The following is an 83,647-nucleotide window of genomic DNA, read 5'->3' as shown; positions in this document are numbered from 1 at the left end:
GGTCTTGATGAAGTTGCCTTCATAAAGCACTCATTGAGGGCTCACGGCGGGGCCGAAGACTCAGTCGTATGACATTGAGTCTTCGGCAGGCCATCCCCCTCTGTCTCGCGTTGAGCGTGTGCGCGCTCCTCGCGGTGCCCAGCAACTTCGCCGGGCTGAGCGGGGACGCGCGGCTCACGTTCGCGGTGTTCGCGCTGGCGACCTGCGCGTGGATCGGCACACCGATCGACGACACATATATCGCGCTCGGAGCGGGGCTCGCGCTCGCCGCCACCGGTGTCATCAGCTCCGACACCCTCTTCGGCACCCTCGGCGACGAGACGGTCTGGCTGCTGATCTGCGCCTTCGTCCTGGCCGCCGCCGTCTCCAGAACCGGGCTGGCGGCGCGGGCCGCGGCCTTCCTGGTGAGCGGGGCCCGTTCGGTGCGGCAGCTCGTGCACCTCACCACGGCCGCACTGGTGGTCAGCGCGTTCGCCATACCGGCCACCTCCGGCCGCGCGGCCCTGGCGCTCCCCGTCTTCCTCGCGCTCGCCGCCGTATTGCGCGAGCGCAAGCGGCTCGTGGTGATGCTCGCGCTGCTGTTCCCCACCGTCATCCTGCTGTCCGCGGTCGCCACCCTGATCGGCGCCGGCGCCCACCTGATCACGGTGAGCGTGCTGTGGGAGTCGGCTGGCGAGCACGTCGGCTTCACCCAGTGGCTGCTGCTCGGGCTGCCGCTGGCCATAGTGACCTCTCATCTGGCCGCCGAGGCCGTGCTGTTGACGACGACACGGCGCGAGGACCGGCACGGACCCGTGCGGATCACCGTCGAGGACATCCAGCGGCACTCCCCGGGCACCGTGACAGGACCGCTGTCGCAGCCCGAAGCGCGGGCGGCGCTGCTGCTGTTCACCGTGGTCGGGCTCTGGTGCAGCGAGCCGCTGCACGGAGTGTCCCCCGCGCTTGTCGCGCTGATCGGCGCCGTGGTCGCCGCCTCGCCGGCGCTGGGCACGGTCGGGCTGAAGGACGCGCTGAAGACGGTGCCCTGGTCGTTGCTGCTGTTCATGGCGGCGACGATGGCGATGGGGGTCGCGCTCTCCGCGTCCGGCGCCGCGAAATGGCTGGTCAGTGGGGTGCCCGGCGGTGCGGCCCTCCCGCCGTGGGCGTTCCTCGGCGCCGTCGTCCTTGTGAGTACGGGCGCGCACCTGCTGCTGCAGTCGCGTTCGGCCCGCTCCAGCGTGCTGGTACCGCTGGTCGTCGCGGCGGCTGCCGGCGCCGGGGTCAACCCGGTGTCAGCGGCGCTCGCCTCCACGGCAGCCGCGGGCTTCTGCCACACGCTGCCCGCCTCGGCCAAACCCGTCGCCCTCTTCGCCGACATACCCGACACCCCCACCTACACCCCCGGCGACCTCCTGCGCCTCTCCGCCGTGCTGGCCCCGCTGACAGCGGTCCTGGTGCTGGTGTTCGCGCTGCTCGTGTGGCCGCTGCTGGGCGTGCCGGTGCGCTGAGCGGCACTCCGCGCCGGCCCCACGCCTCCGCTCAGCTCGTCCTTCTCCGCTCACTCCTCGTACATTGCAAGGAGCCCGTCATGCCCGACAAGCCCGCTTCCTCCTACCACATCACGGTCGCGCCCAGCGGCTTCAAGGAGTCCCTCTCCGCGCACCAGGCCGCCGAGGCCATGGCCAAGGGCATTCGCCGCGTCGCTCCCGGGGCCACGCTCGACCTCATCCCCCTCGTGGACGGTGGCGAGGGCACAGCCGAAGCCCTCGCCACCGCGACGGGGGGCCACCTCGTCCCGCTCCACGCGACGGGCCCGATCGGCGCCCCCGTCCGCACGCATTTCGCCCTGCTCGGGAACGGAGCGGTCGGGGCCGGGCAAGCCGGCTGGGCGGCCGGAGCGGCTCACGTGCCCACAGCGGTGGTGGAGATGGCGGCGGTGGCCGGGCTCTCGCTCGTGCCGCGCGAGTGCCGCGATCCGGGCATGACGACGACATACGGCGTCGGCCAGCTGATCCGCGCCGCGCTCGACGCCGGGGCCCGGCGCGTGCTGGTGGGCTGCGGGGACTCGGGCACCTCCGACGGCGGGGCGGGCGCGCTCCAGGCACTCGGGGCGCGGCTCCTCGACGGGGACGGCGCCGAGCTGGCGCGCGGTGGCCATGTCCTGCCGGCTCTGGACCGTATCGACGCGTCCGGCCTCGACCCGCGCTTGAAGGACACCGAACTCCTCGTCGCCTGCAATCCGTTCAATGTGCTGTGCGGCCCGACCGGCGTGGCGCGCGTGTTCGGTCCGCAGAAGGGGGCGACGCCTGAACAGGTCGAGCTGCTCTCGCACGGGCTGGACCGCTGGGCGGCCGTCCTGGAACGGGACGTGGTGAGCGACCCGTTCGGCGCGGACCTGCGCAGCGCCCCCGGCACGGGTGCCTCCGGTGGCCTCGGCTCGGGCCTCGCCGCTGTGGGCGCCAGGTTGCTCCCCCGCTTCGAGGTCCTTCTCGACCACCTCGACCTCGACGCACGCCTCGCCCGTGCCGACCTCGTTCTCACCGCCGAGGGTTCCCTCGACCACCAGACCGCACGCGGCAAGATCCCGGCCGAGGTCGCCCGCCGCGCCAAGCTGTACGGCAAGCCGGTTCTCGCCCTTGCCGGCACCCTCGGCGAGGGCGCGGGCAACACCCCCGGCATCGACGCCTACGGTTCGATACTCCCCGCTCCCCTCCCCCTCGCCGAAGCGCTCACCCACGCACCCACCTATCTCGCGGACGCCACCGAACACGCCTTCCGCATGGTCCTTCTCGGCACCCGCCTCCCTCTGCACCCAACCAGTCCTGTGCTCGGCGCGGGACCGACCAGTCCCGTGCTGGGCGCGGGGCGGGCGGAATCCGTGGGTGCGCCTCGTGCAGACGTCGGTGGCGTGCGGGGGTGACGGGCGGCCGGTTGGGGCTCAGTGGCCGCTCGTGTCGATGACGCAGAACGCGTTGCCGTCCGGGTCGGTGAGGACGATGAAGTCGGCGTCGGGCGGGTACAGGTCCCAGTCGGTGCGGTGGGCGCCGAGGGAGACGAGGCGTTCGGTCTCGGCGGCCTGGTCGGCGGCGTCTCCGGCGTAGAGATCCAGGTGAATGCGGGGGTACTTCTGGACGGGGGTCTCGCTCTCGGCCAGGGAGAGTTGGGGCCCGGCGCGGCCGTCGGCGGGGATCAGGATCGCCCAGTCCTCCTCGGGTTCCTCGCGCGGGACGTAGTCAAGGGCGCGGGTCCAGAAGGCGACCGCACGGGGTACGTCGGCCACTCCCAGCACCACGGATCCGATCCTCAGCATGCGTTCGATTGTGGCAGCCGGGACCGACAACGCGGGTCACGCGGCCGGCGTCGACCCGGCCTCGCCGAGGCCGAGTTGGCGCGGGGAGACCGCGCCTGCCGGGGTGAGGCGGGTCGCGTCCATACGAGGCGTTCCTCCCGGCGGGGGCCGTCGCACCCCTCCGGCCCCCGCGCTGCGTCGCGCCCCCGGGGCCCACGCTGCTGGCCCGCACGGTGCTGATGGCACTGACGGCGGTCGACGTGCAGGTCGTCGTCGGTTACGCGTCCGCGCTCGCCCCGTACAGCGTGCAGTTGACCGCGCTCGCCTTCCTCCTCACGGGCCCGCTTCGGCTGGTCCGAGGCGGCGATGCCGGGCTGTTCGGGCTGTTCGGGCTGGTCGGCGCCGTGGGTGTGGTGGGTGTGGTGGCCATGACGTTCGCGGGCCGGCTGGGCGACCGGGCATGTGGTGGCCGCCCGCGCATGAGGCCGGGCGGCCACCACGTGCGCCGGACACGGCCGACCCACCTCGTTCAGCGCGCCTCACTCAGCCCGCCCCGTTCAGCCAACTCGCTGAGCGCGCCCCGCTCAGCGCTTCAGCCCGCCTCGCGGTCCGGGACGCAGCGGCCTTCCTCGGTGCGGTAGCCCCAGCGGGCGCCGTCGCGTACGAGTTCGGTGACGGCGGCGACGAACCGTTCCACGTGCTCGTCGGGGGTTCCGGCGCCGAAGCTGACCCGTACGGCGTTCAGCGACCGCTCACCCGGCTCGGCGTCCGGTGCGCCGCACTCGCCGGGTGCGTCGTCCTCCTGGCCGAGGAGGGTACGCAGCAGCGGGTGGGCGCAGAAGAGGCCGTCGCGTACGCCGATGCCGTACTCGGCGGAGAGCGCGGCGGCGAAGTGGGAGCTGTTCCAGCCGTCGACGACGAACGAGAGCACGCCGACCCGGTCCGCTTCGTCGCCGAACAGTGCGAGGACCGACACCTCGGGCACCGCGGCGAGCCCGGCACGCAGCTTCTCCAGCAGCTCCTCCTCGCGTGCGACGAGGCGTGCGAAGCCCGCCTCGGTCAGGGCGCGGCAGGCGGAGGCGAGGGCGTAGGCGCCGATGACGTTGGGCGAACCGGCCTCGTGGCGTGCCGCGTTGGTGTGCCACTCGACGTCCACACCGCCGTCGTCGCGCCGTGCGACCTTACGGCTGGCGCCGCCGCCCGCGAGGTACGGCTCGGCCTCGCGCAGCCAGTCGGCGCGGCCCGCGAGCACGCCGGCGCCGAAGGGCGCGTACAGCTTGTGCCCGGAGAAGGCGACCCAGTCGACCTCCAGTTCCCCGATCCGCACCGGCCTGTGCGGCGCGAGCTGGGCCGCGTCAAGGACGATGCGGGCGCCGTGCCGGTGGGCGGCGCGCGCGAGTTCGCGTACGGGCCACACCTCACCGGTCACGTTCGAGGCGCCGGTCACGCACACCAGCTTGGGGCCGCGCGGGGCGCCGTGCAGCGCCGACTCCAGTGTGGCGACGGCCTGTTCGGGCGAGCGGGGCGCGTCCAGGTACGTCACGTCGTGGCCGCGCCACGGCAGCAGCGAGGCGTGGTGCTCGGACTCGAACACGTACACCCGGGTCCCGGTGGGGAGCGCCGCGGACAGGAGGTTGAGCGAGTCGGTCGTCGCCCGCGTGAACACCACCTGGTCGCCCTCGCCGCATCCCACGAACTCAGCGACGGCGGCCCTGCTCTGCTCGAACAGTTCCGTCGAGAGCTGCGAGAGGTACCCGGCACCCCGGTGCACGCTGCCGTAGTACGGCGCGTACGCGGCGACGTCGTCCCACACCCGCTGGAGCGCGGGCGCGCTGGCCGCGTAGTCCAGTGCGGCGTATGTCACCTCGCCGCCGGTCACCAGCGGAACGCTCACGTCACGGCCGAGAACCGGGAGGGGAAGCGGAAGGGCCTGGTCGGAACAGGAGGGGTCCGGGGAGGTGCCCGGGGTGCCCGAGGTGGTGGAGGTGCCCGATGAGCTGGGCGCGGCGGACGCCCCGGAGATCGCAGAGGCCCCGGAGATCGCAGAGGCAGCGGAGGCGGCAGAGGCTGCGGGGGTGGAGGGGCCGACAGTGTCGGTGGGGGTGGCAGCCGTGGAGGCGGCGGCGGAAAACGGCATGGCGAAGCTCCCGTAGGCAGGATCGAGTCGATGACGCGCGCACACGTCCAACGCGGAAGCGGCGCGCGGAAAGGAACCGGAAACCGGTGAACGGAAAGGGGCCTGCGGCCCTAGCGCATTCGCTGACTCACTGGGGAACTCCCTCGTAGACCAGGACCCCTGGCATGAGGGATCCGCGCTTGCCGCGGACCTTGCTGTCCCACGGCCTGGTCATCACCCGGGGCACCCCGCCACGGACGGAGGGTTGCCGGACAGCGGGCCGGGGCCTTGATCGCTGTCGCTCGTGACCTGGCCAGGAGTATGCCATAGCCCTCTCACGCCGCACACGAGTGCGTCCGCATCGCGGACAGCACCCCGGAAGGGGCGAAGAGCCCAGGAGAGCCCGGAGCGCACTGTCCTGGGAGCCGGCCCGGCCCACATCACGGTGTTCGGGGAGCGAGCCCCGGAAGGCAGCTCGGAGAACCTCGGAGAACACGGCCCGAGGGAGCCGACGCCCCGGGAACGCGGCCCGGGAGGCGCGGCCCGGAGAGCGCCGTGCCGAGGGACACGGGCAAGGCACGCGGTCGTCAGGCTCGCGCCGTGCGGCGCTCCCCCACTGCCGTGGGCATCGGCATCGGCATCGGTGCTGGCACCGGCACTGACGCTGGTTCCCGCACCGGTGCCGGAGACACCGCCGCCGCCGACACAGGTGCTGGCACCGCCCCCCGCTTCGGCGCCGGCGCCGAACCGGACGCGGGCGGCCCGTCGGTGGCCCGTTCCGCGAGGAGTGCGACCACGGCGGGGTGCGCGGCGAGCGGTGCTGCCACAGTGTCGGCACCGGCCGTGTGGAGTCGGTCGGCGAAGAGGCCGGGGGCCAGGAGCCAGGTGGCGACGGCGATGTGGCGGGCACCCTCGGCGCGGAGGCGGGCGACCGTATCGGCGACGGAGGGTGCGGAGGTCGCGGCCCAGCCGACGGATACGGGACAGCTCAGCAGCCGCCCCAACCGGCCTGCCATGCCCTCGACTTCGGCGCGGGCGCCCGGATCGGAGGAACCGGCGCCCGCGAGCACGAGTGCGTCCCCGTATCCGAAGGTCCGCGCGCCGCTCTCCGCCAGGCGGTCGACCAGCGCGGGCAGCAGCGCGGGGGCTGGGCCGAGGGGCGGCGTCACGTGGACATCGGTGCGACCTGCCCGTTCGATCTGCGCGGGGATGTCGGTGCGTACGTGGTAGCCGGAGGCGAGGAACGCGGGAACGAGCGTGACGGGGCCGGGGAGCCGGGCGAGCGCCCCGGCGACATCGGGAGCGCGTACGTCGGCATGGGCGAGGTGGACGGCGCGGCCGGTCCGCCGGGTGAGGGCACACCGCAGCGTCTCGGCGACCCGCGCCCCCGCTTCGCGCCGGGTGCCGTGCACGACGAGCAGCACGGACGGCCCCGGTGCCGACCTCTCACCCACGTATGTTTCCGCGTCCGCTCGGTGTGCGGCCACCGCGGTCTCGGCAGTCATCGAGATCTCGACAGTCATCGCGGTCATCGCGGTCGCCACGGGCAGCGCCGTCGCCACGGGCATCGCGATCGCCACGATCGCTGCGGTCACCGCCATCACCGCCGTCGCCGCGGTCACCGCCGTCGCCACGGTCACCGCGGGCGTCACCGTCGGCACGGCCACTCCGGTCATCACCGTCGCCACGGCCACCGCGGGCATCACCGTCACCGCCGTCGCCACGGCCACTCCGGCCATCACCGTCGCCACGGTCACCGCAGTCGCCCGCGTCCCAGGCGATCCGGTAGCCCCGTTTGACCACGGTCTGTACCACGCCCGGGACGCCCAGCGCCGTACGCAGCCGGCCCACGGCCGCTTCCACCGCGTGTTCGTCGGCGCCGCCTCCGGGGAGGGCGGGGAGCAGTTCGGCGCAGGAGAGCACCTGGCCGGGGCGGCGGGCCAGGGCGCGGAGCACGGCCAGGGGGCCCGGGTGCACAGGCCGGGGTTCGCCGTCCACGAGGACGGCTGTGCCGCGCAGTTCGAGGGTGTGCCCCGCGACGGGCAGCCGGGGGGCCGCTGCGGGCAGGCGCTCGCCGAGCAGGCGGACGAGTGCGCCGACGCGGAAGCGGTCGGGCCAGTAGGCGGGGAGGTCACGGGCGAGGAGCGGCGCCGCGGTGACGGGGCCCACGCAGGCCGACTGGGTACGGTCCCGCAGTGCGCGGGTCAGCTCCTCGGTCACGCCCCGTTCCTCCGCGCGGGCGAAGAGCCCGGCGGCGGCGAGGGCGCTGGTGAAGGTGACGGCGTCCACACCGCCGTTCACCAGCGTCTCCAGCAAGCGGTCGAGCGGCGCCAGGTCGAGGGGCGCCGTCCACCTGTACACGGCGACCGGTACCACCTCGGCGCCGGCGCACCGCAGGGCGTCGATGAAGTCCCGCAGGGGTTCCCCGTGCAGTTGTACGGCGATGCGGCGCCCGGCCAGATCGTCCCGCGCGAGCAGCCGTTCGAGCACCTCGGTCGAGGACTCGGAACCCGGCGACCACGCCTCACGCAGCCCGGCCGCACGGATGGCGCCGCATGTTTTGGGCCCCCGCGCCAGCAGTTCGGCACGCGCCAGCGTGCCCCGTAGTGCCTCGCCCTCGCCCCAGCCGTCCGCCGCCTCGACCCAGCCGCGGAACCCGATCCCCGTCGTGGCGACCACCACGTCCGGTGGCCGGTCGGTCAACTGCCTTGTGGTTTCCCGCAGTTGTGCGTCGTCGGCCAGGGGGGCGATACGCAGTGCGGGCGCGTACAGCACGGCCGCGCCCCGCCGCTCCAGCAGCGCTCCCAGTTCCTCCGCACGGCGCGCGGCCGTGACCGCGACCGTGAACCCGGCCAGTGGTGGCGCCGGGCCCGTACCCGTACGGTTCCGCGACAGGCGTGCCGTCACTCCGTCTCCCTCCGGTGGTAAAGGGACATCGTCACCCGAGCCCCGTTTCCCCTGCGTTTCCGCCAGGCGTCACCTCAGTCACACCTACCGGCTCAGTCACACCTGCCGGCTCAGTCACACCTGCGGGCCGTCACTCAGGGGCACGCCTCCGGGCGACTGCCCGGTCATGCCGGCGGGCGACACCTCGACCACGCCGTCCACCGCCCGGACTCCGTACACCGGCAGGGACACCTCGGTACCGTCCCCGGCGTCGTCGTTCAGGCGGCGCCCGGTGCTCAGTTCGAACGTTTCCTTGCCGAGCGGCCCGGTCACCACCGGCGTGCCGCCGCTGTCGCCGACGATGCCGTGGCAGATGACGGGTGCCCCGCTGAAGGGGTCCACGTTGCCGACCGCGTGCAGCGCTCCCGTGTGCAGGCGGAAGAGCGCGACGGTGGCGCCGCAGGGGAGGAGCGCGGCGCGGCCCTGTTCGGGCGGGAGGTCGTCCACGGGGCAGACGGGGGTCCATCGGGAAGCGGGGCCCTTGTCGCTCGCCGCCAGGGATCGGGAGCCGGGGCCGGGCGCGAATGCCGGTACGGGCCCAAGTACGGACGCGGACGCGGGCACGGACCCGGACGCAGGCACCGACGCGGACGCAGGCGGAGGTAGCGCGGGTTGCGGGGGTTGCGGGGAGTACGGGCTTTGCGGGGAGTACGGGCTCTGCGAGGAGTACGGGTTTTGCGGGGAGTCCACAGGGTGGAGGGTCATGCGACGGTCACCTTCTCTCGCGGTACGGCGGGGAATCCGAGCGGCACCGGCTGGTCGCGCTCGACGGCGAAGGAGATCGCGGGGTCAGGGGTGTCGGGGGCGTTGACGAAGGAGTGGAAGCGGGCCAGTTTCGCGGGGTCTTCGAGCACGCCGCGCCATTCGTCGCGGTAGGCGCCCACATGGCGCTCCATCGCCGCGTCCAGTTCGCCGCAAATGCCCAGCGAGTCGTCCATGATCACGGCGCGCAGGTGGTCGAGCCCGCCGTCCATGGCCTCGATCCAGGCGGCGGTGCGCTGGAGGCGGTCGGCGGTACGCACGTAGAACATCAGGAAGCGGTCGATCGCGCGCACGAGCGCGTCCCGGTCCAGGTCGGCCACCAGCAGTTCGGCGTGGCGGGGTGTGAATCCGCCGTTCCCGCCCACGTACAGGTTCCAGCCGTTCTCCGTGGCGATGATGCCGAAGTCCTTGCTCCGCGCCTCGGCGCACTCGCGCGCACACCCCGAGACCCCCGCCTTGATCTTGTGTGGGCTCCGCAGCCCTCGGTAGCGCAGCTCCAGTTCGATCGCGAGGCCCACCGCGTCCCCGACCCCGTACCGGCACCAGGCGGAACCCACACACGACTTCACGGTGCGCAGGGCCTTCCCGTACGCGTGTCCCGATTCGAAACCGGCGTCGGTCAGGCGCCGCCAGATGGCCGGGAGCTGTTCGAGCCGGGCACCCAGCAGGTCGATCCGCTGCCCGCCCGTGATCTTCGTATACAGCCCGAAGTCCCTGGCCACCTCGCCGAGCACAATGAGCCGGGCCGGAGTGATCTCCCCTCCGGGGATGCGGGGTACGACGGAGTACGTGCCGTTGCGCTGCATGTTGGCGAGGTGGCGGTCGTTGGTGTCCTGGAGCGCGCCGTGTTCGCCGTCGAGGATGTGGGTGGCGCTGTCGCGGGAGGCGAGGATGGAGGCGACGGCGGGCTTGCACACGTCACAGCCCCGGCCGCGCCCGTGCTGTGCCACCAGTTCGGAGAACGTGGTGATGCCGGTGGCCGCGACGATCTCGTACAGGTCGGCGCGCGAGTGCGCGAAGTGCTCGCACAGCGCGCGCGACTGTGCGACCCCGGCCGCCTCCAGCAGTCGCTTCAGCGCGGGTACGCACGAGCCGCAGCCGGTACCGGCCCGCGTACAGGACTTGAGCGAGGCCACATCGGTGCAGCCCTGCGCGGTGACGGCCTCGGTCAGCGCGCCCTTCGTCACGGCGTGACAGCTGCACACCTGTGCGCCGTCGGGCAACGCCGCCACGCCACCGCCCACGCCACCCTCCGCGCTGCCCGGCGCCAGCAGCGCGCCGGGGTCGCCCGGCAGCGCACTTCCGACCAGCGGCCTCAGCAGCGGGTAGGCCGACGCGTCGCCGACCAGAATGCCGCCCAGCAGCGTCCTGGCGTCGTCCGAGACGACGAGCTTGCCGTAGGTCGCGGCGACGGGATCGTTGAGTACGACCTCCAACGCACCCGGCGTGACCCCGAGCGCGTCCCCGAACGAGGCCACGTCCACACCGAGGAGCTTGAGCTGTGTGGAGGTGTCGGCGCCGACGGGGAGCGATGGCTTGTCAGTTGCGGAGGTCCTGGTGGTCGTGCCAGTCGTGGTCTTTGCGGTGTTCGCGGAGCCGACGGGGCCGGCGGCACCCTCGGAGGCCGTGACGCTCACACCGTCCCTGGCGCCCGTGCTGCTCGCGGCGCCCCCGGAGCCCGCGCCGTCCTCGGAGCCCGCGCCGTCCTCGGAGCCCGCGGCGCTCGCGGCACCCGTGGCGCTCGCGTCGTCCCCGTCGTCCCCGGCGTCCCCGTCATGCGCGCCAGTCGCGCCAGTCGCGCCAGTCGCGCCAGTCGCACCGTACGCAGCGCGCTCGCCGTACTCGCCGTACTCGCCGCCCCCGGTGAGGAGTTGGCCCACAACGGTCTCGGCCATGGCGTAGCCCGGGGCGACCAGTCCGAGCGTTCTGCCGTTCACGCAGGCGACCTCGCCGACGGCCCACACGTGTGGGTCCGTCACCGACCGGCAGGTCGCGTCCACGACCACTCCGCCCCGCTCGCCCACACGCAGTCCGGCCTCGCGGGCGAGTTCGTCGCGTGGCCGCACGCCTGCGGCGAAGAGGACAAGGCCCGTGTCCAGGTGGGTGCCGTCGGTGAGTTCGACTGCGGTGACCCGCCCTGTCGCCGGGTCGGTGACCACGCGCTCGGTACCGGTACCCGTGTGGACGGTCACGCCCAACTCCCCCACCATGCGGCCGAGCAACGCGCCGCCGCCCGCGTCCAGTTGGGTCGCCATCAGGTGCGGTGCCAGCTCGACCACGTGCGGGGCCAGCCCGAGAAGGCGCAGCGCGTTCGCCGCCTCCAGCCCGAGGAGCCCGCCCCCGACGACTACGCCGACCCCGCCACCCGTACTCCCCCCGCGTCCGGCCCCGGTCCTGCCTTCGCCTCCGACACGGGCGGCTGCTGCCCGGATCGCGTCGATGTCGTCCAGCGTCCGGTAGACAAGGCAGCCAGGCGCCCCGCTCCCCGGCACGGGTGGCACGAACGGCCGCGACCCGGTGGCGAGTACGAGCGCGTCGTACGGCATCCGCGCTCCCGAGGCGGTGGTCACGGTGCGGGCCGTGCGGTCGACGCCCGTCGCCGGGTCGCCCGGCCGCACGTCGACACGTGCGGCGTCGTGCGGTGGCAGGCGCAGCGCCGCCTCGTCGGCGCCGTCGAAACAGGTGGAGAGCGCCACCCTGTCGTACGCGGGCCTGCCCTCCTCCCCGAGCACGGTGACCCGCCAACTCCCCTCCATGTCCCGGGAGATGAGGGACTCCACCAGGCGGTGCCCGACCATCCCATGCCCGACGACGACGAGCCGGCGGGACGCGGAACGTACGGGCGGTACGGGCCGAACGGGCGGTACAGACGGTACGGGTGGTGGGGAAGGGTTCAGCACTGCGCTCACCTCGTGGCGGTCGAAGTCGAAGTCGGGCTCGGGTCCTGGCTCGGGTCCGGGTTCAAGTCCGGGCTCACGTCCGGGCCCAGGCCCCGGCTCGGGTCCCGGCTCGGGTCCCGGCTCAGGCCCCGGCTCAGGCCCCGGCTCGGGTCCCGGCTCAGGCCCCGGTTCACATCCGGACTCGGGCCCCGGCTCACGTCCGGGGCCTGAGCGCCCCGGGTCGTCGGCGGTACGGGATCGGTCTCGGCCAGCCAGGCCGCAAGCTTCTCGACGGCGGGCGCGCAGCCACCGCATCCGGTGGTGGCGCGGGTGGCGGAGGCCAGTTCGGGCGCTGAGCGCGCACCCTCGTACCAGGCGGTGCGCAGCGCGCCCTTGGTCACGCTGTTGCACCGGCACACCAGCGCGTGGTCCGGGAGTGCTTCCGGGCCCGTCGGGCTCTCCGGCGGCAGGGCCCGGCCCAGCATCAGGGCGAGGCGGTCGGAAGGTGCCGGGGCTCCTCTGTCGTGGAGCTGGATGAGTCCGGCCGCCGCATCGGGCAGGCCCAGCAGAATGGCGCCGGTGACGCGGTCGCCCCGCAGCACCAGCTTCGCGTAACGCTCCCGTGCGGGGTCCTCGAACCGCAGCACCTCGGCGCCCGTGCCACCGGCGCCGTACCCCTCGTCACCGGCCCCAGCGCGACCAGCGCCCTCCCCCACCCCACCGGCACGGTCCTCCACCCCACCGGCACCGCCCCCCGTCCCACCAGGTCCGTCCCCCACCCCACCAGGGCCGTCCGCCACCACATCCGCACCGGCGCCGCTCTCGTCCTCCGTGAACGGGTCGCCCAGGCACGCGAGTTCGATACCGGCCGCCTTCAGCCGGGTCACGCGGGGTGTGCCCGTATAGCGGGCGTACGGGTCGTCGCCGGTCAGCCGGGCGGCGAGCACGGCGGCCTGTTCCCAGCCTGGCTGTACCAGTCCGGGGTCAGCGTCGGCGCAGTCACCCAGGGCGTGCACGGCCGGGTCGGAGGTGGTGAGCGCGTCGTCCACGGCGATCCCTTCCGCCGCGACCGCCAGGCCGCACGCCTCCGCGAGTGCGGTGTCGGGCCGCGCGCCCGTGCACAGCAGCAGCCCCGCGGCGCGCAGCACCTCGCCGCCCTCCAGGTGCAGGCCCTCGCCCGGCACCCACCGTGCGGCCGTTGCCCCGGCCCTCGGCTCAACTCCCGTACGGCGCAGCGAACGCGCCAGCACCCGGCCCGCACCCGCGTCCAGCTGACGGTCCATGACATGCGCTGCCGGGTGGACGACGGTGACGCGCACCCCGCGTGCTGCCAGGGCCCGCGCGGCCTCAAGCCCGAGCACGCCGCCGCCCAGCACCACCATCCGTTCGCCCCGAGCGCGGGCACGGTCGGCGAGGCGCCGCACCCTGCGCGCGTCCACGACCGTACGCAGCACCCCGACGCCCCGCGCGAGGGCGCCGTCGGCATCCCGCACCCCGGGCACGGGCGGTACGACAGCGGTGGCCCCTGTCGCCAACACCAGCCTGTCGTAGGGGAGTTGGGCCCCGTCGTCGGCGGTGACGAAGCGCGCGGCCCGGTCGATGCGCACGGCACGTGCTCCCGTACGGGCCGTAAGCGCACGAGTACCGGCCCCATGCCCGTGCCCAGCCCCGTGCCCGCCCCCGGCGGGCCCGCCGAGCGCGAGGTCGTCCTCCGTGAGGGACCCGGCGAGCAGGCCGGGGAGCAGCACCCGGTTGTACGCGCCCGAGGGTTCGGCTCCCAGGACGGTCAGCCGTACGCGCTCACCGTGCGGGTCACGGCGCCCGACCTCCTCGATGAGCCGGTTACCGACCATGCCGTACCCGACGACCACGACGTCCAGCGCGCGACTCATGCGGCTGCCCCACTCCCCGGGAGGCCCCGATCGAGGCCCCGATCGGGGTGAACGCCCGCTGAGCGACCGTCTCCCAGGCGCCCGCCCCCGGCACTTCCGCCCCCCGTACTGCCATCCCCAGCACCCCCGGCACGGCCGCCCTCGGCACGTCCGTCCCCAACCCATCCGTCCCCACGAAGGTCCTCGTCCGCACGAAGGTCCCCGTCCGCGCGCTCCAGCCGTACGGCGCACAGCTTGAACTCCGGCATGCCGCTCACGGGGTCCAGCGCGGGGTTGGTGAGCGCGTTGGCCGCGCCCTCGCCCGGGAAGTGGAACGGGAGGAAGAGCGTGTCCGCACGCATCGTCGCGTCGTAACGCGTACGCGCGAGCACGCTGCCCCGCCGCGAGACGATCCGCGCGGGGTCACCGTCGGCCAGCCCGGCCCCGCGCGCGGTATCCGGGTGCACCTCGACGTAGGCGGCGGGAGCCGCGGCGGCCAGTTCGGGCACACGGCGGGTCTGCGCACCCGACTGGTAGTGCTGGAGCTGGCGTCCGGTCGTCGCGTACAACGGGTACTCCGCGTCCGGCACTTCGGCCGCCTCGCGGTGCTCGACGGGCATGAAACGGGCCCGCCCGTCGGGGTGTGCGAAGCGGTCGAGGAAGAGCCGCGGCGTCCCCGCACCCGGCTCCCCGCCGGTGGCGCCGGTGGCCGCACTGCCGGTGTCCGCATCTTCGATGGTCACATCGCCGGTGAGCGCACCACCGGTGGCCACACCACCAGTGACCGCACCACCCGTTACCGCATCGCCACGGACCGGCCAGTACAGGGCATGCCCCGCGTCCAGCCGTGCCGTATCGGCGCCCGAGTAGTCGGCCGGTCCCCCGCGCGAGGCCCTGCGCAGCTCGTCGAGCACGGCGTCGGGGTCGTCGGGGAACTCGGCCTCCGTACGCCCCAGCCGCACCGCGAGTCCCCGTAGTACCTCCAGGTCTGTACGGACGCCGGGCGGGGGCGGCTGGGCGCGGCGCCTGCGCAGGATGCGGCCCTCCAGGTTGGTCATGGTCCCTGACTCCTCGGCCCACTGCGCCACCGGGAGGACGACATCGGCCAGTTCGGCGGTCTCGGAACGTACGAAGTCGGCGACCACCAAGAGGTCGAGTGCGCGCAACCGGTCGAGGACACGGCGCGAACGGGGCGCCGAGACGGCCGGGTTGGAGCCCATCACCAGGAGCGCCGAGGGCCCGTGCGCGGTGCCGAGCGCGTCCAGCAGTTCCCACGCGCCGCGCCCGGGGCCCGGCAGCGTCTCGGGCGCCACGCCCCAGACCTCCGCGACATGGGCGCGGGCCGCGCGGTCGTCGATACGGCGGTAGCCCGGAAGCTGGTCGGCCTTCTGCCCGTGCTCGCGCCCGCCCTGCCCGTTGCCCTGCCCGGTGAGGCAGCCGTATCCGGAGCCCGGTGTGCCAGGCAGCCCTAGTGCGAGCGCGAGGTCGATCCAGGCGGCGACCGTGTCCACGCCCTTGCTGTGCTGCTCGGCGCCCCGCCCCGTGAGGATGTGGGCGCGTGACGCGCGCGCCAGCGTGCCGGCCGCGCGCCGCAGATCGGCTACGGCGACACCGGTGAGCCGCTCGGTGCGCTCGGGCCACCAGCGCGCTGCGCACCGCCGTACGTCGTCCCAGCCCCGGGTACGCGTGTTCCGGTACGCGACCCGTTCGGTGGTGCCCAAATGCCCGTCCACGAGGGCGACATGGAGCAGCCCGAGCGCGAGCGCGAGGTCGGTGCCCGGCGCGTTGCGCAGATGCTGGCCGCCTCCTTCGAGGGCGGCCTGGGCCGTCGCCGTACGGCGCGGGTCGACCACGATCAGCCGCGCGGGGTCCAGGTGCCCCATCAGCGGCGGCATGGTCTCGGCCGGGTTCGCTCCTACGAGCACCACGGCGTGCGAGGCGTCGAGGTCGGTCACGGGGAACGGCAGCCCCCTGTCGAGCCCGAACGCCCTGTTGCCCGCCGCGGCGGCCGAGGACATGCAGAACCTGCCGTTGTAGTCGATCTGCGAGGTGCCCAGCGCCACCCGCGCGAACTTCCCCAGCAGGTACGCCTTCTCGTTCGTCAGGCCGCCGCTCCCGAACACCGCGACGGCGTCGGCACCCCGCGCCGCGCGTACGGCCGCGAACCTGTCCGCGACCAGCCCCAGCGCCTCGTCCCACCCGGCCTCCCGCAGCGGCCCGCCCTTCGTGTCCCGTACGAGGGGCGCTGTGAGCCGCTCGGGCGAGGTCAGCAGCGAGGCGGAGGTCCAGCCCTTCTGGCAGAGACCGCCCCTGTTGGTGGGGAAGTCGCGCGGGGTCACCTCCAGCACACCGGGCCGCGCACCCGGCGTGAGGGTCATGGCGCACTGGAGCGCGCAGTACGGACAGTGCGTCGCCGTACCGGCAGCGTCCGTACCGCCCGCCGACGTACGGGCCGTCACCATGCCGCCCGCCGCCGTACCGGCAGTCACCGTGCCGTCGGCAGCCGTACCGGCCACCCCCATCACACCCGCCGCCGTGCCGCCCCCGGCGCGTCCGTCCGCCGCCGTGCCGTCCACCGCGTGCCCGCTCAAGAGGCCGCGCTCCCCACGCCATCGGCCCGGCCGGCCCCGGCACGCGTCCCCGAACCACCGACTCCGGGAGCCCCGACTCCGGTAACCCCGCCGGACTCCGGCATCCCACCCGGCTGAACCCGGTCAGGTTCCGGCGCCCCGCCGGGTGCGAGCGCCTCACCAGGTGCGAGCGCCTCACCAGGTGCGAGCGCCCCGCCGGGCTCCCGCACCCCGGACCCGGCCCACCCCGACCCTCCGGGGCGCCGCAGGTACACGGCCCATGTCACGACCAGGCACAGCCCGTAGAAGGCCAGGAACGCGGCGATCGCCGGGAGTGCGTCCCCGGCCATCCGGTAGGACTGGCGGAACGCCAGGGTGATGCCCACACCGCCCAGCGCCCCGACGGCTCCGGACACGGCGATGACGGCCCCGGCCCGGCGGCGCCCCTCGGCGCGCGCGGCGTGCGGCGTGCGGCGGCCCGCCTCGGCAGCGCTCTCGGCGCGTGCCGCGTAGACGACGGGGATCATCTTGTACGTGGACCCGTTGCCGAGCCCCGTGAGGACGAACAGCACGGCGAAGGCTGCCACGAAGGCGCCGGGCGAGCCCCCCGCCGAGCCCTCGGAGCCCCCCGCTGAGGCGGCCAGCGCGCCCCCGGCGCCGAGCGCCATGAACAGGAACGTCCACGCCGTCACACGTGCCCCGCCCCACATGTCGGCCAGCCGGCCGCCCAACGGGCGTGCCAGCGAGCCGAGGAGCGGGCCGAGGAAGGTGAGGGCAGCGGCCTCGGCCGGGGTGCGGCCGAAGTCGTTCTGGAGGACGAGCCCGAACGCGAAGCTGAAGCCGATGAACGACCCGAACGTGCCGACGTACAGCAGCGACATGGTCCAGCAGTGCGGGTCTCGCAGGACGGCGCGGTAGGAGGAGTGGTCGGTTCGCGCGGTCGCCAGGTTGTCCATCCTGCGGTGCGCCAGCAGCGCCGAGAGCAGCAGCGCGGGCACGAACAGCAGCGGCAGGGTCTCCGGGTGTGCGATCCCCGCCGTGGCCAGCACCAGCAGGCCGAGCAACTGCGCGGTGGCGACGCCCAGGTTGCCCCCTCCCGCGTTGAGGCCGAGGGCCCAGCCCTTCTCGCGCTCGGGGAAGAAGTGGTTGATGTTGACCATGGACGAGGCGAAGTTGCCGCCACCCAGCCCCGCGAGCGCGGCGCACAGCAGCAGCGCCCACAGCGGGGTCTCGGGCCGCCGTACCAGTACGGCGGCCAGCAGCGTCGGCGCCAGCAGCGCCAGCGCGCAGCACACCGTCCAGGTACGCCCGCCGAACCGCGTGACCGCGAACCCGTACGGCAGCCGCAGCACGGCCCCGACCAGGGAGACGACGGACACCAGCAGGAACTTGTCGTCGGCGCTCAGTTCGAACCCGTTCTCCGGCGTCATGAAGAGCACCAGTACCGACCACATGCTCCATACGGCGAACCCGATGTGCTCGGCGAACACGGAGAGGTACAGATTGCGCCGCGCGGTCCGCCGGCCCTCCCGCAGCCAGAAGCCCTCGTCCTCGGGCTCCCACTGCGTGATCCACCGTTCTCTCACGTCGGCCTCCTCGTGCACTGGGCAGGAGTCACGACGTTAGGAACCGGCGGTTTCCGCACCGTGTCAGCACGTAACGCGGGCGAAAGCTCTTCCTCACACGGCCTGCGCTCCCCGTGTGAGCACGGCGCCGGGCATGAGTTCGGCCGCGCGTTCCCGGAGCGGCGTCGGCCCGGCGGCGGTGGTCGACGGGGACCGCGAGGCCCAGGGAGCCGTCCAGGAGCGGCCGTTGGCCGAAGCGGGAGGCCACAGGTCAATCACGAGCCCATGGTGCGGCCTTCCATACGGCCTTCCATGTGGCCTCTCATACGGCCTTGCATACGGCCTTGCAGACGGCCCTGCAGACGGCCTTCCATGTGGCCTCACCGCACGGTTCCATGCGGAAAGATGCGATGGACGCGCACACCCGGCGGGCGTGAGGCTGGGCACATGGACATGGTTCACTCCCAGGACGAAGATCGCTGCGCCGACTGCGGCTGGCCGCTGCGCGACCCGTACGAGACCGTCTCCCGGCACCCGGTCACGGAGGGAGTCGTCGTCTACTCACGGTGCGCCTGCGGTGTCCTCCGCGTCTGGCTGCACCGCGGCGTCCGGACGCCGCCCCGCCTCATCGTCGGCGGGCACAGCACGGTCACCGGCAGGCACCCGTGAACCCAGCAGCGCCACGGGGCCGCGCGCCTCGCCGGGCCGCACGAGCGTCCAGACGACCAGTACGGCCGCGTTGAGCGCCATGGACACCAGCCCGGGGTTCACACCGCCGAACTCGGTCTCGCGTACGTACAGCACGATCGCCGTCACCACACCGACCGCCATCCCGCACGCGGCGCCCGCAGCTGAGGTACGGCGGAACCAGAGCACGGAGATCCATGCGGGCACCAGCTGCGCGAGCAGCATGTAGGTCAGGTTGAGCACGGTGAGCATCAGCGCGGCTGCGTACAGCGTGAGCAGCGCGGCGACGACGACGAAGCCCGCGACGACCAGCGTGGAGGTGCGCCGCTGGACGTCGGTACGGGCACCGCGCATCAACGTGCGGGTCACCACGCCGCTCACATTGAGCGCCGTCACCGCCAGTACGAGGACGCCACTGAGCGCGGCTCCAGCGGCGACGAACCCGACCAGCCATTCCGGCAGCAGCGCGCGTGCGGCGGCGATGAAGGCGGTGTTGGGGTCCTTCAGGTGCGGCTTCTCCGCGAGCGCCCAGTAGGAGGCGAGCACGAGGAAGGGGAACATCAGCATGTAGAGCGGCATCCACACCGTCGAACTCTTCACTGCCGCCTCGGACTTGGCGGGGAAGATGTAGGCGGCGCCGAACGCGAGGTAGAAGACGACGGCCTGGAAGACGATGGTGGTGAGCGTATAGGTGAGCTGACCGCCCTGGAGCGTGACGCTGGGCAGCGGCACCGCGTGCGCGCCCGTGACCTCCTCGACGCCGCCCGCCTTCATCACCGCGGCGATGCCGACGGCCGCGACGCCGAGCACCATGAGCGCGTCCTTGAGCACGGAGACGAAGGCAGGGGAGCGCACACCCGAGACGGCGACGTACAGGAAGCCGAGCACACCCGCCGTGACCACGCACTGGAGCGGGGTGAGCCGCAGATCCATGGCGCCGAGCACCGTGCGCAGCCCGATGAACTGGTACTGCCCCCATGGGATCAGCGCCACCACCATGGTGAGCGCGGCGACGACCTCGATCCCCCTGCTGCGGAAGTGCCGCCCGAAGACCTCCGGAATGGTCATCGCGTCGTAGTGGTGCCCCGCGCGCCACACCAGTGGTGCGATGAAGTAGCCGAGCACGTAGGCGAGAAGGATGTAGCCCATGAACCAGACGGCCGACGAGGCCCCCTCGGCGTAGACGCCACTGGGGAAGCCGATCATGGCGCCGATGCTGTAGACCTCGCCGACGGCGAGGAAGTAGATCAGCCACGCGGGGAACGAGCGCCCGCCGACGAGGAACTCGGAGATCCCCCCGCCCCTGCTGATCCGCCCGGCCAGCAGTGCGAGCAGCATCGCGGCTGCCAGTACGAGCGCGACGACGGCGGCGATCACGAGGCGCCCCCCGGCTTCCGCCGGGGCTCCGGAACCTGCCCGTACCCCAGCCCTCCCCCGGACCCCGGCTCCGGCCCCGGTTCCGGCCCCGGTTCCAACTCCGGCCCCGGTCCCGACTCCAACTCCGGTCCCGACCCCGACTCCGACTCCGGCTCCCTGTAGTGCCGCCGGTCGAAGACCCGCCAGCTCACCGCGAGGCACACCGTAGTGAGCGGAAAACAGAGGAAGACCCACAGGTAGAGCGCGGGCCAGCCGAGCACGCGCGCACCGGAACCCGACAGGAGCGTCACACCGCCCAGCAGCGCGAACGCCGGGACACCCAGCCCGACCAGCACGCTGGGCCAGCTCCGTACAGCACGTACAGCACGTACGGCACCGGTCACAGCGCGGGGCTCAGCTCACCTGTGGCGCTCCAGGCGACCTCGCCGCCCACGACCGTGGCCTCGACGCGCAGCGTGCGCAGCGCCTCCGTGGTGACGGCCGTCGGGTCGTCGGACAGCACCGCCAGGTCGGCCAGCTTGCCGGCCTCCAGCGTGCCCGTCTCGCCCTCCTCGCCCGTCAGATGCGCGGCGTCGACCGTGTAGGCGCGCAGCGCCCGTTCGACGTCGACGGCCTGCTCGGGCCCGAGCTCGTGACCGTCGCGCGTCCTGCGCGCCACGGCGCACCACACGCCCTCCAGCGGCGGTACGGGTGTGACGGGCGTGTCCGAGTGCAGCCCGTAGATGATGCCTCTGCGGTGCGCCGAGACCAACGGGCTGATACGGCGCGCCCGTTCGGGCCCCAGCCACAGGTCGCGGTGGCCGTCGCCCCAGTAGTAGACGTGCTTGACGAAGAACGAGGCGAGCACGCCCTGTTCGGCCATCCTGTCGAGCTGGTCCTCGCGCACGGTCTGGCAGTGCTCGATACGGTGCCGCCGCGCCGCGCTGTCCACATGCCGGTAGGCGCCCACGATGGCCTCGATGGCCGCGTCACCGTTCCCGTGCACGGCCGCCTGCCAGCCGGCGGCGTCCACGTCGGCGACCATCTCGGCGAGCCGCTCGGGCGACTGGAGCATCATGCCGTGCTCGTCGGGGTGCTGGTGATAGCCCTCGGCGAGGCAGCCGGTACGGCCCTGGATCGAACCGTCAGCGATGATCTTCACCCCGGCGAGCCTGAAGCGCTCCCCGTCCGAGGCGGCGCCCAGCTCGCCCGGCGTCGGCATGCGCCCGTCCGCACCGGCGAACGCCTGGTGCGCCAGGTAGCTGCGCACCCGGGTGCGCAGCTCGCCCGAAGCGGACAGCCGCCTGTAGAGGGCGAGTTCGCCGGTGCCGCCGAAGAGCCCCGTACCGGTGTCGTGCACGGTGGTGATGCCGTTGGCCAGGAACTCCCTGTCGGCCAGCCGCAGCGCGTGCGCCAGGGTCTCCTCGTCGGGCCGGGGCAGCTGGGAGTTGACCAGGAAGGCCGCGGTCTCCACGAGCACCCCCGTGGCCTCGCCCGAGGCGTCCCGTTCGATACGGCCGCCCGGCGGGTCGGGGGTGGCGGCCGTGATCCCGAGCAGCGCGAGCGCCGCCGAGTTGACGGTGCAGAAGTGCCCCGTGACATGGGTGAGCACCACAGGGTGGCGGGGCGATACGGGGTCCAGGTCGTGCCGCGTGGGATGGCGCCGGTCGGCCAGCAGCGTGTGGTCGTAGCGGAACCCCCGCACCCACTCCCCCGCCGGCGCCTCCCGCACGGCGACCGCGAGCCGCTCGGCGATGTCGGCGATCCGGTCGTTGGGCGGCGACCCGGCGTCCACGGGCGCCGCGAGCGCGAAGCCGAAGAAGACGGGGTGGTTGTGGGACTCGATGAAGCCGGGGATGGCCGTGCGGCCTTCCAGTTCCAGTACCCGGGTGTGCGGGCCCGCGAGCGCGGAGATCTCCCGGTCGTCACCGAGCGCGGTGATCCGCCCCCCGCGCGCCGCCAGCGCGCTCACCCGGCGCCCCGCGCCGTCGAGGGTGAGCACGACACCGCCGCGCACGATGAGGTCGGGTTCGGTGGGTACTGCCATACGGGGCTTCCCTCCAGGAGTGCGGAGAACCGCCGCTGAGCCGGTCGGCGCAGACCATGCTCATCAGGCGGCACGCGTACAGGAAGATCCAGAAGAGGCGGCTCTCGTGGGACCAGCCGCACCGGTAGCGCACATGCCGATGACTTCCTGCGGCAGCACCGGTCTCTCTTCTGGAAGCCCACACAGGGATTCGACAGACTTCGGCACACATGTCCGCACAGGGGTCCCGAAAAGGAGTGAACCACCATGCAGAAGCCGCAGAAGATCACCAATTGTCTCTGGTTCGACAACCAGGCGGAGGAGGCGGCGAACTTCTACATCACGCTCTTCGACGACTCCCGCATCACCGATATCACCCGCTACGGCGCGGACGGCCCTGGCGAGCCCGGCTCCGTGCTGACCGTCGCCTTCGAACTGGCGGGCCAGGGCTATGTCGCCCTGAACGGCGGCCCGCAGTTCCACTTCACCGAGGCCATCTCGCTGCAGGTCGACTGCGAGACGCAGGCCGAGGTCGACCGGCTGTGGGACCGGCTCACCGCCGACGGAGGCGAGGAGAGCCAGTGCGGCTGGCTCAAGGACAAGTACGGCCTGTCCTGGCAGATCGTCCCGCGCCGCCTGATCGAACTGCTCAAGGACCCCGACCCGGCCAAGGCCGGCGCCGTCACCCGCGCCATGCTCGGCATGCGCAAGATCGACGTACCGACCCTGGAGGCCGCGTACAAGCAGTGAACAGGCACCGGGCGCACCACCGCCCGGCCGGCGCACGCGGCCCCGGCCGGGCGGAACGTCGGCTCAGCCCTTGGCGCTCGCGGCCACCCAGCGCTCCAGCGTGGCGCGCGCCGCACCCGAGTCGACGGAGTGCGCCGCGCGCTCCATACCGGCGGCGAGCTGCTCGGCCAGCGGCGCCTCCGTGGGCGTGAGCGCCACGAGCGCGGCGGCCGAGTTCAGCAGCACAGCGTCCCGTACGGGCCCGCGCTCGCCCTCCAGCAGCCTGCGTGCCACATCGGCGTTGTACGCGGCGTCGGCGCCGCGCAGCGCCTCGACCGGCACCAGTTCGAGCCCCACGTCACGCGGATCGAAGCTCTCCTCGCGTACGAGCCCGTCCCGTACGACCCAGACGGTCGACGTGGCCGTCGTCGTCAGCTCGTCCAGTCCGTCGTCACCCCGGAAGACCAGTGCGGACGAACCGCGTGCCGCCAGCACCCCGGCGATGATCGGCGCCATCCGCGCGTCCGCGACCCCGGTCGCCTGCGCGCGCACGCGGGCCGGATTGGTCAGCGGGCCGAGGAAGTTGAACGGGGTCGGGATCCCCAGGTCCTTGCGTGCCACCGCCACATGCCGCAGCGAGGGGTGGAACCTGATCGCGAAACAGAACGTGATCCCGGCCTCGGCCGCCACCTCGGCCACCCGGCGCGGCGACAGCTCCAGGTTGACCCCGAGCTTCTCCAGCACGTCGGAGGCCCCGCTGGCGCTGGAGGCCGCGCGGTTGCCGTGCTTGACGACCTTCACCCCGGAACCCGCGACGACGATCGCCGACATGGTGGAGATGTTCACGGTCCTCGCCCGGTCGCCGCCGGTCCCGACGATGTCCACGGAGGGCCCCGGCACCTCGATCACGTTCGCGTGCTCGTACATCGCGCTGACGAGCCCCGAGATCTCCTCGACCGTCTCGCCCTTGGCCCGCAGCGCCACCGCGAACCCGGCGATCTGCGCGTCGCTGGCCTCGCCGCTCATGATGCGGTCCATGGCCCACTCGGTCGCGCCGGCCGACAGGTCCTCGCCGGCCAGCAGGGCCCCCAGTACGTCCGGCCAGGTACGCGCCGCCACGGTGTCGCCTCCGGCGGGTGCAGCAGCGCTCATGGGAACCACTTCCTGGCAGTCGTTGGGGACACCTCCCGGCCGCAGACCGGGGGAGGGTGTGCCCACCATATCGAGCACGGGCACCGCCGCGCCCCGCCCCTTCGCGAAGCCCGACCCCCTGGCACGCCAAAGGGGGCCCGCGGGGAAAACCCCGCGAACCCCCTCCGTGTGTGGCGATTCAGCCGTGCGCCGGGCTAGTGGTGCCCGTGTCCGCTTTCGATCTCGCGGTACTCCTCGCTGGTCGGCTTGGGGATCTGACCCGACTCCCCGAAGTAACCCTTCGACAGCTTCGCGCGCATCTTCTGCCCGCGCGAGACCTTCCGCTCGACGCCGTTCTCGTCCGTCCCGGGACCGATCTCGGCCGGCTGGTACTGCTCGTGCGCCGTGAGCGTGTGCAGCTGTTCCTGGTTGAGCGGCTCGTGGACCTCCACGAACTCGCCGTGCGGCAGCCGCTTGATGGTGCCGGACTCCCGCCCGTGCAGCACCTTGTCGCGGTCGCGGCGCTGCAATCCGAGACAGATTCTCCGCGTGATGACGAAGACGATGACGGGTACGACGAAGAATCCGATGCGCACGAACCACGTGATCGCGTTGATCGACAAGTGGAAGTGCGTCGCCCAGAGGTCGTTACCACCGCCCACGAGCAGCACGAAGTACCAGGCGATCCAGGCGGCACCGAAGCCAGTACGCGTCGGCGCGTTCCGTGGCCTGTCCGCGATGTGGTGCTCGCGCTTGTCTCCCGTGACCCACGACTCGATGAACGGATAGACCGCGATCGCACCGAGCACCACGGGCAGGATCATCAGCGGGATGAACACGCCCAGCACGAGCGAGTGGCCCGCGACGTTGATCTCCCAGCCAGGCATCACACGGACGAGCCCCTCGGGGAAGCCCATGTACCAGTCGGGCTGCGCGTTCGTCGACACCTGATCGGGCCGGTACGGGCCCAGCACCCAGATCGGGTTGATCGTGAAGAGCGCGGCGACCGCCGAGATCACACCGAAGACCAGGAAGAAGAAGCCTCCGGCCTTGGCCATGTAGACCGGCAGCAGCGGCATGCCGACGACGTTCTTGTTCGTACGTCCAGGGCCCGCGAACTGGGTGTGCTTGTGGTAGAAGACCAGGATCAGGTGCGCCACCAGCAGGCCCAGCATGATGCCTGGCAACAGCAGCACGTGCGCCGAGTAGAACCGGGCGATGAAGTCGTGCCCGGGGAACTCCCCGCCGAAGAGGAACATCGAGAGGTACGTGCCGACGATCGGCACGGACAGGATCGCGCCCTCCATGAAGCGGACACCGGTGCCGGACAGCAGGTCGTCGGGGAGCGAGTAACCGGTGAAGCCGGTGAACATGCCCAGGACGAACAGCAGGAAGCCGAACAGCCAGTTGACCTCGCGCGGCTTGCGGAAGGCCCCCGTGAAGAAGACGCGCATCATGTGCACGAACATCGCCGCGAGGAAGATCAGCGCCGCCCAGTGGTGGATCTGCCGCATGAGCAGACCACCGCGTACGTCGAAGCTGATGTCCAGCGTCGAGGCGAACGCCTCGGACATCTGCACACCCTGCATCGGCACGTACGGGCCGTGGTACTCCACCTCGTTCATCGACGGGTGGAAGAACAGCGTCAGATAGACACCGGTCAGGATGATGATGATGAAGCTGTAGAGCGCGACCTCACCCAGCATGAAGGACCAGTGGTCCGGGAAGATCTTGCGCATGTTGGCCTTGGCGAGGCTGAAGATGCCCAGCCGTCCGTCGGCCCAGTCAGCGACCCGCTCACCCGCGGGTGCTTTCTTCTTCTCCCCGGCAGCCGCGCTGCCCGGAGTGTCGGTTGCAGTACTCATCCGCGCTCCCAGAAGGCCGGACCGACGGGCTCCGCGAAGTCGCCCTGCGCTTCGAGGTAGCCGTCCTTGTTGACGCTGATGTTGAGCTGCGGCAGCGGGTGACCTGCGGGCCCGAAGAGCACGCGGGCACCGTCCGAGAGGTCGAACGTCGACTGGTGACACGGACACAGCACGTGGTGCGTCTGCTGCTCGTACAGGCTGACGGGGCAGCCGACGTGCGTGCAGACCTTCGAGTACGCGACGATCCCGTCGTGCGACCAGTCCAGCTCGCGCTTGTCCTTGATGTCCTTCGGCTCGATCCGGACCAGCATCAGGGCCGCCTTGGCGATCTCCTGCTGGAAGTCCTCGTCGTGGTGCTCCAGGCCCTCGGGCCGGGCGAAGGTCAGCGAGCCGACGGCGATGTCCTCGGGCCGCAGCGGCTCGTTCGTGTTCTCGTTGACGAGCAGCTTGCCCTTGGCCCACGCGGTGTGCCGCAGCTTGTCCTCGGGCAGCGGGCCCATGTCACGCAGCAGGACGACGCCGGAGAGCGGCACGAGCGCCACCGCACCGAACATCGTGTTGCGGATGAGCTTCCTGCGGCCCATGGCCGACTCTTTGGCACCCTGCTTGAAGTCGGCGAGAACCTGCTCGCGGACCGCGGGCTCGGCGGCGACGGTGTGCCGCTCGTCGATCATTTCCTCGTCCGACATCAGCGTGCGGGCCCAGTGGACCGCGCCGGCGCCGATGCAGAACAGGGCGATACCGAGGGTGAGCCCCAGGGCCAGGTTCAGCGCGCTGACATGCCCGAGCGGCCAGACAAAGATGATCTTGTCGATCGGGAAGGCCACGTAGGAGGCGATGAACGCCACCGTGGCCAGCATGGACAGCGTGAACATGAAGGCGACGGCACGCTCGGAGCGCCTCGCTGCCTTCTCGTCGATGTCCTGGATACGGGGCTCATGGGGCGGCAGCCCGGGGTCCGCGAACGGATCGTCCTTGCGCGCCACCGCGCCATGGCCTGGTTCCTGCGCACTGGGCAGGTTTTCGTCTGACACGTTCTCGTGTGGTCCAGTCTCGCTACTCATGACTTCCTGGCCTTTGCGGTCCGAGCGGCGACCCAGACGGCGACGGCGACCATCGAACCGAGGCCGAAGATCCAGGCGAACATGCCTTCGCTGACGGGCCCGAACCCACCGAGCTTGAAGCCGCCCGGGCTCTCGGACTTGTCACTGTTGACCGTCTTCACGTACGCGACGATGTCGCGCTTGTCCTTCTCCGGCATCACCGTGTCGGGGAAGGAGGGCATGTTCTGCGGACCGGTCTGCATGGCCTCGTAGATGTGCTTCTCGCTCACGTCACCGAGGTCAGGAGCGAACTTCCCATGAGTGAGGGCGCCGCCCTCACCGGTGAAGTTGTGGCACTGGGCGCAGTTCGTCCGGAACAGCTCGCCGCCCTTGGCGACGTCCGATCCGTTCGGGTCGTACTGCTTCTTCGTGGGCTGGGAGGGGCCGGAGCCAAGAGAAGCGACGTAGGCAGCGAGCTGGTTGATCTCGTCCTGGTCGTAGACCTGCTTCTTCTTCGGCGCCTGTGCACCCTGCTGCTGGAGCGGCATGCGCCCGGTGCCGACCTGGAAGTCCACCGAGGCGGCGCCGACGCCGACCAGGCTCGGACCGTCGCTGGTCCCCTGGCCGCCGGTTCCGTGGCAGCTTGAGCAGCCGACGTCGTAGAGCTTCTTGCCCTCCTCGATGGCGAGGGACTGACTCGACCCCTTGTCGGCCTTGGCCTCACCCGCAGGGGCGAACGCGGTGTACAGCCCCCCGGTGGCCGCCAGCGCGAAGAGTAGAACGACGAGCGCCGCCAGCGGATGGCGCCGTCGTGCGGAGAGCTTTTTCACGGATTACCCCGGTGTCAGGATCTTCTGCGTCGATGCTTTACGTGTCCGTCTGTCTCGCGGTCCGGCAACCGGCAGGACCGCGCCGCGATCTCTTACTTGATCAGGTAGATCGTGGCGAAGAGGCCGATCCAGACGACATCGACGAAGTGCCAGTAGTAGGACACGACGATGGCAGCGGTGGCCTGGTGGTGAGTGAACCGCCTGGCCGCGTATGTCCGCCCCAGGACGAACAGGAATGCGATCAGGCCGCCCGTCACGTGAAGCCCGTGGAAGCCGGTGGTCAGGTAGAAGACCGAGCCGTAGGGGCTGGACGAGAGGGACGTGCCCTCCTTGACCAGCTCCGTGTACTCGAAGACCTGTCCACCGATAAAGATCGCACCCATGATGAAGGTGACGATGAACCACGCCCGGAGCTTCTTCACATCCCCGCGCTCGGCGGCGAAAACGCCGAGCTGACAGGTAAGGGAGGAGAGCACCAGGATCGTGGTGTTCGTCGCCGAGAAGGGGAGATTCAGCGCACTCGCGTGCTCCTTCCAGTACTCGGCTCCTGTCACCGATCGCAGGGTGAAGTACATCGCGAAGAGGGCCGCGAAGAACATCAGCTCGGAACTCAGCCAAATGATGGTTCCGACGCTGGTGAGGTTCGGCCGGTTGACCGATGGGTGCGCGTGCCCGGTTTCTACTGCTGTTGCTGTCGCCACGACCGACATTATGTCGGTCGCTTATCCCGGCCTCACTTCGGGGGGTCCCGTTCGGTGTGTCAGGGCCTCCAGTGACCGCCGTGCCCTGCTCATACGGCCCAGCATCGGCCCGTACGAACCGCTGTTGACGGTGCGTCGGAAGGAGTAGCATCCGACGCGAGCCGCCCATGGAGACACCCGGTACGCCTGTGCTCCGGTGCTCCACGCGACCCGAACCCGACCCGAACGCGGAGGAACGATGCAGCCGACCGCCACGGTGCTGGTCTACAGCGACAACGCCACCACCCGCGAGCAGGTCAGGCTCGCCGCAGGCCGCAGGCCCGCCACCGACGTGCCCCCCGTCGAATACCTGGAGTGCGCGACGCTTCCCGCCGTACTGACGGCCCTTGAGGAGCGGAAGATCGACGTGTGCGTCCTGGACGGCGAGACCGCTCCGGCCGGCGGCATGGGCGTGTGCAGGCAGATCAAGGACGAGGTCTTCGAGTGCCCGCCCGTGCTGCTGCTGATCGGGCGCCCGCAGGACGCCTGGCTGGCGACCTGGAGCAGGGCCGAGGCCACCGTCTCGCACCCCGTGGACCCCGTCGCGCTCGCCGAGGCCCTGGCTGGCCTGCTGCGCGAGGGTAACGGCGCCCCGCTCGCCCACACCTGACGGAGTCCGGGACGCCCCCGGCGTCCCGGACTCGTGCCGCTTCGCGCGGCTCACACGCGGGGGCGCAGCCTCGCCGTGTCGGCGGGGGTCGCGCCCTCCCGCTTGTCGCCCTCGACGGCACTGCCCTTGCGCCACTTCTTCCAGGACAGGTTCCAGTCCCCGAAGCCGTTGCCGAAGGGCGCCATGCTCTCGCCCGACGTGTTGACGTGCTGGACGATGTCGCCCTGCCGGACGCTGTCGAAGAACCAGCGCGCGTTCCCGCTGCTCAGGCCCGTACAGCCGTGGCTCACGTTGGAGACGCCCTGGGAGCCGACCGACCAGGGGGCACCGTGCACGTACTCCCCGCTGTTGGTCAGGCGGGTCGCCCAGTACACCGGCAGGTCGTAGAAGTCGGAGGCGCCGATGCTGGCGCTCGTCATCCGTACGAAGGATTCCTTGGCCAGGATCACCTTGATCCCGTTGCGCGTCCTGTAGCCCGCCTTGCCCGTGGTGATGGGCATGCTCTGGACGGTCTTCCCGTTGCGTTTGACCTTCATCACCAGCGACGAGGCGTCGGCGATGGCCTCGACCCTGTCGCCGGTCTTCATCCGTACGGGTCTGGCCGCACCGCCGTACAGCCCGTCGCGGATCTTCAGGCCCTTGAGGTTGGAGCGCAGGGTGACGGTGGCGTGCGCCGGCCAGTAGGAACGCGGGCGGAAGTGCAGCTCCTTGCTGTCCACCCAGTGCCAGGCGCCCTCCACACGCGGGTTGGAGTTCACCTTGAGCGCGCGCTCGATCATCTCGCGCTGCCCGGGGTTCTTGACCCGGTGGCTCAGCTCCGCCGTCAGAGGCATTCCGACGCCGTATGTGCCGCTGTCAGGGCCCAGCTTGACCTTGAGGCGCTTGCCCTCGGGCTTGGTCTCGAAACGCGTTGTGCGCCGCCCTGGGGCGCCCTCGTCGTTCTCCGTGCTGATCTGGACGTTGTAGCGGACCCCTGCGGCCAGGGGGCCTGTGCTGCGCCAGCGCTTGCTGTCCGCCGACAGCTCGCCGGGCAGCACCCGGCCGGCGGCGTCGGTCGCGAAGACGTCGGTGAGGGTGTCCTCGCCGTTCTCCGCTGTCACTTCGAGAGGCTGATCGGGGTTCACGGTGCGGTCGTCGTCTCCGGCACTGACGGTGACGGCGTCCGAGGCGTCGTACGGGGTGGAGGCGAGCGGGTCCGAGCTGCCGCCGCCGCAGGCAGTGAGCCCCACGGTCAGGGGCGCCAGCAGCGTGGCGCAGCTCATCACCGCCCGTCGCTTGGTTCTGTCCGGCCTGTGACTCATGGGCCCAAAATATGAATAATCGTCAATTCGGGCCTGCTGGGCGCATACAAATGGGTCGGCCCCCGGAGTGTCCGGGGGCCGACCCTTGCTTTTTCGCTGATCTGCTGCTTACTGCGTGCGGTCCTCGCCGTGGTAGTACTCGAAGACCCAGCCGAAGAGGCCGATCAGGAGCAGCGGCGCCGAGACGTACACGAGCCACCAGCCGAGTGCGACGCCCAGGAAGGCGAAGGCTCCGCCGAGACCGAGCGCCAGCGGCTGCCAGCTGTGCGGGCTGAAGAAGCCCACCTCACCGGCATCGTCCGCGACATCGGCGTCCTTGTTGTCCTGCGCTCCCGCGTCCACCCGGCGCGCGGTGAACGCCAGGTAGTAGCCGATCATGATCGACAGGCCGAAGGCGAGGAAGAGCCCCGTGGTGCCCACGGGCTCCTTGGACCACAGTCCGTAGACGACCGCCACCGCCAGGAGGAACAGCGACAGCCACAGGAACATCTTGCCCTGGATCTTCACTTCCCGGCCTCCTTGCTGCCGGCGAGCGCCTTGTCGTCCGAGCCGTGCTCAAGCTGGTCGAGCGTGGCGATCTCGGGGTGGTGCAGGTCGAACGCGGGCGATTCGGAGCGGATGCGCGGCAGCGTGAGGAAGTTGTGCCGCGGGGGCGGGCAGCTCGTCGCCCATTCGAGCGAACGGCCGTAGCCCCACGGGTCGTCCACCTCGACCTTCTTGCCGTACTTGTGCGTCTTCCACACGTTGTAGAAGAACGGCAGCATCGACAGGCCCAGCAGGAACGAGCTGATCGTCGAGATGGTGTTCAGCGCCGTGAAGCCGTCGGCGGCCAGGTAGTCCGCGTACCGGCGCGGCATGCCCTCGGCGCCCAGCCAGTGCTGGACCAGGAAGGTGCCGTGGAAGCCGACGAAGAGGGTCCAGAAGGTGATCTTCCCGAGCCGTTCGTCGAGCATCTTGCCGGTGAACTTGGGCCACCAGAAGTGGAATCCGGCGAACATCGCGAAGACCACGGTGCCGAAGACGACGTAGTGGAAGTGCGCCACGACGAAGTACGAGTCGGAGACGTGGAAGTCCATCGGTGGCGAGGCCAGGATGACGCCGGTCAGACCACCGAAGAGGAAGGTGATCAGGAATCCGACGGTCCATAGCATCGGCGTTTCGAAGGACAAGGAGCCCTTCCACATCGTGCCGATCCAGTTGAAGAACTTCACTCCCGTTGGAACCGCGATCAGGAATGTCATGAAGGAGAAGAAGGGCAATAGCACGCCACCTGTGACGTACATGTGGTGCGCCCAGACCGTCACCGACAGACCGGCGATCGCGATGGTCGCGCTGACCAGACCGATGTAACCGAAGATCGGCTTACGGCTGAAGACGGGGATGATCTCCGAGACGATTCCGAAGAACGGCAACGCGATGATGTACACCTCTGGATGGCCGAAGAACCAGAAGAGGTGCTGCCACAGCAACGCTCCTCCGTTTCCGGCATCGAAGACGTGTGCCCCGAATTTTCGATCCGCCTCCAGCGCGAAGAGCGCGGCGGCGAGCACCGGGAAGGCCAGCAGCACCAGGACACCGGTGAGCAGCACGTTCCAGGTGAAGATCGGCATGCGGAACATCGTCATGCCTGGAGCGCGCATGCAGATGATCGTCGTGATGAAGTTGACCGAGCCGAGAATCGTGCCGAAGCCGGAGAGGGCCAGGCCCATGATCCACAGGTCGGCGCCGACGCCCGGCGAGCGGATCGCGTCCGAGAGCGGCGAGTAGGCGAACCACCCGAAGTCGGCCGCGCCCTGCGGGGTGAGGAAGCCACCGACCGCGATGAGGGAGCCGAAGAGGTAGAGCCAGTACGCGAACATGTTCAGCCGCGGGAAGGCCACATCGGGGGACCCGATCTGGAGCGGCATGATCCAGTTCGCGAAGCCGTTGAACAGCGGAGTGGCGAACATCAGCAGCATGATCGTGCCATGCATGGTGAACGCCTGGTTGAACTGCTCGTTCGACATGATCTGCATGCCCGGGCGGGCCAGCTCGGCGCGCATGAAGAGCGCCATGATGCCGCCGAGGCAGAAGAACAGGAACGACGTGACCAGATAGAGGGTGCCGATGACCTTGTGGTCCGTGGTCGTCAGCCACGAGACCACGATGTTGCCGGGCCGCTTGGGGCGCGGGGGTGGTGCTGCCTCGGCCGTCGCGGCGGCGGCACCCTGGGGTTCGTTGAGGATGCTCACGGGTTATTCGTCTCCGCATTCTTGGCGCCGCCCGTGCTGGCGGTACCCGCCGGGATGTATCCGGTCTGGCCCTTCTTTGCCAGATCCTCCAGGTGCTTCTGGTAACGCTCCGGGGAGACGACCTTCACGTTGAAGAGCATCCGGGAGTGGTCGGCGCCGCAGAGTTCGGCGCACTTGCCCTTGAAGGTGCCCTCCTTGTTGGGGGTCACCTCGAAGCGGTTGACGTGGCCCGGGATGACGTCCTGCTTCATCAGGAACGGGACGACCCAGAAGGAGTGGATGACGTCACGAGAGGTCAGGATGAACTGGACCTTCTCGCCCTTGGGCAACCACAGTGTCGGGCCCGGGTTGTTGTTCTGCGGGTTCCGCTCTCCAGGAGTACCGACCTCGTGGACGCCCTCGGCGCCCTTGGGGAAGCCCTTGGCCATCCGGTCCGGAATGGCCTGGAGATCCTTGCTGCCCGTCCTGTCGGTGGAGGTGTCCCCATCGACGTTCTCGACGTAGTTGAAGCCCCAGCTCCACTGGTAGCCAACGACGTTGACCACGTGGTCAGGCTTCTTGGAAGTCTCCAGAAGCTTGGTCTCGTCCCGTGCGGTGAAGTAGAAGAGCACCGCGATGATGATGATGGGGACAACCGTGTACAGCGCCTCGATGGGCATGTTGTACCGCGTCTGCGGAGGTACCTCGACCTTGGTCCTCGCCCGCCGATGGAAGAACACGCTCCACAGGATCAGGCCCCAGACCAGCACGCCCACGGCGAGCGCAGCCGCCCACGAGCCCTGCCACAGGGAGAGGATCCGCGGCGCCTCGTCCGTTACCGGGGTGGGCATTCCGAGGCGGGGGAAGTCCTTTGAAGTGCAACCGGTCGCGGTCGCCAGGACCAGGCCCGCGGCCAGCGCCTGTTGCAGCTTCCGCCGCATCGGGCGCCGCGACGTGGGGGTGCCGCCCTCGGCCGCCCTGCGGCTGAGGGGGAGGTCGGAGCCGTTGGGACTCACGTAGCGCCTTCCCGAGAGTCTCGCCCGCGTTGGTCGGGCGCGGCCCTCTTACGTGGTCGGGCGCCGGCCCAGGCGCGGGCAGGGGTTTGGATGTTTATGCGGACCAAACCCTAGCCGACGCCATTTGGGGTCGCGCGGGGAGGGGGCGTAACGCGCCGCGTCCCACCCCAATGGGGTGGAATACCTCCCGGGGGCTGGGGTTCTGACGATCCGGATGATGCCCCTCCGCTCTGGTTCCCGTACGCGCGACGGCCTGCGCCGGCGGGGGGATAGCGTGCTGGGGTGTCCTATTTCGATGCCGCTTCGTCGCTGCCGCTCCATCCCGTCGCCCAGCAGGCGCTGCTCGCCGCGCTCGACGAGGGGTGGGCCGACCCTGCCAGGCCGCACCGGGAGGGGCGGCGGGCGCGGATGCTGCTGGACGCCGCGCGTGAGACGGCAGCCGAGGCCGTGGGGTGCCGGCCGGACGAGTTGTGGTTCACCTCGTCCGGCACCCGTGCGCTGCACACCGGGATCGCGGGCGCGCTCGCGGGCCGGCGCAGGGTCGGACGGCAGCTCGTGCTCTCCGCCGTCGAACACTCGGCCGTCCTGCACGCGGCTGCCGCCCATGAGCGGGCCGGGGGCTCGGTGTGTGAGGTGGGCGTCGACCGCACGGGGCGGGTGAACGCGCGGGAGTACGGCGAGGCGCTGGACCCCGGCAGCGCCCTGGCCTGCCTCCAGTCGGCGAACCACGAGGTCGGGACCGTGCAGCCCGTCACGGAGACGGCTGCGGTCTGCGCGGAGGCCGGTGTCCCGCTGTTGGTCGACGCGGCTCAGAGCCTGCCGTGGGAGGCGCCGCCCGAGGGCTGGTCGCTGCTGACGGCGAGCGCGCACAAGTGGGGCGGGCCCAGCGGGGTGGGGCTGCTGGCCGTGCGCAAGGGCGTGCGCTTCGCCGCACCCGAACCCGCTGACGAACGGGAGTCGGGACGGGCTCCCGGCTTCGAGAACGTCCCCGCGATCGTCGCGGCAGCCGCCTCGCTGCGGGCCGTACGCGCCGAGGCCGGCGCCGAGGCGGCACGGCTGCGTGCGCTGGTGGACCGGATCAGGGAACGGGTGCCCGAACTGGTGCCCGATACGGAGGTCGTGGGCGACCCTGTACGGCGGCTGCCGCACCTCGTCACGTTCTCCTGCCTCTACGTCGACGGTGAGGCCGTGCTCCAGGCGCTGGACGCCGCGGGCTTCTCGGTCTCGTCCGGGTCCTCGTGCACGTCGAGCACGCTGACGCCCAGCCATGTGCTGCGGGCGATGGGGGTGCTGTCGGAGGGCAACGTGCGGGTGTCGTTGCCTCCCGGGGTGGACGAGGCCGAAGTGAACCGGTTTCTTTCGGCCCTGCCCGGAGTCGTGGACGGCGTAAGGGCGCATGTGGGCGCGGCTTCCCTGGGCTCCTCCGCCCCGGCCGCGGGGGCTTCTTCGGCCCCCGCTGAGCCAACGGGGTCCCCCGCCGCCCCGGAGCCCGCGGAGCCCGCCGCCTCCGCGCTCACGGTCGACGCGCTCGGGAAGAAGTGCCCCGTTCCGGTGATCGAGTTGGCGAAGGTCATCGAGCGGGTGCCTGTCGGGGGCGTCGTCACCGTTCTGGCCGACGACGTGGCCGCCCGGCTCGACATTCCCGCGTGGTGCGAGATGACGGGGCACGCGTTCGTGGACGCCTCCGGTGATGCCTTCCGGGTGCGGCGCGTGGCCGCCTCCGGCTGAGGCGCCCGGGGACTGCCGGGATTCCGGAATCCCTGGGTCAGGAGGGCAGGTGTGCCTGGACCTCGGTCGCGGCGTCGTGGCCGTACGCCTTGGTGAAGCGCTCCATGAAGTGGACGCGCTGCAGTTCGTACTCCTGGGTGCCGACCGTCTCGATGACGAGGGTCGCCAGCATGCAGCCGACCTGCGCGGCACGTTCGAGGCTGACGCCCCAGGTGAGGCCGGAGAGGAAGCCGGCGCGGAACGCGTCGCCGACACCGGTCGGGTCGGCCTTCGTGCGCTCCTCGGCGCACGCCACGTGGATGGACTCCTGGCCCGCGCGGTCGATGCGCGCACCCCTCTTGCCGAGCGTGGTGACGCGGGTGCCGACCTTCTGCAGCACCTCTTCGTCGCTCCAGCCTGTCTTGCTCTCGATCAGCTCCTTCTCGTACTCGTTCGAGAAGAGGTACGTCGCACCCTCGGTCAGCACACGGATGCTCTCGCCGTCCATGCGCGCGATCTGCTGGGAGTAGTCGGCGGCGAACGGGATGCCGCGGGTCCTGCACTCCTCGGTGTGGCGCAGCATGCCCTCGGGGTCGTCCGCGCTGATGCACAGCAGGTCGAGCGGGCCGACCCGGTCGACGACGTGCTGGATCTCGATCTGCCGGGCCTCGCTCATCGCGCCGGTGTAGAAGGACCCGATCTGGTTGTGGTCCGCGTCGGTCGTACAGACGAACCGCGCGGTGTGCAGGACGTCGGAGATACGGACCGACGTGGTGTCCACGCCATGGCGTTCGAGCCAGACGCGGTACTCCTCGAAGTCCTCTCCCGCCGCGCCGACGAGGACCGGGCCGGCGCCGAGCTGGCCCATACCGAACGCGATGTTCGCACCGACGCCGCCGCGTCGGATGTCGAGCTTGTCGACGAGAAAGGAGAGCGAGACCGTGTGCAACTGGTCGGCGACCAGTTGGTCGGAGAAACGCCCCGGAAAGGTCATCAGGTGGTCGTTTGCGATGGAACCGCTGACTGCGATACGCACGACGAAATCTGCTCCTGAGAGACGGTGGGCATACCACCCCCGCGCAAGCACGGAAGTGGAGAGTGCAAACAACGCTACCCGCTAGCCCTCCGGACCCGAACAGGACACAACTACCAAATAGTAGGGTCTTCCGGGCACGTCAACGGATGCGTAGCGTCGATTCCATGAGGAAGACCGTGCAGCAACCGACCGAGCATGAATCACTGGAGCAACTTCTCGGTGACTGTGCGCAAATGACCCCGCACTGGGTGCCACATCGGCCGCCCCTGCAGGCCCAGGCGCCCATCGCGGCCCAGGCGTTGCACGGTGTACGTGTGCCGTCACGCTCCGCGCGACTCCTGGATGGTATGTCCGAGTACGGCGACTGAGGCAGCCTCCGCTGGACGCGGAGGGGAACCGGCCGCTCTCCGGCTCCGTCCAACTTCCGTCCCGGCATGAGGGATGCGACCTCATGGACGCGCGGAGCCAAAGGAGTTTTCGGTGAGTACAGACCAGTCCCCCGATACCGAGGACCGGCCCGGACGCGAGCCCCGGCGGCGGCAGTTGACGGTCGTCGGCGTGGCGGCGGCGGTGCTGCTGGCCGGTGGCGGCGGTGCGTACTGGGCCTCGTCCGCCTCCTCCGGCGGCACGGACGAGGCGGGTCAGCGGGCCGGGGGCAAGAAGCCGCCCCAACTGGCCCTGGACCAGGCGGCCATGTCCGTGGGCGGGCGTATGGACATCGCACCCGGTGAGCCGATGGGCCCCAGGTCCTACCGCGCCACGGGTGAGCTGCCCTCGGGCCCCGACCATGCCGCCGTGCACAAGGCCGACCGCCCGGTGCACAAGGGCGACTTGACGGAGCTGGCCAAGTCCCTCGGTCTCAAGGGCAGTCCGCAGAAGAAGCCGGGCCGCTGGGAGATCACCCCAGCGGACGCCGGAGGTTCGGTGCTGACCGCCGAGACGGGCGACGGCAGCGGTACGTGGATGTACATGGACCGCGGCGCGCTGACCGGCGAGTGCGACAAGACCCACCCGCAGAAGCCGGAGGCGCGGCACAAGGACCTGCCCGGCACCCCGGCCCACGGCGCGTGCGCCAAGGACGCCTCGGCCGAAGCGACCAAGGGCGAGCCCGTGTCCAAGGACAGGGCGAGGGACGCCGTACGCCCCGCACTGAAGGCGCTCGGCCTGGAGGAAGCACGGCTCAAGGCCGGCTCGACGATGGGGGGAGCCCGCATGGTGACCGTCACGCCCAAGGTGGACGGGCTGCCCACGTACGGCTGGGACAGCACGTTCATGGTGGGCTCCGACGGCAAGGTCGCGCGGGGCGCGGGCAATTGGGGCAAGGCGGTCAAGGGTGCCGCGTATCCCGTCCAGAGCGCCGACGCGACGCTCGACGCGCTGAACAAGGAGAGCCAGAAGCACGGCGGCCACGTGGCCGTTGAGCCCTGCGTTCCCCCCTCAGGCGCCGGCGAGAGGCCGCAGACAGGCAAGGGCCAGGACGGCCCCGACGTCCGGCCGGGCTGCGCGAAGGAGGGCGGCAAGGCATCCGGTGGCAAGGCGAACAAGGCGGAGCCCACGAAGGTGAGCGGCGCCGAGTTCGGGCTGTCCCTGGAGCAGTCGCACGGCAAGCGGATACTCGTTCCCGCGTGGATCTACGACGTCGAGCAGCCGTCCGGCGCCGGAGGGACGAAGGTGGCGCACCCCGCCGTCGAACCGGAGTTCCTGAAGTCCTCGGGCACATCGAGCGGCGAGGGCACGCCCGGCACCGGTGTCCCCGAGCCCGCTCAGCCGCCGCAGTCGGCGCCCGCCGAGCAGCCCGGCAGCGGCTCGGCGGCGCCCGGGCCCCCGAAGGACGGCAAGGACAGCGATGCGGGCGGTGGCGGTATCGGCGCAGGTAGCGGCGGTGACGCGCCCTCGCAGGCGATCGAGTCGTACAAGAACAAGGGCCGCACGCTCACCATCAGCTTCTGGGGCGGCGTGTGCGACAAGTACAGGGCCACGGCCGAGGAGTCGGGCCAGGCCGTGAAGGTACGGGTCAAGGCCAAGGACTCGGACAGCAAGAAGGTCTGCGTGAAGATCGCCAAGCGGCAGACCGTCGAGGTGAAGCTCGACAAGGCGCTCGGTGACCGCAAGGTCCTGGACGCACGCGACGGCGACAAGCTGCCGCGCACCTGACGGTCCGGGGAGCGAGGACCTGAAGGCGAGGGTCCGAGGAGCGAGGGGAGACAGACGGTCCCCCGGCCCCGGTGGGGCGGGGGGACAGCCGACAAGGGCGGCGGGCCCCTGGTGGGGGGAGTCCGCCGCCCTTGTCACACGCCTTGGTGCCGTACACGCTCACATGGGCGCACGGCACCTGCGCTGTCGATCAGTTGAAGGAGTCGCCACAGGCGCAGGACCCGGTGGCGTTCGGGTTGTCGATCGTGAAGCCCTGCTTCTCGATGGTGTCGACGAAGTCGATGGAGGCGCCGCCAAGGTACGGGGCGCTCATCCGGTCGGTGACGACCTTCACACCCTCGAAGTCCTTCACGACGTCGCCGTCGAGCGAGCGCTCGTCGAAGAAGAGCTGATAACGAAGGCCCGAGCAGCCACCCGGCTGGACGGCGACGCGCAACGCCAGATCGTCACGGCCCTCCTGCTCAAGCAGGCTTTTGACCTTCGAGGCGGCGGCGTCGGACAGGATGATGCCCTCGCTTACAGCGGTCTCGTCCGAAACGGACATCTGCTTCTCTCCCGGGTTGTACGGACTGCTCTTTGCCGTCAGTGCCAACCAACGGCTTCCCGGATTCATTCCAGGAGTAGCACGGCCATTTTCGCTTTCTCCTGCATGCTCGCACACCGCATGAGCGGCTGGGAATGCGTCACATCGACATGAGCCCCATCGTCAAAGTGACGTGAAGCCGCTATGATAGATAACGTCAGTTAGACGAGAAGTGCCTCCTGCGGCCTTACAGAAAGGGTGGGTCCCTTGCTCGACGTACAGCCGACCCCACTCGCGCTCCTCCTCCTCGGCCGGGAGGCGGACCCGAAGAGCGAACGGGGCGTCGAGTGCCCCGGCGACCTCCCCTCCCCCTCCGACCCCGACCTCGTGGCACGCGCACGCGCCGCCAAGGAGAAGCTGGGCGACCGCGTCTTCATCCTCGGGCACCACTACCAGCGCGACGAGGTCATCGAGTTCGCCGATGTGACGGGTGACTCCTTCAAGCTGGCCAGGGAGGCCGCCGCCCGCCCCGAGGCGGAGTACATCGTCTTCTGCGGTGTGCACTTCATGGCCGAGTCGGCCGACATCCTCACGGGCCCCGCCCAGCAGGTCGTCCTCCCCGACCTGGCGGCAGGCTGCTCCATGGCGGACATGGCCACCGCCGAACAGGTCGCCGAGTGCTGGGACGTACTCACCGAGGCGGGCGTCGCGGGCACGACCGTCCCCGTCTCGTACATGAACTCCTCCGCCGACATCAAGGCGTTCACCGGCAGGCACGGCGGCACGATCTGCACCTCTTCCAACGCCAAGCGCGCGCTGGACTGGGCTTTCGCACAGGGAGAGAAGGTCCTCTTCCTGCCCGACCAGCACCTCGGCCGCAACACCGCCGTGCGCGACATGGGCCTGAGCCTGGAGGACTGCGTCCTCTACAACCCGCACAAGCCGAACGGCGGCCTCACGCCGCGGCAGCTCCGTGACGCCAAGGTGATCCTGTGGCGCGGCCACTGCTCCGTGCACGGACGCTTCTCGCTCGACTCCGTCCGCGAGGTCCGCGAGCGGATACCCGGCGTCCGCGTCCTCGTGCATCCCGAGTGCAAGAACGAGGTCGTCGCCGCCGCCGACGAGGTGGGCTCCACGGAGTACATCATCAAGGCCCTCGACGCGGCGCCGCCCGGCTCCAAGTGGGCCATCGGCACCGAGCTGAACCTCGTACGGCGCCTCGCCAAGCGCTATGCGACGGAGGGCGCGGGAAACAAGGAGATCGCCTTCCTCGACAAGACGGTCTGCTTCTGCTCCACCATGAACCGGATCGACCTGCCCCACCTCGTCTGGGCCCTCGAATCCCTCGTCGACGGCACGGTCGTCAACCGGATCGAGGTCGACCCGGAAACCGAGAAGTACGCCAAGCTCGCGCTGGAACGCATGCTGGCGCTCCCGTAATCTGCGGCAAATGCTGTTGCGACCGGTCAAGGACACCGAGGAAGACGCGGAAACCGTACGGCAGTTGGCAACGGCCGCCTTCGGTGATTCGCACGCGCTCAAGGGCGACGCGCCGCCGGAGCCGCCGTCGCCCGAGCGCGTCGCACGCTCCCACGAGAGGATCCGGCACCTGGCGCGCCACGACCCCGGCGGGAGCTGGATCGCGGAGGACCCCACCGGTCAGCCCGTGGGCGCGGCGCAGTCCGCCATACGCGAGGGCACCTGGGGTCTCGCGCTGCTCGTCGTACTGCCCAGCGCACAGGGCAAGGGCGCGGGCAACGCGCTGCTCCAGCGCGCCCTGGAGCACGGGCGCGGCTGCCTGCGCGGGCTCATCTGCTGCTCGCGGCACCCCGCCGCCGTGCGCGCCTACCGTCGCGCCGGGTTCGAGGTGCACCCGACGATGCGGATGCGGGGGCGCGTGGACCACGCGCGGCTCCCCGCACCCGACGGGCCGGCCGTCGCCGGCACGGCGCGTGACCGTGACCTGCTCGACTCCGTCGACCGGCGGGTACGGGGCGGTGCCCACGGGCCCGACCACGACTACCTGATGCGCCACTGCCGGCTCGTCGTCGCGGACGACCTCGCCGGGAGCGGGTACTGCTACATCCACGAAACGGGCATGGTCGAACTGCTCGCCGCCACGTCACGGCGGCTCGCCACGCGTGTGCTGAGCGCCGCCTTGCTCAGCCTTGGCGACGGGGTCGTCGCCGAGGTGCACGATGTGACGGCCGGGCAGCAGTGGGCCGTCGATGTCGCCCTCGACGCGGGGCTCGGCGTGCGCGCCGAGGGCTTCCTCTGCGTGCGCGGCCTCCGGCCGCCGTCGCCCTACATCCCCTCGGGGACCTTCCTCTGAGTGGCTGCCTGACCCGCCGCCTCATGCCTCGCCAAAGGGCTGCCCCTTGCTGTGCGCTGCCCACCGCGGGTACGTCGTGGCCGCTCGCGCAGTTCCCCGCGCCCCTTAAAAGGGGCCTGGTCCCGATACGGGTGGGGGGAGTCCTAGAGGGGGGCGAAGCCCACCTCTAGCGGGGGGCTGTTGGGGGGCAGCGCCCCTCAACGCCCGGCCGGCGAGGCCAACGGGGAAAGGGGCGAAGCCCCATTTGGAACGGAAACCGGGGCCCGGTCAGAACCCCCCACGGGTTGGACCGGACCCCGGAAACTCAGGCGGCAGAACCCTGCCGCCGCTTCGCGGCCCGCCTCTCCCTCCGCAGCTCAACCATCGCGTACAGAGTAGGAACAAGCAGCAGCGTCAACAGCGTCGAGGTCACGAGCCCGCCGATGACGACGACGGCCAGCGGCTGGCTGATGAAGCCGCCGTCACCCGTGACGGCGAGCGCCATCGGCGTGAGAGCGCAGATCGTGGCCAGTGCCGTCATGAGGATCGGCCGCAACCGGTGCCGGCCGCCCTCGATGACGGCGTCGATGACGCCGTACCCCTGCGCCCGGTACTGGTTGATCAGATCGATCAGCACGATCGCGTTGGTGACGACGATCCCGATCAGCATCAGCATGCCGATCATCGCCGGCACACCCATCGGCGTGCCCGTCAGCACGAGCAGGCCCAGCGCGCCCGTGGCCGCGAACGGTATGGACACCAGCAGGATCAACGGCTGGATCAGCGACTTGAACGTCGCGACCAGCAGCAGGAACACGATCGCGATGGCGGCGAGCATGGCGAGCCCGAGCGAGCCGAACGCCTCGTCCTGGTCCTGCGAGACCCCGCCGATCGAGGCGGTCGCCCCCTTGGGCAGATCGAGCGAGTCGATCTCGGACTGCAGCTTCGCGCTGACCGCACCCGTGTTGTCCCCGGTCGGCTTCGCCGTGATCGTCGCGGCGCGTGCGCCGTCGATACGGGTCATCTGTACGGGCCCGCTGACGGTACGTACGTCGGCGACCTTGCCCAGCGTGGTTTTGCCGAGCGGCATCCTCTTCAACTCGGCGACGGTGCTGGCCGGTTCGGGCGAGCGCACGACGACATCGCGTTCCGTGTCGTTGAGCGTCGCCTTGCCGGACTTGGTGCCGCTGACGGCCTGCATGACGGCCTGGCCGAGCGCCGCGTCGTTGAGCCCGTAGCGTGCGGCCGAGTCCTTGGCCTTGACGGAGATACGGGGCACGGACTGGGACAGGTCGGACTGTACGTCGGTGACGCCGTCCAGCTTGGCCACCTTGGCGCGCACCTTGCCGGACGCCGTCTTCAGCACGTCCTCGTCGCCCGCCTTGACGACGACGCTCAGGTCCTGGCCGCCGAAGCCGTCACCGGCGCCCACCTTGGTCTCGCCGATCGAGGGGCCGAGCTTGTCGAGCCCCTCGCTGAGGGTGTCCTGGACCTTGTCGCTGTCGGCGGACTCCTTCAGCTTGATCTGGTAGGACGCCTGGTTGGCGTCGGTGCCGCCGCCGAAGGCCGCCATCAGTCCGGCCGAGCCGACCGTGACCTGGTAGTCCTCGATGCCGTCCACGCCGGAGAGCAGCTTCTCGACCTTCTTGGCCTGCTTGTCGGCTGCGCCGAGGCTGCTGCCCGGGGGGAGTTCCTGGCTGACGGTGAGCTGCTGGGTGTCGCCCTGGTCGAAGAAGTTCGTCTTGAGCAGGGGCGCCATGCCGAAGGTGCCGATGAGCACGGCGACGGCGATCACGAGGCTGGTGAGGCGGCGCTTGGTGGCGAAGCGCAGTACGGGCACGTAGAAGCGCTGGAGCGGGCTGGCCGCCTCCTTCTCCTCCGACCTGCGGCGCTGTTCCTCCGGGTCGAGGCCCTTGAGCGCCTTGGGCGCGCGCAGGAACCAGAACGAGAGGACCGGCACCACCGTGAGCGACACCAGCAGCGAGGCGAGCAGCGCGACGGTGATGGTGAGCGAGAAGCCGCCGAAGAGGGCGCCGACCATGCCGCCGACGAACGCCATCGGCAGGAAGACGGCGACGGTCGTCAGCGTGGAGGCCGTGATCGCGCCGGAGACCTCCTTGACGGCGTCGAGAATGGCGGTGGTGCGTTCCTTGCCGTACGCGAGGTGCCGCTTGATGTTCTCCAGGACGACGATGGAGTCGTCCACCACCCGCCCGATGGCGATGGTGAGGGCGCCCAGCGTCAGCATGTTGAGCGAGAGGTCCCTGGTCCACAGCACGATGAGGGTCAGGACGACGGACAGCGGGATGGAAACCGCCGTCACCAGCGTCGAGCGCACCGACAGCAGGAAGATCAGGATGACCACGACGGCGAAGATCAGGCCGAGCACGCCCTCGGTGGTCAGGGAGCTGATCGACTTGGAGACCTGCGGGCCCTGGTCGGCGACGACGGTCAGCTGGGAGCCCTTGCCGAGGTCGTCGCGCAGCTGGGGCAGCTTGTCGTCGACCGCCTGGGAGATGTCGACGGCGCTGCCGTCGTTGTCCATGGTCACCGAGACGGCGAGGCTGCGTTCCCCGTTGGTGCGGGTCAGCGACGTGGCCTGGTCGGGCACCTGCTCGACCTTGGCGATGTCGCCGACGCTGACCGGGTCTCCCCCGCCCTTGGCCGGGACGCGGAGGTTCTCGATCTCCTTCAGGGACGTATAGCCCGAACCGACCTGAACGGTCTTGCTCTTGCCGTCCTCCGCGAAGGACCCCGCGGGCACCGAGGCTCCGCCCGCCTCCAGCGCCTTGGACAGGTCGGCGGGCGTCAGCCGCGCGCCGGCCAGCTTCCTGGCGTCGGGGGTGACGGCGACGACCTGGTCCTGCACACCGTCGACGGTGACCTGGCTGACGCCCTCGATGTCCTTGAGCACCGGCACGACGGAGGTGTCGAGCGCGTCGTCGAGCGCCTGCTGGTCCTTGTCCCGGGAGGAGGCGGCGAGCACGACGGTCGGGATGTCGTCCGTGCCGCCGGCCACGACCTGCGGGTCGACCCCGTCGGGGAGCTGGGCACGGGTACGGTTCACGGCCTGCTGGACGTCGGCGATGGTCTGGTCGGACCCGTCGCCGTAGTCGAACTGCGCCATGACGACGGCCGAGCCCTCGCTGGCCGTCGAGTTGACGCCCGTGATGCCGTCGACGCCCTGGATGCTGTCTTCGATGGGCTCGACGACCTGCTTCTCGACCACGTCGGGAGAAGCGCCCTGGTACGGCGCGATGACCGAGACCATGGGCAGGTCGATGGAGGGCAGGAGCTGTTGTTTGAGCTGCGGAACGGCGATGGCGCCGAAGGCGACGGCGACGAGTGCCATCAGCCCTATCAGCCCACGCTGTACGAGGCTGAGGCGGGACAGCCAGGACATGGGGTGCCAGGTCTCTCTCTAGGGAAAAGGTGGTGCGGGTGCCGCCGCTGAACGGGCAGAACACCGGTGCCGACTACACCTTCGCCCATGGACGGCGCGGATCTCTCCGCCCCAGGTCCCCTTCTCCTCCGCCGCCCGTACTGCGGTCGCAGTACGTCACCCTCCACCCGAAGGCCGTACGAGTCCGCTCTCGTAGGCGGCCACGACCAACTGCGCCCTGTCGCGGGCTCCGAGCTTGGCCATGGTCCGGTTGACATGTGTCTTGACGGTGAGCGGGCTGACGTCGAGACGCTCACCGATCTCGTCGTTGGAGAGCCCGGCGGCGACGAGTGCCAGCACCTCGCGCTCGCGCCCCGTGAGCGCGCCGAGGCGTTCGGCGGCACGCGCACTGTCCCCGTCGCCGCCCGAAGTGCCGCCCTGTGCGAGGAACTTGGCGATGAGCCCCTTGGTGGCAACGGGCGACAGCAGCGCCTCACCCTTGGCCGCCGTGCGGATCGCGGAGAGCAGCTCGCCCGGCTCGGCGCCCTTGCCGAGGAACCCTGAGGCGCCCGCGCGCAGGGAGTCGATGACGTAGTCGTCGACCTCGAAGGTGGTGAGGATGACGACCTTCACCTCCGCCAGTTCGGGATCGGCGCTGATCCGGCGGGTGGCGGCGAGACCGTCGGTGCCCGGCATGCGGATGTCCATGAGCACCACGTCGGCGGCGCGTTCACGTACGAGGGTCACCGCCTCGTCCCCGTCGGCGGCCTCACCGACGACCTCCATGTCGGCCTCGGAGTCGACCAGCACCCTGAACGCGCTGCGCAACAGCGTCTGATCGTCGGCGAGTACGACACGGATCGTCATGCGGAGGTCTCCTTACGCGGCGCCGTCGTCTCCAGCGGCAACCGTACGTGCACCCTGAATCCGCCGCCTGGCAGCGGTCCCGTCTCGCACTCCCCGTGCAGGGCCGCCGCGCGCTCGCGCATACCGATGAGCCCGTGGCCGCCGTTGCCCTCCGCCGCGCCACCTGACTCCTCGTACGTCTCCCCCGCACCGGCCTCCCCACCGGCCCCAGCCTCCGGCTTCCCGCGCGCCGTCTCCCTGACCGGCTCCTCGCCCGGGACCGCTTCGCCGTGCACGTCCTCGCCGGCCTCGCCCGCCCTGGCGCCCGCGCCGTCGTCCAGGACGCTGATCTCCAGGGTGTGGGGGCCGCGGTGGATACGGACGTCGGCGTGGGCGCCGGGGCCGACGTGCTTCTGCACGTTGGTGAGGGCTTCCTGTACGACGCGGTAGGCGGTCAGGTCGACCGCGGAGGAGAGGGGGCGGCCGTTCCTGGTGAGCGCGGGCGCCTCGACGGAGACGGAGAGCCCCGCGTGCCGGAAGCCGCTCACGAGGTCGTCGAGGACCGCGAGCCCCGGGGCCGGTTCCGTGGGCGCCGCGCTGTCTCCTGACTGGCGCAGCAGCCCGACGGTGGTCTGCAGCTCGCCGAGGGCGTGCCTGCTGGCCTCCCGAACATGCGCCAGGGCCTGTTTTGCCTGGTCGGGGCGTTGGTCCATGACGTGTGACGCCACGCCTGCCTGCACGTTGACGAGGGCGATGTGGTGGGCGACGACATCGTGCAGCTCGCGCGCGATGCGCATCCGCTCCTCGGCGACGCGGCGCCTGGCCTCTTCCTCGCGGGTGCGCTCGGCGCGTTCGGCACGCTCGCGGATGGCGGCGACGACGGCACGCCGGCTGCGCACGGCCTCACCGGCGGCGGCGGCCATGCCGGTCCAGGCGAAGATGCCCAGGTTCTCCTGCGCGTACCAGGGCCGGGCCCCGAAGACCATGCCGGCGGTGGTCAGTACGGCGACGGTCACGGCACCGACGCGCCAACTGGTGATGCGGTCCGTGGTGTTGGAGACGGTGTAGAGCGCGATGACGGCCGCGAGCACGAGCGGAACGCGGCGGTCGGCCGCCTCGCCCGAGGCGGGGTCGAGGATGAGCGCGGCGAGGGAGATGAGGCTGGTGAGCACCAGCACGGGGAGCGGCGCGCGGCGGCGGAACGCGAGGACACCGGAGGAGAGCGCGGCCAGCACCACGGTCTGCGCCGTGAGCGTGTGCCCGGCGGAGAAGACGGGTGAGCCGCGCGGGGCGTGCGGATCGGTGACGGCACCGAGCAGCATGACGGCGAAGGCCCCCACGGCGATCAGCGCGTCCACGGCGTAGGGGTGGGCGCGAAGGCGCTCGCGGACCTCGCTGAGAGTCACAACTGGCACCGTGGACCCGGCCTTCCCGGGGCATGACCCCCGCTCCGCTCCTCGCCCGGGCACCGCTCCCCCGGCGTACCGGACAGGCCGGACACGGGGCCGCGCGGGAAGCGGAGCAGAGGTCTCAGCCCGGGATGAGCCCGTCGTCGGTGAGCATCGCCCGCACCTCTTCGAGGGTCGCCTCGGGTGAGGGCAGGATCAGCTCGGACGGTTCCAGCGCGTCGTCCGGCAGCGGGCTGCCGAGGCGGCGTACGGCGTCGAGCAGTGCGCCGAGGGTGAGGCGGAAACCGGACTCGTCACCGCCCTCCATCTCGGCGAGCAGCTCGTCGTCCAGCTTGTTCAGCTCGGCGAAGTGGCTGTCGTCCAGCTTCACCTGGCCTTCGCCCATGATCCTGACGATCATGTCGCTCTCCTTCGGGACCGGGGCCGCGGGTCACTGCTTGTCGAACTTAGGCGTGTCCTGCGGCTGCTGTGCCCCGGACTGGCCCGTCTGGCCCTGCTCGTCCCCACCCTCGATGGCCTGCTGCCCGCCACCGCTGCTGCCTCCGGCCAGCTCGGCCTTCATCCGCTGGAGCTCCAGCTCGACGTCGGTGCCGCCGGAGAGGCGGTCCAGTTCGGCCGTGATGTCGTCCTTGGCCATGCCCGACTGGTCGTCGAGCGCGCCCGAGGCGAGCAGCTCGTCGATCGCGCCGGAGCGCGCCTGGAGCTGCGCCGTCTTGTCCTCGGCCCGCTGGATGGCCATGCCGACATCGCCCATCTCCTCGGAGATGCCGGAGAACGCCTCCCCGATCCTGGTCTGGGCCTGGGCCGCCGTGTACGTGGCCTTGATGGTCTCCTTCTTGGTACGGAAGGCGTCCACCTTGGCCTGGAGTCGCTGAGCCGCAAGGGTCAGCTTCTCCTCCTCGCCCTGGAGCGTCTGGTGCTGCCCCTCCAGGTCGGTGACCTGCTGCTGGAGAGCCGCCCTGCGCGAGAGTGCCTCGCGCGCCAGATCCTCACGGCCCAGCGCCAGGGCCTTCTTGCCCTGGTCCTCCAGCTTGGTCGACTGCCCCTGGAGCTGGGTCATCTGCAGTTCGAGGCGCTTTCGGGACGTGGCGACATCGGCCACACCCCTGCGCACCTTCTGCAACAGTTCCAACTGCTTTTGGTAGGAGTAGTCAAGTGTTTCGCGCGGGTCCTCAGCCCGGTCCAGGGCCTTGTTGGCCTTCGCGCGGAAGAGCATTCCCATACGCTTCATGACACCGCTCATGGGCCTCGCGCGCCCCCTTCGTAACGGACTCAAGCCCTCGGCACATCTACAGACCCCAGAGTACGGGGCCTTGTTCCATTACCGCACCGTTCAAGCGCGGATGCGCTCATCCGTGAGGACGATCAGGTCCGTGCTCTCTCCGGCGCAGGGAGTAGGCGCGTCTCGCCAGTGAGGACCGGCGTTGCCGGATCGTTCCCCACGGGGCTGCGGCCTACTCTCCACCACACCGTACTCTTGAGGACGTGTTCCGAAGCCGTTCGAAAGAAGGGCAGGCCGCAACCCACCAGGTGAGCGCGGCCGAGCCCAAAGAGACCCGCGACCCTGAGGCCCCCAAGGGCCGACCTACCCCCAAGCGCAGCGAAGCGCAGGGACCACGCCGCACGCTCTCCACGACGCCGACCAGCCGCAAGGACGCGGCCAGGCGCCAGAAGGAAGCGCGCCGAGCCGACATGGCCAGGCAGCGCGAGGCGCTGGCCAGCGGCGACGAGCGCTATCTGCCTGCACGCGACAAGGGGCCCGTGCGGCGCCTGGCGCGCGACTTCGTGGATGCGAAGTGGAGCGTGGCCGAGTTCTTCCTGCCCATGGCCATCATCATCCTCGTTCTGAGCATGATCAACGCCGGTGCCTTCCAGTCCTACGTCATGCTCCTGTGGCTGCTGCTGATCGTGCTGATCGTGATCGACTCGGTGGTCCTGTCCGTCCGGCTCAAGAAGAAGATCCGCGAGCGCTACCCCGACGAGCCCAAGCGCGGCGCCGTCGCCTACGCGCTGATGCGCACCCTTCAGATGCGCCGTATGCGCCTGCCGAAGCCGCAGGTCGCACGCGGCGAGAAGCCCTGATCCGGCAGGAGCTGGTCGCCCGCCAGCTCGATGAGGCCATCGCCGCGCAGTTCGAGGTGGGGCGGCGGCTCAGGGTGCTCGACATCGGCCTGGGCGAGGGCAACCAGGCGCTGCGCCTGGTACGTGCCGGGCACCAGGTGACGGGCCTTGAGTCCGACCCCGCGCTGCTGGACGTGGTGCGCGGGGCGCTGGAGCAGGAGCCCGAGGGCATACGCGAGCGGTTCCGCATCGTGCCGGGCGACGGCCAGGACACAGGGGCACACTTCCTGCCCGGCACCTTCGATGTCGTGCTGTGCCACAGCGTGCTCTCCGAGTCACGTGACCCCGAGAGCACCCTCGCCGGGCTCGCCCGCGTGCTCGACGCCGGCGGGCTGCTCTCGCTGGTGATCCCCAACGTCGCGGCCCGCGCGATGCGCGCCGGCCGTGCCGCCGACTGGGAGGCGACGCTGGCCGCGCTGGCCGCCTCGGAGGACAGCGACCGCACCCTGCGGCTCGACCCGCTGACCTCGCTGCTCACCCGTATCGGCGCACCGCTGGAGCGGTGGTACGGCGTCGGGGTCTTCTGCGCCGACGACGCGCCCGCCGAGGAGGCGGCGCTCGACGCCGAGGAGCGGGCCGCCCGCGTGGACCCGTACCGCGCCGTGGCCACCTCGCTGCACCTGTGCGGCGTACGGGGCTGAACGTGCCCTGCCAGGCGAAAGGGGCGCCACGGCGTCCCTCTCCGTATGTCCGGTGAATCGGGCGCCTCCGGCGCACCCCTTGAGACGAAGCTCCCGGCCCGCGAGACGTGGCGGGCCCTGTACGCGCACATCAGGCCGCGCCGTGCGCTGATCGCGCTGGGCGGGATGCTGACGCTGGTCGGCTCCGTGACCGGGCTCGCGCAGCCGCTCGCCGCCAAGGAACTGGTCGACAGGCTCGGGAACGAGCAGGCGATCGGCTCCGTGCTGGTGCTGCTGACGGCGCTGGTGGTGGCCGGTACCGCGATCGAGTCGGTGGGCGCCTATGTGCTGCAGCGGACAGCGGAGTCCGTCGTCTTCGCCGCGCGGCGCCAACTCGTCGCGCGGCTGCTGCGGTTGCGGCTGGGGGCGGCCGAGCGCACCCAGCCGGGCGACCTGATGTCCCGCGTCACCGCCGACACCACACTGCTGCGCCAGGTGACGACCAACTCCCTGGTGTCGGCGGCGACCGGCGCGCTCACCCTGCTGGCGACGCTCGCGATGATGGCGTTCCTCGACCCCGTGCTGCTCGCCGTCACCGTGGGCGTGACCGCGCTGATCGGCGGCTCGCTCGGCTTCGTGCTGCCGCACATCGCGAAGGCGGCGAAGCGCGCGCAGGAGTCGGTGGGGGCGATCTCGGCCGTGCTGGAGCGGACGTTCGGCGCTTTCCGTACGGTCAAGGCTTCCGGCGCGGAGGAGCGCGAGGAGGCGGCGGTCGAGGCGGCCTCACTGGAGGCGTGGCGGCACGGGGTGCGGGCCGCCAAGTGGGAGTCACTGGCGTCGAGTTCGATCGGGCTGTCCATACAGGTGTCGTTCCTGTCGGTGCTGGGCGTCGGCGGCGCCCGGGTGGCCTCGGGTGCCATCTCGATCGCGACGCTGGTCGCCTTCCTGCTGGCCCTCTTCTATCTGATCGACCCGATCTCGCGGCTCGTTTCAGCGGCGTCCGAATACCAGGTGGGGGCCGCAGCCGTGGCCCGTCTCCGGGAGGCGGAGCTGCTGGAGACCGAGCCCGTGGGGGACGAGCGGGCCGCGCCAGAGGGCAGGGGTCCGGCGAGCGTGGAGTTCGAGGACGTCTCCTTCCGGTACGCCGAGGGCCTGCCGACCGTGCACCACGGCGTCTCCTTCACCGTTCCCGGCGGCGGCATGACCGCGTTCGTCGGGCCCTCGGGCGCGGGCAAGACCACGGTCTTCGCGATGATCGAACGGTTCTACGAGCCCGACGGCGGCAGGGTGCTCGTGGACGGCGTCGACGTACGGGAGTGGCCACTGGACGCGCTGCGGCGCTCGGTCGGCTACGTCGAGCAGGACGCGCCCGTGCTCGCGGGCACGCTGCGCGAGAACCTGCTGTTCGCGGCGCCGGACGCCGGGGACGAGGAGATCGCGGGGGTGCTGGAGCGCACCCGGCTCGCGGGGCTCGTGGCACGGCTGCCCGACGGGCTGGAGACCGTGGTGGGACACCGGGGCAGCAAGCTGTCGGGCGGGGAACGGCAGCGGGTGGCCATCGCACGGGCGCTGCTGCGCCGCCCCAGGCTGCTGCTCCTGGACGAGGCGACCTCCCAGCTCGACGCGGCCAACGAGCTGGCGCTGCGCGAGGTGGTCGCCGAGGTGGCGCGGACGACGACGGTACTGGTGGTCGCGCACCGGCTCTCCACCGTGACGCTGGCCGACCGCATCGTCGTACTGGAGGCGGGCACCGTGCGGGCCACCGGCACCCACGACGAGCTGGTGGCGGGAGACCCGCTGTACGGGGAGCTGGCGGCGACGCAGCTGCTCACGTCGCCCGCCGGCTCCTGACCCGCGGCGTTCGGAGGACGGCCGGAGTACCGCCGGCGAGGGGCGGCCGGGCCCGGGGGCCGGCGCCCCTGAAGCTCAGTCCTCCGGCGGGGTCTCGCTCGCGTGGAGACTCATGGGGCCGTAGATGACGGCGTCGTCCTCCAGAAGGGTCACCTGGTCGGCGCCGCCGTCGAGCAGCTCCTTCCAGACCTCGCCGATCCACGACTCGGCGTCCCCCTGGGTGGGGAACTCCTCCGGCTGGACGGCTGGTTCCGTCTCCGTGCCGTCGGCCTTCTCGAACCGCCACGTCCACGCCATCTGTGCCTCCCGAGATCGCCTGTTGCTGCCGGAAGCGTAGTCCCCTGTGCGCGGGGAGCGGCGGGTCACGAGACGATCGTCCTGTGGAACTCACTCTGCTCGGCACCGGCGAGCCCGCCGGCCTTCCCCGTCCCGACTGCCTCTGCGCGCGCTGCGCCGCCGCGACAGGTGACGAGGCACGGGCCGCGACAGCGCTGCTGATCGACGGCACGGTGCTGCTCGACCTGACCCCCGGGCCCGCGTTCGCCGCCGCGCGTGCGGGCCAGACCCTCAGCGGCGTACGGCAGGTGCTGCTCTCGCATCCGCACGACGGCCCGGCGCTGGAGGTGCCAGCGGGGCTGCCCGCTCCGGTGCGGGTGCCCGACCGGCAGGAGCTGGCCCTGATCAGCGGGCACCGGGTGCGGGCGCTGGCGCTGGACTCGCCGGGCACGGGGTATCTGGTGACGGGCCCTGACGGTGAGCGGCTGATGTATCTGCCGCCGGGTGCGGCGCCCGCCGGGATCGGCGAGGGGCCGTACGGGGAGCGCGGGGCCGACGGGGCCCAGGGGGACCGCGGCGAGCACAGTCCGTCGTGCGACATGGTGCTGCTCGACGTGCTCGGACGGCCCGACGCGCTGGCGCGGCTGCGTGCGGCCGGTGTCGTCGGCGCGACGACGGACGTACTGGCCGTGCACATCGGGCACTCGCACGCGTACGGTCCGCCGGGGCCCGAACTGCACCGCAGGCTCGCTTCGGCCGGTGCGCGTGCCGTGCCGGACGGGACGACGCTGAGGGTCGGCGAGTACCACTCCGTACCGGACATCCCGCGCAGGACGCTGGTGCTGGGAGGAGCGCGTTCGGGCAAGTCGGTCGAGGCGGAGCGGCGGCTCGCCCCGTTCCCCGGCGTGGTGTACGTGGCGACGAGCGGGAGCCGCGACGGCGACACCGAGTGGGGGGCACGGGTGGCCGAACACCGGGAACGGCGACCGGCTTCCTGGCGCACGGAGGAGACACGCGACCTCGTGCCGCTGCTGGCCGCCGAGGGGCCGCCACTGCTGATCGACTGCCTGTCGCTGTGGCTGACGCACGCCATGGACGAGGTGCAGGCGTGGGACGACAGCCTGTGGGCCGACCACGGTTCGGCCGCGCTGGCCGAGCGCGTCGCCGCGCTGGTCGGTGCCGTACGGGAGACGCGGCGGCATGTGGTGGCGGTGAGCAACGAGGTGGGCTCGGGCGTCGTGCCCGCCACCCCGGCGGGCCGGCGCTTCCGCGACGAACTCGGCCGTCTGAACGCCTCGTTCGCGGCCGAGTGCGAGCACGTGCTGCTCACCGTCGCGGGCGTACCCCGCCCACTGAGGTGAGGGCTCCGGCTCGGTCACGTACGCTTCGCCAGCATGAGCGAGCTTGATCTGGACCTGGATGACTTCTCCGATCTCATCGAGCGGCCCAGCGGGAGTCTGCGGCGCGAGGCCGAGGAGCGGCGGACTCTGACGGGGTTGCCCGCGCAGGCGCTGGGGCGCGTGGACGAGTTGGGGGAATGGCTCAGTTCGGCGCAGTCGCGGGTGCCGGTCGAGCCGGTGGCGAACCCGCGGCTGGTGGTCTTCGCCGGCGATCACGGTGTCGCCGGGCTCGATGTCTCGACCCGTCCTGCGGGCGGTGCGCTCACGCTCGTACGGGAAGCGCTGGACGGGGCCTCGCCCGCCGCTGTGCTCGCGCGCAGGTTCGAGGTACCCGTGCGGATCGTCGACATGTCGCTGGACTGCGATCCGGGTGAGCTGCCCGCCGAGGTGACGCGGCACCGGGTGCGGCGCTCGTCCGGCCGGCTGGACACCGAGGACACGCTGACGAAGGCCGAGGCCGTCGAGGCTTTCCGGGCCGGCATGGCCGTCGCGGACGAGGAGGCCGACGCGGGCACGGACCTCGTGGTGCTCGGCGATCTGAGCGTCGGCGGCACGACGGCGGCCGGCACCCTGATCGCCGCGCTGTGCGGCACCGACGCCTCGGTGGTCACCGGCAGGGGCGGCGGGCACATCGACGATCTCGCGTGGATGCGCAAGTGCGCGGCGATCCGGGACGGGCTGCGCCGCGCACGCCCTGTGCTGGGCGACCAGTTGGAGCTGCTGGCGACCGTGGGCGGGGCCGACCTGACCGCGATGACGGGCTTCTTGCTGCAGTCGGCCGTGCGGCACACCCCGGTGATCCTGGACGGTGTGGTGTCGGCGGCGTGCGCGCTGGTGGGACAGCGGGTGGCGTTCCGCGCCCCGGACTGGTGGCTCGCGGGGCACGCGACGAGCGAGCCGGCTCAGGCCAAGGCGCTGGACCGGATGGCGCTCGACCCGCTGATGGACCAGGGCATCGCGGTCGGCGGCGGTACGGGCGCGCTGCTGGCGCTGCCCCTCGTGCGCGCCGCTGCCGCACTGGCGGCCGAACTCCCCGTGCGGGAGCCGGAGTTGGCGAGTACGGAGCCGGACGGGGAAACGGAGGGCACGGCGCAGGGACTCGCGGACGCAACCTGAGGCGCCCGCTGAGCGTCCTGCCCTGCGGTGCTCGGACACCCGCTGTCTGATTCGCCGTACATGCCACATATGCTCACCATATGGGAGAGCATATGCCCGACTCGGCGCACCGCAGCCTCCGCAGTCACGCCGCGGCCTTCGCCGTCTGGTATCTGCGAGCGGCCACCGTCATCAACCTGCTCGGTGCCGTCTCGGTCTCCTTCGGGAGCGATCTGAAGCGGCACAACGCGGGCGACTTCTTCACCCCGCACCTCGTCGCAGCGGGCTTCACGGGCGCGCTGTTCGCCGCCGTGCTCGCGGTCACCATGCGGCGCCGCAAGCGCGCAGCGTGGATCCTCAACCTCTGCCTCGGCGTACTCGTCCTGCTGCTCTACTCCGCCGTGATGGCGGCCTTCCCCGAATTCCGCGCGCACGCCTTCAACTGGCTCTCCTACGCGCTCACCGCGCTGTTCGTCGCCGCGCTCCTGGCCGGGCGCCGCTCCTTCCACGCCAAGGGCGACCGCGCCAACCCCCGGCTGGCGCTGGCCGTCGCGCTCGCCGGGCTCGTCCTCGCGACCGCCGTCGCCACCCTCCTGGTCACCGTCACCAACCACTCCCCCGCCGAACACCGCTCCGACCTGGGCGGCCGGATGATGTACGCGGTGGCGCGGCTCGTCTTCATCGCCGGGACAGGGGACCGGGTCGAGGGCGTCGACATCCCCGACTGGGTCGGCGTCCTCATCAACGTGATGGCCGCGCTGCTGCTCCTGCTCGTCCTGCTGGCCGCCTTCCGCTCCCGGCGCGCGACCGAACCGATGGGCGCGCGGGACGAAGAACAGCTGCGCGCCCTGCTGGACCGGCACGGTGAGCGCGACTCGCTCGGCTACTTCGCCACGCGCCGCGACAAGAGCGTCATCTGGTCGCCCTCGGGCAAGGCCGCCGTGACCTACCGCGTCGCCGGCGGCGTCTCGCTCGCCTCGGCCGACCCGCTCGGCGACCCCGAGGCATGGCCGGGCGCCATCGACGCCTGGCTCACCGAGTGCGCCGACCACGCGTGGGTGCCCGCCGTCATCGGCGCGAGCGAGACGGCGGGCACCGTCTACACCCGGCACGGCCTGTCCGCGCTCGAACTCGGCGACGAAGCGGTCGTGGAGACGGCCGAGTTCACCCTGGAGGGCCGCGCCATGCGGAACGTACGGCAGGCGTACAACAGGGTGCTGCGCGCCGGCTACACCGCCAGGATCAGGCGGCACGCGGACATTCCGGCGGCCGAGATGACCGACCTGACGCGCCATGCCGACCAGTGGCGTGACAGCACGTCCGAGCGCGGCTTCTCCATGGCGCTCGGCCGCCTCGGCGACCCCTCCGACGGACAGTGCGTGATGGTGGAGTGCCGGGACTCCGAAGGCACCCTGCGCGCGCTGCTGTCGTTCGTGCCATGGGGCAGGCACGGGCTCTCGCTCGACCTGATGCGGCGGGACCGCGAGGCGGAGAACGGGCTGATGGAGTTCTGTGTGCTGGAGCTGATCCAGCGCGCGTGTGAGGTCGACACCACCCGTATCTCGCTGAACTTCGCGATGTTCCGCTCCGTCTTCGAACGCGGCGCGCGGCTGGGCGCCGGGCCCGTACTGCGGCTGTGGCGCTCGCTGCTCGCCTTCTTCTCGCGCTGGTGGCAGATCGAGTCCCTCTACCGCGCCAACGCCAAGTACCGGCCGGTGTGGGAGCCGCGCTTCGTCCTGTTCGCCAAGAGCAGCGAACTGCCCAGGATCGGCCTCGCCTGCGCACGGGCCGAGGGCTTCCTCGAACTTCCGGTCCCGTCCCGGTGGGGGCGCTGACCGTACCCGGGACTGCCCTGGTGGGAGGCGTCGGCCCGTACCCCGCTCGCGCTGTCCGTACCGGCCGCCGGCCTGCCGCTGGGGGGCGCCGTGGCCCTGGTGCTGTTCCTCTTCGCCGGGGGTAGCCTGCTCCGCCATGGACAGCTCCCCTCCCCCGCGGCAGCCGCCCCCGCCACCGGAGCCGCCCGCTGAGCCGCCCCAGGGGCCGCCACCTGGACCGGCCGCCGCCTCGTTCGCCGACGGGCTGCGGTTCGCCTTCGGCACGCTGACCGTGCTGCCCGTACGCGTGCCGCGCTGGGACCGCGAGGCGGCGCGGCTCGGCATGGTGTGCGCGCCCCTGGCCGGGCTGGTCGTGGGGCTCGCCGCCGCCGCGCTGGGCGCCGTACTGCTGCTGCTCGGCTCCGCACCGCTGCTCGCTGCCGTGGCGACCGTCGCCGCGCCGGCCGCGCTCACCAGAGGGCTGCACCTGGACGGGCTCGCCGATGTCGCCGACGGGCTCGGCAGCGGCAAGCCGGCCGAGGAGGCGCAGCGCATCATGAAGCGGTCCGACATCGGGCCCTTCGGCGTGGTGACGCTCGTCCTCCTGCTGCTCGGTCAGGTGGCGGCCGTCGCCGAACTGTACGCGCGGGGCTGGGCGTTCGGCGCCGTCGCGTTCGCGGTGTCCGCGCTGGTGGGGCGTACGGCGCTGACCCTCGCCTCCCGCTCGGGGGTACCGGCGGCGCGGCCCGAGGGGCTGGGGGCCGCCGTCGCGGAGACGGTTCCGGCACGCATGGCGTACGGCGTCGCCGGGTGCGCCGTCCTTCTCGCCGCGTGCGCCGGGCTGTTGGCCGGGTCGGCCGGGCTCGTCCTGTTCGCGGCCGGAGCCGCACTGGGGCTGTGCGCGGCCGAACTGCTGCTCGCGCACTGCTCGCGGCGGCTCGGCGGCGTGACGGGCGACGTGTTCGGCGCGCTCGCCGAGGTGGCGGCCACCTGCGCACTCGTCGTGCTGACCTTCTTCTGAGCCGGTCCAGCGCCGCCTGCCGCCTGCACGTACGCGCGGCGGCCCAACAGCCCTGCTAGTACGGTCGGTTCGCACCGCCGGGCACCAAGGCCCGGCACGCGCCGCCGCGGCGGGAAGAAGGGCGGGCGGCGGGGAGAAGACCGCCGGTCACCGGCGGTGAAGGAGACGGGCATACGATGCCCGAAGCGTCCAAAGCCGTAGGCGTACACCCGCGCGCGGCACATCAAGGAAGAAGGTTCCTCCCACCGTGTCTGCACTGACTCTCAGCACCTCGTCCGCGGCGACGCTGCGCGCGGACGCTGTCGTCGTCGGCGTCGCCAAGGGCCGACCCGCCGGCAAGGCCGCCGTCGTCGTCGCCTCCGGTGGCGAGGCCGTGGACAAGGCGTTCGGCGGAAAGCTCGCCGCGACGCTGGAGACGCTCGGCGCGAGCGGCGGCGAGGGGGAGATCACCAAGCTCCCGGCTCCCGCGACAGGCGTGAAGTCCCCCGTCGTCGTGGCCGTCGGGCTCGGCGAGGCCCCCGACAAGAAGGAGTCCTACGAGCCCGAGACGCTGCGCCGCGCCGCCGGCGCCGCGGCCCGCGCGCTGGCCGGTTCGAAGAAGGCCGCCTTCGCGCTGCCCGTCGAGGACGCCGACGCGGTCGCCGCCGTCTGCGAGGGCGCCCTGCTCGGCGCGTACTCCTTCACCGCGTTCCGGGGCACGAGCGACGAGGACGGCAAGAAGGGCGACGGCAACGCCGCCAAGGCTGCCAAGGCCACCAAGGACAGCAGCGCCCCGCTCGCCGAGATCGCCGTCGTCGGCGCCAAGCCGCGCGACAAGGCGCACAAGGCCGCGGCCGACCGCGCGCAGATCATCGCCGAAGAGGTGCACCGTGCCCGCGACCTCATCAACACCCCCGCCAACGCGCTGAACCCGAAGATCTTCGCCACCGAGGCCCGCACAGCGGCCAAGACGCACGGCCTCACCATCGAGGTGCTGGACGAGAAGGCGCTCGCCAAGGGCGGCTACGGCGGCATCATCGGCGTCGGCACCGGCTCGACGCAGCCGCCGCGCCTGGTCCGTATCGGCTACACCCACCCCAAGGCGAAGAAGTCCGTCGCGCTCGTCGGCAAGGGCATCACCTACGACTCCGGCGGCATCTCCCTCAAGCCCGCGGGCCACAACGAGACGATGAAGAGCGACATGAGCGGCGCAGCCGCCGTCTTCGGCGCCGTCGTCGCCGCCTCGCGCCTCGGCCTGAAGGCCAATGTCACCGGCTGGCTGGCGCTCGCCGAGAACATGCCGTCGGGCTCGGCCACCCGCCCCGGCGACGTGCTGACCATGTACAGCGGCAAGACCGTCGAGGTCCTCAACACCGACGCCGAAGGCCGCCTCGTGCTCGCGGACGCGCTCACCCGCGCCTGCGAGGAGGAGCCGGACGCGCTGGTGGACGTGGCCACCCTCACCGGCGCGATGGTGCTGGCGCTGGGCCACCGTACGTTCGGGATCATGGCGAACGACGACGCGTTCCGTACGTCGCTGCACGAGCTGGCCGAGGAGGCGGGCGAGGGCTCCTGGCCGATGCCGCTCCCCGACCACCTGCTCAAGGGGATGGACTCGACCGTCGCCGACATCGCCAATATGGGCGACCGGATGGGCGGCGGCCTGGTGGCGGGCCTGTTCCTGAAGGAGTTCGTCTCCAAGGGCACGACCTGGGCGCACCTGGACATCGCCGGCCCGGCGTTCAACGAGTCCGCGCCCTTCGGCTACACGCCCAAGGGCGGTACGGGCTCGGCCGTCCGCACGCTGGTCAGGCTCGTGGAGCGCACCGCTGCCGGGGACCTCGGCTGACGGAGCGCGCGCGCACGTACGCGCACCACTGATCACGGTTCGGCCCCGATCGCTCCTGGCGAACGGGGCCGTACTTTCGGTGGCGCCCTTTCAAGGTAGCGGGGGCCCGCGTCCCGGTTTCCGTCAACAAGTGCGAAGATGGATGACCGGCAGGACAGGGCCCCCTCGCGGCTCGGCAACAGCCGATCCGCAGACAACAGGGCCGAGCAAGCAAGAAAGCGGCCGAACCTAAGCCGCCCGGTCACACGAGACCGGTCCCGGCGTACCCATGCATGGAGGACGTGACGTGGCGAACGACGCCAGCACCGTTTTCGACCTAGTGATCCTCGGAGGCGGTAGCGGTGGTTATGCCGCCGCACTCCGTGCCGCTCAGCTCGGTCTGGATGTCGCCCTGATCGAGAAGGACAAGGTCGGTGGCACCTGCCTGCACAAGGGCTGCATCCCGACCAAAGCGCTGCTGCACGCGGGCGAGGTGGCCGACCAGTCCCGCGAGAGCGCCGAGTTCGGTGTCAAGACCTCCTTCGAGGGCATCGACATGGCGGGCGTGCACAAGTACAAGGACGGCGTGATCTCCGGGCTCTACAAGGGTCTCCAGGGTCTGATCGCCTCCCGCAAGGTCACCTACGTGGAGGGCAGCGGCTACCTCTCGTCGCCGACCTCCGTCGACGTGAACGGCCAGCGCTACGAAGGCCGCCACATCCTGCTCGCGACCGGCTCCGTGCCGAAGTCCCTGCCGGGTCTGACCATCGACCACGAGCGCATCATCAGCTCCGACGACGCGCTCGTGATGAACCGCGTGCCGAAGTCCGCGATCATCCTGGGCGGCGGCGTCATCGGCGTCGAGTTCGCCTCGGCGTGGAAGTCCTTCGGCACCGATGTCACCGTCGTCGAGGGCCTCAAGCACCTCGTCCCCGTCGAGGACGAGAACAGCTCCAAGCTCCTGGAGCGTGCCTTCCGCAAGCGCGGCATCAAGTTCAACCTCGGCACCTTCTTCGACAAGGCCGAGTACACAGCGGACGGCGTCAAGGTCACGCTGGCCGACGGCAAGGAGTTCGAGGCCGAGGTGCTGCTGGTCGCCATCGGCCGCGGCCCCGTCTCGCAGGGCCTGGGCTACGAGGAGGCCGGGGTCGCCATGGACCGCGGCTTCGTCCTGGCCGACGAGTACTGCCGTACGAACGTGCCGACCGTCTCCGCCGTGGGTGACCTCATCCCCACGCTCCAGCTCGCGCACGTCGGCTTCGCCGAGGGCATCCTCGTCGCCGAGCGGCTGGCAGGGCTCAACCCGGTGCCGATCGACTACGCCGGTGTGCCGCGCGTGACCTACTGCAACCCCGAGGTGGCCTCCGTCGGCCTCACCGAGGAGCAGGCCAAGGAGCGGTACGGCGCCGACACGGTCGTCACACTCAAGTACAACCTCGCGGGCAACGGCAGGAGCAAGATCCTCAGGACCACGGGCGAGGTCAAGCTCGTCCAGGTCAGGGACGGTGCCGTGGTCGGCGTCCACATGGTCGGTGACCGCATGGGTGAGCAGGTGGGCGAGGCCCAGCTGATCTACAACTGGGAGGCGCTGCCCGCCGAGGTGGCACAGCTCATTCACGCCCACCCGACGCAGACCGAGGCACTCGGCGAGGCGCACCTCGCGCTGGCCGGGAAGCCCCTGCACTCCCACGACTGATCGCCGAGTACCAGTCAGGGCGCGACCAATCCGCATATTTCGTAAGGAGCACCTGAAACCATGGCGGTTTCCGTAACCCTGCCGGCGCTCGGCGAGAGCGTGACCGAGGGCACCGTCACCCGCTGGCTCAAGGCCGAGGGTGAGCACATCGAGGCCGACGAGCCGCTGCTGGAGGTGTCCACCGACAAGGTCGACACCGAGATCCCCGCACCCGCCGCCGGCACCCTGGCCTCCATCAAGGTCGCCGAGGACGAGACGGTGGAGGTCGGCGCCGAGCTGGCCGTCATCGACGACGGCTCCGGCGCCCCCGCCGCTGCGGCGCCCGCAGCCGAGCCCGCGCCCGCCGCCGCACCCGCGCCTGAGCCGCAGGCCGCGCCCGCACAGCAGGCGCAGCCCGCACCGGCCCAGCAGCCCGCGCAGGCCCAGCCGGCGCCGGCCCCCGCACAGCCCGAGCCCGCAGCAGCGCCGGCGCCCGCCGCCGGTTCGGCCGAGGGCACCTCGGTGGTACTGCCCGCGCTCGGCGAGTCCGTCACCGAGGGCACCGTCACCCGCTGGCTGAAGCAGGTCGGCGACGAGGTGTCCGAGGACGAGCCGCTGCTGGAGGTGTCCACCGACAAGGTCGACACCGAGATCCCCGCACCGGCCGCCGGCACCCTGCTGGAGATCGTGGTCGGCGAGGACGAGACGGCCGAGGTCGGCGCGAAGCTCGCCGTCATCGGCGTCGCGGGCGCAGCCCCGCAGGCCCCCGCGGCACCGGCTCAGCCCGAGCCGGCCGCCGCGCAGCCCGCACCGGCAGCCCCGGCACAGCCCGCACCGGCCCAGCCCGCACCCGCGGCCCAGGCGCCCGCTGCTCCGGCTGCTCCCGCTGCTCCCGCTGCTCCCGCTGCCCAGGCTCCGGCCCAGGCGCCCGAGAGCGACGGCGCGTACGTCACCCCGCTGGTACGCAAGCTCGCCAACGAGCAGGGCGTGAACCTCGCGTCCGTCTCCGGCACCGGCGTCGGCGGCCGTATCCGCAAGCAGGACGTCATCGCCGCCGCCGAGGCAGCCAAGGCACAGGCTCCGGCCTCCGCGCCTGCCGCCTCCTCGGCACCGAAGTCGCCCACCCTCACGCCGTCGCCGCTGCGCGGTCAGACGGTCAAGATGCCGCGTATCCGCAAGGTCATCGCGGACAACATGATGAAGGCGCTGCACAGCCAGGCGCAGCTCTCCACGGTCGTCGAGGTCGACGTCACCCGCGTCATGAAGCTCAGGGCCCGCGCCAAGGAGTCCTTCGCCGCACGCGAGGGCGTCAAGCTCTCCCCGATGCCGTTCTTCGTCCAGGCCGCAGCCGAGGCGCTCAAGGCGCACCCCTCGGTCAACGCCCGGCTGAACGACGACGGCACCATCACGTACCACGACGTCGAGAACGTCGGTATCGCGGTGGACTCGGAGAAGGGCCTGATGGTCCCGGTCATCAAGGAGGCCGGGAACCTCAACCTCGCGGGCATCGCCCGCAAGACCTCCGAGCTGGCCAAGAAGGTCCGCGAGGGCGGCCTGGGCCCGGACGACATGTCCGGCGGCACCTTCACCATCAGCAACACCGGGTCGAGGGGCGCGCTCTTCGACACGATCATCGTCAACTACCCGCAGGTGGCCGAGCTGGGCATCGGTGCGACGGTCCGTCGCCCGATGGTCATCAACCACCCCGACCTGGGTGAGACCATCGCGATCCGCGACATGGTCTACCTGACGCTGTCCTACGACCACCAGCTCGTGGACGGCGCCGACGCGGCGCGCTACCTGAACGACGTCAAGGCACGCCTCGAAGCAGGCGAGTTCGAGGGCGAACTGGGGCTCTAAGCCCCCTCATGTCCGCCTGAGAGCGAACCCTGAGAACGACCACGGTGCCCCGCCCGGCCTCCCGCCGGGCGGGGCACCGGTGCGTGTGGCCTTCCCGCCGGCGGGGCACCGTCTCGTGCGGGGCCGGGAGGCGCGTGTGGGCGGCGGCTTCAGGTCGTCCGCAGCTCTCGCAGGAGGCGGCCGGCCGACGGGGACCTGCGGTGACGTTCCAGGTGGGCCGCGCAGGTAAACACCCCCCGGGCCGTCACCGTCACCGCCACCGGCGCCGGTGACGAGCGTGGGGGCAGCGTGGTTGCGGTGACAGATCCCTCACCGTCCGGAGTGGCACTGGGTGCCGGGGTAGGTCGTATCGTCTAGGAGCCCCACCTTCTCCGCTGAGGAGCACCCTCATGACTCCGCCCGTCGTCCAGTCTCTGCGCGAGCAGATCCGCGAGCACATCGTGGAGGGGATCGTCAGCGGGCGCTGGAAGCCGGGGGAACGGATCGTGGAGCGGCGGATCGCGGTGGAGCTGGAGGTCAGCCAGACGCCGGTGCGGGAGGCGCTGCGGGAGCTGGAGGCGCTGCGGTTGATCGACTCGGCGCAGAACAAGGGCGTGCGGGTACGGGAGTTGTCGGCCGCCGACCTGGACGAGATCTATCCCGTACGGGCGGGACTGGAGCAGATCGCCGTCGAGTTGGCGTGCCCCCGACTGGCGGGCGACGTCTCGGCGCTGCGCCCGCACGTGGAGGCGCTGTACGAGGCCGACCGGCTCGGGGACGGCGAGGCGCAGGTGCGGCACACGGTGGCCTTCCACCGTGAGCTGGTGCGCGCCTCGGGCAACAGCGTGCTGCTGCACACGTGGGAAGGGCTCGGGATCGAGGTGTGGACCGCGCTGTCGATCCGCTGGCTGGGCACGGTCCAGCAGTCGTACGCGGAGGAGCACGAGGCGGTGCTCGACGCGATCGAGCGCCGTGATCCGGATATAGCTTCGCTGGTCAAGTCGCACGTGCTGGGGTGCGCCCCCGCACCACGCTAAGGTTCGCGACCGCGGGAGGGCGCCTGGCTTCCTGCCCTGCCTCCCTGCTCCCTCCTCCCTCCTGCTTCCTCCTCCCTCCCCGTGCGGGCCCCTCGTGCGGGCCCCCCACGCCGGCCCCCCGCCGGGGCCCGGCCCCGTCGCATGACAGGGCCGCTCCTGCCGCCCGACGGGGCCCGCCCTTACCGCGTGATGAGGCCCGCCCGCGGCCCGCCCGCCCCCCAGGACGACCCCGCGCCGGGGTGGCACAGAGTGCCCGATTTCGGGGCACGGAATGCCAATTTCGGTGGGCGGGTCTTTTTTACCCGGGAACCCTTTGATCGATCATCGATCAGAGGCGTAAGGTCTCGTCGTTGGGAGCCCCCTGTCCTGCCCCGTCAGGGTCCCCAACCCCCTGGCTTCACCCCGCGCAACCCCCCGCCCGTCCGGAAGGTGGCAACCATGCCCGATCCCGTACGCCCGCCGCATCCGAGCGAGCTCGACCAGCTCCCGGACCGTGACCCGCAGGAGACAACCGAGTGGCGCGAGTCGCTCGACGCCGTCTCCTCTCACGCGGGCGGCGACCGTGCCGCATACCTGGTGCGCCGCACCGTGGAGCACGCCCAGCACAGTGGGCTGACCGTGCCCGACCTGCTGGAGACGGACTACGTCAACTCCATCCCCACCGCCGCCGAGCCGGAGTTCCCCGGTGACGAGGCCATGGAGTCCCGCATCACCGCGTGGAACCGGTGGAACGCCGCCGCCATGGTCACCCGTGGCAGCCGCTACGGCCTCGGTGGTCACATAGCGACGTTCGCGTCCGCCGCGTGGCTCTACGAGACCGGCTTCGAGCACTTCTTCAGGGGGAAGGAGAGTGCGGACGGAGGCTCGGGCGACCAGCTCTACATCCAGGGCCACGCCTCCCCCGGCATCTACGCCCGCGCCTTCCTCGACGGGCGGCTCAGCGAGGACCAGCTCGACCGCTTCCGCCAGGAGGCGAGCGGTGACGGACTGCCCTCCTACCCGCACCCGCGCCGCCTCCCCTGGCTGTGGGAGTTCCCGACGGTGTCGATGGGCCTGGGCCCGATCTCCGCGATCTACCAGGCGCGGTTCAACCGCTACCTGACGGGCCGCGGCATCAAGGACACCGCGAACTCGCACGTGTGGGCGTTCCTCGGTGACGGCGAGATGGACGAGCCCGAGTCGACCGCCGCCCTCGCCCTCGCCGGGCGCGAGCAGCTCGACAACCTCACCTTCGTCGTCAACTGCAACCTGCAGCGCCTCGACGGTCCGGTCCGCGCGAACTTCAAGATCGTGCAGGAGCTGGAGGCGCAGTTCCGCGCCGCCGGCTGGAACGTGATCAAGTCGCTGTGGGGCTCGGCGTGGGACGAGGTCTTCGCGCTCGACACCACGGGTGCGCTGGTCCAGCGCCTGCGCGAGGTGCCGGACGCACAGTTCCAGACGTACGCGACGCGCGACGCCGCCTACATCCGCGAGCACTTCTTCGGCGCCTCGCCCGCGCTCACCGAGCTGGGCAGGCTGCTGACGGACGGCAAGATCGCCGAGCTGTTCCAGACCTCGCGCGCGGGACACGAGCCCCGCAAGGTCTACGCGGCCTACAAGGCGGCCGTCGAGCACAAGGGCGCACCGACCGTGATCCTGGCCCAGACCGTCAAGGGCTGGACACTCGGCAAGGGCTTCGAGTCGCGCAACGCGAACCACCAGATGAAGAAGCTCACCGGCAACGAGTTCCGCACGATGCGGGACCTGCTGGAGCTTCCCATTCCGGACAGCAAGCTGGACGGGGACCTGGTCCCCTACGTCCACCCCGGCGCCGACTCGCCCGAGGTGCGCTACCTCCAGGAGCGCCGCGCGGCGCTCGGCGGTCCCGCACCGGCACGCAAGGTGCACCCGGTCGGGCTCCCCACGCCCGCCGACAAACCGTTCGACGCGCTGAAGAAGGGCTCGGGCTCGCAGAAGATCGCCACCACGATGGCGCTCGTCCGGCTGGTCAAGGACCTGATGCGGGACAAGGAGACCGGCAAGCGCTGGGTCCCCATCGTTCCGGACGAGGCTCGTACGTTCGGTATGGAGTCGCTCTTCCCGTCCGCCGGGATCTACTCCCCGCGCGGCCAGAACTACGACCCGGTCGACCGCGATCAGCTTCTGTACTACAAGGAAGCAGCCGACGGCCAGATCCTCAACGAGGGGATCACCGAGGCGGGTTCGCTGGCCGACTTCACCGCCGCGGCGACGTCGTACGCGACGCACGGCGAGCCGATGATCCCGTTCTACATCTTCTACTCGATGTTCGGGTTCCAGCGCACGGGCGACCAGTTCTGGGCGCTCGGTGACCAGCTCGGCCGCGGCTTCGTGATCGGCGCCACCGCGGGCCGTACGACGATGACGGGTGAGGGCCTCCAGCACGCCGACGGCCACTCGCACCTGCTGGCCTCCAGCAACCCGGCCGCCGTCGCCTACGACCCGGCGTTCGCCTACGAGGTCGGGGTCATCGTCAAGGACGGCCTGCGCCGGATGTACGGTCCGGAGGCCGACCAGCACGAGGACATCTTCTACTACCTCACGGTCTACAACGAGACCAAGGTGCAGCCGCCGATGCCCGAGGGCGACGGTGTCGAGGAGGGCATCCTCAAGGGCCTGTACCGCTTCCGCGAGGCCGAGGCCCCCGCCTCGGACGCGCCCCGTATCCAGCTGCTGGCCTCGGGCACCGCGATCCACTGGATCCTGGAGGCGCAGCGGATGCTCGCCGAGGAGTGGGGGGTCGCCGCCGACGTGTGGTCGGCGCCTTCCTGGACGGAGCTGCGCCGCGAGGCGATGGACTGCGACGCCGCCGCGCTGCGCGGTGAGCCGCGCGTGCCGTACGTGACGCGTGCGCTGGACGGCGCACCCGGTCCCGTTCTGGCCGTCAGCGACTGGATGCGGGCCGTGCCCGACCAGATCAGCCAGTGGGTCGAGCAGGACTGGTCCTCGCTCGGCACGGACGGCTTCGGCCTCTCCGACACCCGCGAGGCCGCCCGCAGGCACTTCGGGGTCGACGCGCAGTCGGTCGTCGTCGCCGCGCTCGCACAGCTCGCCCGCCGCGGCGAGGTCAAGCCCGACGCCGTGCGCCGGGCCGCGGAGAGCTACGGGCTCAACTGAGCCCCGGCTGAACGACGTACGGTGCCGGACCGCCCCAGCAGGGTGGTCCGGCACCGTTGTTGTGTGCGAGGCGAAGGGAGGCGGCACTTGGGACGTTCCCCCGGCTTACGGCTGGGCAAGGGGCGGCTGCCCCTTGCCCGCGCTGCGCGGTCCGCGGGTCCGTCGTGGCCGTTCGCGGGTTCCCCGCGCCCTTTGGGGCGCTACTCCGGGTCGGGGTGCTTGCGCAGCCGCAGGATCGCGAGTCCCAGGCCGCCCCACACGATGAGGATGGCCGCGATCATCATCACGATGGCTCCGGTGGACATCAGCTCACCTCCTCCTTCCCGGCTTCGGGCTCGGCGTCGATGTCCGACTTGGGCGGGCTCTTCCACGGCACGAGGGAGATGAGTACGCCCACGAGGAGGGCGCCGCCCGCGACGCCCCAGCCCGCGACGCCGAGGAACCCGGAGGAGAACCCGCCGTAGTTCTCGTCCAGCTCCGTGCGCAGGCTGTCGATCATCATCCAGCCGAGCACCACGGGGGTGATGACGGCGAGGCAGACGCGCCACCACGTGCCCAGCTTGACCGCCGAGGTCTCGTCGGCGTGCGCCTGGAGTGGCCGCAGCCTGCGCAGGAACCAGCCGAAGACGACGAGGAAGACGAGGGCGGCCAGCGCGATGCCGTACTGGTTGATGAAGTGGTCGACCGAGTCGAGGATCGAGAGGCCCGCGTCCGTGGGGTAGAAGACGAGCGAGACCACGGCGGTCAGGCCGCCGACGACGCCGACGGCGGGCAGCCGCTTCATGCCGGTGCGGTCCTGCACGGACGAGATGACGACCTGGACGATGCTGACCAGCGAGGTGATGCCGGCGATCGCCAGCGACAGGAAGAACAGGATGCCGAAGAGCGCGCCCATCGGCATCTGCGAGATGACGGCGGGGAACGCGATGAACGCGAGACCGACACCGTCCTGGACGACCTTGTCGACGGCCACGCCGTTCGCCTGCGCCATGAAGCCGAGGGTGGCGAAGACGCCGATGCCCGCGAGGATCTCGAACGAGCTGTTGGCGAAGCCCGCGACCAGGGCCGAACCGGTCAGGTCGGAGCGTCGGCGCAGGTAGGAGGCGTAGGTGACCATGATGCCGAAGCCGATGGACAGCGAGAAGAAGATCTGTCCGTAGGCGGCCACCCACACGCTGCCGCTGGTGAGCGCGCCCCAGTCGGGCGAGAAGAGCGCGTCCAGGCCCTTGGCCGCGCCGTCGAGCGTGACGGCGCGGATCACGAGGACCACGAAGAACAGGACGAGCGCCGGGATGAAGATCTTGTTGGCGCGCTCGATGCCGCGGCGTACGCCGAGGGCGAGGATGGCGAGCACCACGACCCAGACCAACAGCAGCGGCCAGAAGACGCCGCCCACCCAGGTGGTGGGCATACCGGGCTCGGCTGCCGAGTGGAGGAAGTCGCCCGAGAAGAACTTCTCCGGGTCCTTGCCCCAGTCCTTGCCGAAGGAGAAGCCCGCGTAGCGGACGGCCCAGGCGACGATCACGGCGTAGTAGGAGGCGATGACGAAACAGATCGCCACCTGCCACCAGCCGATGACCTGAGCGGGACGGGACATCTGACGGAAGGCCGCAGGGGGTGATTTGCGGAACTTCCGGCCGATTGTGTACTCCAGGATGAGGAGCGGGAGTCCGGCGGTGAGAAGTGCGACGAGATACGGCAGGAGGAAGGCTCCTCCGCCGTTCTTGTACGCCTCCGCGGGGAATCGCCAGATATTGCCCAGCCCGATGGCTGAGCCGATCGCGGCCATCAAAAAGCCGGCTCGCGAACCCCACTGTTCACGAGATTGCTGAGACATAAGCAGGTCCTTGTTCGCTGTATAACTTACGAAACGTTAACAGCGGCTCAGGACCGGGACGGGAGAATGCCCAGCATGCGAGCATCCCGCCTGATCAAGATGGTGCTGCTGCTCCAGGCACGCCGCGAGATGACAGGGGCCGAACTGGCGGCGGAACTGGAGGTTTCGGAGCGCACCGTGGCCCGCGACGTGCTGGCGCTGTCCGAGGCGGGCGTCCCCGTCTACGCCGACAGGGGCCGCGCCGGCGGGTACCGGCTCGTCGGCGGCTACCGCACCCGGCTCACCGGTATGGGCCGCAGCGAGGCCGAGGCGCTGTTCCTGTCCGGGGTCCCCTCGGCGCTGCGGGACATGGGCCTGGACGATGTGGCCTCGGCGGCGAAACTCAAGGTCTCGGCCGCGCTGGACCCCTCGTTGCGCGGCGTGCAGGACAGCGCGGCGCAGCGCTTCCACCTGGACGCACCTGGCTGGTGGCAGGCGCCCAAGACGCCCGCGCTGCTGCCGGCGCTCGCGGACGCGGTCTGGACGGACCGCGTGGCCGAGGTGCGCTACCTGCGCCGGGAGACAGAGGTCGAACGGGAGTTGGAGCCGCACGGCCTCGTACTGAAGGCCGGCCAGTGGTACCTGGCGGCCCGCGTGCGCAGGCCCGACGAGGCGGGGGGCCGCCGGGGTGAGGACGGCCCGCACGATCCCCGTGCCGCCCCCTCTCGTGAGCCTGTGGGACCGGAAGCCCAGCCGCGCGCATGGCGTGTCTACCGGGTCGACCGGTTCACAGAAGTGACCGTTCGCGATCAACACTTCGCGCGGCAAGAGGACTTCGACCTCTCCGCGTTCTGGGCAGAGCGCGCAGCCGCGTTCGCGCGGGCCCTCCTGCGCACCGAGGTGACCCTGCGTCTGACCGCCGCGGGAACCAGGCAGCTGCGGTACGCGACCGACCGTACGGCCGCCGAGGAAGCGCTCGCGCGCGGCACGGCCGACAGCGAGGGGCTGACGACCGTGGCGCTGCGCGTCGAGAACGAAGAGGTCGCCTTCAGCCAGCTCCTCGCCCTGGGCCCGGAGTGCGAGGTACTGGCGCCGCCCCCGCTGCGCGCCCGGTTCGCGGAGGCGGCACAGCGGTCGGCGGCGCTGTACGGGAACACAGTCGGGGCCAGAGACGGGAACGGGGACGTGGCCGGGGACGGCGGGGCCGCCCGGGACGGTCAGCGGTAGCCGGTCACGTCGGCCGGCTTGCCGGCGAACTGGACCTCCGTGAGGTACCGCCAGGCGTCCGGCTGCGAGCCGTCCGCGTCGGTGAACCCGTACTCCTGGGCGAGGCCGCCGCTGGAGAGCGACTTCCCGTTCCAGCGGGCGACATCGGCGTCCCCCGCGAGCGCGGCCACGGCGCGGCCGATGAGGACGGGCGTCTCGGAGATCGCGAAGTGCGGCTCCTTGGCGCAGCCGTCGCGCCAGTTCTCCTCGGTGACCCCGAAGTGGGTGAGCATCGCCTCGGAGCGCAGCCACCCTGGTGTCAGGCAGAGCGCGGTGGTGCCGTACTCCCGCGTCTCCTCGGCCAGCGCACGGGCGATCCGCAGCGGTGCCGCCTTGGCCAGGTCGTAGAACACGGGCTCGCGGTAGCGCTCGTTGAACTCCGCCGTGCCGTCCGTGACCTCGATGAACAGCCCCCCAGGGCCCCTGTTGAGCAGTGGCAGGGTGTATGTGGCGGTGATCAGGTGCCCATCGAGCCCCAGCCGCAGGATGCGCAGCCCGTCCTCCAGATCGTGTTCCCAGAGCTTCTTGCCGAAGCCGACGAGATGGTCCCCGCCCCACAGGTCGTTGACCACGACGTCGAGCCGGCCCTGCTCCTCGTCGATGCGCGCGACCAGATCGCGTACCTGCCCGGGAACGAGGTGGTCGACCACGGCGGCGACGCCCGTACCGCCGCTCTCCTTGCCCGCCTCCGTGACCAGCTCGGCGGTCTCCTCGATGGTCTCGGTCGCCCGTCCGACCTCGCTCACCTTCTCGCGGGTGGTACGCCCTGTCCCGTAGACGGTGGCTCCCGCGCGGCCCAACTCCACGGCCATCGCGCGCCCTGCCCCCCTCGTCGCGCCCGCGACCAGCGCGACCTTTCCACTGAGCGGCCCCCGTGCGTTCCCGCCGAGCGCTTCCTGTACGTTCACCCGTGGTGCTCCTCACCAGTTGGCGTCGTTCCGACTCCGCACACGCTGGCAGGAATACCAGTCAGCCTCTGTCGGGTATGGACAGGAATCCATTGACCAACCGCACATGCGTCACTCGGATAACGACACAGCCGCATCTGGCTCACTCCACGTGCGTGGCGGGGCCACAGGCCCGATGCTGAGGGCGTGATGGACGAGACGGAGTTCTGGGAGCTGATCGATTCCACCCGGGTGGCCGCCGAGGGTGACCCCGACGAGCAGACGGACCTGCTGGTGGAACGGCTGACCCAGCTCGACCCGGACGCGGTGACTTTCTTCGCCCGCCACTTCGAGTCCCGCTACAACCGCGCCTACCAGTGGGACCTGTGGGCCGCCGCGTGGATTCTGCTCGACGGCGCGAGCGACGACGCGTTCGACGGCTTCCGCTGCTGGCTGATCGGCCAGGGCAGAGAGGTCTTCGAGGGCGCCGCACACGACGCCGACGCGCTCGCCGAACTCCTCGACGACTTCGACGACGAACTGGACGGCGAGGCAGAGGACCTCGGCTTCGCGGCCGACGAGGCGTACGAGCAGCTCACCGGCTCGGCGCTGCCCGACCTCGGCCTCCCCGACCCGCTGTCGGAGCCCGAGGGCATCCCCCTCAACATGGAGCACAGCGCGGCCCTCGCCGAACGCCTGCCCGAACTGTGGGCCCGCTTCCGGGGCACCGGCGCCTGAACGCCGCGCTCTGGAGGGCCCTGCCAGGATGGGCCCATGCGTATCGCAGTCACCGGTTCCACCGGACTCATCGGTTCCGCGCTCACCCGTTCCCTGCGTGCCGACGCACATGACGTGCTGCGCCTCGTACGTCGCCCGGCGGCTGCGGCCGACGAGGTCGAATGGCAGCCGCTGCACGGCTACGTCGACAGCGCGGGGCTCGACGGCTGCGAGGCCGTCGTCCACCTCGCGGGCGCCGGTGTCGGCGACCACCGGTGGACCGCCGCCTACAAGCGCGAACTGCGCGACAGCCGCGTCCTCGGCACCACCGCACTCGCCAAGGCCCTCGCCGCCCTCGACACCCCGCCGCACACACTGATCGTCGGCACGGCCATCGGCTACTACGGCGACACGGGCGAGGTCCCCGTGGACGAGACCGCGGGGCCAGGGACCGGGTTCCTCGCCGAGCTGTGCCAGGAGTGGGAGGCGTCGGCCGCACCCGCCGAGAAGGCCGGTATCCGCACCGTCCACGGCCGTACGGGGCTCGTCGTGGCCCGCGAAGGGGGCGCGTGGGGGCGGCTGTTCCCCCTCTTCCGCGCGGGACTCGGGGGACGGCTCGGGAACGGGCGGCAGTACTGGAGCCATATCGCGCTGCACGATCACGTGGCGGCCCTGCGGTTCCTTCTGGAGGAGCGCACGCTGTCGGGCCCCGTGAATCTCACGGCGCCAGAACCCGCCACCAACCGCGAGGTCACCGCGGCGATGGGCCGCGTGCTGCACCGCCCCGCCGTCTTCACGGCCCCCGCACCTCTACTGCGCCTCGCACTGGGCGAGTTCGCCCAGGACGTGCTCGGCAGCCAGCGTGTCCTGCCCGCCAAGCTGCTCGACTCCGGCTTCGCCTTCGCCTTCCCGACCCCCGAAAGCGCGATCCGCGCCGCGCTCGGCTGATGCCCGAACGCCGAGGTGCGCGGGTCGCGGACTCCGCCGGACCCTCGCCGTCCCGGCCGCGCGCCGTCGCGGCGGAAGAAGGGACGGCATCCTGCGCCGGGGCAGAAAGGTGCCGTCCCCTTGTCCGGGGAGCGCCTCGGGCGCCCGAGGCGGGGCTGCACTCTTTTCCGTCGCAACGGCGAGGCCACGACGACGCGGGTCCGCCGGTGCCGGCGAGCACGGCAGCGGGGAGGGCCTCCGGGGGCGTGCGCCCGCGTGCCTCCGTGCGCGACTATGTGTGACGCAGAGGCTGCGTAGAGTCGGCGTGAACTCGGGTATGGGGAGCGCTTGTTCGGGCATCAGGACGACAGCGCACGCACAACGGACCCGCACCGCGCGTCGACGACGGGGAGGAACCGTGCTGATCAGCAGCGCACGCGCAGGCACAGGGCACACGGGCGAGGGCGGTGAGGGAGTGGAAGCGGTCGACCCGGACGACGCGGTCGACATAGTGATCGTGGGCGCCGGCCTCGCGGGGCTCGCCGCCGCTCACCAGCTGAAGGGCGCGGGTCTGCGCGTCCGGGTGCTGGAGGCAGCGCCGCAGGTCGGCGGCAGGATGCGGACGGAACGTGTCGACGGCTACCGCCTCGATCGCGGTCCGGGACTGTTCAGCATGGGCGAGGACACGGAAGGGTTCGAGCGGCTGCCTGCGCTGGACCCGCTCGCGCTGCGCCCGTTCGCGCCGGGCGCCGTGCTGCACGCGGACGGCCGCACCCACAAGCTCACGTCCCCCGCCAACCGCAGGCAGCCCGAACCCCGCGAGGGCCGCCCGGGCCGCGAGAGCGCGGGGCGGAGCCGTACGGGCAGAGCGACGCGTACCGGCATCGCCCGCTTCGACCGGCACACACGGGGTACGCGGGGCGCACTCACGGCGGCGCGGGCACTGACAGGCGCCAGAAGCCGCGCCGACATGTCCGAAGCGCTCGACCTGGCGCGGCTGCGCGCCGCGCTGGCGCGCTTCGCCGCGCAACCGGCCGAGGGCCTGCTCGCCCGCCCCGAACTCCCCGCCGCGCAGGCCCTGTCGGCGCGCGGCCTGCCCTCCCGTACGGTCGACACGCTGGTCCAGCCGCTGCTCACCGCGCTTCTGTCGGACCCGGGACTGACCACGTCCAGCCGCGTCGCCGATCTGACGCTGCGGGGGTTCGCACGCGGTGGCCTGTGCGTTCCGGCGGGCGGGCAGGCCGCCGTGCCCGAACTGCTGGCCGCGGCGCTGCCACCTGGCACGCTGCTCACGGGCGTACGCGTCACGTCGGTGAGCACGCACGCGGTGACCACGGAGCGGCACGGCACATTCGGCTGCGAGGCGGTGCTGGTGGCGACGGGTGCCCGTTCGGCCGCCGGGCTGCTGCCCGGGCTGCGGGTCCCCGGCTTCCATCCGGTGACGGTGCTGCACCACGCGACGGACGAATCCCCGCCGCACGGTCCCTCGTTCGTGGTCAGCGCGGAGGCGGAGGGCGCGGGCCCCGTGAGCCACACCTGGGTGACATCGGCCGTCGACCCCTCACGCGCCGAGCCAGGGCGCACGCTGGTCACCTCCGTGGTGCTGGGCGAGCAGGCGGCCGAGCCTCCCGCTCTGCTCGACAAGGCGGCACGGCAGCAGCTGACGGGGGTGTACGGGGCATGTGCCGACCGCTGGGAGCTGCTGGCGGCGTACCACGATCCGGACGCCGTTCCCGCGATGCCGGCCCCGCACGATCCACGCAGACCGGTGCGGGTGCTGTCGGGGCTGTATGTCTGCGGTGACCACAGGGACACGAGTTCACCGCGCGGTGCGCTGTCCTCGGCCGAGCGTGCGACGCGGGAGATCCTGCGGGACTTCGGGCGTCCCACGGTACGGGAAGACACCCGCGCGACGGCCGCCGCTTAAATCGAACAAAGATCCCGAACTCGCTGTTGACCAGCGGGTTTTGTCAGTGGGGCGCGGTAGAATATGGGGAGTAGCAAGGAAGCGCACCGACGTTCTTAAGGAGGCCGTCGATGGCCGCTGTCCGTACCCGAACCTCTCGTTCGCAGACCCGCACCACCGCGCGCCAGCACCCGCTGCCGCAAATGTCCACGCTGCCCGTCCTGCCGAAGAAGCCGCTGCCCGCCGGACGCCCGAGGGAGTGGTACGAGACCCACAACCGCCGCCTGAAGGCCATGCGCATCGCCATAGCCCTGCTCGACACCGGCGTCTACAGCGCCGAGCAGGCACACAACCACACCATCCGCAGCACGGCCGACCGCATCGGTGTGCACCCGCCGTCGCTCACCACCTGCCACCTGGTGCGCGCGCTGCTCCCGTAGAAGCGGGGCCGGAGGGGGTCGTGACCCCCTCCGGCCGCGGAACGGCACGCACCGTACTACCGCTTCACGGCACTACCGCAGGGCGAGCCGGGCCGCCGAGGTGCCGAGGCCGACCGGACCGTCGAAGGGCCAGAACGAGGCCGACGAGGCCGACGAGCTGGGCGAGCCCGCCGTCGAACCGGCCGCCGCATGCCGCCGCAGGTCCGCCTCGGTGTAGCGCCGGCACTCGCGGTGCCAGACGAGAATGCCCGACAGCCAGTTCTCCAACTCCCGTACATAGCCGTCCAGCGCGGCCCGCGCGTCGCGGTCCAGCCCGAAGTCGTCGTAGAGCACGGGCAGTTCGTGCGCGGCGACATGCTGGAACTGGCGCATGCGCGAGTTCATCAGGTCGTCGATGATGGCGAGGGCCGTGGGGTAGTCGCAGTCGAAGAAGTTGCGCACCACGAGCACACCATTGTGGATCTCACCCTCGTACTCGATCTCCTTCTGGTACGAGAAGACGTCGTTGACCAGGCACGCGTAGTCCATCGCCGCGTTCTCAAGGGACTTGACGGGCCCGCTCTCGTAGATCTCGGGCGGGATCGTGTCCGGGTGCGCGAGCCTGCACAGGCTCATGGTCAGGTCGGAACCGAAGGTCCTTTTGCGCATCTCGACATAGTCGACCGGATCCGGGATGCGGTTCTGTGCCTGGTTGTTCAGCTCCCACAGCCAGCTTTCGGCCATGGTCTCGATCGCCGTACGGAACCGGCGCCGCTTCGCCACGGGCATCGGGCCCGCCGTTCTCGCCCAGAGATCGGCGAGCGAGCGCTCCAGTGGGCTCAGGGCCGGCGGCATCGGCTCGTCCTCGACGGGCATGAATGCGGACAGCCGCTCCGTGCACGCCTTCGCACCCGCCAAGTCGCGGGTACGGCCGAAGCGCACCGGATAGTAGTCGTCACCCCATGTGCCCCACGCCAACCACCCGGAGGTGAGGTCGAGTTGCTCGGGGGTCGCGTCCGGGTGGATACCGGCGGCGCACAGGGGCAGGTCGTTGTCGCGGAGCAGTTCCTCGTCCCACACCTTGCCGCCCGGCACATCGGGCTGCGGATCCAGCAGTCCCATGGCGCGCGACCACTCCACGACCCGCTCCCTCGCACCCGCCAGATGCGGGCTGAGGCTCGCGGTGAACGGCATCCGGATGTCGGGCAGCACCGAGGGGCCCGTACGTTCGTGCGGCACATGCGTGAAGCCGCGCACGCGCTGGACGTTGGCCTGCGCGAGCGTACGGGCCAGGTCGGCGGCCGAGGTGCCGATGCCCATCGGCAGGAACGGCGACCGCGGCGACGACGACGCCGCCTCCCCGCCCTCGTTCATGTAGCGGCTGGAGCGCATGTGCCACTCGTGGCCGCCGGACTGCCAGTCCTGCAGCCCTTTCGCGTACGCCGCGATGTCCGCGCACGCCGCCGGGTCGAGGCCCTTCTCCACACACAGCGCGGGCACCTCGGTCAGCGCCGTGTGCTCGAACTGCTGGAGGCGCGAGGTGAGCAGATCGTTGACTGCTTCGGCGCCCTCCTGCGTCGTGCAGTCCAGGAACGTCTCCAGCACGAGGACACCGTTGGACAGCTCGCCCTCGTCCTCCGTCTCGCGCTGGTACGAGAACAGGTCGTTACGCAGGTGCACCGCGTCGGCGAACGTGTCGCGCAGCACGCACAGTGGCCTCGACCCCGCGACGGACGCCGGTACTTCGGCGTGCGCGGCGAACTCCACGAGCCCCGCCGACCACGGGGCCCCGCCGACCTTGCGGCGCATCTCGATGTACTCCACCGGATTCGGCACCCGGCCGATGTTGATGTTCGACAGCTCCCACAGGGACTCGTTGAGCAGGTTCTTCGTGCTCTCCGCGAAACGGGCCCGCCACTCCCGGGACATCGCGGGAACCGTCCTCGCCCACAGGTCCTTCAGGCCCGCCTCGACGGGGTTGGTCGGCTCGGGAACGGCAGCCGCCGGATCCATCGGCATGAACAGCGGCAGCCGGTCCAGATACGCCTTGCCGCCCTCCCGGTCCTGGCTCCGCTTGAACTCCTCCAGGAAGTGGTCGTCGAAGAAGAACACCCACACATACCAGTCCGTGACCGTGTCCAGGTCCTCGGCCGTGGCGTCCGGATGCGTGTACGCGCACAGCAGCGCGTAGTCGTGTGCCTCCAGGTCCCCGGTGTCCCAGATCCCCGACCCCTCCAGCATCCCCATACGCCGCGCCCACTCCCTCGTATGGGCCCGCGCCTGTTCGAGATGAGGGTTGAGGCGCGCGGGATACGGCACGTAGAAGTCCGGCAGCGTGAACGGTTGTTGCGACAACGGTTCGTTCCCCCCACGGATTGGGTCCAGTGCGCATTGCGGCCTCCGGCCTACCCACCCGACCACCCCCCGCACCCTCCGAAACGGCTCCCCCACCCTCATTCACCCAGACGGGTGAGAGCGCCCACCGGTGCCGCGAGGGCGGGCCGCGCCTCCCCCGCTACCGGGGGGCGACCTCTTCCGGATCGGGGAACGTGACGCTGTTCGCACAGTCCATGTGAGCGGTGACCTTCTTCGCGGCGGAAATCAGCAGGCGGGCGCGGGAGTTGAGGCTGAGCCCAAGCGACTTGTCGATACTCAGCGACTGGTCGATGGTGAACGCCAGTGTCTCAAAGTGCGGAGGATTCGCCTTCTTCTCACCTCTCGGGTGCCGACACAACACATCGAGCTGACCATCACGAGCAATGCGGCCGACGGGCATGTACGCAACCGACCTTCCGCCGTCCGGCGGCACCGAATCCCATTGAACTGTCAGACTCAGCAGCTCATCCACCTTGTTGGCTGCGGCGGTGAAGAAGCAGATTCGTTGGTCGGAGTAATCCCGATCCACTGTCGGATCGGCCAGCTTGTCGGCCACGTCGGCATAACCCATATGCTCAACCACACGCACATCGGAATGCCGCGACTCCTTGACCATGCGCTGGTCAAAGATACCGCCACAGGCGCGGGCCAACGGGGTGCCGGATGGCTTCTTCTCTTCCCCACCAGACGAGGAACAGGCAGTTCCGAGCATCAGCACGGGCACAGCAACAAAGGCAGCGCACCGCCCCGCACGAAGGCGCCATGCCACTGGCCAGGTATCAGTCGCCATCGGACTGGTCCCCCAACGTGTCGCCACTCGTGTACGACTCACGGACCCACCGTCTGGTATCCCGGTACCAGTCCCTGTCCACATCGTGACTCGCGTCGTAGGTCTCCAGCCAGTTGGCTACCCTTTTTTGGCTCATGCCCAGAAATTCGTCCTTGTCCTTGATCCCGTCCCGCGAGTACTGCTGGCTTTCCTCCTTCCATTGCGCCAGCACCTGTTGGTCGATCTGATTGTTCACATGCGTCTCCAGGGCGCCGCTGGCCGCGCCTGAGACAAGGGGAACTCCGAAGGAAGTGCCCGCCTTTACACCGTCGCCGCCCAGAGGAAGCTCAACTAGGCCCGTTCCGAGCCCAAGACCCTGATTGACTGCGTACTTCTTCCAGGCAGCTGCCTGCGTGAGCTCGGCCCGGAGGTCGGTGCTTTTGCCATCCACACCGCTCTGGATCTCGCTCGCACGCGCCTGGTCCAGCACACCCTGGTTCGTCGCTCCCGCTTCCAGGATCGTCCGGAGTTCTTCATTCGCTTCCGGGTGGGCCTTCATCGCGCTGACCACGTACTGATCCTGAGCGCTGGAGAGGATTTCGTAGCCGCCCGGCTTGCTGCCGGTCTCACGGAGGAACGCGCGGGCGTCGCCGTCGGACACGTCAATGTGCCCGGGACCTACGTGCCCGAAAGCCGCGTCCCGGAGCGCCTGGTCACCGTCCACGTTGCCGAAGTTGGAGGAAGCCCAACTCAGATCGTCGATGTAGCCCGCACCCATCTTCGCCATGCTGTTGCCGATACCGGGCTTGTCGTCCACGACTCCGGGGTGGTCGGAGACCGTTCCGACGACCTGACTCATGACGTTGGCGCTGTCGGCACTGCGGTTCAGGCCCTCTTCGGGTGCGTCCCAGGGGCGGCCGAGGGTGGCGGCTTCCAGGGCGTGGCCCATCTCGTCGTAGCCATAGGCGCGGTCATTGTCCAGGCCCGGGCCGCCGGTTGGCCACTCACGCTTGCGCAGGAGGTAGTCAAGGTCGCTACTCGGCTTGTAACTGCCGTCGTAGTCCTTCTCGTTGCTGTGGAATACCTCCTGTGCAGCTTCGGGGTTGTGCCCCAGTGCCTCCATGTAGCCGGCCATGGGGTCCATGCCCTCGTCGCTGCCCTTGCCGTAATTGAGGAAGGCGTCGTACTCGTCAGGGCGTTCACCCGCCCACAGTTCCTGCGGCTCGCCGTCGTGGCTGCGCTCGAAGTCGATGAGCCCTTTGAGGTCCTTCTCCTTGTCGCCCTTTCCGTAGTCGACCAGGAAGTCCTTGTCCCACTCCCCCGACCGCATCAGGCTGCTCATGAGCTGGAAGCCATAGTTGCTCTGCGGATTGCCCGCACGTGTAGGGCTGTCGCCGGGGCCGATCCCCCGGTGGGTGTTGGCGAAGCGTTCGGGGCCGAGCCGGAGGGCGTCTTCTTTCCATTTCTTCATGGCCCGGCTGTCCGAGTGGGAGGCGGTGGCCAGAGTCATGCTGAGGGACTTTTGGAAGTCCTTGGTCGCCTCGAAGCGTTCCTTGCCCGGCTTGCTCGTGCCTGCGACCCGCTCCCAGAATTCCAGCGTGCCCTTCGCATTGAGCCGGGTCGCGAAACGCTCGGCGAAATAGGGGTCGCCCTCGCGTTGGGCCAGCTTGTCCGCCATCTTTCTGACCGTCTCTGCGCTCGGCCGCTCGCCGTTCTCGTAGGAAGAGGCCAGACGGACCAGGGCATCAGCGTCCTTGCGTGCCTGCTGCCGCTCGCGGTTCGCCTCGCTCATGCTGGTGACGCCGTCACTGTCGAAGCCCTTGGCACGCCCGTTGTGATCGTTGGAGAGGGCCCAGTGCAGCGTCGTGTCCGCCGCGGTGGCGCCCTCCAGGGCCTCGTTGATGAGCCTGTTGTGGGTTTCGACGGCGTCGCGGTAATTCTTCGCCTGGATCCCCACTTCGTCGGCGTCCAGGCTCTTGAGGTTCTTCGGTTTGTAGTGGACAGTTCCCCTGTGGTCGATTTCGAGATGCTTGTCCTCGTCGACCATCTTGACCCGTGCCTTGAGTTTGTCCCGCCACTTCTTCAGCGAGTGATAGGCACTGTCCAGGAACACCCAGGTGTCGTCGGCCTCTCCGATAACCTCGGTGAGCTGCGTGTCGACCTTCCGCATCTTCTGGAACGCCGCGTCGGCCGCCTCGCCCTCCATGTCGGAGACCCACAGCCCTCTCTCCACCTGCCGCGAGAACTCGGTGCGTACCTCTCGATAGTTCCGGGGCACATTGCGCCATTTCTGCACGGCTTCGCGCAACGGCTCAAGGTCGGAATGCATCAGCGAGTGATAGGAAACCATGCGTTTCTTCCCCATGTACAACGGATTTACCCACGAACCGGTCCCGGCCCTGAGCTGCGGCTACTCTCGCCTGTCGCCAGGCTTTTCACTCGCCCCGACCTTGTCCATGTCCTTCTTCTCTTTGAGGTCGGTGGTGTCGAAGGCCGAAGCGGTGTTACGCAGCGCGTCGGCGAGCCCCTCACCGAGCAGGGACTTCACATACCGCACTTGCCCCTCCCAACGGTCCACGAAGGTAGCGAAAGCGGCTGCGGACTTGAACCCGGACAAGCCGGACTTCACCTCGCCCGTCTCCTTGATGGCCGCATTGTCGGCCTTGCCAAATGCCTTGGCGACCTTCTCGGCGTCCGCCGCCCGGTCACGCAGCAACTTGGAGGTGACGTGCAGCCTGCCCGGGCCGCGCGCGTTGGAGCCGCTGCCGGCGAGTTGCATGCCGGCGTTCTGACGCTCATCCACACCCGCCTTTATCTGGGCCCATTCCTTGTCGAAATCCACAGAACCTCCCACAGATCCGCTGCGACCGAACAGCTTAAACCTGCGGGAGGATCGGTGACGAGACGGCGCCGGCGCCCCCTGGGCGAAGGGACCGGAATTCACCAGCCTTTCACTGGCGGCGCACATACGGAAAGCGGAAAAAGACCGCAAAAGAGTCGAACCAGCTTCCCCGTCTTCCCTTACCCAGATGTGCGAGGGCGCTCGACTCCTCCCCTCGTACTGGCCCCCAAAGCCGGTTCCGCCGCCAGGGGCCGGTCAGTTGCCGTGGGGCGTGCCGAACTCCTCGATCAGCACCGGGTATTGCTCACCGCCGTGCCCGGCGGCGACCGAACGATCGGCAATCGCCTTGATAAGCCTCGGCAGTTCGGCATTGACGCCCACCGCCTCGCTCTCCTCGATCAGGTGTGCCATCGCCCGCACGTCGGTCTCCAGGGCCGACACCTCGGCCGGGAAGGAGCCGCTGTCGATCTGCTCGGCGTATCCGGGCAGCCACTCGGCCACCCCGGCGGCGATCTGCCGCGCGAACGGCGCGTACGCGGCGGCGTCGACGCCGGCGGTCCTCAGCAGGGCGGTGCCCTGGAGCCAGGCGTTCAGAACGCTCCACATCATGGCGAGGCCGGCCACGTCGTACAGGGACGCCAACCCGTGGTCGGCACCGAGGTAGGTGACGGTGCCGAGCGCGTCCAGCGTCGACCTGTGTGCCTCGAAGTCCGCCTCGGGGCCACTGTGCAGAATCGTCGCCTCCGCTGTCCCGACCGCCGGCGGGACGGCCATGATGGCGCCATCCACATAGCGGGCGCCGCGTTCCTCGGCCCAGCGCGCCGCTTCCCGGGCCTGAGCCGAGTCGCCCGAGGTCAGATTGACCAGCGTCGTACCGTCCAGTTCACTCGCGCCGAGCAGCTCACGCACGGCGTGGTAGTCGGTGACGCAGATGACCGCCACCGAACCCGCCTTGAGCGCCGCACCAACCGTCGGCGCCAACCGCGCGCCGTCGGCCACCAGCTGGTCGGCCTTGGAGGCCGTACGGTTCCACACGGTTGTGAGGTGCCCGGCTCTCAGGAACGCGCCGGCGAGCGCCTGGCCCATCAGCCCAAGTCCGATGACTGTCACGGGTGTACCCGTTTTGTTGTCCATGGCAGCATCGTCAACGTTGATACCGGTATGAAGGTCAAGCGAGGTCTCGATGCGTATCGGGGAACTGAGCCGTCGGACGGGCGTCAACGCCCACCAGTTGCGCTACTACGAGGCCCAGGGCCTGCTGGAGGCAGACCGCGCCGCCAACGGCTACCGCGAGTACAACGAGAACGCCTTGCTCAAGGTGAAGCAGATCCGGCACCTGCTCGGTGCCGGTCTGTCCTCCGAGGACATCGCCTACCTGCTGCCCTGCGCGACAGGGGAGACCCCGGAGCTGCCCGGCTGTTCCGAGTTGCTGACCGCGATGCGGTCACGGCTACAGCGGCTGGACGACCAGATGACCAGGCTCGCCCAGTCCCGCAACGCCCTGGCCGTCTACATCGAGGCGGCCGAACACGCGGGCAACGAGAGTTACCCACCCTTCGAGCTGAGTGCCTCCTGACCGCAGGTGGCCGACATGCTTTCCGTCCGGGTTCAGTGCCAGGTGGCGGTGCGGGGGTCGATGCCGTGTGCTTGTGCGTTGGCGTCGATGATGCGGCTGAGCCAGGCGGCGAGGCCGGGTTGGGCGCGGTCGTAGTGGGCGGTGAACCCGGGGTCTTCTTGGTACATGTGCCCGAGGCAGACCTGCATCTCATGAGTGAGGTGGAAGTAGGCGTTGAATGCTTCCCGGTGCTGCTCAGCGAGCCGGTTGGCTTCTGCGCTGCCGGGGAGGACGCCGTCCCGCATCGCTCGGGCAAGCTCGCTTTCGAGTGCGGAGTTCGCCTCGGCGACGGCTTTCCAGTCGTCGGGCCCGCGGGTGGCCGCGCGCTCGGCGTACTGGGCCCATTGCGGGGTGTCCCCCCAGCGCTCCTGGGCGCGGAGGACCCATTCCGGTTGCCAGTCGGGGCCGAAAACGGCGGCCTGTTGTTCGGCCGTCAGAAGAATGCCCTGCTCGTGGGCCCGGATCATCCGGTCAAGTCCCTCGGCCATGTCGTTGAGGCGTGCGATGCGCTCCCGGACCTGTTGGCGCTGCGTACGCAGCGCCACGGTCGGGTCAACCGCCCGCGCGCGGAGCAGTTCCCCGATGGTGCCGAGCGGGAGACCCAGCTCGCGGTACACGACCGCACGCTGGAGACGTGCGATGTCCGCGGCGGTGTAGAGCCGGTATCCGCCGTGGGTGCGCAGTGAGGGGGAGGCCAGGCCGATCCCGTCCCAGTGGTGCAGGGTGCGTACGGTGACGCCCAGCCGCGATGCCGCCTGACCGACGGTCATCCCGGCGGCCTCCCCTGACGTACTCATGCCTCACATTCTCCCCACACCGTCATGCCTTCGGAGCGGTGATACCCACCTTCTCCAGATCGCGGGCCTCCTGGCTCGCGGGATCGAAAGGTTTGGCGGCGGTGAGGACCACCCGCACGTTCTCCGGCGTGACCACCTCCACGTCAACGGTGTTCCAACGAGTGTGCCGCGGCCCCTCACTGCAACCCGGCCGCTGCGCCTCACACGCCTCGGCGATCCGGTCGATCTCACTGAGCACACACGCGAAACTCACACTCACCACCGGCACCGATGCCACCTCGCCGGCAGCGGGCACCAAAAGCACGTCCTGGAACGCCCACCGCCGTAGATGGGTGACCTGCCCGGGAATACTGAACAAATCGACGAACCCGAACCCGCGTACCCAGAAGTCCACCGAAGCGGCCAGGTCCGGCGTCGGGATCGTGACGAACATCGGCATCCCATAGATCCCCCGAAACGGTTCCGGCGGCACCGCGTCCACCGAGGGGTCAGGGACAGGGCTCATCTCGAAGGCGTCGTAGTAATCGCTCATGCCCAACACCCTGACCCCTCACGCAACGTAAGGGTCAACTCCCCAACGCCCCTCCCCTTCCCCACGGACGGCCCCCCGCCCCCCTCCTCACCGACCCACCCCACTCCACAGCAGGCCCGGATATGGCCGGGGGAGTCCAGAGGGGGCGAAGCCCCTTTTGGCGGGGGGCTGTTGGGGGGCGGGGGGCCGTCCTTGGGG

General features: G+C 70.8%; 67 protein-coding genes, 1 pseudogene and 1 riboswitch. Of the genes and pseudogenes, 28 read left to right on the top strand and 40 right to left on the bottom strand.

Annotation, left to right across the window (positions count from 1 at the left end; all coding sequences use genetic code 11):
- Positions 1-68 precede the first annotated feature (68 nt).
- Both NMN56_RS32160 and NMN56_RS32155 read left to right on the top strand, forming a co-directional pair.
- A complete protein-coding gene (locus NMN56_RS32160; protein WP_274041834.1) occupies positions 69-1,487 on the top strand; it encodes an SLC13 family permease in 1,419 nt (472 codons plus the stop codon).
- A gap of 80 nt (positions 1,488-1,567) precedes the next feature.
- The gene (locus NMN56_RS32155) at positions 1,568-2,899 is read left to right on the top strand and encodes a glycerate kinase family protein (RefSeq protein WP_274041835.1); all 1,332 of its coding nucleotides are present in this window, start codon (positions 1,568-1,570) and stop codon (positions 2,897-2,899) included.
- Between the two features lie 18 nt (positions 2,900-2,917).
- Here NMN56_RS32155 and NMN56_RS32150 read toward each other — a convergent pair whose 3' ends face one another.
- Positions 2,918-3,289 carry a VOC family protein gene (locus tag NMN56_RS32150; protein WP_274041836.1) on the bottom strand — a complete coding sequence of 124 codons (372 nt, stop codon included), beginning with the start codon at positions 3,287-3,289 and terminating at the stop codon, positions 2,918-2,920.
- Between the two features lie 218 nt (positions 3,290-3,507).
- Here NMN56_RS32150 and NMN56_RS32145 point away from each other — a divergent pair, with 218 nt between their 5' ends.
- Positions 3,508-3,909: a hypothetical protein gene (locus NMN56_RS32145; RefSeq protein WP_283742529.1), complete on the top strand. Its 402-nt coding sequence runs from the start codon at positions 3,508-3,510 to the stop codon at positions 3,907-3,909.
- Here the strand turns inward: NMN56_RS32145 and NMN56_RS32140 are convergent.
- Positions 3,861-5,162: an aminotransferase class V-fold PLP-dependent enzyme gene (locus tag NMN56_RS32140; RefSeq protein ID WP_274041838.1), complete on the bottom strand. Its 1,302-nt coding sequence runs from the start codon at positions 5,160-5,162 to the stop codon at positions 3,861-3,863. The two genes, NMN56_RS32145 and NMN56_RS32140, sit on opposite strands and share 49 nt — an antisense overlap.
- Before the next feature lie 64 nt (positions 5,163-5,226).
- Here NMN56_RS32140 and NMN56_RS32135 point away from each other — a divergent pair, with 64 nt between their 5' ends.
- On the top strand, positions 5,227-5,421 hold the full coding sequence (locus NMN56_RS32135; protein ID WP_280842716.1) for a hypothetical protein: 195 nt from the start codon (positions 5,227-5,229) through the stop codon (positions 5,419-5,421).
- A gap of 154 nt (positions 5,422-5,575) precedes the next feature.
- A riboswitch (SAM riboswitch) is annotated at positions 5,576-5,694 on the bottom strand.
- 277 nt (positions 5,695-5,971) lie between these two features.
- On the opposite strand, the gene NMN56_RS32130 is transcribed toward NMN56_RS32135, so the two are convergent.
- The 11 genes and pseudogenes from NMN56_RS32130 to NMN56_RS32080 form a co-directional block, all read right to left on the bottom strand.
- Positions 5,972-6,838 carry a sirohydrochlorin chelatase gene (locus NMN56_RS32130; RefSeq protein WP_274041840.1) on the bottom strand — a complete coding sequence of 289 codons (867 nt, stop codon included), beginning with the start codon at positions 6,836-6,838 and terminating at the stop codon, positions 5,972-5,974.
- A 304-nt stretch (positions 6,839-7,142) separates the two neighbouring features.
- Positions 7,143-8,279: pseudogene (locus tag NMN56_RS32125) on the bottom strand (uroporphyrinogen-III synthase); the annotation flags it as partial.
- Between the two features lie 126 nt (positions 8,280-8,405).
- The gene (locus NMN56_RS32120) at positions 8,406-9,035 is read right to left on the bottom strand and encodes a nitrite reductase (NAD(P)H) small subunit (protein ID WP_274041841.1); all 630 of its coding nucleotides are present in this window, start codon (positions 9,033-9,035) and stop codon (positions 8,406-8,408) included.
- Positions 9,032-11,989, bottom strand: coding sequence for a nitrite reductase large subunit NirB (nirB, locus tag NMN56_RS32115; RefSeq protein ID WP_430542766.1), 2,958 nt, complete (start codon positions 11,987-11,989; stop codon positions 9,032-9,034). The genes NMN56_RS32120 and nirB overlap by 4 nt, the downstream gene beginning before the upstream one ends.
- A gap of 8 nt (positions 11,990-11,997) precedes the next feature.
- Positions 11,998-13,863 (bottom strand): FAD-dependent oxidoreductase, encoded by a 1,866-nt coding sequence (locus tag NMN56_RS32110; protein WP_274041843.1) that lies wholly within the window; start codon positions 13,861-13,863, stop codon positions 11,998-12,000.
- On the bottom strand, positions 13,860-16,304 hold the full coding sequence (locus tag NMN56_RS32105; RefSeq protein ID WP_274041963.1) for a molybdopterin oxidoreductase family protein: 2,445 nt from the start codon (positions 16,302-16,304) through the stop codon (positions 13,860-13,862). The genes NMN56_RS32110 and NMN56_RS32105 overlap by 4 nt, the downstream gene beginning before the upstream one ends.
- A 125-nt stretch (positions 16,305-16,429) precedes the next feature.
- Positions 16,430-17,998 (bottom strand): MFS transporter, encoded by a 1,569-nt coding sequence (locus NMN56_RS32100; RefSeq protein ID WP_274041844.1) that lies wholly within the window; start codon positions 17,996-17,998, stop codon positions 16,430-16,432.
- 93 nt (positions 17,999-18,091) lie between these two features.
- Positions 18,092-18,256 (bottom strand): hypothetical protein, encoded by a 165-nt coding sequence (locus NMN56_RS32095; RefSeq protein WP_274041845.1) that lies wholly within the window; start codon positions 18,254-18,256, stop codon positions 18,092-18,094.
- 282 nt (positions 18,257-18,538) lie between these two features.
- Entirely contained in the window at positions 18,539-20,041 is a 1,503-nt protein-coding gene (locus tag NMN56_RS32090) for a sodium:solute symporter family protein (protein ID WP_274041846.1), read from the bottom strand.
- Entirely contained in the window at positions 20,038-20,376 is a 339-nt protein-coding gene (locus NMN56_RS32085; protein ID WP_274041847.1) for a DUF3311 domain-containing protein, read from the bottom strand. The genes NMN56_RS32090 and NMN56_RS32085 overlap by 4 nt, the downstream gene beginning before the upstream one ends.
- A 44-nt stretch (positions 20,377-20,420) precedes the next feature.
- On the bottom strand, positions 20,421-22,067 hold the full coding sequence (locus NMN56_RS32080; protein ID WP_274041848.1) for an amidohydrolase: 1,647 nt from the start codon (positions 22,065-22,067) through the stop codon (positions 20,421-20,423).
- Between the two features lie 246 nt (positions 22,068-22,313).
- On the opposite strand from NMN56_RS32080, the gene NMN56_RS32075 reads away from it, so the two are divergent.
- Positions 22,314-22,796: a VOC family protein gene (locus NMN56_RS32075; RefSeq protein ID WP_274041849.1), complete on the top strand. Its 483-nt coding sequence runs from the start codon at positions 22,314-22,316 to the stop codon at positions 22,794-22,796.
- A 63-nt stretch (positions 22,797-22,859) separates the two neighbouring features.
- Here the strand turns inward: NMN56_RS32075 and trpD are convergent, their stop codons facing one another.
- The 5 genes from trpD to ctaE all read right to left on the bottom strand — a co-directional run bounded on the left by trpD (position 22,860) and on the right by ctaE (position 28,354).
- Positions 22,860-23,927 carry an anthranilate phosphoribosyltransferase gene (trpD, locus tag NMN56_RS32070; protein WP_274041850.1) on the bottom strand — a complete coding sequence of 356 codons (1,068 nt, stop codon included), beginning with the start codon at positions 23,925-23,927 and terminating at the stop codon, positions 22,860-22,862.
- A 194-nt stretch (positions 23,928-24,121) separates the two neighbouring features.
- The gene (gene qcrB, locus NMN56_RS32065; protein WP_274041851.1) at positions 24,122-25,771 is read right to left on the bottom strand and encodes a cytochrome bc1 complex cytochrome b subunit; all 1,650 of its coding nucleotides are present in this window, start codon (positions 25,769-25,771) and stop codon (positions 24,122-24,124) included.
- Positions 25,768-26,835 (bottom strand): cytochrome bc1 complex Rieske iron-sulfur subunit, encoded by a 1,068-nt coding sequence (gene qcrA / locus NMN56_RS32060; protein WP_274041852.1) that lies wholly within the window; start codon positions 26,833-26,835, stop codon positions 25,768-25,770. The genes qcrB and qcrA overlap by 4 nt, the downstream gene beginning before the upstream one ends.
- Positions 26,832-27,644 (bottom strand): cytochrome bc1 complex diheme cytochrome c subunit, encoded by an 813-nt coding sequence (gene qcrC / locus NMN56_RS32055; protein ID WP_274041853.1) that lies wholly within the window; start codon positions 27,642-27,644, stop codon positions 26,832-26,834. Before qcrC ends, qcrA begins: the two co-directional genes overlap by 4 nt.
- A 92-nt stretch (positions 27,645-27,736) precedes the next feature.
- Positions 27,737-28,354, bottom strand: coding sequence for an aa3-type cytochrome oxidase subunit III (ctaE, locus tag NMN56_RS32050; protein WP_274041854.1), 618 nt, complete (start codon positions 28,352-28,354; stop codon positions 27,737-27,739).
- Between the two features lie 229 nt (positions 28,355-28,583).
- Here ctaE and NMN56_RS32045 point away from each other — a divergent pair, with 229 nt between their 5' ends.
- A complete protein-coding gene (locus NMN56_RS32045; RefSeq protein ID WP_274041855.1) occupies positions 28,584-28,994 on the top strand; it encodes a hypothetical protein in 411 nt (136 codons plus the stop codon).
- Between the two features lie 50 nt (positions 28,995-29,044).
- On the opposite strand, the gene NMN56_RS32040 is transcribed toward NMN56_RS32045, so the two are convergent.
- The 4 genes from NMN56_RS32040 to ctaC all read right to left on the bottom strand — a co-directional run bounded on the left by NMN56_RS32040 (position 29,045) and on the right by ctaC (position 33,521).
- Positions 29,045-30,295 carry a L,D-transpeptidase gene (locus NMN56_RS32040; RefSeq protein WP_274041856.1) on the bottom strand — a complete coding sequence of 417 codons (1,251 nt, stop codon included), beginning with the start codon at positions 30,293-30,295 and terminating at the stop codon, positions 29,045-29,047.
- Positions 30,296-30,403: 108 nt separating this feature from the next.
- Positions 30,404-30,802, bottom strand: a complete 399-nt coding sequence (locus NMN56_RS32035; protein WP_274041857.1) for a cytochrome c oxidase subunit 4 — start codon at positions 30,800-30,802, stop codon at positions 30,404-30,406.
- Entirely contained in the window at positions 30,799-32,526 is a 1,728-nt protein-coding gene (ctaD, locus tag NMN56_RS32030; RefSeq protein WP_274041858.1) for an aa3-type cytochrome oxidase subunit I, read from the bottom strand. The genes NMN56_RS32035 and ctaD overlap by 4 nt, the downstream gene beginning before the upstream one ends.
- The gene (ctaC, locus tag NMN56_RS32025; protein ID WP_430542764.1) at positions 32,523-33,521 is read right to left on the bottom strand and encodes an aa3-type cytochrome oxidase subunit II; all 999 of its coding nucleotides are present in this window, start codon (positions 33,519-33,521) and stop codon (positions 32,523-32,525) included. The genes ctaD and ctaC overlap by 4 nt, the downstream gene beginning before the upstream one ends.
- A gap of 282 nt (positions 33,522-33,803) precedes the next feature.
- Here ctaC and NMN56_RS32020 point away from each other — a divergent pair, with 282 nt between their 5' ends.
- Positions 33,804-35,249 carry a cysteine desulfurase/sulfurtransferase TusA family protein gene (locus NMN56_RS32020; protein WP_274041859.1) on the top strand — a complete coding sequence of 482 codons (1,446 nt, stop codon included), beginning with the start codon at positions 33,804-33,806 and terminating at the stop codon, positions 35,247-35,249.
- Between the two features lie 37 nt (positions 35,250-35,286).
- On the opposite strand, the gene NMN56_RS32015 is transcribed toward NMN56_RS32020, so the two are convergent.
- Positions 35,287-36,264, bottom strand: a complete 978-nt coding sequence (locus NMN56_RS32015; RefSeq protein WP_274041860.1) for a carbohydrate kinase family protein — start codon at positions 36,262-36,264, stop codon at positions 35,287-35,289.
- 480 nt (positions 36,265-36,744) lie between these two features.
- Here NMN56_RS32015 and NMN56_RS32005 point away from each other — a divergent pair, with 480 nt between their 5' ends.
- Positions 36,745-38,418: a flagellar basal body-associated FliL family protein gene (locus tag NMN56_RS32005; protein WP_274041862.1), complete on the top strand. Its 1,674-nt coding sequence runs from the start codon at positions 36,745-36,747 to the stop codon at positions 38,416-38,418.
- A 190-nt stretch (positions 38,419-38,608) separates the two neighbouring features.
- Here the strand turns inward: NMN56_RS32005 and NMN56_RS32000 are convergent, their stop codons facing one another.
- A complete protein-coding gene (locus NMN56_RS32000) occupies positions 38,609-38,962 on the bottom strand; it encodes a HesB/IscA family protein (RefSeq protein WP_274041965.1) in 354 nt (117 codons plus the stop codon).
- 237 nt (positions 38,963-39,199) lie between these two features.
- Between NMN56_RS32000 and nadA the strand changes: the two genes are divergently transcribed.
- Positions 39,200-40,381, top strand: coding sequence for a quinolinate synthase NadA (gene nadA / locus NMN56_RS31995; protein ID WP_274041863.1), 1,182 nt, complete (start codon positions 39,200-39,202; stop codon positions 40,379-40,381).
- 10 nt (positions 40,382-40,391) lie between these two features.
- Positions 40,392-41,273, top strand: coding sequence for a GNAT family N-acetyltransferase (locus tag NMN56_RS31990; protein WP_274041864.1), 882 nt, complete (start codon positions 40,392-40,394; stop codon positions 41,271-41,273).
- A 304-nt stretch (positions 41,274-41,577) separates the two neighbouring features.
- Here the strand turns inward: NMN56_RS31990 and NMN56_RS31985 are convergent, their stop codons facing one another.
- From NMN56_RS31985 to NMN56_RS31965, 5 genes are all read right to left on the bottom strand, one after another.
- Positions 41,578-44,655 (bottom strand): efflux RND transporter permease subunit, encoded by a 3,078-nt coding sequence (locus tag NMN56_RS31985; protein WP_274041865.1) that lies wholly within the window; start codon positions 44,653-44,655, stop codon positions 41,578-41,580.
- A gap of 156 nt (positions 44,656-44,811) precedes the next feature.
- On the bottom strand, positions 44,812-45,501 hold the full coding sequence (locus NMN56_RS31980) for a response regulator transcription factor (protein ID WP_274041866.1): 690 nt from the start codon (positions 45,499-45,501) through the stop codon (positions 44,812-44,814).
- On the bottom strand, positions 45,498-46,895 hold the full coding sequence (locus NMN56_RS31975) for a sensor histidine kinase (RefSeq protein ID WP_274041867.1): 1,398 nt from the start codon (positions 46,893-46,895) through the stop codon (positions 45,498-45,500). Before NMN56_RS31975 ends, NMN56_RS31980 begins: the two co-directional genes overlap by 4 nt.
- Before the next feature lie 115 nt (positions 46,896-47,010).
- Entirely contained in the window at positions 47,011-47,289 is a 279-nt protein-coding gene (gene pspAA, locus NMN56_RS31970) for a PspA-associated protein PspAA (RefSeq protein ID WP_274041869.1), read from the bottom strand.
- 30 nt (positions 47,290-47,319) lie between these two features.
- Positions 47,320-48,132 (bottom strand): PspA/IM30 family protein, encoded by an 813-nt coding sequence (locus tag NMN56_RS31965; RefSeq protein ID WP_274041870.1) that lies wholly within the window; start codon positions 48,130-48,132, stop codon positions 47,320-47,322.
- Positions 48,133-48,374: 242 nt separating this feature from the next.
- On the opposite strand from NMN56_RS31965, the gene NMN56_RS31960 reads away from it, so the two are divergent.
- From NMN56_RS31960 to NMN56_RS31950, 3 genes are read left to right on the top strand one after another with little or no spacing between them, the layout of a single operon-like run.
- The gene (locus tag NMN56_RS31960; RefSeq protein ID WP_274041871.1) at positions 48,375-48,971 is read left to right on the top strand and encodes a DUF3043 domain-containing protein; all 597 of its coding nucleotides are present in this window, start codon (positions 48,375-48,377) and stop codon (positions 48,969-48,971) included.
- A 56-nt stretch (positions 48,972-49,027) separates the two neighbouring features.
- On the top strand, positions 49,028-49,651 hold the full coding sequence (locus NMN56_RS31955; RefSeq protein WP_430542763.1) for a class I SAM-dependent methyltransferase: 624 nt from the start codon (positions 49,028-49,030) through the stop codon (positions 49,649-49,651).
- 45 nt (positions 49,652-49,696) lie between these two features.
- Entirely contained in the window at positions 49,697-51,481 is a 1,785-nt protein-coding gene (locus NMN56_RS31950) for an ABC transporter ATP-binding protein (RefSeq protein ID WP_274041872.1), read from the top strand.
- A gap of 75 nt (positions 51,482-51,556) precedes the next feature.
- On the opposite strand, the gene NMN56_RS31945 is transcribed toward NMN56_RS31950, so the two are convergent.
- A complete protein-coding gene (locus NMN56_RS31945) occupies positions 51,557-51,778 on the bottom strand; it encodes a hypothetical protein (RefSeq protein ID WP_274041873.1) in 222 nt (73 codons plus the stop codon).
- A gap of 83 nt (positions 51,779-51,861) precedes the next feature.
- On the opposite strand from NMN56_RS31945, the gene NMN56_RS31940 reads away from it, so the two are divergent.
- From NMN56_RS31940 to aceE, 9 genes are all read left to right on the top strand, one after another.
- Positions 51,862-53,118: a bifunctional adenosylcobinamide kinase/adenosylcobinamide-phosphate guanylyltransferase gene (locus NMN56_RS31940; RefSeq protein WP_274041874.1), complete on the top strand. Its 1,257-nt coding sequence runs from the start codon at positions 51,862-51,864 to the stop codon at positions 53,116-53,118.
- A 33-nt stretch (positions 53,119-53,151) separates the two neighbouring features.
- On the top strand, positions 53,152-54,273 hold the full coding sequence (locus NMN56_RS31935) for a nicotinate-nucleotide--dimethylbenzimidazole phosphoribosyltransferase (protein ID WP_274041875.1): 1,122 nt from the start codon (positions 53,152-53,154) through the stop codon (positions 54,271-54,273).
- Between the two features lie 80 nt (positions 54,274-54,353).
- Complete coding sequence (locus NMN56_RS31930) at positions 54,354-56,087, top strand: phosphatidylglycerol lysyltransferase domain-containing protein (protein ID WP_274041876.1); 1,734 nt, start codon at positions 54,354-54,356, stop codon at positions 56,085-56,087.
- 136 nt (positions 56,088-56,223) lie between these two features.
- The gene (locus tag NMN56_RS31925; RefSeq protein ID WP_274041877.1) at positions 56,224-57,087 is read left to right on the top strand and encodes an adenosylcobinamide-GDP ribazoletransferase; all 864 of its coding nucleotides are present in this window, start codon (positions 56,224-56,226) and stop codon (positions 57,085-57,087) included.
- Between the two features lie 247 nt (positions 57,088-57,334).
- Positions 57,335-58,915, top strand: coding sequence for a leucyl aminopeptidase (locus tag NMN56_RS31920; RefSeq protein WP_274041878.1), 1,581 nt, complete (start codon positions 57,335-57,337; stop codon positions 58,913-58,915).
- A 268-nt stretch (positions 58,916-59,183) separates the two neighbouring features.
- Positions 59,184-60,590: a dihydrolipoyl dehydrogenase gene (gene lpdA, locus NMN56_RS31915; protein ID WP_274041879.1), complete on the top strand. Its 1,407-nt coding sequence runs from the start codon at positions 59,184-59,186 to the stop codon at positions 60,588-60,590.
- Between the two features lie 60 nt (positions 60,591-60,650).
- Positions 60,651-62,429, top strand: coding sequence for a 2-oxoglutarate dehydrogenase, E2 component, dihydrolipoamide succinyltransferase (gene sucB, locus NMN56_RS31910; RefSeq protein WP_274041880.1), 1,779 nt, complete (start codon positions 60,651-60,653; stop codon positions 62,427-62,429).
- A 389-nt stretch (positions 62,430-62,818) separates the two neighbouring features.
- Positions 62,819-63,445, top strand: a complete 627-nt coding sequence (locus NMN56_RS31905) for a GntR family transcriptional regulator (RefSeq protein ID WP_274041881.1) — start codon at positions 62,819-62,821, stop codon at positions 63,443-63,445.
- A gap of 438 nt (positions 63,446-63,883) precedes the next feature.
- The gene (aceE, locus tag NMN56_RS31900; RefSeq protein WP_274041882.1) at positions 63,884-66,580 is read left to right on the top strand and encodes a pyruvate dehydrogenase (acetyl-transferring), homodimeric type; all 2,697 of its coding nucleotides are present in this window, start codon (positions 63,884-63,886) and stop codon (positions 66,578-66,580) included.
- A 200-nt stretch (positions 66,581-66,780) separates the two neighbouring features.
- Here aceE and NMN56_RS31895 read toward each other — a convergent pair whose 3' ends face one another.
- Both NMN56_RS31895 and NMN56_RS31890 read right to left on the bottom strand, forming a co-directional pair.
- On the bottom strand, positions 66,781-66,885 hold the full coding sequence (locus NMN56_RS31895; protein ID WP_274041883.1) for a methionine/alanine import family NSS transporter small subunit: 105 nt from the start codon (positions 66,883-66,885) through the stop codon (positions 66,781-66,783).
- The gene (locus NMN56_RS31890) at positions 66,885-68,417 is read right to left on the bottom strand and encodes a sodium-dependent transporter (protein WP_274041884.1); all 1,533 of its coding nucleotides are present in this window, start codon (positions 68,415-68,417) and stop codon (positions 66,885-66,887) included. The genes NMN56_RS31895 and NMN56_RS31890 overlap by 1 nt, the downstream gene beginning before the upstream one ends.
- A gap of 75 nt (positions 68,418-68,492) precedes the next feature.
- On the opposite strand from NMN56_RS31890, the gene NMN56_RS31885 reads away from it, so the two are divergent.
- Complete coding sequence (locus NMN56_RS31885) at positions 68,493-69,623, top strand: helix-turn-helix transcriptional regulator (protein ID WP_274041885.1); 1,131 nt, start codon at positions 68,493-68,495, stop codon at positions 69,621-69,623.
- Here NMN56_RS31885 and NMN56_RS31880 read toward each other — a convergent pair.
- Positions 69,614-70,570: an SDR family oxidoreductase gene (locus tag NMN56_RS31880; protein ID WP_274041886.1), complete on the bottom strand. Its 957-nt coding sequence runs from the start codon at positions 70,568-70,570 to the stop codon at positions 69,614-69,616. The genes NMN56_RS31885 and NMN56_RS31880 overlap by 10 nt on opposite strands.
- A gap of 189 nt (positions 70,571-70,759) precedes the next feature.
- Here NMN56_RS31880 and NMN56_RS31875 point away from each other — a divergent pair, with 189 nt between their 5' ends.
- From NMN56_RS31875 to NMN56_RS31860, 4 genes are all read left to right on the top strand, one after another.
- Positions 70,760-71,287 (top strand): DUF4240 domain-containing protein, encoded by a 528-nt coding sequence (locus NMN56_RS31875; RefSeq protein ID WP_274041967.1) that lies wholly within the window; start codon positions 70,760-70,762, stop codon positions 71,285-71,287.
- Between the two features lie 36 nt (positions 71,288-71,323).
- Complete coding sequence (locus tag NMN56_RS31870) at positions 71,324-72,214, top strand: TIGR01777 family oxidoreductase (RefSeq protein WP_274041887.1); 891 nt, start codon at positions 71,324-71,326, stop codon at positions 72,212-72,214.
- A 397-nt stretch (positions 72,215-72,611) separates the two neighbouring features.
- Positions 72,612-74,120 (top strand): FAD-dependent oxidoreductase, encoded by a 1,509-nt coding sequence (locus tag NMN56_RS31865; protein WP_430542762.1) that lies wholly within the window; start codon positions 72,612-72,614, stop codon positions 74,118-74,120.
- 182 nt (positions 74,121-74,302) lie between these two features.
- Positions 74,303-74,539 (top strand): hypothetical protein, encoded by a 237-nt coding sequence (locus NMN56_RS31860; RefSeq protein ID WP_430542765.1) that lies wholly within the window; start codon positions 74,303-74,305, stop codon positions 74,537-74,539.
- Positions 74,540-74,611: 72 nt separating this feature from the next.
- Here the strand turns inward: NMN56_RS31860 and NMN56_RS31855 are convergent, their stop codons facing one another.
- From NMN56_RS31855 to NMN56_RS31835, 5 genes are all read right to left on the bottom strand, one after another.
- Positions 74,612-76,873 (bottom strand): family 2 encapsulin nanocompartment cargo protein terpene cyclase, encoded by a 2,262-nt coding sequence (locus NMN56_RS31855; protein WP_274041889.1) that lies wholly within the window; start codon positions 76,871-76,873, stop codon positions 74,612-74,614.
- A 160-nt stretch (positions 76,874-77,033) separates the two neighbouring features.
- Positions 77,034-77,618 carry a hypothetical protein gene (locus tag NMN56_RS31850; protein WP_280842718.1) on the bottom strand — a complete coding sequence of 195 codons (585 nt, stop codon included), beginning with the start codon at positions 77,616-77,618 and terminating at the stop codon, positions 77,034-77,036.
- 55 nt (positions 77,619-77,673) lie between these two features.
- The gene (locus tag NMN56_RS31845; protein ID WP_274041891.1) at positions 77,674-80,013 is read right to left on the bottom strand and encodes a hypothetical protein; all 2,340 of its coding nucleotides are present in this window, start codon (positions 80,011-80,013) and stop codon (positions 77,674-77,676) included.
- 60 nt (positions 80,014-80,073) lie between these two features.
- The gene (locus tag NMN56_RS31840; protein ID WP_274041892.1) at positions 80,074-80,505 is read right to left on the bottom strand and encodes a type VII secretion target; all 432 of its coding nucleotides are present in this window, start codon (positions 80,503-80,505) and stop codon (positions 80,074-80,076) included.
- A gap of 255 nt (positions 80,506-80,760) precedes the next feature.
- A complete protein-coding gene (locus tag NMN56_RS31835; protein WP_274041893.1) occupies positions 80,761-81,639 on the bottom strand; it encodes an NAD(P)-dependent oxidoreductase in 879 nt (292 codons plus the stop codon).
- A 49-nt stretch (positions 81,640-81,688) separates the two neighbouring features.
- On the opposite strand from NMN56_RS31835, the gene NMN56_RS31830 reads away from it, so the two are divergent.
- Positions 81,689-82,081, top strand: a complete 393-nt coding sequence (locus tag NMN56_RS31830; RefSeq protein WP_274041894.1) for a MerR family transcriptional regulator — start codon at positions 81,689-81,691, stop codon at positions 82,079-82,081.
- A 32-nt stretch (positions 82,082-82,113) separates the two neighbouring features.
- Here the strand turns inward: NMN56_RS31830 and NMN56_RS31825 are convergent, their stop codons facing one another.
- Positions 82,114-82,917, bottom strand: coding sequence for a MerR family transcriptional regulator (locus NMN56_RS31825; RefSeq protein ID WP_274041895.1), 804 nt, complete (start codon positions 82,915-82,917; stop codon positions 82,114-82,116).
- Positions 82,918-82,939: 22 nt separating this feature from the next.
- Positions 82,940-83,449, bottom strand: a complete 510-nt coding sequence (locus NMN56_RS31820; RefSeq protein WP_274041896.1) for a VOC family protein — start codon at positions 83,447-83,449, stop codon at positions 82,940-82,942.
- Between the last annotated feature and the right edge of the window lie 198 nt (positions 83,450-83,647).

Source organism: Streptomyces iconiensis, assembly GCF_028657195.3.
Lineage (GTDB): Bacteria > Actinomycetota > Actinomycetes > Streptomycetales > Streptomycetaceae > Streptomyces > Streptomyces iconiensis.
This window is presented reverse-complemented; position numbering and strand designations above follow the sequence as displayed.

Excerpts from the sequence above, each read along its gene's own strand:
- NMN56_RS31875 (WP_274041967.1), top strand. The coding sequence starts at position 70,760 with ATGGACGAGACGGAGTTCTGGGAGCTGATCGATTCCACCCGGGTGGCC.
- NMN56_RS32040 (WP_274041856.1), bottom strand. The coding sequence starts at position 30,295 with ATGAGTCACAGGCCGGACAGAACCAAGCGACGGGCGGTGATGAGCTGC.
- NMN56_RS32155 (WP_274041835.1), top strand. The coding sequence starts at position 1,568 with ATGCCCGACAAGCCCGCTTCCTCCTACCACATCACGGTCGCGCCCAGC.
- NMN56_RS31825 (WP_274041895.1), bottom strand. The coding sequence starts at position 82,917 with ATGAGTACGTCAGGGGAGGCCGCCGGGATGACCGTCGGTCAGGCGGCA.
- lpdA (WP_274041879.1), top strand. The coding sequence starts at position 59,184 with ATGCATGGAGGACGTGACGTGGCGAACGACGCCAGCACCGTTTTCGAC.
- NMN56_RS31935 (WP_274041875.1), top strand. The coding sequence starts at position 53,152 with ATGAGCGAGCTTGATCTGGACCTGGATGACTTCTCCGATCTCATCGAG.
- NMN56_RS31990 (WP_274041864.1), top strand. The coding sequence starts at position 40,392 with ATGCTGTTGCGACCGGTCAAGGACACCGAGGAAGACGCGGAAACCGTA.
- NMN56_RS31860 (WP_430542765.1), top strand. The coding sequence starts at position 74,303 with ATGTCCACGCTGCCCGTCCTGCCGAAGAAGCCGCTGCCCGCCGGACGC.
- NMN56_RS32080 (WP_274041848.1), bottom strand. The coding sequence starts at position 22,067 with ATGGCAGTACCCACCGAACCCGACCTCATCGTGCGCGGCGGTGTCGTG.
- NMN56_RS32160 (WP_274041834.1), top strand. The coding sequence starts at position 69 with ATGACATTGAGTCTTCGGCAGGCCATCCCCCTCTGTCTCGCGTTGAGC.
- qcrA (WP_274041852.1), bottom strand. The coding sequence starts at position 26,835 with ATGAGTAGCGAGACTGGACCACACGAGAACGTGTCAGACGAAAACCTG.
- aceE (WP_274041882.1), top strand. The coding sequence starts at position 63,884 with ATGCCCGATCCCGTACGCCCGCCGCATCCGAGCGAGCTCGACCAGCTC.
- NMN56_RS31890 (WP_274041884.1), bottom strand. The coding sequence starts at position 68,417 with ATGTCTCAGCAATCTCGTGAACAGTGGGGTTCGCGAGCCGGCTTTTTG.
- pspAA (WP_274041869.1), bottom strand. The coding sequence starts at position 47,289 with ATGATCGTCAGGATCATGGGCGAAGGCCAGGTGAAGCTGGACGACAGC.
- NMN56_RS31830 (WP_274041894.1), top strand. The coding sequence starts at position 81,689 with ATGCGTATCGGGGAACTGAGCCGTCGGACGGGCGTCAACGCCCACCAG.
- NMN56_RS31870 (WP_274041887.1), top strand. The coding sequence starts at position 71,324 with ATGCGTATCGCAGTCACCGGTTCCACCGGACTCATCGGTTCCGCGCTC.
- NMN56_RS32045 (WP_274041855.1), top strand. The coding sequence starts at position 28,584 with ATGCAGCCGACCGCCACGGTGCTGGTCTACAGCGACAACGCCACCACC.
- NMN56_RS32000 (WP_274041965.1), bottom strand. The coding sequence starts at position 38,962 with ATGTCCGTTTCGGACGAGACCGCTGTAAGCGAGGGCATCATCCTGTCC.
- trpD (WP_274041850.1), bottom strand. The coding sequence starts at position 23,927 with ATGAGCGCTGCTGCACCCGCCGGAGGCGACACCGTGGCGGCGCGTACC.
- NMN56_RS32105 (WP_274041963.1), bottom strand. The coding sequence starts at position 16,304 with ATGGTGACGGCCCGTACGTCGGCGGGCGGTACGGACGCTGCCGGTACG.
- NMN56_RS32145 (WP_283742529.1), top strand. The coding sequence starts at position 3,508 with ATGGCACTGACGGCGGTCGACGTGCAGGTCGTCGTCGGTTACGCGTCC.
- NMN56_RS31885 (WP_274041885.1), top strand. The coding sequence starts at position 68,493 with ATGCGAGCATCCCGCCTGATCAAGATGGTGCTGCTGCTCCAGGCACGC.
- ctaE (WP_274041854.1), bottom strand. The coding sequence starts at position 28,354 with ATGTCGGTCGTGGCGACAGCAACAGCAGTAGAAACCGGGCACGCGCAC.
- NMN56_RS31945 (WP_274041873.1), bottom strand. The coding sequence starts at position 51,778 with ATGGCGTGGACGTGGCGGTTCGAGAAGGCCGACGGCACGGAGACGGAA.
- NMN56_RS32110 (WP_274041843.1), bottom strand. The coding sequence starts at position 13,863 with ATGAGTCGCGCGCTGGACGTCGTGGTCGTCGGGTACGGCATGGTCGGT.
- NMN56_RS32120 (WP_274041841.1), bottom strand. The coding sequence starts at position 9,035 with ATGACCCTCCACCCTGTGGACTCCCCGCAAAACCCGTACTCCTCGCAG.
- NMN56_RS31845 (WP_274041891.1), bottom strand. The coding sequence starts at position 80,013 with ATGGTTTCCTATCACTCGCTGATGCATTCCGACCTTGAGCCGTTGCGC.
- NMN56_RS31835 (WP_274041893.1), bottom strand. The coding sequence starts at position 81,639 with ATGGACAACAAAACGGGTACACCCGTGACAGTCATCGGACTTGGGCTG.
- NMN56_RS31980 (WP_274041866.1), bottom strand. The coding sequence starts at position 45,501 with ATGACGATCCGTGTCGTACTCGCCGACGATCAGACGCTGTTGCGCAGC.
- qcrB (WP_274041851.1), bottom strand. The coding sequence starts at position 25,771 with ATGAGTACTGCAACCGACACTCCGGGCAGCGCGGCTGCCGGGGAGAAG.
- NMN56_RS31985 (WP_274041865.1), bottom strand. The coding sequence starts at position 44,655 with ATGTCCTGGCTGTCCCGCCTCAGCCTCGTACAGCGTGGGCTGATAGGG.
- sucB (WP_274041880.1), top strand. The coding sequence starts at position 60,651 with ATGGCGGTTTCCGTAACCCTGCCGGCGCTCGGCGAGAGCGTGACCGAG.
- NMN56_RS31925 (WP_274041877.1), top strand. The coding sequence starts at position 56,224 with ATGGACAGCTCCCCTCCCCCGCGGCAGCCGCCCCCGCCACCGGAGCCG.
- NMN56_RS31930 (WP_274041876.1), top strand. The coding sequence starts at position 54,354 with ATGGGAGAGCATATGCCCGACTCGGCGCACCGCAGCCTCCGCAGTCAC.
- NMN56_RS31905 (WP_274041881.1), top strand. The coding sequence starts at position 62,819 with ATGACTCCGCCCGTCGTCCAGTCTCTGCGCGAGCAGATCCGCGAGCAC.
- NMN56_RS31820 (WP_274041896.1), bottom strand. The coding sequence starts at position 83,449 with ATGAGCGATTACTACGACGCCTTCGAGATGAGCCCTGTCCCTGACCCC.
- NMN56_RS32075 (WP_274041849.1), top strand. The coding sequence starts at position 22,314 with ATGCAGAAGCCGCAGAAGATCACCAATTGTCTCTGGTTCGACAACCAG.
- NMN56_RS31965 (WP_274041870.1), bottom strand. The coding sequence starts at position 48,132 with ATGAGCGGTGTCATGAAGCGTATGGGAATGCTCTTCCGCGCGAAGGCC.
- NMN56_RS31895 (WP_274041883.1), bottom strand. The coding sequence starts at position 66,885 with ATGTCCACCGGAGCCATCGTGATGATGATCGCGGCCATCCTCATCGTG.
- NMN56_RS32150 (WP_274041836.1), bottom strand. The coding sequence starts at position 3,289 with ATGCTGAGGATCGGATCCGTGGTGCTGGGAGTGGCCGACGTACCCCGT.
- NMN56_RS31950 (WP_274041872.1), top strand. The coding sequence starts at position 49,697 with ATGTCCGGTGAATCGGGCGCCTCCGGCGCACCCCTTGAGACGAAGCTC.